Here is a 115343-nt window from a genome sequence, read left to right on the forward strand (position 1 = left end):
CCGCCCACGCCGCCGCTCCCGCCCGCGCCGCCGCTCCCGCCCACGCCGCCGCTCCCGCCCACGCCGACGTCGATCTGGCTGCGATCGACCTTGGCGATGATCTCGCAGCCGAGCGAACCGCCCGAAAGCAGGACGAGCAAGAGGGGTGCGATGGATGCCTTCGTCATTTTTGATCTTTCCATTGTCGTCAAGTTTGCAGCGGCGACCGTTACCTGAAACGTCCGCTCACGTCAAAGCGCCTGCTCGAGGACGACCTCCATCCCGGCGATGGAGAGGCGTATATCATGGAGACGAATCGATACCCGAGCGCGCTCGCTCCCGCGATATCCGTCCCGCTGCCGGGGCGAAATCCTTGCGCGTTTCGATCAGCCTTGCGTTTTTTGATCAGCGCGCGCCGGCGACACGGCCGCGCGTGAGCGTCTCGGAGGGGCTCTCCTGGAAGCGCTTTCTGTATTCGACGCTGAACCGCCCCGCATTGCGGAAGCCCATGACGGCGGCGACGCCCGACACGGTCGTCTCGGGCCGCGGGGCGAGGAGCATGTGGTGCGCCTGCTCGAGCCGCCGCATCTTCAGGAACTCCATCGGCGTCATGCCCCGCGCCGCGCGAAACGCCGCCTGGAGCGAGCGGGCCGGCGCGCCCGCCGCGGCGACGATGTCCGAGAGCCGGATCGCCTCGCCGGCGTGCGCCGCGATGTACTCCTCGGCCCGGCGCACGACCGCGGGGGCGACGCGCGGGGGCGGGAGCTCGAGCAGGCGCAAGCCCTCGTGGCGAGGGATGGTCACGAGCGCGGTGAGGAGCACGTCGAAGAGCCGCGGCCGGACGAACGGCGAGTCTGCGGGGCGCTCGATCTCCTCCCGGAGCAGCCGCACGATCCCGTGGAGCGTCGCGCCGCCGCCCGTGGTGAGATCCAGGGCGGGGTCGAACGCGATCGGGCCGCGGCTCGCGTGGCCGGTGAGCATGGCGAAATGCGCCTCGAGGGCGGATCGCTCGATGGTGAAGGTCCGGCCCTTCGAGCCCACGGGCATCGTGATGTTCGCCGGCCGCCCGGGAACGAAGAGCACGGCCCGCGTTCCAGGAGCGATCAAAAGGCGCTGGCTCCGGATCTCCACCTCCCCATCGCCGCTGCCCTCCCCTCCGAACACCAGCGCGTACCGATCGCCGAGGGCGGCCGTCTCGACCCGGCCGCCGAGGTCCCAGTCCCCCGCCACGAACGACACGGGCCCGGCCGAGGTGGCCCCGAAATCACACCGGAAGGCGGTCCCTGACAGGGGTCGGAGCGTCGCGCCCGGGTAGAGGCGGGCGTAGGCGGGGAGCAGCTCGTCGGGGTCGGTGGTGCGGAGGTGGGTCTTCACGACCAAGAGGGGCGCCGCTGCTCGACTGGCGTAAAGCGCCAACCTGCCGGGACTCGGCTGGCTGTGGACGAGATCCGTTCCCGACCTGGCGTGCATCATGCACCTCCATGATCACGCGTACCGGCAGTCGAAGGCAACGCGATGGTGCTGCCTGGACATCGCGCGGAGCGAGCGCGTAGGCAAGGCCACGGGATAAAGCACGACCGCTGCGCGAGTTCGTGACGGACTCGCGCGAATTCGAGGTTTGGCCCCTGGTTTGGCTTGCCGCCCGGGCTACCCGCGACCCGATCCCCATGGTCCCGACCATCGCCTCGGCCTACGGGCGACCCCGAGCCCATGCTCGCGACCAGCCGCGCGGCCTACCCGCTTGCCCGGGCCCATGCTCCCGACCATCACCTCGGCCTGGCCCCTACCCCATCCCCGTGGTCGGGTTCATCGCCTCGGCCTACCCGCGACCCCGCGCCCATGGTCCCGACCATCGCCTCGGTCTACCCGCGCCCCCGAGCCCAGGGTCCCGACCATCGTCAATGCCTGGCCGCCGACCGCATTGATCCTGTCGGCCCGTTCGTGGCCCCCTCCCCCGATGCGAAATCTCACTGCGAATGATCTTTTTCTTGGGCTCCAGGATATGCTCAATGCGCGCAAGGCCGACATCGAGCTCTCCGTGATCGGCAAGGTCTACGACGCGCCCTCTTCCTCCACGTCGCCGAGCAATTCGTCGAGATCGATCTCGACCGCCTCGAAAGGTTCGGCCCGGATACGTTCGCCGCGCGTGGCCTCGCCGGCGATGAGGTAGCCGTCTTCGGTCCACCGGTAGACCGTGAGCTCACCTCGCATCGGATCGAGGATCCAGTAATGGGGGACCTCGTAGCGATGGTACGTCCGGCGCTTCTTGATCGTGTCGTTGGTCGTGTTGCTCGGCGAGAGGATCTCGCAGACCCAATCGGGACGCGTCCGGATCGGGGTGCCGGTCGGTCGCTTGGGTACACGATCCCGGCGCCAGCCCACGATGTCGGGGCGATAGATCTGGTCGGGGGCGAGCTCGATGTCGGCGTCGGTGGAGAGCCACCAGCCGCCGCTGCCCCCACGCCCGGGCGGTCGACCGTACTCGGAACGAAGAACGCCCCCGAGGCCGAGGATCGACGAGCCGTGGTCGAAGCTCGGCGCCGCTTTCTCGACGAGCTCGCCATCGATGATCTCGTGACGCCGCTCCTCCTCAGGGATAGCCAGCAGATCCTCCACCGTCGCAGGCCGTTCGGGCGGCTTGATCCTTCGCGCAGGGTCACCCATGCAGGCCATCTTGCCCGGGGCAGCAGCCGTACGCAACGACCATGCCCCTTGCCAACCTCCCGACTCCCGCCGAGGATACCGCGGAGTGTTCGAGCTCCGCGTCCACGAAACGATCCGCGACATCCCCGAGGAGGCCTGGGATGCCCTCGGGGGCGTCTCCGAGGCTCCATTCCTCCGCTGGGCGTTTTTCGACGTCCTCGAACGGACGGGCTGCGTCGAGCCTCGGTCCGGCTGGCTGCCGCACTACCTCACCTTGCACGAGGGTGAGCGCCTGATCGCGGCGGCGCCCTCGTTCCTCAAGGGCAACAGCGAGGGCGAGTTCGTCTTCGACCATGCTTGGGCCAGCGCTGCGCATCGCGCCGGGATCGAGTACTTCCCCAAGCTCATCGTGGCCGTCCCGTTCACGCCCGCGACGGCCCCGCGGATCCTCGTGGCCGAGGGGGCCTCGTCCTCGAAGATCGCGGCCGCCATGGCCGAGGGCCTCCGGCAGCTCGTCGCGCGGCTCGAGATTTCGAGCGCGCATGTCCTCTTCCCGACCGAGGACCAGGCGACCGAGCTCGCGAGCTTCGGCCTCGCCGAGCGGTATGGGCTGCAATTTCACTGGAAGAACGCCGGGTATGCGACGTACGACGATTTCCTCGCGCGGTTTTCGTCGAAACGTCGCAATCAGTGGAAACGCGAGCGGCGCGAGATGGTGACGCAGGGGATCGACATCGTCACCTTGCGCGGGCGGGAGATCACGCCCGATCTCGTGGACGCGATGTATGGGTATTACACGGCCACGGTCGACAAGTTTTACTGGGGGCGACGGTACCTGAACCGCGCGTTTTTCGAGGAGATCGTGCCGCGGCTCGGGGACGGGGTGGAGGTCGTGCTCGCCCGGGAGGGCAAACGCCCCATCGCCGGGGCTTTCAATTTCGCCGGGAAGGACGCCCTGTACGGAAGGTACTGGGGCGCCTCGGAGGAGCGGCCTTTCCTCCATTTCAACGTTTGCTTCTACCACTCGATCGAGCAGTGCATCCTGCGGAAGATCGGGCGCTTCGAGCCCGGCGCGGGCGGAGAACACAAGATGACCCGCGGGTTCGAACCCACGATCACGAGGAGCCTCCATCACGTGGCCGATCCGAGGCTCGACGCGGCGATCCGGGATTACCTCGCCCGGGAGCGGGAGGCGCTCGCACGCGAGGCGTCGAATCCCGAGGTCGCGTTCCGTTGAGCTAGCCCCGCGAGGCCGAGTTGTTCGCCCCGCCGGCATGGTACTCCATGGTATGAGGCGAACATGGGCATGAGCGAGATCGAGACGCCGGGAGCCGAGCCGCGTACGGTCGCCGGAGATGGTGGTGGACCGCTCTTCCAGCCGGCGCCGACGACGGAGGCCGAAGTCGAGCGCGGAAAGCCGCTCGACATCGCGCCGGAGACGGTCGGCGAGATGGACGAAGAGACCTGGTACGCCAAGGCCTACCGGGGCGAAGGGACCGCGCAGCTCACGCCTCGCGCGGTGGGCATGGGCACCGCGCTCGGGTTCTTGCTCGCGTTCACGAACCTCTACGTCGGCCTGAAGACGGGCTGGCACCTCGGCGTCGCGATCACGGCGTGCATCCTCTCCTTCTCGATCTGGGGCGCCCTCCTGCGCGCCGGGATCGCGAAGACGCCGATGACGATCCTCGAGAACAACTGCATGCAGTCGACCGCGTCCTCCGCGGGGTACTCGACCGGCGGCACGATGGTCTCGGCGATCCCGGCGCTGCTCATGCTGAGCGTCACGCCGGACAACCCCAAGGGCACCCACATGCCCTGGCCGGTGCTGGCCGCCTGGACCGTGGCGCTGGCGCTGCTCGGGACCGTCATCGCCATCCCGATGAAGCGCAACATGATCAACCAGGAGCGGCTGCGCTTCCCGTCGGGCACGGCCGCGGCCGTGACGCTCCAGAGCCTCTACAGCCAGGGCGCGAGCGCGCTCGAAAAAGGCCGCGCGCTGATGGCGTCGGCCGCGGTGGCCGGGCTCATCCCGATCCTCAAGGACCTGAACATCGTGAAGTCGGTCGACGCGGCGGGCGTGGTGACCCGCACGGCGCTCCTGCCGGGCGCGTCGGCGATCTTCGATTGGCTGCCCAAGATCACCGCGGCAGGCAAGGCGTACCCGCTCTCCGCGTTCAACATCAAGCTGGATCACGGGGTGGCGCTGGTCGCGGCCGGCGCGCTCGTGGGGCTGCGCGCGACGATCTCGATGATGGTGGGCGCGATCGTGCTCGCGGTGTTCGTGACGCCGATCGCGATGGAAGCGCAGTGGACGAACCAGCTCGGGCAGGTCGTGGCGGCGGCCGCGAAACCGCAGACGGCGTGGAAGGAGATCGGGCTCTGGATCGGCGCGCCGATGCTGGTGGCGTCGGGCCTGCTCTCGTTCGTGCTCCAGTGGAGGACGATCGTCCGGGCCTTCAAGAGCTTCGGGAAGGCCGCGGGCGGGGACGCGGGGACGGCGCGGGCCGGGGTCGAGGTGCCGATGCGCTGGTTCGTGATCGGCGGGTCGATCGCGACGATCGGCGTCGTGGGGATCGCCTGGCAGTTCTTCGGGGTGCCGCTGCACCTCGGCCTGCTCGCCGTGGGGCTCACGTTCGTGCTCTCGCTGGTCGCGTGCCGCGCGACGGGCGAGACGGACATCACGCCGACGGGCGCGATGGGCAAGATCATGCAGCTCATCTACGGCGTGCTCATCCCGCAGAGCGCGACGGCGAACCTGATGACGGCCGGGATCACGGCGGGCTCGGCGAGCGCGAGCGCGGATCTCCTGAACGATCTCAAGTCGGGGTATCTGCTCGGCGCGAATCCGCGGCGGCAGTTCGTCGCGCAGATGCTGGGGATCCTGCCTGGGACGATCGCGACGGTGATCGGCTTCTACATGCTGGTGCCGAACGCCGGCGCTCTGACGGGCGACAACCCCGCGTTCCCGGCGCCGGCGGCGCAGCAGTGGAAGGCGGTGGCCGAGGTGTTCAAGGTGGGCATCGGCAACCTGCATCCGATGGCGCGGACGTGCATCGCGGTGGGCCTCGTGGTGGGCACGGCGCTGGTTCTGCTGGAGAAGCTCCTGCCGAAGTACAAGAAGTACCTCCCCTCGCCCACGGGCATCGGGCTCGGGTTCATCCTGCCGTTTTATTACCCGCTCGCGATGTTCCTCGGCGCGGTGCTCTCCTTCGCCTTCGGCAAGCTGAGCAAGAAGGGCGAGGAGATGACCGTGCCGATCGCCTCGGGCCTCATCGCCGGCGAGAGCATCATCGGCGTCATCGTGGCGACGCTGAACAACTTCGTCCTGACCTGACCCCCAAAAGCCGCTTGCGATGCCGGTCGTGTGAGGCACATTCGATTTGTGCACAAACGATCTGGTGTCCTGGTCGGAGCGCTCGCGGCGGCGTCGACGTTCGCCGCGGAGGCGCTCGCCGCGGACGGAGGCGTGGCGAGCGGCGCGTCCGGGTTCCTCCATCGGCAGACGCCCTTCGGGCTGCTCGTCTGGCAGGGGCTCGTGGTGCTGGTGGCGCCGGTGGTCGGCTGGATCTGCGGCACGGCGGCGGTGCGCCTGCTCGGCAAGATCGCGTCGCGCACGGACGCGCGCTGGGATGATCGGATCGTCGAGGCGTTCCGAGGCCCTTGCCGCCTCATCCTGGCGGTGATGTTCGTGCGCGCGGGGGCGGCGGCGTTCGAGCCGACGGCCGAGACGGAGGCGTGGCTCGGGCGGATCCTGAGCCCGCTGCTCATGATCGGCTGCGCGTGGGCGATGGATCGGGCGCTCGGCGTGGGCGCCGCGGAGATGGCCGAGCGGTACGCGGCGAGGGATCAGGATCCCGCGCACGTGCGGGCCGCGCGGACGCGGATCTCGATGCTCCGCCAGATCGGGGGCGTGCTCATCGCGCTGCTGGCCACGGCGCTCGTCTTGATGCAGTTCGATCTCGTGCGGCAGGTGGGCGTCTCGCTGCTCGCATCGGCAGGGATCGCGGGCGTGGTGCTGGGGTTCGCCGCGCAGCGGTCGATCGCGACGATCCTCGCGGGGCTGCAGCTCTCGATCGCGCAGCCGGTGCGGATCGGCGACGAGGTGGTGATCGAGGGCGAGTGGGGCACGGTCGAGGAGATCACGCTGACCTTCGTGGTGGTGCGGATCTGGGATCAGCGGCGCCTCGTGCTGCCGATCTCGCAGCTCCTCGACAAGCCGTTCCAGAACTGGACGCGGTCGTCGCCGGAGCTTTTGGGGACGGTCTTTTTACACGTGGACTACATGGCGCCGATCGACGTGCTCCGCGAGGAGGTGCGGCTGGCGTGCGAGGCGGATCCGGACTGGGACGGGCGGGTGGCGATGCTGGTGGTGACCGACGCCCTGCCAGCGACGCTGCAGCTCCGGGCGCTGGTGTCGGCGCCGAGCGCGGGGAAGCTCTGGGATCTGCGGTGCCGGGTGCGGGAGCGTCTGGTGAAACGGCTGCAGCAGCTCGACGGAGGGCGGTACCTGCCGCGGACGCGGTTCGAGCCGGCCGCGCCCGGGGAGAAGCGCGCTGCGGAGCTGCCGGTGGACGCGCCGGAGGGGGCAGCGCCGCTTCCGGAGCCGCTCACTGCACCGAGAACCTGACAGGCTCCGACGAGGCCCCGTCCGCCTCGACGACGAGCGTGTGCTCGCCCGGCACGAGCGGGATCGACCGCTCGAACGGGGGCGTCAGGGCAAACGCACGGCCGTCGACGAGGAGGCGCACGGCGCGGGCCTCGGAAGGCGCGTCGACGCGGACACGGATCGCCTCTTCAGCGGCGAGGGCGCCGTCACGCACGAACCGCGCGCCGTCGGGCGGGAAGGCGATGCGGATGCGGGAGGGCGCCCTGCGATCACTCTCGGGGCAGAGGGGCGAGGAGGCGCGCGGCGCGACGGGGCGGCCGGCATTTTCGGCCCATGCAGCAAGCTCGGGCGGGTAACGCTCGAAGACGCGGGCGTCGGTGGTGGCGTCCGAGCAGGCAGGACCGGCGCGCAGGCCGTTGCGGCGATCGATGCGGACGCGCTCGTGCATGTCGCAGGTCGCGAGCGAGGCGTCCCGGGGGACGAGCTCGCTGCGGCGATGCGGGCAATCGGGGCCGGGGCGCGCGCCGGAGAGGGGGCAGATGTCGACGTCGACGAGGCCTTCGGGTCGCTCGAACGCGCGCTCGGAGTACATGCGTGAAGCCGCGAGCATGGCGTCGTGGAAGAGCGGGCCGGCGCCGGTCACACCGCTGACGCCGCTCATCGGTGAACCGTCGAAGTTGCCGACCCAGACGGCGACGGTGACGGAGGGCGTGAAGCCGACGGTGACGTTGTCGCGAAACCCCTTTGAGGTGCCGGTCTTCGCGGCGACCGGGAACGGGAGCTCGAGGACGCTGTTCTCGCCGAACGTGGCGAGGCGCGCATGCCGATCGGCGAGGATGTGCGTGAGGACGTAGGCAGCGCGCCGATCGAGGACGCGGCGAGGCGGAGGCGCGGGGAGCGGGAGGAGCTCGCCGGTGGCGGCGCGGGCCTCGCGGACGGCGCGTGGCGTGACGGAGAGGCCGCCGCGCGCGAGGGTGGCGTAGGCGGCGGCGAGCTCGATCAAGCGGACCTCGCCGTCGCCGAGCGCGAGGGCGAGGCCGTAGTCGCGCGCGCTGCGATCGAGGGAGGCGAAGCCGAGGTCGCGCAGGCGCGCGAGGAGGCGCTCGGGGCCGACGCGGGAGGCGGCGACGATGGCGGGGACGTTGAAGGAGCTCGCGAGGGCCTCGCGGACGCGGACGGGGCCGTGGAAGCGGCCGTCGTAGTTGTTCGGGTGGTAGTCGCCGTCGGGCGTGGGGAAATGCAGGTCGACGTCGGGGAGGATCGTGGCGGCGGTGAAGCCGGCGATCTCCATGCCGAGGCCGTACACGAAGGGTTTTAACGTGGAGCCGGGCTGGCGCTTGGCGAGGACGCCGTCGTTGTGGCCGAGGCGCGCCTCGTTTTCGATGTCGGGCGAGCCGACGTAGGCGAGGATGTCCCCCGTTTCGTTGTCGAGGACGACGACGGAAGCGGCCGTGACGTGGCGCTGCACGAGGCGCTCGACCGTTTGGACCGCAAGGATCTCGATCTCACGCTGGAGGCCACGGTCGAGGGTGGTCGTGATCGTCGTCGCCTGTCCGGCGAGCCCGTCCGCGCCGATCCCCTTCCCTCCCCCGAGCAAGGCGCGGCGCAGGTGCGGGATGCCGAGGCCACTTCCACGCGGGGCGAGGACGAGAGGTTCGCCGAGGGCACGATCGACGTCCTCGTGATCGGCGAGGCGCGCGGCGCGCATGCGTTCGAGGACACGATCACGGCGGCGCTCGAGGAGGTCGGTGCCGCGGCGAGGATCGTAAAGCGTGGGTCCACGCGGCAGGCTGGCGAGCGCGGCAGCCTCGGCGAGGGAGAGATCACGGGTGGATTTGTCGAAGTAGAAACGGCTCGCGGCCTCGACGCCGCGGAGCGAGGGGCCGAAGGCGACGCGGTTCAGGTACTCTTCGAGGATCCGCGGTTTCGACAGGGAGGCCTCGATCCGCAGCGCGAGCACCATCTCGCGGAGCTTGCCGACGACAGAGCGCGGGCGCGGGACGAGGGTGCGCGCGAGCTGCTGCGTGAGCGTCGAGCCGCCGGAGACGATGCCTCGTGCGAGCAGGGCTTGCCCCGCGGCGCGGGCGATCGCGATCGGGTCGACGCCGGGGTGCAGGTAAAACCGCTTGTCCTCGGCCGCAAGCACGGCGCGGGTGACGCGTGGATCGATGTCGGCTAGGCGTACGGGGCGCGCGCGTGTGCCGTCCTTGGCGCGGACCTCGCAGAGGACCGTGCCGTGCCGATCGAGGAAGACCGTGGAGGGATCGGCCGCGGCGAGATCGGCCGCGGCGAGCTCGGGCGGGAGCGGCGTGAGCGCGGCGGCGAGGCAGAGGCAGAGGATCGGGGAGAGAAGCGCCGCGAGCGCGAGCTCGATCCGGCGGCGGCGGCTGCGAGGCACGAGCCACCGGACGAGCGCACGAGCGAGGCGGGATCGGGTCACTTGCTGGCGGTCACCGTGATCGTGCCGGCGGCGGTCCTTCCAAACACCTCGGGCACGTACATCTCCTCGGCGCGTGCGGGCGGAAGGACGAACGTGCCGATCGAGGTCGCGCGCGCGAGGTACCGATAGCGATACATGCCGGCCGCCATGTGGTCGACGAAGAAGAGGACGCGGTCGTCGCGCAGCTCGCGCAGGTAACGGCTGGAGAGGATCGCGCGGCCCGTGGCGACGTCGTCGTAGCCGCCCTCCTCGTCGAACGTGTCGTCGGGTTCGCCCTGGTCCCCATCGAGGTTCGCGCCGCTCGCAGTCGTAGCGAGGCGCGCGTCGACGGGCTCGAAGCCGGCCGGGAGCGGATCGTCGACGACCACGTATTTCCGCGGCGACGGCGTGACGACGACGATCTCGCCGAGGACGAGCTGACCGCCGGGGAAGGTGCTCACACTTGCGCCAGGCGGCGCGGCGAGCAGGGTGGCGAGCTCGGCGGGGCTCACGGGGCGCAACGTCTTCTGCACGAAGAAGCCACGATCGAGCGGCGCCTTGGGCAGCTCCTTGCGGGCGTAACGAAGGCGCGCCTCGTAGAAGAGGCGGCCCGTCCCCTCGACGTCGAAGGCGAGGACGCTGCCGCCGGCCGAGGTGAGGCGCTCGGCAGGCAGGCTGATGCGGGCCTGGTTCACGTCGCGGCCGCGGAAGGCCTGCGTCGCGATCTCGGCCTGGCCGAGGAAGACGTGCGCCAGAAAGTCGGGCGTGGCCTTCTCCTGCGCGTTGCGATACGCGTCGAGCGCGACGAGCGACCAGGCGGCCTCCTGCGTGTTGCGCCAGGAACCGCCCTTGCGATCGGCGAGCAGGCCCATGGCGAGCTTCGCCGCGATCGGGTGGTTCGGGCGCGCCGCGAGGAGCGCGCGGAGGACGAGCGCGGTCGTGCGCGTGTCGGAGTCCATGAGCACGGCGTACTTGTCGCCGAGGTTCGACGCGGCGCGGGCGACGTTGCCGTCGAGCCGGAGCGCGCCTTCGAGCTCGTTCACGAGCTGTTCGATGCTCGCGCGATCGTGCTTGCCCGTGACCATGGCGTGCAGGAGGAACGCCTGCGAGAAGAGCGGGAGCTTCTTGCGCTCCTCGAAGAGGCGCGTCGTGCGGCCCGTGTCGGGGTGGCGGTTCTCGGCGAGCACGTCGAGGATGAAGGGCGCGGTCGCGCTCAGGTACTCGTCGTATTCCTCCGCATCGAGCGCCTCGTGGACGTGGCGCGCGGCCCCGTCGATCGCGGTCTGGGGGATGTCGACGTTGCGGCGCTTGGCCTCGCCGAGGCCCCAGAGCGCGTAGGTGCTGGCCCAGAGGTTCGAGCGGTCCGAGCCCGCCCACATGCCGAAGCCGCCGTCGCCGCGCTGGTGCTTCAGGATCTCGGCCACCGTGGCGGCGATGATCGCGTCCGTGTTCTTCGGCAGCGGGATCTTGAAGTCCTGCGCGAGATCGCGGAGCGGGAGCATCGGCACGAGCTTGCTCACGAGCTGCTCGGTGCAGCCGTACGGGTAGTCGATGAGCTGCTCGACGCCGCCGCCGAGGCCGACGAGCGCGGTCGAGGCCATGCTGACGTCGAGCCCGCCCGTGTCGTCGCGGATCGCCGAGAGATCCCCGAGCTTCTCCGCGATCTCCGTGGTCGTGTCGCCGTACAGCGCGACGGCCTCGGGCGAGAGCGGGACGCGGACGTCGCGCTCGACCTCGACGGCATCCTCGAGCGGTTTGCCGGACTCGGTCGCACGCACGACGAAGCCGATCTTCGCCTTGCCGGCCTTCGGCGCCGCGATCGGGAAGCGAACCTCGACAGGCGTGCCGGGCGCGAGATCGATGGTGCGCTTCGTATCGCCGGAGAGCGTGAGCCCGTCGAGCTTGACCTCCACCGTGGCCGAGGTCTTGCCGATGCCCTTCGAACTCACGACGACGGACGCGTCGAGCGTGTCGCCGGCGCGCAAAAACCGCGGCAAAGCGGGGCGCGCCATGAGCGGTCGGCTCGCGACGACGCGGTTCTCCGCGAAGCCGAAGCGATCGTCCTCGGCCGCGGTGACGGCCATGAGGCGGTAGGTCGTGAGCGTGTCCGGGAGGCGGAACTTCACCTTGGCGCGGCCCGCGTCGTCCGTGATGATCGAGGGGACGAACGTGGCGCTCGAGCGGAAGTCGCGCCGCACGGACATGCCGCCGCCGCCGTCGCCGCCGTCGAGGCCCTTGTCGGTGCCGAGATCGCCGTACGGCCGGAAGACACGGGCGAGCGCGGCGCGCACCTCGAGCGAGCTGACGCGCAAGGGGCGCGGGGCGCCGAAGACGCCGATCGGATCGGGCGTCTTGTACCCGATGAGCGAGAGCACGCCCTCGTCGACCGCGTAGAACGTGACCTCGGCGCGCGCGGGTTTGCCCGCGTGATCCCGCACGAGGACATCGACCTCGACGTTCTCGCCGGGCCGCGCCTCCGTCTTGTTCGGCGTGAGCGCGATCTTGAGCCTGCGCTTCTCGGGGTTCACGAGCAGCGGCGCGTATCCCATGCGGAACGCGGGCGCGCCGACGTCGGGATCTTTCACGTTCGTCGGCGCGGGCTTGGTGCGGCCGCGGACGAGCAGGACCGAGACGAACGCGTTCGGGCGCAGATCCTCGGTGACCGGGATCTCGATCGTCGGCATCGCGCCCGCGAGTTTCACGCGGCGCTGCGAGAGGATGCCGGCGCGCTCCACGGTCACGAGCGCCTCGGCCGCGGCGAACGGCGACTTCACGAGGAAGCGCGCCTTGTCGCCGACCTCGTAGCTCTCCTTGTCGGCGACGAGCTCGACGACGAGCCGATCGCTGTCGCTGAATCCGCCGCCGCCCGAGCCGCCGAAGACGTAGAGCGGCTCCGCGGCGCCGACGGGGTTTTTCCGGGTGTCGACCGCGGTCGCGTGGACGACGTGGTAGCCGGACGCGGCGGGCGTGAGCTTGCACGAGACCGGTTTGTCGCCGGCCGTGGTCGTGACCGTGCAGGTCTCGACGACACGATCGACGACCTCGGCCACGGTGTGCGCGAGGCCGCCGGAGGTCGCTTGCCGCGCGACTTGCCACGTGCGCGACACGAGCTCGATCTTGATCGGGACGCCCGCCACACGCGCGCCCTTCGGATCCACGGCGAAGACCTCGGGGCTCACGGGTTTGCCCGCGTCGACGAAGAGGTCGGTGCCCGTGCGGAGCGCGACGTAAAACTCGGCCGGGTGCACGATGGCCGTGGTGCTGCCCGCGATGTACTGGCGCGAGACGTCGTTCACCTCGGCCTCGGCCGTGACGCGCTCGGGGCCGCGCTGGCCCGGGAGCGTGAGCTGCGCCTCGATCGAAGCCGTGCCCTTGGCGTCGAGCTTCGTCGTGCTGCTCTGGATCTCGCCTTCCCGCGTGGTCTCGTCGGCCGTGTCCGCGTGGAACGTCGCCTCGTCGACGGTAAAACCATCGGTGTTCGGCGGGCGGAACTCGGCTTCTCCGCGCGTCACGACGACCCGCGCGTCGGCGCCGGCCATGGGCGCGCCGTAGAGGTAATCGCCGCGCGCGATCCACTTGCCCTTGTCGCCGCGCACGTAGCTCGGCTTGTCGCTCTCGACCGAGACCGCGAACTCGGCGGGCCGGTACTCGGCGACCTCGAAGTCGCCGCTCACGTCGGCCCAGCCCGGGTTGCCTTCCTGCACCGTGGCGCGGACCGAGTACGTGCCGAGCCGGCCGGCGCGCGGGACGACGACGTCGATCGCCGTGGTGCCGAAGGGCGAGAGCGTCTCGGTGCGCGAGGCGACCTCGTCGCCGTCCGGGCCCTCGACCTTGAGCTCCACGGGCAAACCGACGGGCGTGACGGTGCCGGGGTTGCCCTCCTTGCGGAAGATGCCCTTGATGTGGACCGTGTCGCCGGGCCGGTAGATGCCGCGATCCGTGAACACGAGGCCAAACGGCCGATCGGGGCCGGGATCGACCTGCACGTCGAAACGCCAGCTACTGAGCGTGTCGTTCAGATGCTTGTAGGTCCAATCATTGCCGTCCTTGACGAGGATGACGGCGCGCTCGGCGCCCGAGCTGCCGCGGGCCCAGACGTCCGGCGGCAGCTTGATGAAGCCGCTGTCGTCCGAGCGGAACGGGCCGATGGGTGACTCGCCGGGCTTCTGGATCGTGACCTCGGCGCCCTTGACCGGCGCCGCCGACGAGAGGCGGCTGATCCAGAGCAGCGAGCCACGCGCGGAGAGTTTGCCGGTGACCGCGAGGTCGCTGACCTTGACGATCGCCGTGTTCGTGACCGCGCGCTGGTGGTTCGAGCCGGGCCAGCCGATGTACCGAATGCCGAGCGCGAGCGCGCCGCGCGCGTCCTTGCCGCCGAGCGCCTCCTCGGTCTTCACGGCGTGCCGCGAGGGCTTGTTGAGCGGCGCGTTCGAGGCGAGCTTCGAGACCTTCGCGCCGGGCAGCTCCAAGATGTCTTCGTACGAGGGCGCGCGGCCCGGGCCGTATGGATCGTCCTGCAAGCGGATCGCGTCTTCCGGCGAGAGCGGCGCGACGACGAGCTCGAGGTCCTTCGTGTTGATGGAGTCGATCGGGATCTCGCGACGCGCCGCGGGCTCGAAGACGCTGCCGTGGAGGCCGATGTCGGCCTTGGGCCAGAGGTCGTCGAAGGCCACGTCGGCGCGGTAGTCGGCGCCGAGCTTCTGCCCATGCTGGTCCGTGAGCCCCTTCGCGACGAGGACCTTGACGTTCTTGCCCGGCGTGAACGCGCCGTAGACCGTGACGCCGGTCGTGACGTGATCGTCGTCGAGCCACGAGGGCCACGTGACGTCGACCTTGGGCTCGAAGCGGACGGCCTTCTTGAGCTCGCCGAGCTTGACGGCCGTCGTGAGGTAGATCCCGATGCCGCCGTCGGGCGCGCATTTTCCGTGCGGCGTGTCGTGATCACACGGCAGCTCCTTCACGGCGAGGGGTCCGTACGTGCGGAACTCGAACCGCTCCTCCTTCTCGGCTCGGAGGCTGCCCTCCTTGCCCGCGAGGCCCTTCACTTCGAGCACGACCTCGCTGTCGAGCGGGAGCGGCGCGCGCGGGACGATCTCGACGAGCTGCTCGTTCTTCGGATCGGGGCGCTTGACCGAGAACGCCCACTTGTCCTGACGCTGGCCCGCCGTGATCTTGAGCGCCTTCTCGAGCTCGCGATCGTCGATCGGCTGGTTGAAGCGCAGCGTGAATTTTGCATCGGGTCGCAGGTCGTCGCGGCCGGCTTCGGGCTCGACCGAGGTGACCTCGGGGCGCGCCGTCGTGAAGCGCAACTCGAACGGTTTTTCCAGGGTGGATCCATCGAGCGCCTTCGTGCCGGCCGGGACCGTGACCACGAACGCGGTGGCCCGCGGCAGGCGCTTGTCCGGCACGAACGAGAGCGCGTTCGTCCCGACCCAGGCCCATCGGCCCGGCACCGCAGGCTGGATCGACGCGGGCGGCGCGCTCTCGTCCCCCGCGAGCTCGAGCGGCCGCATCGGGCGGTTGAAGACGAGGCTCACCTCGGGCGGGTCGATCGTGTCGCCGCGCGGCGTCCCGAACACGACGGCGAAGGCTCCACGCGTGTCGACCGCGGCCGCGCCGTCGGCGGCGCCGGGGACGAGGGTGCCGCGAGGCGCGACCTCGGGCGGACGATTTCCCTGCAGGCAGGCCATGCCGAGGGCCATCGCGGTGACCGCGAGGAATGCGTTGCGGGGACCTGGAAACATGGCTCGCGCCGTCATGGCGCGGCTCCTTCTCGCGGGCCCGCCCCGGCGGCAAGGCCGATGAGCGGGATCGCGTGGAAACGCTGAACCTCCCGAGGGATCCCCCCGAGCCGCGAGGCGCGCCGCCCCGATCCACGGCTGCCCGGGGCGTTCGAGGCGGCCTCGACGTCGGATCCCGACGAGGTCGGGAATCACGGGCGCGTGCTTCTGTTATAAGGGCGCCGTCGCCGGGGAAGCCGGCGCATGACGAAGGCTTTTGCCGTGATCGAAATCGTCGACCTCTACAAATACTACGGGGAGAGGAGGGCGGTCGGGCCGCTCTCGTTCTCCATCGAAGCCGGCGAAATCGTGGGCTTGCTCGGGCTCAACGGCGCCGGAAAGACCACCACGCTCCGCATCCTGGCTTGCGATCTGCTCCCGTCTTCGGGCTCGGTCCGCGTGAACGGGCTCGACGTCGTGGAGAGCCCGCACGAGGTGCGGTCGCTGATCGGCTACCTGCCGGACACGCCTCCGCTCTACGGCGAGATGACGGTCCGCGCCTACCTGCACTTCGCCGCGCGCCTGCGGGGCCTCTCGAAGGCCTCCGCGGACAAACGCGTGCCCGAGGTGCTGGAGGCGACGGCGCTCGCCGAGGTGCAAGACCAGCTCATCGCGTCCCTGTCGCACGGGTACAAGCAACGTGTCGGCATCGCCCAGGCCATCGTGCACGGGCCGAAGCTGCTCGTGCTGGACGAACCCATCAGTGGCCTCGACCCTGTGCAGATCGTGGAGATGCGCGAGCTGCTCCGCAGCCTGAAGGGCGAGCACACGATCCTTTTGTCCTCCCACATTCTCTCCGAGATCAGCGAGACCTGTGATCGCCTCCTCGTGATCCGCGACGGCCAGATCGCCGCGACCGGCACCGAGGCCGAGCTCAGCGCGAAGCTGCTCAAAAACCAGCGCGCCCTTTTGACGGTGCGCGGCGACGAGGAGAAGGCCAAGGAGGTCGCGAGCGCCGTCGCGGGCGTGGTGTCGGTCGAGGCGATTGACGCGACGGAGGGCGGCGAAGGCGTGGTCACGCTCCAGATCGAGTCCGACGGCGACGCGCGCGAGGCGGTGTGCCGCGCGCTCGTGACGGCCGGGATCGGGCTCCTCGAGGTGCGTCGCGGCGAGCGGGAGCTCGAGAGCGTGTTCCTGGAGCTCGCGGGCGCAGAGACGACGGACGGCGGCTCCGGGGCCGCGCCGAAGAAGAAGCGGGCCGGCAAGAAAGGCGCAAAGAAGGCGCGCGCCTCGGCCGGCGAGGGTGATGCCGGGGCGAAGGACGCCGCGGCGGAAAAAGAGGACGGGAGCGGGACATGAGAAATGCTCTGCTCGTCGCAGGGAGAGAGATCGGCTCGTACGGGCGATCCCTGCTCGGCTGGGCCATCGGGGCCGCGGCGCTGCTCGTCGAGGGCGTGTGGTTCAGCGCGAACGGCCTGTCCGGATCGCGCATGTCGGCGGACGTGCTCCGCGAGTTCTTCAACGGCGCGAGCGGCGTCACGATGATCGTGGCGGTGCTCATGTCGATCCCGCTGCTCGCGGGAGAACGGGAGCGCGGGACGCTCGTCCTGCTCAACACGGCGCCGATCCGGGACGTCGAGATCATCGTGGGCAAGTACCTCGCGGCGCTCGCGATGATCGGGCTCATCACGCTGATCAGCGTGTACATGCCGCTGCTCATCTTCGTGAACGGCAAGGTGAGCCTCGGGCACGTGGCCGTGGGCTACACGGGCATCGTGCTGCTCGGCTCGGCCGCGCTGGCGATCGGGATGTTCACGTCGGCCGTGAGCCGGAGCCAGGTGATGGCGGCGATCCTCGGCGGGCTTTTGCTCGCGGTGATGGTGACGCTCTGGCTCGTCGCGAAGGTGACCGAGCCGCCGGTGAACGGCGTGCTCTCTGGGATGGCGCTGCACCACCAGCGGCAATTCCCCTTCATGACCGGCGTGCTCAAGCTGGAGAACGTGGTCTATTACGTGGCCGTCACGTACTTCTTCCTGCTCGCGGCCACCAAGACGCTGGAGGCGCGGCGATGGCGCTGAAACCGAAAGAGGCGGCTCCGGCCGCCGAGAAGGCGCCCGAGGCGAAGGCGGAACAACCCGCGGGCAAACCCGCGGCGCCGCCGAGCTATGCGCCCTTCCTCGCGCCCGCGTTCGTGGGCTCGCTCGTGCTCGTCTTCATCGGCGAGCGGTTGCTCGGCAACGTCGAGACCTGGCGGCTCGTGATCTCCTCGCTCGGCATGCTCGGCGCGGTGGCCACGACGGCGCTCCGGTTCTTGCACGCGTCGAGCGAGAAGGATCCGGAGCGGCGAAAGATCGAGCGCGCGCTCTCGCTCTTCGCGGCGCTCGGGCTCGTGGCCCTCGGGATCTACTTCGCGGCGAACACCGAGGTCGGTCGTCGCGCGCTCGGCATCCTCGACGCGACGCCGGACAAACGCGCCCGCTTCGACGGGGCGAGCACGGTCGCGTGGGTCGTCCTGATCCTCGTGTCGGTGTTGCCGCTCGTGTTCGGCGAGATCGCGCTCGCGCCCATGCGGCGCGCGCCCCGCGTCGAGGGCCGTCGCGTCCGCGCGGCGACCATCGCGGGCCTCTCGCTCGCGCTCGCCGTGGCCTACGCGGCGCTCTTCACGTACGCGGCCGGCGAGCTCGACGCGAAGGTCGACTTCTCGTACTTCCGCACGGCGAAGGCGAGCGAGTCGACGAAGAAGATCGTGACGAGCGCGCCGGACACCGTCGAGGTGCGCGCGTTCTTCCCGCCCTTGAACGACGTCGGCATGGAGGTCGAGGGCTACCTCGCGGACATCGCGAAGAGCGCGCCGAACTTCAAGTACGGCTTCTACGACCGGCTGCTCAACCCGCAGCTCGCGAAGGACAACAAGGTCACGCAGGACGCGGTGATCGTGATCCTGCGCGGGCCGACGCGCGAGACGCTCACGCTCGACAAAGAGATGAACAAGGCGGCGGCGAAGCTGAAGACGCTCGACGCCGACTTCCAGAAGGCCCTGCTCAAGGCGATGAAGGAGCAACGCACGGCCTACTTCACGGTCGGGCACGGCGAGCTCAACGAGGGCACGGGCGCAGCGGCGGCCGAGGGCCGGACGTCGAAGATCCTGCGTCGCTTGCTGGAGAGCCAGAACTACGCAGTGAAGGACCTCGGCATGCCGCAGGGCCTCGCGAACGCGGTGCCCGACGACGCATCGCTCGTCGTGGTGCTCGGCCCGGCGCAGGCGTTCTTGCCCGAGGAGATTGCCTCGCTCGAGAAGTACGCAGCGCGCGGCGGCAAGCTGCTCCTCGCGCTGGATCCGGAGACGAAGGGGGACCTCGCGCCGCTCGCAGCGCTCGCGGATCTCTCGTTCGATCCGACGGTGCTCGCCACGACCGACCAACTCTTCGTGCCGCGGCGCCGCAACGCCTCGGACAAGGCAAACCTCGTCTCGAACCGCTTCTCGTCGCACGCCTCGGTCTCGACGTTGAGCCGCGTCTCGCAGCGCGCGGTCGTGCTCGTTCCCGTGGCCGGATCGCTCGACAAGAAGGCCGGATCCGAGCCGAAGGTGGACTTCGTGCTCCGATCGTCGGGCGCGGCGTTCGCCGACAAGAACGGCAACTACGAGCTCGACGGCGACGAGAAGAAGGCGACGTTCAATCTCGCCGCAGCAGTGACGAAGCCGCTCGGCGAAGGCGTGGACAAGGCCAAGGTAAAGGGTCCGCAGGAGATGCGCGCCTTCGTGCTCGCAGACGCGGACGCGCTGAGCGATCTCGCGCTCGGTGTGGCCGAGACGAACCAGCTCTTCGCCGTGGACGCGGTGCGCTGGCTCGGCGGCGACGAGAGCTTCAGCGGAGAGATCGTGACGCCCGAGGACGTGCGGATCGAGCACACGAAGCAGAAGGACATGTTCTGGTTCTACGGGACCATCATCGGGGCTCCGGCGCTCCTCTTCGGCGTGGGGCTCCTCGTGACGCGGCGGGCGCGCCGCACGGCCGGGAGGAAGGCATGAACGTGGGACGCGGCCTCTTCGTCCACGTCGGGCTCTTCGTGCTGGCATCAGTCAGCGCGGTGGCCGTGTGGACCCGCGACGAGCAGCCCAAAGCGCTCGTGCAGACCGAAGCGACGGTATGGCCCGGGCGCCCGGCCGATGTCGCGAAGGTCGTCTTCGAGGGCAAGAACCGCAAGGTCTCGCTCGAATCGAAATCCGACAAGCTCGGCGCGTACTACCTCGGCACGCTGGAGCGCGAAGCAACGCCGCCTCCGGCAACCCCCGACGCAGGCGCACCGCCGCCCGCACCCGGCGGCAGCACGAAGACCGAGTTCGTCGGCGTGGGCGTGGCGCAGAAGCTCGTCGAGTCGCTCGCACCGCTGAAGGCCCTCCGCGCGCTCGGCCGCATCCCAGAGGATCGCGCGGCGGAGTTCGGACTCGCAGAGCCCGAGGGAACACTCACGGTCACGATCGGCGGCGCCGAGCGCAAGCTCGTGCTGGGCGGGACGACGCCCGGCGGCGGCGATCGTTACGTGCGCGAGCCGCAGACGGGCGAGACGTACGTGATCGACGGCGGCGCGATGCGTGATCTCGACACGGCAGAGTCGCGGCTCGTGGAGCGTGAGCTTCACGGGTGGAAGGAAGCCGAGGTCTCGACGGCAGAGCTCAGCGCCGGCGGGAAGAAGCGGCAAATCGTGCGCGGCGGGCCCGAAGGCAAGCGCTTCTGGGCCGATCCGGGAGCAGCCGATCAGAAGGACGAGACCGCAGCAAACTTCATGGCAAAGCTCGATCGGCTGCGCCCAACGGACTACGTGACGAGCGAGCCCGCAGGCAAGAACGAGGTGCTCCGCGTGGAGTACGCCGCAGGTTCACCGATCGGCTTCCTCGAGCTCGTGCGCGTGCCTGCGACGGATCCATTGAGCACCGTGGAGTACTTCGTGCGCACCGAGCGCACGCGCCTCTACGCGAAGGTCCCCAGGCAGACGGCAGAGCAGGTCGAGCAAGACCTCGGCTCCATCCTCAAGTAGACGCGTAGCGCCGGGGTTTCACCCCGGGCCCGAGCAGGGGCTGTCCGCCCCTGCACCCGGGGCCTGCGCAAGCGCTGGACCTCGGGTGCATCGACCGCGATGCGGTCGATGCAGAGGGCACCTCAGGAACGAGGATGCGCCCGGCGGTACACGGTGCGGACATGGTCGTCCGTGAGGTGCGTGTAGATCTCCGTCGTCGCGATGTCCGCGTGTCCAAGCAAGGCCTGCACGCTCCGCAAGTCCGCGCCCCCTTCGAGCAGGTGCGTCGCAAACGAGTGGCGCAGCTTGTGCGGTGAGCTCGGCTTCGTCACGCCGACCCCACGCGCATACGCGCCGAGCAGCTTCCACACGCCTTGCCGCGTGAGCGGTTTGCCCCTCGGCGACAGGAAGAGCGCATGCGTCATCGCCGCGCGCGGATGCTCCTTTCGCACGGCCAGATACGCATCGAGCGCGTCGAGCGCAGGCTCCCCGAGCGGCACGATCCGCCGCTTGCTGCCCTTGCCGAACGCGAACACGACGCCCTGCTTGCGATCCACGTCCGCAATCTTGAGCCCCACGACCTCACTCACGCGAAGCCCCGCGGCATACATCACGTGCAACATCGCGCGGTCGCGCAGGCCCCGGAACGACGCGCGGTCCGGCGCCTCCAAGATCCGCTCGATCTCCTCCACGGAGAGCACCTTCGGCAGCTTGCGGCTCGTCCGAGGCCGCTCCACGAGCGCCGACGGATCGGCCGAAATCGCTCGCTCCCGCAGCAGGAACTTGGAAAAACCCCGCACCGCCGAGAGGTGCCGCGTCGCCGAACGCGCGCCGAGCCCCTGCCTGCCGAGCTCGACGAGGTACGTCGAGACAACCGTCGCGTCGAGCTCCCCCGGCGCCGAGATCCCGCTCTTCTCGCAGAGCGCGCAGAGCTTTCCGAGGTCCCGGGCATACGCCTCCAGCGTGCGCGGCGAGAGCGCCCGCTCGACCCGCAGGTGATCCAGGTACGCATCTACCCAGGCGTGTAGGTCCACGCGGCGAGCCTACCGCTCCTCCCGGCCCCGCCGAAGAAATGCGCAAAGCGCAAGGGGAATGGCGCGGACGAAACTTGGTACATGGGGCGGACGCACGAACGTGACAAGAGGCCCTTCCGTGCTCCTTCGAGCGCTTCACCTGCGGCCGGGCGCTTTATGGGGTAAGAGTGTTCGCCGTGGTCGATCCCCGATACGACGATTGGGGGCTCCGCTCCGCCGGCGGAGCGATGCCGCCCAGCACCCAGTTCGAGGTCATCGAACCCAAAGGGGGCGAGACCCCCGTGGTCGTCGAGGTCCCCCACGCGGGTCTGTCCCTCGACGCCGAGACCCTGTCGTTCACCATCGCGCCCGCACGCAGCATCGCCCGCGACGCGGACCTGCACGTCGACGCCCTCTTCGAGGACGCGCCCGTCGAAGGCGCCACGCTGCTCTACGCCCGGGCGAGCCGGTACGTGGTCGACCTCAACCGCGGCGAGCAGGACGTCGACCACGACGCCGTCGACGGCGGAGGCCGCGCGCCCTGGCCCCGTGGCCTCATCTGGCGCCTCACCACGGACGGCGAGCCCATCCTGTCGCGCAGGCTCCCCCGCGCCGAGCTCGAGCGCCGCCTCGACCTCGTCTACCGTCCCTACCACCGCGTCCTCGAACAACTGCTCGCCCGCAAGCGCGCCCGGTTCGGCTTCGCCATCCTGCTCTGCGCCCACTCGATGCCGAGCCTGGCCCGCCGCGGCCACGAAAACGCCGGCGTCGCCCGGGCCGACATCGTCCCCGGCACCCGCGGCCGGACAACCGCCTCCGCCGCGGTCATCGACATGGTGGATCGACACGCGCGGTCTTGCGGCTACACAGTGCGCCACGACGACCCCTATCGCGGTGGATTCTCGACGGGCCACTACGGGACCCCGGCAAGCGGCATCCACGCCATCCAGGTCGAGATCTCTCGACGGCTCTACATGGACGAATCGACGTTACGGACGGATCCCCAGGGCTTCCAGAGTGTGCGAGAATTCGCTCGCACCCTTGTCGCCCGCCTCGCCTTCGCCGAAAACCCCACGACGCTCGACGCCCTCCGGGGGTATGCTCCGGGCGGTACCTGATCGACCGCGGGCGATCCAGATGGCCTCTCCAGCGCAGAACATGGACAGCCCGGCCTCGTCGAGGACGGCCTCCACCGGGACGACGAGCAGCGAACCGCCGCCATCGGCACGCCGCAGCGACCCCGCCGCCGCGATGGCCCCAAAGGCACTCGCCGAAGTCGAGCCCGCCGAGGCGCCCGCAAGCGCACCACGCTCGAAGCCGCGAGACCTCGCGGCCGTGGCAGACGGCGCGGCAGCCGTGGCAGACGGCGTCGAAGCCTCCTCCGACGGCGTCGCCGTGAGCGGGGTCTCCCGCAAGGTCGCCTCTTCCGCCGAGACGACGCCCTTCCCGGCGACCTCGGCGACGACATCCTCTCCACCGCCTTCGCTCGCTCCATCCTCGCCGCGCAGCGAGGAGCGCCCGCGCGAGACGCCAGCCAAGCCGCTGCTCGCGTCCGAGGCGCTCATGGAGGACCTCGCGCCCATCGAGCCCTCGCGGCAGGCCGCGCGGTTCTGGTGCGCCGCCGTGGGCCTCGGCTTCGCGGGGCTCGGCGCGTTGCCACTCGTGGGCGTGCGTCCCGGCGGTACAGTCGCGGCGCTCCCGTGTTTCCTGCTCGGCGGCGTCACGCTCGCAGCCGCGCTCACCCGCGTGAGTTACCGCCATCGCGGGGTGGCCATGCTCGTGCTCGGCATGCTCACGGCGCTCGTGGGCCTCGGCGGCGCCGGGCCAGCCGCAGGCATCGCGGCAAACGCGCCTCTCCTCGGCTTCGCGCGCCTGCTCGCCGCGACGACCTTGCCCGCTGCGCTGCTCTTTCGCGCCCGCTACCGCGCTTACGCCGGAGCCCGATGGCTGCTCGCCGGCGCATTCCTCTGCGCCCTGCCATTCGTGGCCCTGACGGTCTTGCGCTTGGCCCAGCTCTCGCCGGAACTCGCGACGGCCGGCTCGTTCGTCGCAATCGTGGTGGTCGCCGCGGCACTCGTGGGCTTCATGGGCTCGGAGACGACGGGCGCAGGAACGTACGTGGGCCTTGGCGTGCTCTGCGGCCTGGGCGCGGAGCTCGCGCTGTCGGACCTGAGCCGGCCCGGCGCGTTCGCGACGTGGCAAAGCGCGACGAGTACGATCCTCGCCGCCGTGGCATTCGGCGCCGCGACGGGGCTCTCCGCGCTAGGCCTCTTCCAGATCCTGGCGTGGCGGCTGTCCGACGACGCGCGGCGGATCGATCTGCACGCGGCGACGCCGGAAAAACCGCGCCGAAAGCCGGCGCCGCCGACCACGTCGGACTGGTCGTCGTCGGATTGAGCGGATGCGCGCGGAGCGGGGCGTTGCCCCGCACCCCAGCAGGGGGCTGTCCGCCCCCTGCACCCCGGACCAGCGCAAGCGCTGGACTCGGGGTCGATGAACTGCGCGATGCGCAGTTCATCGAACAGGCCGAGGCAAGACTGGCAAGGGGCTGGCCAGCCAAGGCAGCAGGGCTGACGTGTCCGCTGGGAGGCGGCAGCGCTGCCGTCTCGGCTGGCGAGGTCGTTCCTGGTCTTGCCAACGGGCCCGCTGGATGAACTGCGCATCGCGCAGTTCATCCACCCCCGGTCCAGGCCGTGCCTGGTCCGGGTCCAGGGGTGGACAACCCCGGGGTTTGGGGCGTAGCTCGGCTTGCCGAGCGTAGCCCCATCGTTGACCAGACGGGGTCCGGGGTGAAACCCCGGCGACACGTTGCCAGCCTCAGCGCGTCAAGAGCGGCCAGACCCACCCGCTCGACGGCGCCTGCCCTGCCGTCGCCTTCTTTGCGACATCGCCGAGCATTCCCAGCAGAAACCGTGCGAACGACGTGTCGACGGGCATCGTGAATGCGACGTCGTTCTCGCGCTGTGCCGCCTGCATCTGTGGCACTGGGCCCATGAGCCCGAGGGACGACAGAAGTCCCATGAAGCCCGTCAGCTTCTGCAGATCTGCGAGGTTCGTCGTCCCGGCTGCCGCCGACGCTGCGTCTGCGTACGTCAGCGACCCGGCGAAGTTCATGCCTGGCGGCTGGAAATTGCCGATCGTCCGCACCTTCTGCAGGCCTGTCAGGAAGGGCATCTTCTGCGTCGCGGCTTCGACCGTCCCTTGCCCGCTGATGTCGCCTGCGAGGGCGAACGCTGCGTTCGGCGTGTTCAGAAGCTCGATCATCCACGGCGCCACCGAGCGCTTGATCTCCGAGGTTCGCAGCCGATCGAGCGCGCGACGCATGCCCGTCTCGTTGCCTGTGAGCGCCGTGTGCGGCGTGAGCAGCACGAAGCCCACGTTCCCTGCGGTGTACAGGTCCATGTCCGCGTAGCGCGAGCGCACGAGTGGCAGGCCTGAGCTCACCTTCGTGCGCGCTTCGGCTGCGCGGTGGATCGAGGCGACGTCGAAGTTGCCCTGGACCACCGCGCAGAAGTCCGCGCCTTGCATCGCGTAGACCCCGCTGTAGATGCGCGTCACGTCGCGCGATGCGACGAAGTTCGACTCGGGGCCGAGTGGCAGCACCGCCGCGATGATCGAGCCAACGTCTGGGCCGAGGCTCGACTGGAACATGGCTGCCGCGTCGAGGTAGCCGAGCATCACGGGGTTACTCGGCAACAGTGCGACGGGGTCTCGATCGATCACTGCCGGATCGACCTGCCGGCCGCCGACGAGGACGAGGTTCTGTTCGCCGCCTCTGCAGCCGGAGGGCCCGAGGGCGAGGAGCGTGGCGGAGAGGGCGAAAGCGAAGAAGCGCCCCGGGTGGGCGCGACGGGCCGCAAAGGTCATGACGTTCGACGACGATCCTCCGCCTCGGTCGTTCGGTGCGTGGGCCGCTCGAGCGGGAAAGAGCCCACGATCTTGAGCATCTTCGCCTCTCGCTTGATCCCCTCGAGGGCGGCGACGAGGTTTCGGTCGGTCACGTGGCCGAAGACCTCGACGTAAAACACGTACTCCCAGCCCTCGCCCGGCACGGGCCGCGACTGGATGCGGCGCAGGTTGCAGCTCCGCTCCTTGAAGTGCTGGAGGATCTCGTGCAGCGCGCCCGGCTTGTCGTGCACGCCGAACAGGAGCGCGGTCGCGTCGGAGCCCGAGCGCGGCGCTGGCAGGCGCGAGACCACGCCGTACCGCATGCGCACCTCGCCTTGATCGCCGATGTTCTCCCGCGCCACGCGCACCGGCGCGTCGGGGGCGAGCGCCCCGCGCGGGACGATCGCGGCGCTGCCGTGGTTCTCTGCGGCGAGCTCGACGGCGGCGAACGGCGAGCGCACGTCGGCGACGGCCGTCCCTGGGTGGTTCGACTCGAGGTATCGGACCGTGGCTCCGTGATCCTGCGGCGTGACGAAGATCTTCTCGATGTCGCTCGGGCTCCCCGTGGCGTTCGCGAGGATCAGCACCTGCGACAGCTCGTGCTCGCCGACGAGCTTCAGATCTGCGGCGGCGATGCCCTGGATGGTCGGGAAGATCGGGCCGTCCTCGAGCGACTCGTAGGGCACGACGGCGAACTCGGCGCGCTCGCGGGCGACCTCGTCGAGGGCGCTGAGGACGGTCTCGCCGCGGACGAGCTCGGCGCTCGGGCCGAAGTGCTCGCGCGCGGCCATCCAGCCGAAGCTTCCTTCGGAGCCGAGGAACACGACCCGCGGCGCCACCTCGAAGACGCGGCAGGCGGCGTCGATGGCGGCGAAGGCTGTCCGGACTGCGCTTTGCGGCAGCGGCGGCTCGGCGGCTCGTTCGAGAGCGAGCAAGTGTTGCCCGTCTGCGATGGGCGCAAAACGAGCAGTCCCGCTGCGCAGCTTGATGATGTCCTGGGCGACACGCGCGCGCCGCTCCAGCTGGCGGAGCATCTGATGATCGATCTCCGCGAGCTGCGCACGAAGCTCATCGAGCCGCTTTCTCTCGTCCATACCCCGACAACCTAGCATTCCTCGGACCGACGCGGGGCGGCGTTACCGTACACGCTTGGGGGCGACGCTCCCTAAGAGAGCGGCCCCCAAGTCACGCGCGTTGGGACGAGAAGCCCGCGGCGCGCGGGGCTCGCGCTGGATCAGGGCGTGGCCGTCGAGGACGTCGACGACGTGCTCGACGAGCTCTCCGAGGACGAGGTCGACGAGGACGAGCTGCTCTCGGAGGAGCTTGTGCTGCTCTCGGACTTGGACGACGACTTGTTGCTGGACGAGCTGTAGAGGTCGGCGTACCAGCCGCCTCCCTTCAGGATGAAGCCCGTGCCGCGGGAAATCTGCCGTCGGGCGGTTTCCTTGTGGCAGCTCGGGCACTCCTTGAGGGGATCTTCACGAATCGACTGCTCGGTTTCCCACTCGTGAGTGCAGGACGTGCAGGCGTACTCGTAGGTAGGCATAAAGAATACCTCTCGGAATTTCGCCGTGCAGGTACGGCTTCGTTGGACGCCTGTCAAGGCGCCAGGGCGACTGCCAGCCATTCTGGCCACCCAGGGACCCGGTGGCTAGCCCTTTCGTGCCCACGCCGTACGTCCCGGGCATCGCCCTGAGGTTTTTGGCGTAGGGCGCCACCCCGGCGGCCCGGCGACCCGAACAGATGAACACCTTGCCGCGCCCCCCCGGCGGGTGTAACCCTAGCCTTGCGCGATGCGTGGCGGTACGTGGCATTATGTGACGCCATGTGACCGTTCCCATCGCCGGTGACGTCGGATGCGTATTCGCAAGCTCGAGATTGCCGGCTTCAAGTCGTTCGTCGACCGGACGGTGATCCATTTCGACGTCGACGTCGTGGGCATCGTCGGCCCGAATGGATGCGGCAAGTCGAACATCGTCGACGCCATCCGCTGGTGCATGGGCGAGCAGAGCGCCAAGCACCTGCGCGGCCGCAGCATGGCCGACGTCATCTTCAATGGGTCGGAGACGCGCGGGCCGCACGGCATGGCCGAGGTCACGCTCACCTTCGACAACACCGACCCCGAGCTCGCCCAGCAGCTCCCGCTCGAATACAAGGAATACGCCGAGATCGCCGTGACTCGCCGGCTCTACCGCGACGGGACGAGCGAGTACCTGATCAACAAGACGCAGGTCCGCCTGAAGGACATCACGGATCTCTTCCTCGGCACCGGCGTCGGCACGAAGGCGTACTCGATCATCGAGCAGGGCAAGATCGGCCTCATCGTGTCGGCCCGGCCCGAGGATCGGCGCATGCTGATCGAGGAGGCCGCGGGCATCACGAAGTACAAGGCCCGGAAGAAGCAGGCCGAGCAGAAGATGGACCAGACGCGGCAGAACCTGCTGCGTATCGGCGACATCGTCTCGGAGATCTCGCGCAGCCTCTCGTCGCTCAAGCGCCAGGCCGCGAAGGCGGAGCGCTACATCGCCTACCGCAAGGAGCTCGAGGACCTCATGCTGCACGAGGCCTCGCACAAGCTCCTCGAGATCATCGTGCTCAGGCAACGCGAGACCGGCGCGCGGGCCGAGTACGCCGAAAAAGTCCTCGCTTCTCGCACGGCGCTCGCCGCGCGCGACGCCGAGCTCGAAGTGCAAAGGCTCGCCGCGCACCAGAGCGAGGAGCAGGCCGAGAAGGCGCAAAACGCGGCGTTCTCCGCCGACAACGACGTGCGCACGTTCCAGGCCGAGCTCGCCCGCGCCAAGGATCGGTTCAAGCACCTCGAAGAGCGCAGGGCCGCGGCGACGATCGAGCAGCAGGACCTGGAGAAGACGATCGCGGATCTGCGGGTCGAGCGCGCGGAGCTCGAAAAGCAGCTCGAAAACGTGGCGTCCGAGGAGCAGCGCGAGAACCGCGAGGCCCTCGAAGAGCACGAGCGGCTCGAAGAGGTGCGCGCAGGCGAGAAGGAGGCCGAGCAGGAGGCTTCGCGGCTGCGCAAGCAGGCGGCGGACGCGGCGGCGAAGGTCGCGGCGGCCGAGGCGATGCTGACGGGCTACGAGCGGCGCTTCTCGGACATGATGGTGCGCCGCGAGAAGCTCGACGACGAGCACGGGCGGCTCGTCTACGAGCTGGAAGAGCTCGAAAAGAAGCGCGAGGTCCTCGCGGCGCAGGTCGCGGAGCTCGCCGCGCAGAAGAAGACGTCGATCGAGCAGCGGGCCGCGCTCGAAAACGAGGCGAAGACGCTCCGCGAGCAGGCGGTCGCGAGCGACCGCAAGGTCGAGCAGGCGAAAAACGAGCACAACCAGAAGCGCAGCCGCTTGCGCGCGCTCGAAGAGATCCACGCGCGGCTCGAAGGCGTGGGCGCGGGGCCGAAGAGCCTGCTCAAGACGAAGGATCCGTCGATCGTGGGCCTCGTGGCCGATCGGATCGAGGCGCCTTCCGAGCTGCTCCCGGCCTTCGCGGCGCTGCTCGGCGACAAGCTGCAGGCGATCGTCGTGACGAACACGGAGCGCGCGTCGGCGCTGCTCGGCGATCTCGCCGCGAAGAAACAAGGGCGCGCGACGCTCGTGCCGGCGCGGCCGCGGTACGTGGCGGGCGGGCCGACGTCGCTGCCGACGGGCGAAGACGTGGTGGGCCCGCTGTTCGAGCGGCTGCGGTTCTCCGCGGAGGACGAGCCGCTCGTGCGGGCGCTCGTGGGCGACGCGGTCGTCGTGCGCACGGCGGAGGCGGCGATCCAGCTCGCGACGTCGGGAGCGACGGTGACGCTCGTCTCGCTCGACGGGACGGTGGTTCGTCCGGATGGAACGGTGAGCGGCGGCGCGGGCGACGCGGTGGCGGCGGGGATGCTGGAGCAGAAGCGGGAGATCCGCGAGCTGCACGACGTCGTGGCGAAGCTCGGCGATCAGGTGACGGCGCTGCTCGAAGCGCAGACGGCCGAGCGGCAACGCATCGCGGAGCTGACGGCAGCCGTGGACAAGGCGCGGAGCGAGGCGCACACGAGCGAGATCGCGCTCGTGACGGCCGAGAAGGATCTGCGGCGCGCGGAGGAGCAGCTCGCGGCTTCGCAGAAGCGGCGCAGCGCGGTCCAGCGGGATCTCGAAGAGATCATGGGCGCGCTGGAGAACGCGGGCGGCGAGCAGGAAGAGGCCCGCGAAAAACTCGAAGAGGGCCGGCGGCTCCGCGAGGAGGTCGGCGGGAGGCTCGCGACGAGCGAGGAGCTCGCGGCCGAGTGGAAGGAGCGCGTGATCGCGCAGCAGTCGGTGGTGACCGAGCGCAAGGTGCGCCTGGCGCGCGTGCGCGAGCGGGCAACGGCGGCGCGGTCGACGGTCGAGCGTTTGGCGCGGTCGTGCGACGAGCTCGCCGGGCGGATCGCGCGGCTCGACGGGGAGCGGACGGACTGCGCAGAGGGCGCGGGCGTCGCAGCGGCGACGATGATGCTGTCGCGGGAGAAGCTCGACGACGCAGTGCAGCGGGCGCAAAAGGCGCACACGTCGCTCGAGGATGCGCGGCGCAGGCTGGAAGAGGCGCGGCAGATCCTCGCGGCGAAGGAAGCCGATCTGAAGGGCCTCCGTCAGGACCTCACGGAGGCCACGGAAAAACTGCGGCAGCACGAGATGGCGCTCGCACGGCTCGACATCGAGGAGAACCACCTCATCGAGGGCGTGCGCGAAAAGTTCCGCGGGCTTTATCTGCCAACGGTCGTGGGCGACTACCACAAGCGCGCGCCGGTCGATCAACAGCACCGGGCGCGCATCCAGGAGCTCGGCGAGCTGCTCGATCGCATGGGTCCGGTGAACCTCGACGCGATGCGCGAGTACGCCGAGGCCGAGGAGCGGCACAAGTACTACGCGCAGCAGAAGGACGATCTCGAGAGCGCACTCTCCGATCTGGAGAAGGCGATCGCGCAGATGAACCGCGAGTGCAAGAAGCTCTTCAAGACGACGTTCGACGCAATCAACGCGCGCTTCAAGGCACTCTTCCCCAAGATGTTCCGCGGCGGCGCGGCGGAGCTACGGCTGACGAACCCCGAGGACATGCTGGAGACGGGCATCGAGATCCTCGCGCAGCCGCCGGGCAAGAAGCTCGGCAACATCGAGCTCATGAGCGGCGGCGAGAAGGCGCTGACAGCCGTGAGCCTCATCTTCGCCATCTTCCAGTTCAAGCCCTCACCGTTCTGCGTGCTCGACGAAGTCGACGCGCCACTCGATGAAGCAAACGTCGCTCGTTACAACGAGGCGATCCGCTCGATGACGGCACACTCGCAGTTCATCCTGATCACGCACATCAAGCGCACGATGCAGTCCGTCGACGTGCTCTACGGCGTGACGATGCAAGAGCCGGGCGTGTCGCGCATCGTGAGCGTCAAGGTCAACGAGAACGCGAAGTCCTCGAAGGACAAACCCGCCGAGACGGTGGCGGTCGCGTAGTCCGAGAGGCGGCGTCGCGCCGGGGCGCTGCCCCGGGCCCCGCGGGGGCTGTTCGCCCCTCGACCCGAACCAGGGCAAGCCCTGGACCTTTGGTGGAAGAACTGCGCGATGCGCAGTTCTTCCAACGGCCGGTGGCAAGACCGCGAAGGTCGTCGCACGCAGCGGCACGTTGCCGGTTGAAACGTCAGCGCTGCGGTCTTGGCTTGGCAGGGTCGTCGCTGGTCTTGACCTGGCCTGTTCGATGAACTGCGCGTTGCGCAGTTCATCGACCCCGAGTCCAGCGCTTGCGCTGGTCCGGGTGCAGGGGCGGACAGCCCCTGCTGGGGCCTGGGGCAACGCCCCAGCGCAGCGGCCCCACGAAGAGACTCAGGTCCCTGCGCGGAAGTGCACGACGTCGCCGTCCTTGACGATGTAGTCCTTCCCTTCGAGCCGCATCTTGCCCTGGGCCTTCAGGGCGGCCTCGGTGCGAGCGATTTCCAGGTCCTCTGGCCTGTAGATCTCCGCGCGGATGAAACCTCGTTCGAGGTCCGAGTGCACCTTGCCTGCGGCGCGCTTTGCGTTCGTGCCGCGGCGGATCGGCCAGGCGCGACACTCGTCGGGGCCTGCGGTCAGGAAGCTGATGTAGTCGAGCAGGCGGTAGGCCTCGCGCACGAAGACGTTGCGCGCGGGCTCGCCGAGGCCGAGTCCTTCGAGGAAGTCTTTTTGCTCCTCGGCTGGCAAGGCTGCGATCTCCGCTTCGATCGAGCCGCAGAGCGCCATCTTCACCCACTGCTTGCCGTGCTTCGTCTCGCGCAGATCTGCGCGCGCCGGATCGTTCCACGCCTCTTCGGAGAGGTTGTAGAGCGTGATGAGCGGCTGCATCGAGAGGAGCTGGATTCCTGGGCCGAGCGCGCGCAGCTCCTCCTCCGAGAGCTCCAGTGTGCGCAGCGGCTCGCTCTTTTCGAGGTGCTCGATCATCTTCGTGTTCACCTCGACCTCGGGGCCTTTCTTCGACTCTTTTTTGAAGCGCTCCTTGCGCTTCTCCAGCGTGCCGAGGTCGAGCAGGAGCAGCTCCTCGTCGAATGCCTTTTCGTCGCGGGGCGGGTCGGGCGGCGTCGAGAGCGAGGGGTTGTTGAAGCCTCGCACGACGTGCACGATCACGTCGGCGTTGCGCATGCCCTGCAGCACTGCGGGCGGGAAGGCGCCGCCCGAGCGTGTCCCGCTGCCGACGTCGACGAACGTGATCTCTGCGTAGGTCGTCTTCTTTGGGCTGAAGATCGAGGCGAGGAAGTCGACGCGTGTGTCGGGCACCTTGATGTTGCCGTAGGCGATCTCGCGATCTGCCTTGCCGCCGGGCGCGAGCGCCCGAAAGACCGTCGTCTTGCCTGAACCCGGGTAACCGCAGATCCCTACGTGCATCCTCGCCCCTCTTTCCGAAGTCCCCTGCTTCGACACGCGACGATATCACGCTTGCGCTAGGCTCCCGGCCATGTCCGACAGACCGCGCCTCTCCCCCGACGAGCTCGTCCACGCCTCCACGGTCCTTCATTCCGAACCGCGCCCCGTGCGCTTCCAGGACGTCGACGCTGCCGGGATCATCTACTTCGCCCGCGTGCTCGAGTACTTCCACGACGCGTTCCTGAGCCTCCTCCGGCGCGCGGGGATCGACCTCGCGGCGGTGCTCCGCGAGGGCAAGTGGGGGATGCCGCTCGGTCACGCCGAGGCGGATTATCTCGGGCCGATGCGGTTCGGCGACGACGTGGTCGTCGAGATCGTGAAGCTCGTGCTGAGCGACCGGTCGCTGCACGTGGGGGCGCGCGTGCGCTCGACCCAGGGGCGCGTGCTCGCGATCGGGCAAGCCGTGCACGTGTGCATCGATCGGGAGACGTTCCGATCGCGGGGCATCCCGGAGGAGGCCGTGGCAGCGCTCACGGCCGTCGGGGCACAGGTGAAAGGCGCGGGCTGAGCTCGCGGATGGCGCGGGCGCGATCGAGTTTGCCCGAGGCCGTGAGCGGAAGGGATTCGACGGCGGCGACGAGGCGCGGGCGCTTATGGGGGGCGAGGCGCGCCCCGGCTTCGGCGACGAGGGCGGCGGCGCGGGCCGGGTCGGGCGGGTCGAGGGCGAGGCCTGCGGCGACGATCTGGCCCCAGCGTTCGTCCGGGACGCCGAAGACGACGGCGCGCGTGACGCCGGGGAGCGCTTCGAGGGCCTGCTCGACTTCGGCCGGGTAGACGTTCTCGCCGCCGGTGACGACGAGGTCGGTGCGGCGGGCGTGGACGAAGAGGCGGCCTTGGTCGTCGAGTGCGCCGAGGTCGCCGGTGTCGAAGAATCCGTCCGAGGTGAGCGAGGTGCGCAGGGGCTCGCCGGGGCCGGCGAGGTAGCCACTCATGAGCGTGGGGCCGCGTACTTGAATGCGGCCGACTTCGCCGGGGGATGCGAGAGCACCGGAGTCGAGGATGGTGCGCACTTCCACACCAGGGAGCGCTTTTCCAGATCCTGGCTCGGTGGTTCCTGGGGTGCGGAGGGGCTGGCAGGTCACCTGCGAGCAGGCTTCGGTGAGGCCGTAGGTCGTGAGGGCGAGGACGCGGCGGGCGGCGGCCTCTTCGAGGAGCGCGGGGGGCGCGCCGGCGCCGCCGACGAGGACGAGGCGGAGCGTGGCGAGGGTGCCGTCGCGGTCGGCGTCGAAGAGGGCGCGGAGCATGGTCGGGACGACCGAGAGCAGGGTGACGCGCTCGCGGCGGATGGCGCGGAGGACGGCGTCGGGGTCGAAGCGGGGTTCGAGGACGATGGGCCGACGCGCCTCAACGCAACGCGTCACGATGGAGAGGCCGCCGACATGGGCGAGCGGCATGCAGGCGAGCCAGCGGTCGTCGAGGGTCCAGCCGAGGTTTTTGGCGCTGGCCGCGGCGCTCGCGGCGAACGCTCCGCGGGAGAGGACGGCGCCCTTGGGGCGGCCCGTCGTGCCTGAGGTGTAGAGGATCGCGAGGGGCGTGGACGGGGTGGCGATCGCGCGCTGGAAATCGCCAGGTTTCGGTCGGTTATCGCTCAGGGTGAAAGACGAAATCTGAAGGTCCGGACGCGCATCCTCGGTGATGACGCGTACCTCTGCATCGGTCAGCCGCGGGTGGATCGGGACGAGGGCGACGCCGAGCTCGATCAAGGCGAGGATCGTGACGACCGTGCCGACATCGCACGTCGTTCGCAACGCGGCGCGGCATCCCGGGCCGAGTCCTTGGGCCACGAGGGATGACGCGACGCGTTCGACCTGCGCCGCGAGCTCGCCGAACGAGATGACGCGGCCGTCCTCGATCAGCGCCGGCTGGACCGCGACGCCCGGCGCCCGGATCGCCTCGAAAATGCTCAGTCGGTCGTGATCCATCGTGTTCGGGCCTCCTCCGAGAAGCCGAGCCCCGGGAGCGCCGCCTCCCGAACCGTCCCCGGCCGCCCTCGCTGGGGGATCGCCATCGCCGGATACGCCGACAGCCCCGGATGGGGTTCCAGCCCACAAGCAAGCGGCGGCTTGGGCAAGGCGCGCGCGAGTTCGGCGGCCGCGGCGAGGCCGACCGGGCCGTCGGCGAAGTGCGTGACGACGAGGTCGAGGCCCGCCGCGGCGCCGATCGCGGCGACGGCGAGCGCCCGATCGAGGCCACCGAGGGCCGCGGGCTTCAGGATGAACACGGCGCACCCCTCGGCGCGCGCGAGGCGCTCGGCCATGCCCGGGAGGAGCAAGGACTCGTCGGCGGCCCAGGGGACGGCCGCGGGGCCGAGGTCGGGCAAGAGCGCGGCCGGGACGGGTTGCTCGACGTACCGAGGCGCGACCTCGGCGAGGCGGGCGAGTTTTTCCTGGGCCTCGGGGATCGTCCAGGCGCCGTTCGGGTCGAGGCGAAGCTCGAACGGCAGCGGGAGGGCGTATCGCAAGTCCCGAAGCGCGGCGAGCTCGCGCGCGAAGCCGTGCTCGTCCCGGGCGCGGAGTTTGACCTTCACGGCCTGGAGGCCCGTTTCGGCGACCCCGCGGGCGCGCTCGACGAGATCGGGCGCCGAGGCGTCGAGCAGGGCGTTCGTGGGCACCGTCGCGAGGCGATCCGCGCCGGCGAGGCAGGCCGCCACGGAGAGGCCGCGTCTCTGGCCGACGACGTCGAAGAGGGCCGTCTCCACGGCGAACCGAGCCGCGGGGTACGGGGCGAGCGCGCGCTCGACGGGCGCCATCGCGGCGGCGACGGCCTCACGCGGCGGGAGGTCGTCGGCCGTCGTGGCGAGGTCCGGCAGGGACTCGCCGAGGATGACGGCGAGCGCCGACGCGACGTCCGCGCGGAACGGCGGCAGCGGAGAGGCTTCGCCGATCCCGAGGCGCCTGTGCTCATCGCGCAGGCCGAGGCGCACGAACTGGCGGTTCGGCCCGTACGCCGGATGCGCGGCGCCGCCCGGGATCCGCACCTACGCTCCCCCGACCACGAGCCCGACGCTGAACAGGACGCCGAACAGCAGGAGGAGCATCGCCGTCCGCGCGAGGACCGCGTTCAACGGGCGACCTTCCTGCGTGGCGAGGGCGCGGAGCAAGCCGAGGCCGAGGGGCAAGGACACGAGCGGCAAAAGGGCCCACGGCGAGCGGCCGAGGCTGGCCACGCAGACGACGGGCGCGGCGTAGGAGGCCGCGAGGAGCGCGGCGTACTCGAGGATGCCGGCGCGGCGGCCGAAGCGAACGGCCAGCGTGCGCTTGCCGGCCTTCACGTCGGTCTCGCGGTCGCGGACGTTGTTGACCACGAGGATCGCGGTGGCGAGGGCGCCCACGGGCACGGCCGCGAGGAGGGCGAGGGGCGGGACGCCGCCGACCTGGACGAAGGCGGTGCCGCAGACGGCCACGAGGCCGAAGAACAGGAAGACGAAGACGTCGCCGAGGCCGTGGTAGCCGAGCGGATACGGTCCGCCGGTGTAGGCGATGCCGGCGAGGATCGAGGAGATGCCGATGGCGACGATGGGCCAGCCGCCGACGAAGGCGAGGTAGAGGCCGGGGATCAGGGCCAGCGCGATCGTGACGGCGAGGCCTGCGCGGACCTGGCGCGGGGTGAGCAGGCCCGTAGCGGTGGCGCGGGTCGGGCCGAGGCGCTCCTCGGTGTCGGCGCCTTTTTCGTGGTCGAAGACGTCGTTCGCGAAGTTCGTGGCGATCTGGATGAGGATCGAGCCGAGCAGGGCCGCGAGCGCGGGGAGCGCGCGGAAGGAGCCGCTCGCGTGCGCGACGGCGCTGCCGACGGCGACGGGGACGACGGCGGCGGTCAAGGTGGCGGGGCGGCAAGCGAGCACCCAGGCGCGGACCGAGCCGGGGCGGATCGAGGGCGCGGAGGCAGCGGAAGGCAAGGACCCGAGGGTCGCGGTCTTTTCGGGGCTCATGAAAGATCCTCGCGGGCGAGGGCGGCGGAGAGCTCGGTCCGGAAGCGGGTGACACGCGCGCGGCCGTCGTCCGGCGGGACCACGGCCTCGATCAGCGTCGCGCCAGGCGTCCGGAGGGCCTCGGCGAACGCACGGCCGAGGGCGTGCTCGCTCCCGACACGGGCGAACCGAACGCCGAACGCGGCCGCGGCCGGCGCAAGATCGACGGGCTCGTGCATCGTGAAGTACTTATCGAAGCGCTCGACGTCGACGGCGCGGGCGATGGGGAGGCGCTCGAAGATGCGGCCGCCCTGGTTCTGGACGACGACGACGACGAGGGGGACGGGGGCACGGCGCGCGAGCGAGAGGCTCGTGAGGTCGTGCAGGACGCTGGTGTCGCCGAGGAGGAGGACGACGGGCCTGCCTGCGACGCTGGCCGCGCCGGCCGCGGAGGCGACGAGGCCGTCGATGCCGCTGGCGCCGCGCTGGTGGAGGACGCCGAGGGGGTTCGAGCGAGGCGGGGCCCAGAGGTCGACGTCGCGGACGGGCAAGCTGTTGCCGACGGAGAAGAGCGCGCCGGCCGGGGAAGCGGCGATGACGATGCGGGCGACGGAGGCCTCGGTGAGGTGGACCGCGGGGGCGTGGGCCTCGGCGAGGGACCAGACGAGGGCGTCGGCGCGGCGGAAGCTCTCGGCCCAGGCGCTCGGCGAGGAGCGGCGCGGAGGGCCGAGGCGCTCGGCGAGGGCGCGGGCAGTCTCGGCGGGATCGGCGAGGACGAGGGCCGTCGCGTCCTGCGAGGGATCGTTCCAGCCGTGGGGCGCGATGACGTACCGCGCGGCGGTCGGGTGTTTTCCGAGGTAGTCGGCATACCCCTGGGACGTCGGGGGCGCGCCGAGCTCGATCAGGACGTCGGGCGCATGGCGCGCGGCGAAGGCGCAATCACGCAAGAGGGAGTCGAAGGCGGCGCAGGAGACGACGTCCGGCGCGGAGGATCCGAAGCGGGCCTGGCTCGTTGTCTCGGCGAGGAGGGGGAAGCCGGTGGCACGAGCGAGCGCGACGGCGGCCTCGCGCAGCGGGGATTCGGGGCGATCGACGGGCGCGGGGCCGCAGACGATGAGGCCTCGTTCCGTGTGGGAGATGCTCGCGGCGAGGGCGTCGAGGGCCTCGGGCGGTGCCGTGATCCGGGGCGGAAAGACGCGTGTCGTGCCGCGGCGAAGGACGTCGGTGAGGCGCGTGGATCGGTCGGGCTCGGGCCACGGCTGGGAAGGCTCGAGCGGCTTGCGGAAGCGCGCGTTCACGTGCACGGGGCCGGGATCGGGGCCGAGGGCGCGGGTCGCGGCGTGGATCGCGACGCGCGCCGGGGCCTCGCGGGGCGCGCCGGGATCGGGCAGGCCGAGCTCCACGAAGAAACGCACGTGCGCGCCGAAGAGCTTGGTCTGATCGATGGTCTGCGGCGCGGCGACGTCGACGGCCTCCCAGGGCCTGTCGGCCGTGACGAGGAGGAGCGGAACGTGGCTCTGCGAGGCCTCGATCACGGCGGGCATGAAGTGCGCGCCGGCCGTACCCGAGGTGCAGAGCACGACGCTCGGAAGGCGGGTCACGCGGGCTTGACCGAGCGCGAAAAAGGCCGCGGCCCGCTCGTCGACCGCCGTGTGGATCCGCAGGCCCTCGGTGACGTCGGCGGCGAGCGCGAGGGGCGTGGAGCGAGAGCCTGGACAAACCACGACGTCACGCACGCCGGCCGAGGCGAGCGCGGCCATGAAGGTCTCGGCCCAGGCGAGGTGATCGTTGATGCTCATAAGATCCCCAGGGCCGCGAGCATGGGCGCCTGCTTCGCGCGGATCTCGGCGTACTCGGTGGGCGGATCCGATCCCTCGACGATCCCGGCGCCCGCGTAGAGCCAGGCCTCGTCCGGCGAGACGATCCCGGCGCGGATGGCGACCGCGAAATCACCATCGCCGGCGGCGTCGAACCATCCGACGGCGCCCGTGTACCAGCCACGCGCATCAGGCTCGTGCGCGGCGATCCAAGCGGTCGCGCGCTCCCGCGGCGTGCCCGAGACGGCCGGCGTCGGGTGCAAGGCCTCGACGAGCGCGAGCACGTGCATGTCGTCGCGAAGGGCGCCGCGGATGGGCGTCCAGAGGTGATGGACGTTGGGCAAGCTGCGGATCGTGGGCGTCGCGGGTACGTCGAGCGAGCCGCAACGAGGGCCGAGCACGGACGTGATGGCCTCGACGACGAGCGCGTGCTCGCGCCGCTCCTTGGGGCTCGCGAGGAGCGCACGCACGAGAGAAGCATCGTCGGCGCCGCGGCGCGCCGTGCCGGCGAGTCCATCCGTGGTGACGATGCGACCACGGCGCGAGACGAGCCGCTCGGGCGAGGCGCCGAGGAAGACACGATCTCCGCGCTGCACGGCGAACCGCGTGGTCTCGGCGTAGGCCTCGGCGATACGCGCAAGCGCGGCGCGCGCGTCGAGGGGGCGAGCGGTGCAGACGCGGCTCGCAGCGACGGGGACGACCTTCTCGATCTCGCGCGCATGGATGGCATCGAGCGCCTCGCGCACCAGCGAGCAGAACGCCTCGCGGCTCGTCCCTTCGATCTGCGCGCCCTCCCCTGCCCCACGCGGAGGCGCATCCTGCGAAGGCTGCGCCGCGATCACGAAGGCCGCTTCGATCGACGCGATCTCGGCTTCGATGGAAGGACGCTCGGACGCGAGATCCCCGTCGCACACCAGAAGCCAGAGCCAAGCCTCGCCACCACGGGTCACGTAGATCCACCGCGCGAGGGAAAAACTCGCGTCCGCGAACGCGGCCCACGGCAGCTCGCGGCGCGCCTCGGTCCGGAAAGACAAACCACCGACGAACCGTGGCCCCGGCGCGCCACCCGCGTCCGCATCACGCTCCTCGCGCAGCGACGCGAACAGCTTCCGCGCCGCGCTCATGACCTGCACGAGCCGCTCGGGTCCGCTCCCCTCGATCCGCGCGATCTCGCCGAAGCCCACGACGCCGATCGGCTCCTCGCCATCACGCGGCGGCGCCTGGAACAGCGTGATCGGCGCGGCGGACGCGCACGCGGCGACGAGCCGGGCCGCGGACACGACCGGCGCGGGGGCCACGACGGCCACGATCTCCCCGGCCGATCCCGCGCCTCTCCTCGTGGCCCGCGAGAGCCGCGCGAGGAGGTCTGTTCCGAGGCCCGAAGACACTTACGCCTCCTCCCGCCGCGTCCCTTCCCCGAGCGGCGTACCCACGAAGAGATGCGCGACGCCGAACGTGAGCGGCGAAGCTTCGAGCACGGAGAGGCCCGCCTCCCCCATCATCCGGCGGAAGACGTCGGGCGGGGGAAACGCCTCGATCGAGCGCTGCAGATAGCGGTACTCCTTCGCCCCCGAGAGCGCCGCGCCGATGCGCGGGACGACCTCGTGCACGTACGTACGCGCGAGCAGGCCCATCACGCCCGCGCGAGGCTCGGAGAGCTCGAGGATCACGACGCGCCCGCCCGGCCGCGTGACGCGCGCCATCTCGCGCAGCGCCTTCGCACGATCGGGGACGTTGCGGATCCCGAACGCGATGGCCACGCCGTCGACGCTCGCGTCCTCGAACGGCAAGGCCTGCGCGTCGCCGATACGCAGCGTGACGCGGCCTTCGAGCCCGGCCGCCACGAGCTTGTGCGCGCCCTCGGCCAGCATGCCGCTCGACGGATCGAGGCCGACCACCGTGGCGTCGGGGTACGACTTCGCGATCGACATCGCGAGATCGGCTGTCCCCGTGGCGAGATCGAGCACGCGTGCGCCCGAACGCAGCGCGAGCGCTTCGACGGCGCGGCGCCGCCAACCTTGATCCATCCCGAGCGAGAGGATCCGGTTCAAGAGGTCGTAACGCGCCGCGATCGCGTCGAACATCTCGCCGCTGCCCGCGCGCGGAGCCTTCGTCGATACCTCGCTCATCGTCCCACCTCGCTTCGCGACCCGTTCAGCGCGGGCGGCGGCTCGGTCACCTGTACGTTGTGCTTGCGCTCGTGCAGGCGCATGTGACCTCGCTGGATCCCCTCCCCCGCGAGCGCGCGCAGCGCCGCGAGGTTCGACGCGAGCCCCACCGACGCGAGCACCACGCCGAGCTCGCCTGCGTTCGACGCGCCCAGCATGTCGAGCGCCGCGCGCACGCCCGGATGCGCGCTCGACAAACCGCCCGCCGTGCCCACCGCGAGCGGCAGCTCCGCCTCCCCGACGAGCCCGCCGGGCTTTCGCTTCCACGTGCTGAGCGGCCGGTACTGCCCGCGGTGCGCGGCGAACGCATGCGCGCCCGCCTCGATCGCCCGGAAATCCTGCCCGAGCGCGATCGCGGCCGCGTCGAGCCCGTTCATGAAGCCCTTGTTGTGGGTGACGGCGCGGAAGACATCGAGCTCGGCAAAGCGGCTCGCGCGCGCGATGCCGGTCGCGAGCTCTTCTCCGCCCACGTCCTCGTCGCGCACCTCCGCGCGCACGCGCACGAGCCGCCGAAGCGGCAAGTTCGTGAGGATCCGGAGCCCCATCGTCCCGCCCGTGATCTCGTGCACCGCGGGCGCCATGGCCTCGGCCACCGTGTCGACCGTGTTCGCGCCCATGCAGTCGCCCACGTCGACGTGCACGTGCAGCACGATCACGCCGAGCGCCTCGTCGAGCACGCGCACGTCGAGATCACGCACGCCGCCGCCGCGCGCCACCATGCGCGGGATCGACGCGTCGCCGAGCGCAGAGAGCCGCTCGCGCGCCTCGAGGATCCGCGCGCATGCCGCCGTCGGCTCGGGCACGTCGTCGAGCTGGATCTGGGCCGTCATGATCGGCGGATCGGCCTCACCGAAAAACCCACCCGAGGCGCGCACCATGCGCGCCGCGTTCGACGCCGCGGCCACGACGCTCGGCTCCTCGACGGCCATGGGTACGAGCACGTCGCGGCCGTTGATCACGAAGTTCAAGCCCACGCCGAGCGGGAGCGCGTGCGTCGCGATCACGTTCTCGCTCATGCGATCGGCCGCCGCGACGTCGAGTGATCCGCCCCGCGCGAGGTGCGCGAACGAGACGTCATCGACGGCGCCCATCTCCCGCAGCACGACGAGGCGCGCCTCGGGCGAGCGCTCGTAGAACTTGCTGAGGCGGCTCGTGATCGAGCGATTCATCGGGCCTCCTCCGTCGAGACGAGCCGACCGAGCAGCGAGCCGAGCTCGCCGAGCGGCACCGCTTGCGGGCCGTCCGAGAGCGCCGACGAGGGATCGGGGTGCGTCTCGATCATGAGCCCCGCCGCGCCCGCCGAGAGCGCCGCGCGGCCGAGCGGCGCGACGAGATCCCGCCGGCCGAGGCCGTGCGAAGGATCCACCACGACAGGCAGCCGATGCACGTACCGGAGGAGCGCGACGGCCCCGATGTCGAGCAAGTTCCGCGTCGAATCATCGAAGCCGCGGATGCCCCGCTCGCAGAAGATCACGCCCTTCGCGCCGTGCGAGAGCAGGTACTCGCCGGCGAGCAGCCACTCCTCGATCGTCGCGGCCATCCCGCGCTTCAAGAGCACCGGCTTCTCCGTCTTGCCGATCGCCTTGAGCAGCGAAAAATTCTGCATGTTGCGCGAGCCGACCTGCACGAGGTCCGCGTACGCCGCGACCGTGGCGACGTGCCCCTCGCCGAGCGCCTCGGTCACGACGCGCATGCCGGCCGCGTCGGCCGCGCGCCGCACCCATTCGAGCGCGACGTCGCCGTGGCCCTGGAACGCGTAGGGGCTCGTCCGCGGCTTGAACGCGCCGCCGCGGATGAACGAGACGCCGAGCGACGAGAGCACGGCGGCCGTCTCGTGCACCTGCGCCTCGGATTCGAGGCTGCACGGGCCGCACATGAAGACCGGTTTGTCCGTGCCTACCTTCAAGCCGCCCACGTCGACGACCGGGCCCTGCGCCGAGACGAGCGGGTGCGCGGGCTTCGGCGTCGTCACCTCGGCGACGCCGTCGATCCGGGCGAGATCCTCGGGATCCGCCGGTTGTGAATGCGGCGCGATGACGTAATGCACGGCGCCGCCGGACGTACTGCGCTCCACGCGCGAAACCCAGAGCCCCCGCCCCGTCAGCTCCCTGAGTACGTTCGCCGCGTCGGCGCCGCTCTTCAAGGACACGATCATGGCGCTTACCTCCTGCGCTCGGGCGTCGCGCGCGCGACGGTCACGAGCGCACTCTTGGCGACTCCATCCGGGATCGAAGACAGCCCCGCGATGGCCTCCTCGCAGAGCCTCCGCGCGAGCGCGAGGCACTCGTCGACCACGCCCGACGAGCGGAGCTGCGACGCCACGCGGCCGCCCACCTCGGGCCCGACCTCTTCGCCCGCGCACACCGCCTCGAGCAGCGGCACGAGCTCCGGGCAACGCTCGAGCGCGCAGAGCAACGGGTACGTCATCTTCCCCTCGCCGAGATCCGCGAGCAGCGTCTTGCCCGTGGCCTCCGGATCCCCCGCGACGTCGAGCACGTCGTCGACGAGCTGGAACGCGACGCCGAGCTTCTTGCCGTAATCGACGAGCGCCTCGCAGCCCTCGTCGCTCACGCCGCCGGCGCGCCCGCCCGCGAACATCGCCCACCGGAAGAGCGAGGCCGTCTTGCCGTCGACGATGTGGAAATAGTCGCTGACGCTCGTGTCGAGCTTGCCGCGGCGCGCGAGCTGCATCGACTCGGCGATGACCATCTCCTTGATGACGTCGAGCATGCGCGCGAGGACCTCGGCGCTGCCGGCGCGCTGGATGCGGCACAGGGCCTCGACGAGCAGCCAGTCGCCGCCGAAGATGCTCGCGGCGTTGCCGTAGATGACGCGCGCCGCGTCGGCGCCGCGACGACGCGCTCCGACGTCGACGACGTCGTCGTGCAGGAGCGTCGCGTTGTGCACGAGCTCGACGGCCACGGCGTAGGCGCGCGCCGCGTCGTTGAAGCCCTTGCCCACGTGCGCCGCGAGCGCGACGACGATGGGCCGCAGGCGCTTGCCGTCCTGCGAGAGCAGGTGCCGCGCGCTCGCCTGGGCCGGTGTCTCCGCCCCGAGCCCCACAGCCGAGATGGCGCGATCGACCTCGTCGAGGTCGTGCGCGAGGAAGAGGCGGAGCTCCGCGAGCTTGCCCGCGAGCGGATCGAGGCCGTGCTCCTGGCAGCCACGCTCGAGGGTTCCGACGACGTCGTGATGCGGGACGCGCTGGATGGGATACGTTGCGATCGACATGGGTTCTCCCGCCGGGGCACGGCGTTTCCGCGCCGTCCCCGGACCGAAGGGTCTCGAGATGGCTAGGCCCTGCGCTTGCGTGAAGCCACGCGAAGCGGAAAACGGATGAGGTCGCCGAACGGCGAAAAGTCCACGCGGCGCGATCGAATGAAGCCGTCGAGCGCGGTCTCGGCGACGATCACGAAGGAGAGCAGCCGGCGCACGCGATCGGCGCGCTGCTCGGCGCCAGGCAAGCGCGGGCGTGCTTCGAGCATCGCCACCGCGCGTTCGAGCCGCGCCCGCACCGACTCGGCGAGCAGCCGCTCGCGCTCGTCGAAGACCTTCGAGATCATCTTCCAGAAGTCCGTCTCTGCCTCGAAGTACTCCTTGCGCTCGCCGGGCCGGAACACCCGCCGGACCACGCCCCAGCGCTGGAGCTCGGTGAGCGACATGCTCACCGCCCCCGCCGACAGGCTCAGCCGCTCGCCGATGACGGCCGCGGGCAAGGGCTCCGCCGCGATGAACAGGATGGTCCACACGCGCCCGAGGACACGACGAAACCCCCAGTGCTCGATCACGTCGCCGATCGCCTCGGCCGCGATGAGCTCGGCCTCGTGGCCGTCGTCCTGTCTGGGGGTCTCGCGCTCGGACATGGCAGAATGAACTTTCAAAAGATTTTGAAAGTGCAAGTAGCGGTAAAGCATGGCGCGGTCAAGATGCAGCGCAGAGATTTCGCGCACAGCGCAATGCGTCGCCGTGACGGCGCGGCGTGACGACGCGGTGCGAAATGTGGCTCGGAGATCGATTGCGGAGGATGAAAACGACGCGGCCCCGACGTCGTCGCCGGGGCCGCGGGGTGCGCTTCGCGGAGAAGCCGCGTCAGGTCCCGAGCTGCGAACGGAGCGTGCGGTGCTCGCGCCAGATCTCCTCGGGCATCTTGTCGCCGAACGATCCGAAGAACGCCTCCTGATCGGCGAGGTCCTCGAGCCACGCTTCGCGATCGATCGAGAAGAGATCGCTCATCGCGCTCCCCGGCAGATCGAGCCCGCTCGTGTCGATCTCGCCCTCGTTCGGGAAGATGCCGAGCGCCGTCTCGCGGCCGCTCGCGCGGCCGTGGACACGATCGTTGATCCAGCGCAGCACGCGCAGGTTCTCGCCGAAGCCGGGCCAGAGGATCTTGCCCGCGTCGTTCGTGCGGAACCAGTTCACGTGGAAGACCTTCGGGAAGTTCGGCCGGCCGCGCCCCATCTCGAGCCAGTGCCCGAAGTAGTCGCCCATGTTGTATCCGCAGAACGGGCGCATCGCCATCGGGTCGCGGCGCACGACGCCGACCTTGCCCGTGGCCGCCGCCGTCGTCTCCGAGGCCATCGACGCGCCGAGGTACACGCCGTGCGCCCAGTCGCGCGCCTCGTACACGAGCGGCGCGAGCTTGGCCCTGCGGCCGCCGAAGATGAACGCGCTGATCGGCACGCCCTCGGGCGCCTCCATCTGCGTCGACGCACAAGGACACTGCTTCGCCGGCGCGCAGAAGCGGCTGTTCGGATGCGCAGCGGGCTCCTTGCTCCCGGGCGTCCAGGGCCGGCCCTGCCAGTCCGTGAGCGCATCGGGCACCTGCCCATCCATGCCCTCCCACCACGGATGCCGGTCACGCGTCATCGCCACGTTCGTGAAGATCGTGTTGTGCTGGACCGTGGCGAGCGCATTCGGATTCGTCTTGCGGCTCGTGCCGGGCGCGACGCCGAAGAAGCCAGCCTCGGGGTTGACCGCCCAGAGCCGACCATCGGGGCCGACGCGCAACCACGCGATGTCGTCGCCGACGGTCCACACCTTCCAGCCCGACTGGCTCGCGGGCGGGACGAGCATCGCGAGGTTCGTCTTGCCGCAGGCGCTCGGGAATGCAGCGCAGATGTACGTGACGTTCCCCTGAGGATCCTCGAGCCCCATGATGAGCATGTGCTCGGCGAGCCAGCCCTCGTCGCGCGCCATCGTGCTCGCGATGCGCAGCGCGAAGCACTTCTTGCCGAGCAGCGCGTTGCCGCCGTAGCCCGAGCCGACGCTCCAGATGAGCCGCTCCCCGGGGAAGTGCGCGATGAAGCGGCGGTTCGGGTCGAGGTCGCCGAGCGAGTGCAGGCCGCGACAGAAGTCGCTCGACGTGCCGAGGTGCTCGAGCGCGACCTTCCCCATGCGCGTCATGATGCGCATGCTGGCCGCGACATAAGCGCTGTCCGTGACCTCGACGCCGACCTTCGAAGCGGACGAGCCGACCGGGCCCATCAGGTACGGGACGACGTACATCGTCCGTCCGCGCATCGAGCGGTCGAACAGGCGGCCCACCTTCTCGCGCGCGTCCGCGGGCGAGATCCAGTTGTTCGTCGGCCCGGCGTCCTCGGCACGATCCGAGCAGATGAAGGTGAGGTGCTCGGTGCGCGCCACGTCGGACGGATGGCTCCGGTGCAGGTAACACCCGGGGTACGCGGCCTGGTCGAGCTCGTGCAGGGTGCCGTCCCGGAGCATGGCCTGCACGAGGCCGCGATACTCCTCCTCGGAACCATCGCACCACACCACGCGGTCGGGCTCCGTCTGGCGGGCCACCTCGTCGACCCACGCGGAAAGGCTCTGATTGTTCATGGCGCGGTAGAGTAGCCCCCAGGCCAGCGAGACGCTACCGGGTGACATTCCGCAGGGACTGCACCCGCTTCCGCCCGATATGACGAGGGCGTGACGCGCTTTCACGAGCAACTGGACCGAAGTGCGGTACTCTCGCCCGCTGTGCGACGCGTCGTCGTGCTCCCAGAACGCGGCAAGCTCATCGTCGCCACGGACCTGCAGGGTCATGTGGACGATTTCGAGCGGATCACATCCATTTTCGAACGCGCCGCCCGCGAGCCCGACGGGGCCGTCCTGGTCGTCACGGGCGACCTGGTACACGGGCCCGAGCTCGCCGAGATGGATTGGCCCGACTACCTCGGCAGCTACTACGAAGGCGACTCGCCGGGGCTGCTCGAACGAGCGCGCGACCTGCAAAACAGGTACCCGGGTCGCGTTCATTATCTGCTCGGCAACCACGAGCACGCGCACGTCGGCGGCCCCATCGTCGCGAAGTTCTTCCCCGACGAAGCGATGCGGCTCGAGGAGCTGCTCGGCGACGAAGGCACGCTGGCGATGCGCACCTGGTTTCGTACCTGGCCGTTCGTCGCAGTGGCCCCGAAGGCTCAGCTCGTCATGCTGCACGCAGCGCCACACGCGCGCATCCAGAGCCGCGACGATCTCGAGAACCTGTCGCTCGACGGGTGTACAGGCCTGACGCTCGAAGAGATGGCCGCCCGCGGGACACTCGGGGCGCTCCTTTGGGCTCGGACGACCTCGTCCGAGCGCGCCTGGTCGTTCCTGCGCGCCATCCATCCGAACGCGCGCGTCGCCGTGTACGGGCACGACGTCGCGCGGACGGGCTACGCGATCGATCGCGAGCCGATGCTCTGCGTGTCGACGAGCTTCGGCTGCTTCGACGGGGACAAGATGTACCTGGAGTGGGATCTCGCGGAGCCGGCGATGAACGCCGAGGACGTCGCCCGCCTAGGCCTCCGGCTCTTGCACCCGGGAGCCCCGGCGGTGCACCGGGTCGCGTTCTAAGAGGGTATTTCACAGCGTAGCGCCGGGGTTTCACCCCGGACCCGACGAGGGGCTGTCCGCCCCTCGACCCGGACCAGGGCCAGCCCTGGACCTCAGGTGCATCGACCGCGATGCGGTTGATGCACAGGCACCTCTCTAGCCCTTGGCAGGCGCGGGCGTCGCCCCGCGCGGCGGGGGGCCCGGCTGGGGCGAACGCTTGTTCCACACGTACGCGCCCACCGCGAGCGCGAGCAGGATGAGTTGCGCGGTGATCGTCTCGAGCGTCGGGTAGAAGCCGATGACGGGCACGCTCGGCAGCCCGACCCGATGCGCCGGCACGACGCCCGCCATCTGCAGCGCCGAGAGGCCCTGGCCGATGAACACGACCGCGAGGCCGTAGAGCAGGTAGCTGGAGATGCGGAAGAAGACCTGCGGCGGCGCGAAACGTCCGGCCCGGGTGTACATGGCCACGATGATCACGAGCACGATCGCGCCGACGGCGGCGCCCACGAGGGCCGCGAGCGTCGAGGCGTCGGAGGCGAGCAGGGCCTGGTAGAAGAGGACGGTCTCGAACGCCTCGCGGTAGGCCGCGAGGAACGAGACGCCGAAGAGGGAGAGCGCGGCCTTGCGCGGCGAGATGTGCTCCTTGAGGAAGCGCATCCAGCGCTGGACCTCGCGCTTCGCGAGCAGCGAGTAGCTCACGTAGAAGAGCACGGCCGTCGCGAGCAGGGCCGTGATGCCCTCGATGAGCTCGCGCTTCGCGCCCGAGATCGTGACGAGCCGGAGCGAGAGGAGGAACGTGACGATGCCGAGCGCGATCGCCGCGGTCCAGCCCGCGTGGACGTAGCGCTTCTTGTCCGAGTGTCCCGCCTGCGCCGCGAGGCCGAGCAGCGCCGCGATGAGCAGCGCGGCTTCGACGCCCTCGCGCACGACGATGCCGCCGCTCGAGATCGCCGTGGACACGAAGCTCGTCCGCTTCGCGCCTTCCTTGAGCCTCGACTCGGCGGCCGTGAGCTCCGCGAGCGTCCGGCCGATCGCAGCACCGAGCTCGGCGGGCGTTTCGCCCCGATCGAGCCCTGCACGCATGACCATGTAGTGGTCCTCGATGCGCGCCACGATGCCGGCGTCGATCGACTTGAGCTGCGCCTCGACCGGCTCGACGCCTTCGAGGTAGCTGTCGATGATCTGCCCCTTCGCGCCCTCGCGATCACCACGCTGGAGCGCGACGCGCGCCCGATCGAGCTTGGCCCGCGCGAGCGCGAGCGGCGAGCGGGCCGCGCGATCCTCGTAAGGCGCGCGCTTGCGCAGATCCGCGAGCATCGCGGAAGCACGATCCTGCGCCACGCCCGCCGCGAGGAGCTCCGCGCGCAGCGACGCATCCGAGCGGGTCGCGAGCTCCGCGAGCGCGTACGTCGGCGATCCGTCCGCGGGCGCCTCCGTGTGTCGCAGCGAGACCACGTAGAACGCGACGTCCCACCGCTCGGCCTCGCTGAGCTGCGAGAACGGCACCATCGCGGTGCCTTGCACGCCGAAGCGCACGGTGCTCGCGACGCGGAAGGGCGTCATGGCGTCGGCCACGTCCGGATCCCAGAAATTCGCGGGCCGCGGATTCAGCGTCGCGGCCTTCGGCGTGTCGCCGCGCCCTTGCTCGCCGTGACACTCGGTGCAGTGCTTCTGGAAGATCGCACGACCTCGCTCGGCGTTCGGGGCCGTCGCCGGCGCCTCCGCGAGACGGAACGAGCCGAGGATCGCCGTGCGCGCATCGAGCGTCGCTGCCGTCACCTCGCTCGCGGGCGCCTTCTTCTCGACGAGTCCGCGCACCTTGCCGACGAGCGCAGGCAGATCGACGCGCGGCGCATCGGAAGGCAGCGCGGGCTGGATGCGGCCGGCGATCTTCGCGCCGTCGTCGAGGAGCGAGAGCTGCTCGTCGTACTCGCCCTGGTTCGTGATCGCGCCGTTCTCCACGGCGCCGCCGTAGTCCGCGCCCACGTAGCCGAGCACGTGCACGAGGCGTTGCGCCTCGACCTCGGGTGGATCGCCGTAATCCGCCCTCGCCAGGGGCGCGGCCACGAGCACCAGCGCCGCCGCGAGCAGCGCCACGAGTGACCGAAGACGGGCGAAGATGACAATCATGTTCAACAAGAGTACCGGAACCACGAAACGTTGCAAGGGCTGGATCAGAAGTGATCCAAGGACCCGAAAAACGTTTGGCCGGGATCGATGGTGGGAATGGGCCCGCCGAGCGCGCGGACCATGGCGATCGCGGTGGAACGGTTCTGCGCGACGAACGGTTTGCCCTCGAGGTGCGGCGGGAGCCAGCTCGCGACGTGCGCGGCGCCCTCGGTGAGCGCGATCCGTCGGATGGCGCCGAGGACGTCTTCCCGCGGGATCCCGGGCGCGGCCCACTCGTCGACCCACAACGTGCGGGGCGGCGGCTCGGCGCCGTCGTCGCGTTTTCCGTCGTGGAGCGCGGCGAGCACGTAGCCGACATCGCGCCCGTCACGACGCAGGATCCAGCCGAGATCGCCGTGGTTGCGGAAGCGGAAGTACCGCAGGATCTCGAGCGTGCGCGCAGGCCGCACGAACGAAAGATCCCAGGACGCGTCGTTGGTCTCGAGCATCCAGGGCTCGTCCTCGGGCGTGGAAGGACGCACGTCGAGCGAGGTCTCGGCGGGGAGCGCGGGGACGGTCGCCGTGTGTTCGAGCGAGGGCAAGGAGACGAAGCCGAGCCGCTCGTAGAAGCCAGGATCGATGTCCGAAAAGAGCAACGCGAGCGCGACGCCGTCGGCCCGCGCCTCGTCGAGCACGGCGCGAAGAAGCTCGCTTGCAGCGCCCGTCCCGCGCGCGTCGGGCCGCGTGAAGACCGCGCCGATGCCCACGGCCGGAGCCTTGCCGCCGCCGGGGACGCTCACGGAGAGGCCGTACCGCTTGATGCCCGCGACGAGCCGTCCGCTCTCGTCGAGCAGGCCCGTGTACCGCAGGATCGCAGGCCCGGCGCGGCGGAGCTGCGCGCGTTGGCCCTCGATGTGCGCTTCGAGCGTGCGGCCGCCCGACCAGATCACGTGCGTCTGCGTCGCCGCCTCGGCGACCCGCGCGTCATCGAGCCGAGGCACGTACGTGCGACTCACGACGCCGCCTCCCTGCGGATCTCCTCGGCGACCGCGAGCGTGCCGCGATCGATCTCGTCGTCCGTGAGGTACGGAGCGGGGCCGATCCGCACGAGATCGCCGCGCGAATCGACGAAGATCCCGCGCGCCCGCAGCCGGTCGACGACATGCCCGGCTCCCGCCGATCGTACGGCGACGAAAGCTCCACGCCGCGCATCCACGCGGGACGAGGCCACGCGATCGGAGAGCCCCGCCGCGTCGAGCTGGGCGAGGATGCGGCGCGTTTGCCGGAGCGAGATCGCGCGCAGGGCCGGGACATCGAGCCCGAACGCATCCCAGTGCCGGAGCACCGCGTCCGCGCGGTAGACCGGCGTGGGATCGAACGTCGCCCCCGAGAACCGCGCGCCGCCCGGCCCGTACCCGACGGCCGTCGTACGCTCGCCTTCGAGCGCCGAAAAATCGGCGAACCAGCCGGTATCCGCCGGTCGAAGGTTCGTCGTGGCGGGGGACCGCAAGAAGCAGATCCCCTCCCCCAGCGCCGCGTACTTGTAACCGCCGGCCGTCACGAAGAGCGCGTCCTTCGCAGGGCCCCATTCGATCGGCACGACGTTGAACGCGTGGTACGCGTCGACGAGCGGGACGGCGCCGACCTCCACCGCGCGCGCCGCGATCTCCCCGATCCGCGGCACGACATAAGCATCCTCGAACAGCACGGCCGAGAGCGCGACGAGGCTCGTGCCAGGCACGATCGCTTCGAGGAAACGATCCACGAGGGTCTCGCGCTCCGCCGTGTCGACCCACGTCACGCGGAGGCCATCCTCCGCGAGCCGCGATAGTTGGCGGTGCAACGAATGGAACTCGGACCGCGTCGTGACCACGCGCGGCGCCGAGGCGAGCGGGAAACACGAGAGCAGGCGCGTGACGAGCTCGTGCGTGCTCTTGCCGAAGGAGATCGCGTCCCCCTCGTCGAACCCGAGCCGCCCGAGGATGCGGCGTCCGACGGACTCCATCTTCGGGAAGACCGCGCGGGACCACTTGTCGTCCACGAAGTGCGCGGCGCCGTCGAACGCCTCGATCATCGCCGCGCGCGCGACATCGGGCCACGCCTGGTGCGAGTGGCCCGTGAGGAGCACACGATCGCCCTGCAGAAAGTGGCTGTACGCCGCACGAAACGCGCCGAGATCCAGCGCGCGCCCCGCCTCGTCGCTCATGCGCCTGCCTCCCCGATCACTTGCGCGAGTACGACACGGTCACGTTCGTGTCGATCGAGGTGTTCTGCTTCTCGGTCTTGCCGCCCGCGCTCACCTGCACCTCGAGCGTCATCGAGCTCTTCACGGTCATCGATCCGCCCGAGGGCGCGACGTCCTTCGTATCGAGCACGCTCGTGCCGCTGCCCTGCGACTTGAACGCGACGAGCCGCGCCGACGCGCCCGGCGGCATGCCCGGCGGCGTCACCGTGTCCTTCGCCGCGAGCTGCTTCACCGTGACGTCCAGCGTGAGCACGTCGCCCTTGCGCTCCTTCAGGGTGAACGTCGAGACCTGCAGCAGATCCGCGCCGTTCGCCGTGAGCCGGCCGAGGACCTCCCACTTCGCGCCGCTGCCCACGGGCTCGTCCGGCAAGGGCGCCGTCATCGACTCGATCGACTGCGTCATGCCCGTCATCATCTGCTGCGCCGCCTGCGGCACGGTCTTCGGCATGCTCATGGTCACGTCGTGGACGCGGCCCTTCTCGTCGACGAAGTAGCGCATCCCGAGCCCCTTGATCGGCTCGAGCTGCGGGCGCAGCGCCTCGGCGATCTTGTCCTGCCCCGCCGCCTGCGACTCGACCCCGACGTCCTTCAGCGTGCCCTCGATCGGCCAGTCGCTGCCCTTCTTGTCGCCGGTCGAGAAGTCGAACGTCATCACCATGCGCGGCATCTTCGTGGGCGGCAGGTTCATGCCCGCCGCGCTCATGCTCATCTCGAGCTCCATGCCCATGCGCAGCGGCTTCGACGTGCCCTTCACGAGCACGTAGGACGCGGCCGATCGCGGCTCGCCGCCCGCCGCGAGCAGCCGCACGATCGGCCGACCGCCCGCCTTGACGAGTTTGTCCGCGGCGCCCTTCGGCAGGATCCCGTTCGGCGCGTCGGGCACCGACGTCTTCGCGGCGACGTCGGCCGCGGGCTTCGTATCGCCCTTCGGCGCTGCCGCCTTCGCCTCGTCCGCCGGCGCGGCCTTCGCCTTCTCGTCGGCCTTGGGCTCGTCCTTCGGGGCCTCGACCTTCGCCTCGGCCTCGGGCGTCTTCGCCTCGTCGGGCTTCGCTTCGGCCTCGGGCTTCGCCTCGGTTTTCGCCTCGGGCTTCGGCGCGTCGGCCTTCGCCTTCGCCTCGTCGACCTTCTCCGGCGCGGGCACCGGCGGGGTGTCCTTCGACTCACACGCGAAGAGCGAAACAGCGAGCAGGCCGGCGAGCGGCAACCCCAGGAGCGACCTCGACATCACGGAACACCCTCCACAGCCGGCTCGACCGAACCTCGGCGGCGGCCGAGGCTGCTTTATCCCACTTCCACGCGCGCTTCCACTTTGCCCACGCGCGGCGAGCCTGCGCGGATCGTCACCACCCCGCGCCCCCGCACAATCCAGCGCACGCGCCCGCGCCGCGGACCACCGCCCGTCCGCGGGAATCCAGGCGAGCTCATCGCGTCCACCGCGCCCCAGCCTTCGAGGTGCCCCACCTCCGCCTCGCGCTCGCCCGACACGAGCGTCACGCCGTCGCCGAGCGAGACCTGCGCCCGCACCACGTCGTTCCAGGGAAGGTTCCGCGCCGACGAGAGCACGAACGTCGGCAAGAAGCCGAGGTTCTCGACGACGGCCGAGACCTCCCACAGATCACCTTCCAGCCGCGTCGCGCGCGCCTCCACGAGCCGCGGCCGCGGCGCGAGCGACGCGAGGCGTAGGAAGAAGCGCGATTGCCGCTCGCAGAGCTCGCCGAGCCGATCCGGCGGCGGGTTCCAGATGCCGAAGCGTGGATCGTGCCCGCCGATCTCGACCGGCCCGAGCTGCGGATGCACGAACGGCCGCCACGCGCCGACGATCCGCTTCTGGTTGTGCTCGCGATCCCAGGCGGCCATGCGCATCGTGTCCTCGCGCGTGCGCCGCTGATAATTCCACACGAACGGGCGCAGCACGGGCAAACCCACCTGCTTCCAGAAGTCCCAGAGCTCGCACACCATCGAGACCGTGCCCCGCTGCGCGTACGCGTAGGAGCTGAGCTCGCCACGAAGGGGTTTGTCGGGCTCGTAGAGGAACTCCTCGTAGCCGCTCACCATGGGGTAGCCGGTGATGTCCTCGGCCCAGCGCTCGAGCGTCCGGTAGAGCGTGAGATCCGTGGGATCCATGCGGTTGTCTGGTTGCTCGCCCGACGGGCGGATGAACACGCCGCCGAAGCAGTGCAGGTTCACCCACGCGAAGATGTTCGGGTGCTTCGAGGTGAACTCGACGACCGCGCGCGACTCGGGCTCGCTCGTGGCGTACGCGCCGGCGCCCTTCTGGTGCGGCTCGGGCGCCCAGCCGTAGGGAAAGTTGCGGTTCATGTCGACCGCGTTGTCCGCGAGGTAGTCCGGCGCCGGGATCGAAAAACCGTCCCAGTGCTCGATCGTGCCCTCGGGATAGACCGTGTAAAACGGCCCCGCGTCCTCGATGCGCCGCGGGAGCATGAGGTCCGGATCCTCCGGCGAACCGACGAAATCCCCGGCCGGATCGAGCCTCCGCATCGAGAGCGCGATCCCATCGCCGTCGACGTCGCCGCTCTTCCAGAACGGCGCGCCGCGGCCGAGCCGATCGTCACGGGGGTTCGATCGCACGTACCTGCCCGTACGCAGCACGCTCTCCGCGCCGTCCGGGCACATGCGCGGCAGCACGTAAAACACCACGTCTTCCCGCAAGAGCGCTCCCAGGTGCGCGGGCAGATCGTGCAAGGGTTCCTTCGGACAAACCAGGTTCCGGATCACGTCCTCGGCGATGGAGAGGGCCACGCTCGACCCGGCAAGCTCGACCGCGTGCATGTTGCCGTCGACCCACGCCGCCGGCCCATCTCCCTCGGGATCCCGCCCGATCGCGAGCAGCCAGATGTCGCGTCCCTCCGGCGTCTTTCCGAGGCTCCGCAGCCGCACGAACTCGGGAAAACCTTCCGCCCAGGCGTGCACCTGCCGCGTGAGCTCGTCGTACGTCACGTACTTGGCGCGAAACCCCACCGACATCGCTTCGAGCCGCGCACGCGCCTCGCTCGGATCCTTCGACATGTCTGCACCCTCGCAAACGGAACGGTCCCTCGCAAGCGCTCGAAATCGTTCCGCCTGAGACGATGGTAAAAACGTTGCCCACGTACGTCGTTCCAGGGAATCATGGCGAGCTAGAGGCACACACTTGCGCGCGCGCGCCGAATTCCTCGACGGACTCCTCGAGCTCCACAGGTACGAAGATCGCAGCGCGCGCCGCAGCGTCTTCCGGCAGAGCATCGCCTCGCTCGCGATCGAGGCCTCGCTCGACGGCCCGCCGCCGCTCGACGGCCTCTCCCCGGAGGCGCTGCTCGCGGGCATCCGCGTCGCGCTCGCGGACGGGCTCTTCGAGGATCTCGGCTGGCTCGCGCCCGCGGCCGCCGCCGTCGCGCTCTACGAGATCACGGGCGCGTTGCCGCTCGGCCCAGAGCGCCGCGAGATCGGAAGGCGCGTCCTCGCCCAGCTCTACGACGGCAGCGCCGCCACGTTCGTCGCGCTCGCCACGCGCATGGCCCTCGGCAGCGCCCGCGCGCTCGCCGGCGCGCCCGTGCGCGCGCGGATCGCCCTCGCCCTGCAGCTCCCGAGCAGCGTCGACGTGCCCGTCGATCCGCTCGCGCTCGCGCTCGTCTCCCGCCGCGACCTCGCGCGCGACTGGGTCGGCTCCGCCTCCACGGGCTCGCTCCCCGAGCGCCGCCTCGCCGCGCGCCTGCTCGAACGCGCCGCGCGCGAGGCCGTCCGCCGCGCGAGCCAGGGCGACGACGACGCCTTGCGCCTCTTCCGCGGCCTCAGCGAAGGCGCACCCGCCTCGTCGAGCCGCGCCACCGCGCCCGACGTCGTCCTCGAGGCCTACCACCTCCTGCTCGCCGATCGCGAGACGCTCGTCTGGCGCCACGTCGCGGCCGCGCGTGGCCTGCTCTCCGGCGCGCTCCCCGAGCTCGAGCGCGAGATCCGAAAACACCTCGCGCCGAACCTCACGCCGACCGAGTGGCGCCGCGCCGCGACCTCGCTCGTCGCGAGCATCGCCGTCGATCCCGAGAACAACCTCGCCACGAGCCGTGATCTGCTCGCGTCGGGCCTGCTCCGCGAAGATCCCGGCCTCGCGATCGCCATGGTCTGGGGCCTGCCCCGCGCCGCCGACGCCGAGCCCGAGGCCGCCGAAGCGCTGCTCGAAGCCATCACCGCAGCCCATCCGATCGCCGTCGCCGACAGCGTCGCCGATCTCCGCGTGGAGCTCGGCCCCGCGTTCGGCACACGCGCGCGCGCCGCATGCGTGCAAGCCCTCGCCGTGAGCCTCGCGGCCCCGCAGACCGACGACGGCCTCACCGCGCTCGGTCAGAGCATTCTTCGTGATCTCGAGGGCCGCGAGCCCTCCGAGCTCGCCGCCACCGTGCGCAGCGCCGTCGACGCGTTCGTGGAGAGCGGCTCGCGCGAGGCCCACGCCCGCGCCCTCGCCGCGCTCGACCTCGCCGCGAGCACGCTCGACGCCCTCGACGCCCTCGACGCAGGCCCGAACCCCACGCCCTCGGCGCGCGGCGGCCTCCCCGTCAAACCAAGCGCCCTGCCGCCCGGCCTCCCGCAGACGAACCTCTCCCGTCGCGCCGCCGCCCGCCTCGTCCGCGAGCTCGATTCGAACCTGTACGAGTCCGGCGCGCTCCGCAGCCTGCTCCTGCTCGAACGACGCGGCTCCGGCACCGACGGCGCCGCGCAAGGGCTCGACGCCCTCGACGATCGCATCACGCGCTGGCTCCTCCGCGTCGAGGCCCAGTCCCCGCCCGAGGGCACACCTCCGCACGCCACGTTTCACCAGCGAAACCTTCGCGCCCTGCTGCACGTCGTCGACGGCGAGAGCACCGACGGCGACAGCGACGGCGACGCCGCCCGCAGTCGCGGAAAACGCCGCCTGCTCGACACCTGCGACGTGCTCTCGAAGCGCCTCGCCGCGGAGCCCGGCTCACCCCTCCGCCGCGCCGTCGTCGCCACCGTCGCGCGCGCCTTCGACGCGCTCGTCCGCACGCACGCCGCCGACGCCGCCGACGTGCTGCTCTTCGCCTGCATGCGGAGCGGCGATCCCGAGACGCTCGCGATCCTCGCCGAGGCGAGCGTCCACCCCGACGTCCGCCAGCTGCTCGCCTGCCATTCCCGCTTCACCGACGCGATCAACGCAGCCGCGGCCGATCGTGGCGCCGAGGAGCGCATGGACACCGCCCTCGCCGCGCTCGAATCCCTCGTCACCGAGCTCCCGCAGGGCGCCTCGCAGCGCACCGAAGCCCTGCGCACCGCGCTCGCCCGCCTCGCGCGTGGCCTCGACGCCGTCCGCGCCGCGCGCGCCCTCGCTCCCCTCGCCGAGTCCGCCACGAAGGAAGGCTCGCCGCTCGTCTCCCTCGAAGACGCGCTCGTCGCACTCGCGCGTCTCACAGCCTCCGCGCGCCGCCGCTTCGGCGACGGCGAGAGCGACGAGACGCCGCACTCCACGCTCCTCGGCGCCCACGCGCTCGCCCTCGCCGCCGGCATGGCCCGCGAAGGCGGCGCTCCCCCCGAGCTCCAGGCCGCGATCGAAAAACTCGTCGCCGCCGCCCGCGCCTCCGTGCCAGCGCCGATCGCGCTCGTCGCCTCGCTCGTCCTGCCGCGCCTCTGCACCCTGCCCGGCCAGCGCGCCGGCGCCGGCGCGAGCGAGCCCGACGAGCTGCCCACGACCGATCTCCCCCTGCCCGCGTGGCTCCCGCCGCGCCGCACGATCGGCGGCTACTTCGTCCACCGAAGGCTCGGCGGCGGCGCGATCGGCACGGTCTTCATCGTCACGCGCGCCGAGGAGCGGCACGACCCGAACGCCGAACGTTTTGCCCTCAAAGTACCCGACTACGACGCGACCGCCGCGCGCAGCGTCTCCGAGGCCGAGTTCCTGAAGCTCTTCCGCGAGGAGGCCGGCGCGCTGTTATCGCTCCCCGACCACGCGAACCTACCGCGCTTCGTCACATTCGACGCCGGCGCGCGGCCGAAGCCGATCCTCGTGATGGAGCTCATCGAGGGCGTGCGCGGCGATCAGCTCATCGACAGCCGGAGCCTCACGATCCAAACCGCGCTCGCCCTGCTCGACGGCGTGCTCGCAGGCCTCGAAGCGATGCACTCGGTCCGCATCGGCCACCTCGACGTAAAACCCTCGAACATCATCCTGCGCGGCGGCAAAGGCCCCGTGCTCGTCGACTTCGGCCTCGCAGGCCGTCACATCCGGCCCGGCTGCGCCACCGCGAACTACGGCGCGCCCGAAGTCTGGGACATCGTGCCCGAGGGCGCGACCGCCACGCCGCTCACAGCAGACATCTACAGCTTCGGCTGTCTCGCATACGAGGTGCTCACCGGCGACACGCTCTTCGACGGTCCAAGCGACGTCGCCCTGATCTCGGCGCACCTCACGCACGACGGTCTGCCCCCAAAAATCCGTCGCCTCTCGCAAGGTCGGCTCGCCTCGGTAGGCATGTTTCTGTTCCAGTGCCTGCGCCACAACCCGGAGCAACGCATGACGGCCACATCCCTGCGCGCCGAGCTCCGCCGCATCGCCCCCGAGATTTTAAGGTTGCGCTGGCCGATCGCGGACTAGCTGAGGCGTCGCGCCGGGGCGCTGCCCCGGACCCCGCGGGGGCTGTCCGCCCCTCGACCCGGACCAGGGCAAGCCCTGGACCTCAGGTGGAAAAACTGCGCTCCGCGCAGTTTTTCCAACAGGCCGGTGGCAAGACCTTGGAGGTGCGTTTCAAGCCGAACCGTCGGCGCCGCCGCCTCGGTTGGCAGGAACGTTGCCGGCCCTAACCTGGCCCGTTCGATGAACTGCGCATCGCGCAGTTCATCGACCCCGAGTCCAGCGCTTGCGCTGGTCCGGGTGCAGGGGCGGATAGCCCCTGCTGGGGCCTGGGGCAACGCCCCAGCGCAGCGCCCTCAGGTCAAACCCCTACAGAAACGAGAGCACGTCCTCGACCGGCCGCCGGAGCGACCGTGCTGTCGGCGGATCTGCCTTCGAGAGCCGGAACAGGAGGATCTCCGCGTGCTCCGCGGGCACCTCGAACACTCGCAAAAACCGCTGCCGGAGCTCGCCGAGTTGCTCGCGTACCTTGGGTTCGAGACCTTTGCCTCCGCCCCGTTCGAACCGCGCGAAGAGATAGAGCATTGCTGACCAAGGCTGGATTGCGAGTCCTTGCGCTGTTGCTTCCAGCCACACGCGCTCGAGTGCGCGCCCGCCTTCGAAGTAGGAGCGCGACGACGTCCCTGGAGCCAGCACGAGTGCCATTGCGGACGAGGATGCGACCAAGCGCCGCGCGGAGTTTGCGAGCGCCCCGCCTCCGCCCATCTTTGCTGCGAACTCCACGGCCTTCCATGTCGTCGCGAGCCGTACTGCTGCGAGGGCTGGCGGCGGCACGTCGAGCGTGAGCACGTCGAGACCGTCTCGTGTCCGGAGCGCCTCTTCCTCCGTCCAGCGCAGCTCTGCGCCCATCTCCTCGTTGTGCTTGCGCGACAGGAATAACATTCGATCGGCTTGCCCGAGGATTTCTCCCATCTCGGCAATGGCCGCCCGATCGGTCACGAGCAGAAGTTTTCCGTTTCGCTCCTCTGCGGCCTCCGTGAGCCGTGCGGCTGCGCGCTCCGAGAGCGGCGTGCCTTTGCCGGGCTTTCGGTTCGTGGTGCGCGCGCCGATCACCGTGCAGAGTGGATCGACTGCGTAGGACGAGTCGTCCACGCGGAACACCACGTCGCATGCGGCGAGTGGATCGCTTTCGTCGGGCGCCTCGACGACCTTGGCGGAGAGCCCCATCGCGGGCGCGGCGAGGACCATGTTCTCCACGGCTGCGCCGACGGCCACGAAGCTCGCGGCGCGCTGGAAATCGTTCAGCGTCCGCCCTGCGTCTTGCGACACCTTGCATCGCACCCGCCCGCCCTTTGCGACGAATTGCCACGGTTGCGCGTTGCCGCCCGACGGCGCGAGTATGCCGAAGCCCACGAGCCTGCGCACGTCCTCCTTCGTGACCGTGCGCTTGTCTGCTGGCCGTGCGAGCGGTGGCGCCTCGGGCGATGGGAGGGGTTTCCGTGACAGTGCCTCCTCCATCGCCGTGTCGACCAGGACCTCGGCCTCGCGCCCGTCCTTCACGAGGACGTCGAGGTCCACGAAATATCGACCTGATCGCGAAAGCTCGCCGAGCAGCATACGCCGCGCCGCGTCGGTCGACACGGCGCCGCCGAGCATCGTCCCCGAGGCGAGCTGCGGCCAGGACGTCGTCGTCTCCTCGACCTCGAGCATCGACGCACCGAGCCGACCCTTCAGCGCATCCGGGCCGATGATCCGGAGCACGATGGCCACCTTCTGCGCCGGCGTCAGTGCCTTCAGATCCGCCGCCGAGAGCCCGCGCAGGAGCGAATGTAGCACCGGCCGATCCGGCTCCCGATCGAAACGCTCGATGTCGAGCATCCCCCGATCGTTCGTCTCCATCAGGACCGGGATCGCGTGCGCCCGCGCCCTTTCGCGCAGGAAAACCTTCGTATACAGGTCGTCGCACTCCTCGATCACCAGATCGAGCTTTCCGCCCTCGGTCAGGAATGCCTCGACGTTCTCCTCGGTGATTCCCGTCCGGATCACCTCGACCCGCACGTACGGATCGATCTCCGCGATCGCGCGCGCCGCAATCACGCACTTGTGCAAGCCGATCTCGTGCACCCCGGCGCGCAGGCGGTTCATGTTCGACAGCGCGAGCTCGTCGAAATCCGCGAGCCGGAGCATCCCGCCCACGCCTTCGAGCGCGAGCGTCACCGCGCTCGCCTGCCCGACCGACAGCCCCACCACGCCGATCCGTTTGTCCCGGAGCCGCGCCTGCTCGTCGGGCGTGATCTTGTATCGATTGCGTGAAAAACGTAGCTCGCGATAATCGGCCTCGCCGAGCACGTGCACGAGCCGCCCGCTCCATGGGTAATGGACCCAGGTCCCGCGCTCCTCCGGCGGGCCGTCCCCGAGCGCCGCCCGCACCACCTCGTCGAGCGCCGCGCCGCGCAGCCTTTGCTTGGGCGATCGCGTCGCGCAAAGCTCGGCGAGCTGATCGACGTACCGATCGTGCACCTCGCGTACCTGGCCTGAGGCGACGAGCTCCTCGACTTTCCGACGATCCCACGAATCCGCCAGCGAAAACAGCGCCGGCTGACATGTCTCCTGATCCACGTCCGCGGAGAGCGCCGCGAGCCGCTCGGCGAGCTTCATTCCTTCCCCTGCTTCGGCTTGTACCGGCCGATGGCCGTCAGCTCGTAGACGTGCTCCAGAAACTCCGGGAGAATTTGCGCCGATATCGCCCAGCAATTGCCCGGCCCGAGATCCAGCATCTTGCAGCGCTCGATGTGCTCGCCGTCCGGGTGCTCGTGCATGTACACGAAGCTCGATTTACCGCGATTGCGATAAAACTGCCGCGCCTCTTCCATCAACGGGACGAATGCGGCCCGCCCGCCGCGGCCGAGCTCGTAGAGGCGCACGCAATCGAGCAGCCGGAACAGATTCGTCCCCGTCTCGCCCGTCTCCACGATCGCCGCCGCCACCGGCACGCCTGCCCGCCGCGCCGTGAAGAACACGCGCTCGCGCCCCATCCCCGCTTCCTTCCAGAGCCGCGCCGTCTCCCCGAGCTCCACCCGCTCCGGCACGAGATCGAGCGCGTCGAGCAGCGCCGCGGTATGCGTCTTGCTGAGCTCGTCGAGCAGCCACGCCGTCTCGAACGGCGCCGCGGGCCCGACGTCGAAGCGCTCGCCCGAGACCACCTCGCTCGTCGCCGCCGATTGCAGCTCGAGGAGCCGGAACGGCCGGATCGCCGCGAGGCCCTGATCCACGTACGGCCGCGCGAAATCGAGGTGCGCCATCGACCACGGCACCTCGCCGTCGATGAACGCGAGCGCCCACGTGAAGGCCGGATCGAGCTGCGGATACTCGAACGCCCGCAGATAGATGTCGCGCAGGATCTGCCGCACGTGCGCGACGCCGGGCGCCTTGCCCGGGCGCTTGGCGAGCTGGTGGACGAGCCAGCTCCCGCTGTAGATCTTCGCCACCGAGAGCGAGGCCTCGATCCCGCGCTCCGACGGCCACACGGCCTGGCAGATGATCCGCGGCGCCGCCGCCGCCCGCGCGCCGAACTCCAGGAACGTCTTCTTCAGCGGCTCGAATTGATCCGGAGTTTTACCGGACAAATTGAAATATCCCGATTGCTGGAGCAGGCTCCACATCGACTCCGGCGTCTCGGATCCGCCGAGCGTCTTTTCGTGCAGCTCCTGGCTCACGAGCCGCATCCACGGCCCCTCGTCCTTCGACGTCCGCGGCGCCACCTTGAGCCCGCACCGCGCCTTCGTCCCATTGCGCCCCGGGAGCACGTACCGGACCTCGCCGTGCATGTGCAGCGGCGCGTCGTCCCCCACGCACACCTCGATGTCCGGCATCTCGAGGCCCGGGAACACGAGATCCTGGTCGGCGTCGACCTCGAAGCACAACCCCGCGAACGAGACGTCGAGCACCGGCCGCCCGGACACGACCACCTCGGGCCATATCGGGTGCTTGAACGACGCCGTGATCGGCCGCTGCACCTTGCACCGCCGGAACCACCGGTGCCGCACCCGCTCGATCCGCGTCGGCATCGGCGTCGTCACGCGCCCGTCGGCGTCGAACTCGGCCTTGTCGAGGTGGATCCGGTGAATCGAGTTGTACCCGCCGAGATCCACGATGTACGGCGGCGCGCCCCAGTCGCGCGCCGATTTCCACACGACCCGCGTCTCCTCGCGCGCCTCGATTTTCTCGGCCCTGACCGGCACGTCCGACCCCACGACGAGCCCCTCGCTGCCCGCGTGAATCAGCGCCCGCAGGATCGCCCGCACCCGGCCCGGATCGTCGATCTGCTCGCGGACGCGCGACAGGCTCCGCGCGAGATCCGCGTGCCCGACGACGTAGAGCTCCTGCAAGAGGCCGAGGATCTTCCGGCCGAGATCCCGCGTGACCCGCTCGAACTGCACGCTGACGAGCACGCTCCCCTGCGGCCCCGTCGGCTCGATCGAGACCACCACGCCCTCGACCGGACCCACCGCGCCCTTGCCCGAGAGCATGTACGCCGTGACGCGCCCGCCGAGCCGCGGGATCAGCCCGTCGCCCGGGGAAAACCACACCGCCGAGGGCGAGAGCCGCACCACGGACGCGGGCAGGATCCAGCGCCCCTCCGTCTGCAGCGCGACCGCGCACGCGCCCTCGCGCAGCCGATATCCCGGCCCCGCCTCGCCGCTCACCCGCCGGAAACGGACCGAGGGCGGGCTCTCCGTGTAGTCCGTCGACCGCGGCGCCTCCGAGGGCCGCGGCGGCCGCATGTCGGACAAACGCCGCGACGGGAACCGCACCGAATTCGGCGCCTCCCCGAGCGGCTCGTCCTCGCGCATCCCGAGCGCCGCGCGCCCCTCGGCCGTCAGGCGCGGGAACCGCACCGACGTTCCCCCCTCGGAGAGCACGTCGTCGTCACGCCCCGGCGCTCGCTCCGACGCCGACGGCGCGATCGACCGCGGGAACCGCACCGACGGCGGCGGCTCGCTGAGCCCCTCCTCGTCGCTGCGCATCCCGAGCGGCGGCGCCGAGAGCGGCGCCCGCGGGAACCTTAGCGACGGCGGCGGCTCGCTGAGCCCCTCCTCGTCGCGCGGCGGCCCCCACGACGAATGCCGCGCCTCCGGCATCGGCCGCGGAAATCGCACCGACGGCGGCGGCTCCGTCAAATGGTCCTCGTCGCGCGGCGGGCCCCACGACGAGTGCCGCGCCTCCGGCATTGCCCGCGGAAATCGCACCGACGGCGGCGGCTCCGTCAAATGGTCCTCGTCACGCGGCGGGCCCCACGACGAGTGCCGCGCCTCCGGTATGGCCCGCGCAAACCGCACCGACGGCGGTGGCTCGCTCCTGCGATCCTCGTCGAGCATTCCGAGCGCCGCCCGCCCCTCCGCGGTAAGCCGTGGAAAACGCACCGACGACGGTCCGTCCGACAACGGATTGACGCTCGGCGGGGCCGGTGACTCCGTGGTCGATACGGGTCGTGGCTCACCGCCTGCGGCTGGCGCCCGTTCGCTGCTCACCCTTCACCCCCTCGGGGAGCGACCGAAGCACGGAAGCGCCGACTCTTCGCGTCAAGCAAGGTGCGATGCCTCCAGCGGTCTCACGTTCGGGCGACGAAAAGCCTCGGGGCCCGATCTCGGGTCCGACATTCGTCGTGGCCGGAGCGCGCTCACACGCGCTCGAGCCACGGACCAACACCCGTTTTTATCGAACGGCCCCGACAGCGTCAAGGCCGTCGTCACGCGCGTCCGGTGTAATTGTCACCACCAAGGCTCGTCAGGGTTCGTCCCCTGGTCGCTTGCATTTCCGCGGCGTCAGCCCTCGTCGGGCATCGCCTTCGACGACCCGCCGGCCTTGGCCTTCTTGAGCGCGAGGCGGAGCGTCTGGACCGCGGTCTTCATCGCAATGTGATACCGCGGCGGAACGTCGAGATACGTGAGCGCCTGATTGATGTGATCCGGCGGAAAAGCCGCATACGCATCGTGGTAAAACCAGCGAAGCGCCGTGAGCACACCGCGGACGAACGAAGACGCGGTGACCGTCGCCACCTTCGGCTCTTTCCTGTTCGGCACGTAGCTCGGCGACGCGCGCAGCTCATCGACGCGCATTTTCAGGCGCTTGCGTTGCGAGGCCGTCGGCGCGCCCCCGTCCGTTATGATGAGAATGGACTCATACGTGTAGTGCTGCATCCATTCGTCCCACTCTTCGTCGGTGGGCGCCATGGCGTTGTGGACGAGGACGATGTAGTCGCCCACTTTCTGGAAGGCCATGTTCTTCATCCAGATCGCTCCAGCCGCACCACCGACGCAACGCTACCGATCACTCCTCGCCTCGGCCAGCGTACAGGAGGGCCGAAAGCTTGGCAAGCAAGGGCCAAGCCCCGAGGGTTTCGCCGGACAAGACGCGTCCAGGGCGCGAGGCGGGTGACGGCGGGCCCTGGCTCACTTCTTCAGGAAGTCGACATCTCCCTTCTTCCGCTGCTTCGGGACGGGCTTGGCCTTCTCGTTCTCCGTGCCCCGATCCTGAAGCTCCGGATCGAGCTTCGGCTTCTCGCTCGTGGGCACGGGTTTCGGCGGCGCCGGGGCGATCTTCTGCGGCTCCTTGGCCTTCTCGTCGATCTCGCCCTTCTTCTCCTTCGTGTCCCGCTCGGTCGACGTGGGCACCGGCGGCGGCGTCGTGAGCGCCCGCCGCGCCCGCTCGCGCGCCGCCTGCACCTCGGGCGCCTGATCCCCCGTGGGATCGAGCTGCTTCGCCGCGTCGAGCTCGTCCACGCAAATCTTGTACGACCCACGCTCGCACCACCAGAGCGCGTCCGCCCGGAGCGCCCTCGCCCGATCGAGCGGCGTATCCGACGGCGCCGGCACCCGATCCGGCAGCGGCAGGATCGCCTCCTCCGGATCCTCGGCATCCTGAGCCACCCGCCAAAGCACGACCGCGAGGACCGCGAGCGCCGCCACGGCCGCGAGCTCCGCGAGCCATCGCTCCTTCATCCAGCGCCGCATGCGCGACACGCGTTGCCGCACCCGCGCCGCCGGGACCTGCTCCTCCTCCGCGATGCTCTCGAGCTTCTCGCCCTCCCCTTCCCGCGCCATCCAGGCGAGCGTCTTCTTGGCCTCCTCGGTCGCCGGGGCCTGGCGCTCGGCCCAGCGCATGAGCGCCTCCTCCTCGACCGGCGGCGGGCTCGCCACGAGCTCCGGCGGATCCCGCACCTCCTCGCGCGCCGTGCGCCGGTGCGCGTCCGCGACCTTGTGCCGCGCGATCCCGAGCAGGTACTTGCGCAGCTCCGCGCCGTCGCCCGGCCGGTTCTTCGCGGTGAGCGCCTCGCAGAGGACCGTCTGGACGATATCGTCGGCGTCCGCGGGCGAAACCCTTCGGCGCACGAAATCGAGCAAGAATCGCCGCAGCTCCGGATCCGCCAGCGACTCGGCAAGCCTCGGTTCGTCCATGGTCATCGGAGCGCTCATCGCCCCCTCATCGGAGAACGTACCCGGAGTGTGACAGGCGAAAAAATGATTTTTTTCGCGCGCCCCGGCCGTCACGATCACCGCAGGCTCCCCGACAGCGGGGCATGAACGCACTGCTCGCGCTCCTCCTCGTCCCCACGGTCCTCTTCTCTTCCCCGCTCCCCGGCGCGCCGGCCGCAAAGCCTGGCAAACCCGCGGCGGACGTCGTGTCGCTCGTCCGCGTCGACAAGAGCGAGCACCGGCTCGACCTCGTCGCCCAGGGCGGCCGCGTGCTCAAGACGTACAAGGTCGCGATCGGCAGCGGCGGCGCCGGCCCCAAGCAGTTCGAGGGCGACAAGGTCACGCCCGTCGGCACCTACCGCGTGAAGGGCCGCTTCAAGGGCCTGTTCCATCAGTTCCTGAACGTGACCTACCCGAACGACGAGGATCGCGCGCGGTTCGCCGAGCTGAAGCGCAAGGGCCTGGTCCCGCCCGGGCGCACCATCGGCTTTGGCATCGGCATCCACGGCGTGGGTCAGCGCGACTGGAACGGCGTGCACAAGCAATCGGACTGGACGCACGGCTGCATCGCGCTCGACGACGCCGAAATCGACGAGTTCTCCCGCCTCGTCCCCGACGACACCACGCTCGTGATCACGGACTGATTCCTGTTGAGGGACTCGGGCGCGGGCTGTATGGTCCCGACGAACCCATGTCGACGGAGACGCATTACTGGCTCGTCAAGAGCGAGCCTTACAAATACTCGTTCGCCCAGCTCCTCACCGACAAGCGGGCCGTCTGGGACGGCGTGCGCAACTACGAGGCCCGGAACAACCTGCGCGCCATGAAGAAGGGCGATCTCCTGCTCTTCTATCACTCGAACGAGGGCAAAGCCGTCGTCGGGATCGCCCGCGTCGCCCGCGAGGCGTACCCAGATCCCACCGCAGAAGGCGAAGACTGGAGCGCCATCGACGTCGAGCCCGTCATCGCACTCAAAGCCCCCGTCGAGCTCGAGGTCATCAAGAGCGACCCCTCCCTGACCGACATCGCCCTGCTCAAGCGCTCGCGCCTCAGCGTCGTCCCCGTCTCCGCCCCCCACTTCGAGCACGTGCTCGCCCTCGGAAAAACAAAGCTGCCGGTCGAGCGACGGGCGCTCCGCTCGAGCAAGCCGAGCCCTGCCCCCGCCAAGAAAACGCGCCGGACTTGACGGAAGGCCCCCCACGGGGCGACGCTGCGCGCCGTGATCCGCCACAGCTTGCGCTCGCGCTCCGCGTTCGCCGCCCTCGCACTCCTCGCGACCTCCCTCGTTGCCTGCTCCAACGCCCAGGTGCCTTCGACCATCACGGGGGAGCCCGTCTGCGCCGACTTCACGCTCGGCGAAGCAAACAACAAGATGCGCGGCGGCCTACGCCAGCCAGTCCGGGTCACCGTGCTCGACGACGGCGATCAGGTCGCGCGAGCCATGATCCTCGGCAAACGCGCCGAGGGAGATCCAGGCGCCCGGCTCGTCCTGCCAGACACGGACGCCGAGTACAAGGTCGAGTGGGCCCAGTGCAGCAACGAGCGCGCCTCGGTGCCACTCCGCGCAGGCAAGACCCCCGAACGTGAGCTCACGGCGTACGAGTGCGGCGAGGCCAAGGTCTACAAGACCGACCCCCTCATCACGAAGAAGGGCGATCGCGCCTCCCACGCACTCACCTTCCAGCCGCCGCCGAACGCAGCCTGCTGGACCGACGAACGCCCCGCCGAAGAACCGCCGAAGCCCGCCCCCGAAGCCACCCCGCCCGCCGAACCAGCCGACGCAGGCGCCGAAGACGCCGCGGTCGACGCCGCGGTCGACGCCGCCCCAGCCGACACGAGCGACGCCGGCACGGACGCAGGCACAGGGAAGCCCACGGGCGCGACGGAGAAGCCGACCGACGCCGCGAAGGACAAACCAGCCGAGGCGCCCAAGACCGAGGCGCCCAAGCAAGCGGCTCCGACGCCCCCCGAGGGCCCGAAGCCTCCTGCGGCGAAGCAGTAAGCCACTCTTCTCGCTGGACGATGTCGTCGCTGGTCTCGCCACCGACTGTTCGATGAACTGCGCATCGCGCAGTTCATCGACCCCGAGTCCAGCGCTTGCGCTGGTCCGGGTGCAGGGGCGGATAGCCCCTGCTGGGGCCTGGGGCAACGCCCCAGCGAGACGTCGACGGTCGCTCAGCCTGGCGGCGGCGTGATGGGCAGACTTGGCTGAAGCTTCGCCGGATTGAACATCCCTGCGCGCTTGTGGTGGTTTGCGTGCATGTAAATGCCGAACCACAGCCAGTTGCCGATCTTGTAATAGCCGTGGTCGAGGTTCACCGGCTTGAAGTCAGCGCTCGGTGAAAACGCATTGTGCGTCGACCAGTTGAAGTGCACGAGGTGGACGAACCCCACGATCGATGCCGGGACGAACAGGAAGAAGAAGCCTACCTTCCCGAGGAACAGGAACCACGTCGCGATCAGGAGCAGGTTCGTTCCGTAGCTCACGTATGCCCGTAGCCGCTCGTAGCGCCGGTTCTCGGGCGTATCGCCGTACAGATCGAAATAAATCTGCTGGAGCTGGTGCTCCACGTTCACGATCGTATTGACGAGAAACTTGAAGTAGCTCGGCAATACCGGGTGTGGGTCCTTGGCGACGTCGTCTGAGTACCGGTGGTGGCGCTGGTGGATCACTTCCCATGATGCGAACCGCGTCAGCACCACCATCCCGCAGAGCTCCCCGACGATCCGGTTGATTGGCCGCGGGAAGTTGTTGTGCGTGGCGTTGTGGATGAACACGCTGCACAGGATCTGCAGGTGGCACGCGAGCGGCAGCACCAGCCACAGACGAGCGTCCCAGGCTGGCACGAGCCCTCGGAAGCCTGTCGTCACCATCAGGGCGACGAGGGTCCCGCAGAGGAGCAGGTAAAAGCCGTCGTACCACAAGTAAAAGTAGCGGTTTCGACGGAGCTGCGTGAAGGGTAAGGAGGTTAAGGTCGAGACGATGGCTGTCACGGCGTCCTGAACGTATCGGTTAACGCAAATCCGTCCGTTCGTCCATGATTGTCGACCGGCCTGGACGGATGGTAAAAGCCGGAGCCGTGTCCTCTTCGCTTACGGTTCGAGGCCCCTGGCTGGTGAAGCACCCGGCCGAATGGCGGCAGATCGGCATCGTTGCGGCCTATCTCGGCGTCCTTGCGTCGATGGTCTTCGTGCCGGCTTGCCGGAACGTCCTCTTCCTCGCCGCGGCTTGTTATCTGAGCTTCCTCAACACGGTGGTCATCCACAACCACCTGCACCAGGGCGTCTTCCAGAGCCGCCGGCTCAACATGCTCTTCCGCGTCGTCCTCAGCTTCGGCGCGCTCTACCCGGCTTCTGCGAACATCCCCTCGCACAACCTCGTGCACCACCACTTCGAGGACGACGGCAAGCCCGACTGGGCTGCGCCGACGCATGTCTCCTTCAAGTGGAACCTGCTCAACCTGATCCACTTCCCCAACGTCGCCGGCCCGAACACGTTCGCGGGCGTCTCGCGCTGGGCCCGCATCAAGGGCCGCGAGGATTTCGTGCGGCAGTACCTCGTCGAGCAGGTCTTCGCCTTTGGCCTGACGGGCGCGCTCCTGGTCTACGACCTCTGGACGACGCTCTTCTTCGTGGTCGTCCCGCAGCTCTACGGCGCGCGCTGCATCCTGCGCATCAACCTCATCCAGCATGATCGCTGCGACACCACGAGCGAATGGAACCACTCGCGGAACTTCGTCGGTCGCGCCTTCAACTGGGTGATGTGCAACAACGGCTACCACACCATCCACCACAATCGCGCCGGCCTGCACTGGTCCGCGCTCGCCGAGGCGCACGAGCGCGAGGTCGTCCCCCGCGTCGATCCGAGCCTCGACGAGCCGAGCATGGTCCTCTACCTGCTCCGGACCTACCTCCTCCGCCCGAGCCGCCCGCCGATCCGTGACGTCGCCGAGGCCGAGGCCCGAGCCGCGCAGATCGACCTCGCGCCGCGGGAAATCCGCCGCGCCGAAGCCGAAGCCGCGAGCGCATGAAAAGATGGGAAAGCCCCTGCCCTACGAGCTCATGGGCCTCTTCGTGCTCGGGGTCCTCTGGGTGAACACGCTGCTCGTCGTCGCCGCCGCGTACAAGGAGATCGCGGCCCTCGCCGCGCTCGCGCGGCGCTTCGTTCCGCTTGGCCCGACAACCGAAGGCACGGGCCTCCTCATCGGCCGCGTGACGCGCGGCGACGGCGTTGGACGCATCCTCGCGACGCACGGCATCCCGCAGGTCGGAAGGCTCGCGCGTGGGGACGAGCCCGTCGTGCTGTTCGAGGATCGGCCCGCGGAAAGCGCGTCGTTCGGCGGGGCGATCGAAGCCGAGGGACGCACCGTGGAGATCCCGCCGCTCACGGGCTCCGGCGTCGAGGTCTGGCACGGCCCGGACGCGCTCCGCGAAGCCGCCGCTTGCCCCTCGCCCGAGGCCTTCGACGCGGCCCTGCCCGACGCCAGAAAAGCCCGCGGCTTCTCCCGCAAGGTGACGGCGAACATCCCCGAAGGCAGCGTCCTCTACGCCTTCGGCGCCCTCCGGAAGGACGGCCCGACGCCGCGCCTCGCGCCCGCCGCGGACGGCACCCTCATCCTCTCGACGATCGATCCGCGATCCTTTTGTGGTCAAAAGACCCGCCTCGGCTGGCTCTTCCTCTTCGGGGTCCTCGCGCTCGCCGCGGGCGTGACGGCGCTCGCCCTGCACGACCCGATCGTGTCGACGACGAGCAAGCTCGGAGGCGCGCTCGGCCTCGCCTTCTTCTTGCTCGTGCAGCCCGCCGGAACCGGCCTCGCGGGCGCCCTCGCGCGCCCGAGCGTCGCGGCCCTGCGCGGCGAATGGCGACGCCCCGGACGCGCCTCCTGATCCGTGCGCCCCCTGCCCAGCGCCCTCCCGCGCACGAAAGTTGCCGCTATCGCCTGTTCGAATGGCGATCATCGAACAGACGTGGACGTTCTTTCCGGGGCGCTCGTATAGCCAGGACGAGCTCTCCGAGGCGCTCCCTCGGTGGCTCGATGGACGCGCCCTCGGGCTCGCCCGCCAGCTCTTCCGCAGGAGCGCGGTCGGTCGACGCAACCTGGTCATCACCCCGGAGGAGGTCCTCTCGTTCGGCCGCTCGTTCTCCGCGAAGAACGAGCTCTACCGCACGACCGTCCGTGACGCCTGCGGCGCGCTCTCGCGGCGCATCGCCGAGGGGACGACCGAGGACGAGCGCGAGAGCATCGACCTCGTCGTCACGGTCTCCTGCACGGGATTCCAGATTCCGGCGATGGACGCGCCGCTCGTCGCGGCCCTCTCGCTCTCGCCGAACGTACGCCGCATCAACCTCACGCAGCACGGCTGCGCGGGCGGCGCGGCGGCGCTCGCGATCGCGCACGAATGGCTCGCCGGCCACCCCGCGGCCCGCGCGCTCGTGGTCTGCGTCGAGCTCTGCTCGCTCACGTTCTTGCCCGAGGATCGGAGCGAGGAAAACCTGGTATCCGCCGCGATCTTCGGCGACGGCGCCGCCGCCGTGCTGCTCGCGGGCGAACGAGCCGAGCGGCAAGATCCGAAGGCCCCGACGCTCCGGATCCGCGACACGTTCCGCGAGCTCTTCGCCTGCACCGAGCACTTCATGGGCTTCGAGGTCCGCGAGGAGGGGCTCAAGATCAAGCTCTCGCGCGACGTCGTCCCCTTCGCCGAGCGCACGTTCCCGGACGTCGTTTCGCGGGCGCTCGCGCGGTTCCACGTCGAGGATCCGAGCCAGTGCTCGTTCGGCGCGATCCACCCCGGCGGAAGGCGTGTGCTCGAAGCGCTCGAGGATCACGTCCGTTTGCCGAAGAGCGTCACGCGCACGAGCTGGGACACGCTCGCGCGCCACGGCAACATGTCGTCGGTCACCGTGCTCGTCGCGCTCGACAAGGTGCTGCACGAGCACGCGCCGCTCGGGCCGGGCGCGCTCGGGCTCGTGACCGCCTTCGGCCCGGGGTTCTGCGCGGAAATCGGTCTCTTGGAGGTGAACGAAGGCCGATGAGCGAACGACCCCCGCTCGGCATCGTGGGAGGCGGGCTCGCAGGCCTCGCCGCAGCCATCGCAGCAGCCCAGCGCGGCCGCGAGGTCCTCGTCTGGGAGAGCGGCGTGATCGGCCGCGACAAGGTCTGCGGCGAATTCCTCTCCCCCGAGGCCGAAGAAGACCTCGACGCCCTCGGCTGCGGCGACCTCGGCGCGGCGCTGAAGCCCGCACCGCTCCGCGCCGTAGCCCTCTTCGGCGCGGGCGGCGCGCGGCTCGATCTCACGCTCCCCGGCCGCCCAGCCCTCGGCATCACCCGCGCAGCCCTCGAATCCTTCCTCGCCCGCCGCGCGCGAGAAGCAGGCGCGACGGTCCTCGAACGCACGCCCGTCCGCGCCATGGCCCCAAAGCCGCCAAGCGCGCTCGAAATCCAGAGCCAGGCCGGCACCCACGCCGTGCGAGGCCTCGTCCTCTCGATGGGCAAACGCTCCACGCTCGACGCCCCACTCGATCTGCCGCGCGCCCGCGCCGCGCGTCCGAGCTTCGTCGCAATCAAAGCCTACTGCGCGCCCAAGCCCCTCGAAGCAGACGTCGAGCTCTACCTCGTACCGGGCGGCTACGTCGGCGTAAACCCCGTGGAAGACGGACGCATCGGCGTCTGCGCGCTCCTCGAAGGCGACGCACGCCCAGTCTGGCAAACCCTCGAAGACCACGCCACGCACCACCCCGCCCTCGCGCAGCGCCTCGCAGCCCTCGGCGCGCCCCAGCAAAAACCCCGCGGCCTCGCCCGCTTCGGCTTCGGCGCACAAGCCATCGCACGCGCCTGCCCGACGACCGGCATCCCCCTCCTCTTCGCCGGCGACGCAGCCCGTCTCGTCCCCTCTTTCACAGGCGACGGCATGGCCATCGCCCTCCGCAGCGGCCGTCTCGCCGCCCTCGCAACCTTTTCACCAGACCCAATCCACGCCTACACGCGAGCCTTCGCCCGCGCCTTCTCCACCCGATTCATGGTGGCCAGCGCACTCCACGGCATGTTGCTCCGCCCGCCCATCTTCGAGCTGCTCGCCCCACTGGTAGGTCGCGCGCCGAGGCTCGTGGACATGCTGTATCGCGCGACGCGGGGGTAGGATGAAGCGTGGCCGCCGGGGTTTCACCCCGGACCCCGACCAGGGGTTGTCCACCCCTGGACCCGGACCAGCGCAAGCGCTGGACTCGGGGTGCATCGACCGCGATGCGGTCGATGCAAGGAGACAGGGAGGACGAAGCGTGGGACGAGCCCCTCGGAGGGTCGGGTGCCGCAACGTCTTGCGTGCAGGATACCCCCCGAGGGGTCGAGGAACGCTCGTCAATGCGATCGTGGTGGCTCGGAGGGTGGCTCGAGCGGGTGACATACCGGCAAGAGGCACCCCGGCAGGGTCGTCGAGCGCTCGTCCTCGCGGAGCATGAGGCTCCGGAGGGCACCATGCGCGCTCCGATGACCGCAAGGAGAGCCTCCAAGGGTGTCTCCATGCGCAACGGGAAGCGTTCGATGAGCCTCGGGAGGGTATCGATCGCGCAGCACGGTGCCATTTTCGACCCCCCGAAGGGGACCATCGGCGCTCCGCCTTGCGATTCGAAGCGCCCCGGGAGGCATTGGCTACGCAAAGGGGAGCGGTTTCAGCCCCTTCGGGAGGCTCCCAGAACGCTCGCGATTGCGTAGCAGGAGGCCCCCCGAGGGGCGCCGAACGCGTCCGGACCCAGCCAACACCCGGCGTGACGGTTGACCGCCACACAACCGTTCCAGTAACCTGCTCTACAGCGGCACGGGGGTGCGCACCGTGAGGAGGGAGGGGGGGCGCGCATGGCTCGGAGAAAGGGCCGTATCGGGGGCAGCATTCTGTGCGCCGCGCTGCTCCTCGTCGTCGCGCCGGCGGAGGCGTACGAGTTCAGCGGAGGCGTGGGCCTCGGAGGGATCCTCGTCGGAACCCTGCCGCGCTTCACGGTGAGCCCTCACGCGGCAATCGCGTGGCGCCGCGTGAGCGATTTTCGTTTGGCGTGGACGAGCTTTGCAGCGTCCTGCCCGGGACGGGCAGGCTCGGGGTCGGGGTGTACAACCAGACGTCGGTCGCCTTCGGGTATGCGTGGAAGGATGTCGACGTTCGGATAGGGCCGTCGCTTTCGCTCTACTCGATGCCGGCGTGCGGCGCGAAGTTGTGCGGACGCGTCGTGGGTTTGGCGCCAGGGGGACACGCGCAGGCAAACGTGTACTTTGCCGGCCCCGTCGGGGTGTCGGTCAGCGCGAACGTGGATTGGGTGGGCGGAAGGAGCCTCGTGCTCCCCGGGGGTTTCGCGGCGATGATCGTCGCTGGGCCTGTGTTTCGATGGAGGTCCATGTGAAGATGACGAGACGGGTTTGGGGGATCGCGGCTGTCGCGAGTTTGCACTTCATGGCCTGCAACTACACCGACGGGGAGTGTTTTCCTCGGGAAGAGCTGTACGAGACAGCAGGGGCCGGAGGCGGGGTCATCGTGCCGACTGGGGTGGGCGTGGGCGGGTATGGGAGCGTGCCGTTCGAGCCGCAGAGCGCTCCGCCGGATCCGGATGGTCCGGTGTGCAACATCATCTCGGGCGGGCCTTGTGACGACGAGTGCCAGGCGGAATATGATAGGGCTTCTATTCAGTGCGCCAAGATCGAGGACGCGGCGCAGCGGAAGGCCTGTCAGGACACGGCGCATGCGAACTACAGAGACTGCCAGGAGAAGTGCGAGCTGGAGGGTTCCAATCAAAAATGCATCAGAAAGTACATGAAATGCCAGCAGTACGCCCCGTTTTGGTGTAGGTCCGGAAAGATCACCGTATGTGCACAATGTCACGACCGATGTAGATCCGGCGACCCTCCGTCCTCAGAGTGTGTCCAGTGTGGGTTCTGAGCGCCATGACATATCATATCGCTGAGTCTTGGAATGTCGTGCGCGCGGTTCGCCGCGGCATGCGCGTACCCGTGCGCTCCAGCAACGACGCCTGGCTCGTCGGGCCCTGCGCCATGGATCCCGAGGTCCACATGCGCCTGCGCGTCGACTTTTGGGCCCTCACGCAACCCCGGACCGACGCGTTGCAACCCCGGACCGGGGCGTTCGTCGCCTCGTTTCGCAGGGTTCTCCGCGCCCTCGACGCGGAGGAGCCCGTCGTCCTCTGGACTTCACCCGAGTGGAACGCCCGCGTTGCGCTCTGGGCGCTCTGCTCGTACCGGCTACGGCGCTGGCCCACGCAGCCCGATCTTTCGCTCGTCTGCGTGGGAGAATACGAGGAACGGCATGCGCACCTCAGCTTCGGCATCGGATACGTCACCGTGGAGCCCACCATGGCCCGTGACGCATGGAGGACAGCGCGCCCTATGCCGCTCCGCGAGGTCCGAGAAAAGGCGCGCCTGTGGCAAAAGCTCGCAGCGCCTATGCCGATCCTATCTGGAAAGCCCCTCCGCGACACCCGAGCGAACAAGGAGCTGCTGGAGCTCGGCGCCTACCAGGCCGGCTTTTTTCCACGTCTGAGCGAGCAGGGCCTCACCCTCTCGACCCTGGACGCGCTTTTGCTCGGCTGCGTAAACCGAACGCCTTCCAACCCCGGAAGAATCCTCATGCGCCGGGGGAGCAAAGGCGAGGAGCTGCGTCGGTGGATGAGCCTCACCGGAGACATCATTCTCTTCCATCGCCTCGCCCAATGGGCGGAGCGCGGCGCGCTGCACGCCAAACCTTGGACAGCGCCGAACGGATGGCAGACGGCCAAATACACGCTCTCCGCCACCGGCCGCGCCCTCCTGCGCGACGGCCTCTCCTCGATCGACCAAGCCCCGCCATTCCCGATCTGGGGCGTCACCGCCTACGACCCGAAAAATCCCTGGGTCGTCGTGGAAGAAGCCGGAGCGCGCCCCCATCTCCGGCGGCCCGGGGCGCGCTGAACGCGGGACGCCCCCCCGCCGCCATTCATCGCAGAAACCAACGTTTGTCCAGCGACTTGACGGCTGGGTTGTCTCCGGTAAGGGTCGTCCTCGGAGGCCGACGCTGGGCGTGCGCTCGTGACCCCGAGACGGCCCCGCCCCGGGCCCGTCGGCCGATCAGGGCTAGAGCGGCTGCGGTTTGGGGGTGAGGGACCGCGACTTTTGCACTATACCGGCGCTCCCACGATTCCCTTGCCCCCCCGAGGTTTGCCCTGAGCGCCGAACCTTCCGCCTCGCCGCCGCCCAGCCGTTCGTCCGAGCCCCTGTTCGACAGGCTCGGGCGCCTGCAGATCGAACGTCCGCTCGTGCCGCTCCTCGTTGCGGCGGCGCTCACGATCGTCTCGGTGGTCCTCGCCCTGCGATTGACCATCCAGACCGGCTTCGAATCACTCCTGCCCTCGTCGCGCCCGAGCGTACAGGAACTCCATCGGGTCGCCGCACGCACGGCCGGCGTCTCCACGCTCTTCATCGTCCTCGAGGGCGGCCCGAACACACCCACCTCCGCGCTCCGGCAGGCCGGCGACGCGCTCGTGCCCGCGCTCGCGGCCGTGGGCCCGCCCTGGGTCGGCAGCGTCGAGGACGGCGTGCACGAAGCGCGCGCCTTCCTCGCGCCCCGCGCCGGGCTCTACGCCGAAACGAAGGACCTCGAAGGCCTGCGCGACGACATCGAGGCGCGCTACGCCTACGAGGTGAGCAAGGCGACGGGCACCTTGCTCGACGAGACCGAAGAGCCCCCGGCCCTCGACGCGAACAGCATCAAGAAGCGCTTCAAGCTCGGCACCGAGCCCCCTTCGACGACCGGGAGCGCCGCCCCGACGACCGGAGCTGCGCCCCCGGATCCCCTCGAGCGATTCCCCGACGGCTATTACCAGTCGAAGGACGGCAAAACGCTCGTCGTCGCGGTCCGCTCCAAGGTCATCGGCAGCGACTTTTCCCGCGGCAGCGAGGCGCTGCGCCGCATCCGCGAGGCCGTCGATCGGGTGAACCCCGCCTCGTTCCACCCCGAGATCCGCTACGGCTTCGGCGGCGACCTCCAGACGGGCATCTCCGAGTTCGCCGCGATCAATGCGGACCTCACGGAGGTCGGCCTCTTCGGGGCCGCGCTGCTCGCGGGCGTCGTGTTTCTTTATTACCTCCGCATCCGCACGCTCTTCGCCATGCTGATCACCATCGGCATCGGCGTCGCGTGGACCTTCGGCGCCACCGAGCTCTTGATTGGCCATTTGAACATGGCCACGGGCTTTCTCTTCACGATCGTCGCGGGCAACGGCATCAATTTCAGCATCATCTACATGGCGCGATACCTCGAAGCGCGCAGGGATCGCGTCCCGCTCGCCGAGGCGCTCGATCTCGCCCGCCGCGAGACCTGGCGGCCCACGCTCACCGCGGCCGCCGCGGCCGGCGCGGCGTATGGATCGCTCGTCGCCACGGAGTTCCGCGGCTTCCGCGATTTCGGCGTCATCGGCGGCATCGGCATGCTGCTCTGCTGGATCGCGACCTACCTCGCCCTGCCGAGCATCCTCACGCTCATGGAGCGGCTCCTCCCGCTCGATCGTGAGGCCAAGGGCATCTGGGGCCGCATCCAGCGCGCCACGCAGGGTGGCATCGCGTTCGGCCGTCCCTTCGCGGCCTTCGCCCAGCGCGCCCCTCGCCTGCTCACGGTCGTCGGCGTGGCTGTGGCCCTCGCCGGCGCCGTCGCGGCCGTCTTCTACGTGAAGAGCGACCCGATGGAGTACGACATGCGCAACCTGCGCACCGACGCGAGCCGGCGGGCCGAGGAGATCCGCCTGAGCCAGCTCGGCGAGCAGATCACCGGGTACGTCGGGACGGACGGCATGGCGATCCTCGTCGATCGCCCCGAGCAGGTCGAGCCATTACGCGCCGCGCTCTACGCGAAACGCGACGCCGCCCCGCCGGGGGAAAAACCCTTCGAAAAAGTCCACGCGCTCCAGGACTTCGTGCCCGCAGCGCAGGCCGACAAGATCCCGATCCTCGAAGAGCTCAAGCAAAAGGTTCTCAAGGCGCGGCGCCGCGGCGTCATCTCGGACGCGGACTGGAAGACGATCGAAGAGCTTTTGCCCCCGGACGATTTGAAACCGTTCGGCATCGAGGACCTGCCTGCGGGCCTGGCGCGGGCATTCACGGAGACCGACGGCACGCGCGGCCGCATCGTCTACATCAGCCCGACCGAGGGCGAGACCGTCGACGACGCCCATTACCTCTTCCGCTGGGCGAATGCCTATCGACGCACGGTCCTGCCGGACGGCAGCGTGATCCTCGGCTCGGGCCGCGCGGTCATTTATGCCGACATGTGGTCCGCGGTGATGGACGACATCCCGCCCGCGGTGCTCCTCTCGCTCTTCGGCACGATCCTGGCTGTGCTCCTCGCCTTCCGCCGCGGCAAGCCCTCGATGTACGTGCTCGCTTCCTTGCTCGTCGGCATCGGGTGGATGGCGCTCGCGCTCGTGGTGATGAAGGTCAAGATCAACTTCCTGAACTTCATCGCATTGCCGCTGACGTTCGGGATCGGCGTCGATTACGCCGTAAATATCGTGCAGCGTTATACCCGCGAGGGCACGGGCGGCGCGATCGCCGCGGTGCGCGAGACGGGCGGCGCGGTGGTGCTCTGCAGCATGACCACCGCGCTCGGGTACGTGGCGCTCGTGCGATCGGACAACTTCGCCGTGCGCAGCATGGGCGTCGCCGCGGTCATCGGCGAGATCACCTGCCTCTTCGCCGCCGTGATCGTCCTGCCCGCGGCGCTCGTGTGGATGGATCGTCGGAAGCGCGCGTGACCGCTTCCCTTCGGGGCCGGCTCGTTTTATCGTAGCGCCCGTGGCAAAGCCCGAGGATCGAAGTGGGGGAACGAGTGAGGGCGGCGGATCGGGCCTGCGATCCGCCGCGAGCCTCCTGTTCACGGTAGCGCTGCTCGCGGCGACGGGCGCGGCGCTTTACAACGTGTATGGCGTGAGCGTGGAAGTCGAAGCGCTCGCGTCGGAGGCCGCGTGCCAGGGCCAGGCCGAGCCCTGCAAGGCGCAATTCACGTTCTGGGAGCGCTCGCCGATCGCGCACACGTTCACGATGCAGACGCCGAGCGGCGCGCATCCCGTGACGTGCCAGCGCGCGTACATCCTGTTCGGCGACTATAGCTGCAAGAGCAAGGATGGAACGGCGACCGCGGAGCCGAGCCCCTCGGCCTCGGCCGCGACCTCGACGAAGGCGCCGGCGAAAGCGGGGCCGGCGAAGGCGCCGACGAAGTAGCGATTCACACACATCGCTGGCGCATTTCGGGTAGAATGCCCGGCATGCGTTCTTACACGTTTCTCCTCCTCGCAAGCGCGCTCGCCGCGTGCTCGTCCTCCAACAATGACCCGGACCCGAGCGGCTCCGGCGGCTCCGGCGGCTCCGGCGGCGGCTCGAGTTCGTCCTCGGGTGGCGGGGGCGTGGTGAACCTCGGCTGCGCCGAAGATCCTTCGCTGACGCCGGCCGAGAAGCAGCTCATCGACATGCCGGCCGATACGTGGCTCGAGGTGCCCGGCACTCGTTTTGATGAATTCTGCGCGGCGCACGAGCCCGCGGGCGCGCATGGCATCGTGGGCTGCACGGCCATCATCGGCGCCTGGAGCGGCGGCGCCTGGGATCCGATCCACCGGCAGATGCTCCTCTGGGGCGGCGGCCACGGCGATTATTATGGCAACGAGGTCTACGGTTTCTCGCCCCGGACCTCGAAGTGGGAGCTGCTCGTGCCCGGCACGCCCGTCGGGTCGTCCGCGGAGCTCTCCGAGCCCATGTCCGACGGCACCCCGGTCTCGCGCCACACCTACGACGGCCTCGCCTACCTGACCGCCGAGAACCGATTCTTCGGGTTCGGCGGCGCAACCGCGCCGGACGGCAACTCCTCGGGGCTCACCTGGGCGCTCGATCTCGATGAGAAGACCTGGAAACAGCTCGACACCAAGCTGTCGCTCCCCGTGAACCACGACGGTTATTTCTGGATGGGCACGGCCTACGACGAGGCGGGCCACCGCGTCTTCATGCGCAACGAGGACGGCGTCTACGTCTTCGACATCGCGACCGACACGTGGACGCGCCTCGTCGACGCCGGGTATCCGCCCTTGTATCCGAACTGGTCGAAGCCCTCTTATCGGCGCGGCGTCTTCGATACGAAGCGGAAGATCTTCTTCACGCTCGGAGGAGCGCTGGACGATGGCAAGCTGGACTTTTTCGCGTTCGACACCCAGACGAACCAGGCCCTGCTCGATGCGTGGGCGACGACCGGCGGCGACGACCTCGCCAAGGTCGCGGGGCCGGGCGCCGATTACGATCCGGTCGCGGACGCCATCGTCGCCTGGGGCGGCGGGCCGGCGCGGGTGCTGGATCTGAATACGAAGGCGTGGTCGACGAAGAGCGGCACCGGCGCGCCGGCGACCCCCGTGGAGAAGGGGACGTACGGCCGGTTCCGCTACATCGCGCAATACAACGTGTTCGTGCTGGTGAACGGCCCGGACCAGAACGTGTACTTCTACAAGCACACGGCCGGCTGCGGGCCGTGACGGTCAAACGAGGAGCGCGCCCTCGAATTCGCCGTAGCCGCCGGGAATGAAGAAATCCTTGCCTGCCTGAAGGCCGAAGGCGCGGATCACCGTGGCCGCGATGTCCTGCGAGGTCGGCGGCCGCGTCACCTTCGCGCCCGACTCCTCGATGATGCTCACGGGCGCGCCGAGCGGCGAGCCTTGCGCCGATTCGTCGTACCCGCCGAGCATCTGGTTCCCCTTCACGCTCCCGCCGACCAGAATGCCGCACGTGGCCGGATGATGGTCCGTCCCGTCCTGCGGGCTCCGCGCGAACGTGCGCCCGAAATCGCTGTAAATGTAGACCAGCGTCTCGTCGAGCAGCGAACCTTGCCCCGAGGAAGCGGGCGTGAGCTGCATCTCGTTCAGCACCTGGCCGATGGCTTCGAGCGCGATCCGGAGGTGGCTCGTCTGCGCGCGCGCGCCGCCCGAGTAATGCACGTCGAATCCTGTGTTCGCGATGCTGGTCGCGCGCAGGGTCACGCTCGTCACGAGGTTCGACTTGAGCAGGCGCAAGGCGAAATCGAACGAGCCTCCGCTGAGCACGCCGCCGCAAACGTCGGCCGATCCGATGCACGCGGTCTGGAACGGGCCGCTCGAATAAAGCGGGTCGGCCTGGAGGAACTCGAACCCCTTCGTCTGATCGAGCACGCTGAGCACGTCACGCGCGACGGTCTTGCTGATGCCCGCATACGTGTCGTGGAGCTGCCGATAGAGGTCGTCCGTCCCCTTCGTCGAGATGCCCTTTCGCTCGCGGATCGCTTCGAGCACCGCACGATCCGTGATCGTGAGGGGCAACATCTCGCCGGTGGGCGTGCCGTCGAACGCCATTCCCTCGACGTCCGTCCGGGTGCGCAGGCCATCCCACGCGCTGCTCCGCCGATCCGAAATCGTGGACTCCACGAGCGCGAGGCTCGTGAGCGAATACGGCGTGGCGAGCGCGGGCAGGTCGAGCGCGGCGGGGAGGATTCCGCCGAGCGTCGCATTCGGCACGGGTCTGTCCGGGAAGAACGTGGACATGTAGTTCGCGATCACGGCCTGCACGCTCGGCGAGCGGAACGACGAGCCCGCGACGCCGCTCATGCTCGCGACGATGCCGCTCGCGTGGGACGCCGTGCCCTGATCGGCGCCGACGAGCACGCACGTCCGATCATACAGCTTGTATTTCGGATCGATCCACGAATACCCCCACGGGCGATAGTTCTGCGTGCCGCCGGAGAGCGGGTTCGTGCCCGTCGTGTCGGCGGGGTTCGCGTCGTTCCATGAAACGGGGCCGCGCAGCTTGCGGGTCGGGTTCGTGGAGGCGAGGTCCGCGGCCGTCCCGTCGAAGTTGCGCACCTGCTCCTTGGAATAACCAAACGGGTGCACGCCGCCGTCGGGCGGCTGGATGAACTTGTCGATGCCGGCGCCCGTGAGCGGCGTGAAGAAATGCTCCCAGTTGCACCCGCCGTCGAGCCAGATGCAAAGGAGCTTCGTGGGGCCGTTCGGCGGCGGCGCGGCGGACGCGCTGCGCACGGCGAAGCGGCCGAGGAGCGCGAGCTGGGAGGCCCCGAGGGCGGCGAGAAGGAGTTTTCTACGGCTCGTTTTCATCGGGGCCTCTCAGTAGAAGATCCAGTCGGGGTGGCGAATGAAATAGGAGCACGTGCCGATGTAGGCGTTGCGTGCGTCCTTCTCCATTTCGAGGGGGACGAACACCGTGGAGAACACGCGGTCGACGTCCGCGTCGGTCGCGGCCACGGCGTGGAAATGCAGATACCAGAAGCGGATGACGGCCTTCACGCTCGCCGCGTCGGCGCTGCCCGTCTGCGCCGAGGCCCCGGCGGGCAGGAGCGCCGTATTGCCCGCCTTGTCGAGGGCGAGCGCGCACCAGCGCTGCGAGACCTGCGTGATCGTGCCGAGGAAGCTCGGGGAGACGGAGCCGTCGGCCTTCATCTGGTTCGGCGCCGAGCCGCCCCCGAGCGCGGCGAACCGCTCGACGGGCAGGTTTTCATAAGGCGCCGGGATCGAATCCGCAGACGTGAAAGGATACCTGTCGTCGTTCTGGCTCGTCTTGTGCGGGATGCCGTAGCTCGACGCGGGGAGGTAAAAATCGTCGTCCGTCAGGCCGAGCTGCTGGTAGAGCGCGCGCCCGACCTCCTCGGCGGAGAGCCGGGTGATGCGGTGGGCCTCGATCGAGGGCAGCGGATCGGAAGCGCGCGATTCGAGGTTCGTCACCCATGCGCGGATCTGGGCCATGGTCATCTTCGTGGATCCGCTCGCCGCGATCTCGGCGAACGGCGGCCCCGCGATGGGCATTTGCTTGAACGCGCGGGTCCCCTTCCCTTCGAGGAGGCGAATGAGCTCGCTCGCGTCGGGTTTGCCCGGGACGACCTCGGCGGGGTTGTAGACGACGAGGGATTCGAAGGCCTCGATCGACGCGAAATACCCGCGCGCCCCCGTGACGTGGCATCCCTGGCAGGACGGGGCGAGCGCGTCGAACACCGCCTGGTTACGCGCCCGCTCCTCGGGCGTCGGTCCGCCGCAGGTGTTCCCTTCGTCCCCCTCGCAGCTCGCGGCCGCGAGGGCGACGGCGAAGGGGGCGACGATCTTGAAAAGGACTCGTTTTCGCATGTCATTGCCCCCTGCGGAACGACGTGGACTGCGTGAGGGACTTGATGAAGGGCCGCACGAGCCGACCATTCGATACGAACGAGGCCGTGAGCGTCTCGAGGTACCCGTTCTCCGTCGCCGGATCGATGTCGCGCCCGAGCACACGCTCGTGCACGCGGCGCACGACGCACCGATCGAAGGAGCCCGCGGCCACGATGAGCTTCGCGAACCCGAGCGGCCCCACGGTCCCGTCGCTGGTTTGTCCGAGCAGGGTGTACTCCGGCGGCAGGAAATCGAGGAACAGCGCGTAGGGATTGGCGTTCGCCTCCTCCTCGGTGGCGGGCGTGAGCAGCGAGCCCGGGAGGTACCACTTGTTCCATTGCGCGAACGGCTCGCGGTCGTAGGGCCATGCGCCCGTGCGCCACACGGGATCCCATTGCCACTTGCCCACGCCGGGCATGTAGTACTGCGCGCCCCAGCCCTCGAACGCGTGGTCGGTCTTCGCGTACCGCTTGAAATGCACCGCCGCGGTGTCGATACGCGCGTGGCAATGCTGGCAAGGCCCTTCGCGGCCGGGATCCGTCTCGTACGGGTTGAACGCGATGTCGCCGCCCGGCGGCAAGAGCTGCTCGCAAGCGAGGGTCTCGAGCGCGCGCGCCGCGCGCAGGCGCTCACGCGGATACGTGTCGAGGAAGCCGAGCGAGGTGAGCATGCCGGCCGAGGGAAAACCCGAAGGCTGGCCCGGATCCTTGCGCGGATCGAACGTGTAATTGCGTTCCTTCAGGAAAAACGCGTTTCGCGCCGAGATCGAATACTCGCGCCAAGCCTTCGGATCATTCGCCTCGTGGAGCGGATCCACGGCCGCGCCGGCAAAACTTGCCGGGTTCCACCAGCTCTCGTCGTCGAGCACGTCGAGCGCGCCGCCGGCGAGGGATTGATTGATGTGGGCCGCCTGAACCTCGGTCGGGCCGACGGAAACATCCGAGAGGATGAGGTCGGTCGCGGGCCGATCGTGCCAGACGATGTGCGCGAACAGGCGCGCCGGCTCCTCGGCGAGCAGGCGCCGCTGGCCGTCCGGGTTCGCCGGGAGATATGCTCCCCAGCCGGGATAGGTGCCGGGGTCGTGCCAGCAGCTCACGGCATTCTTGCCGCACCCGCACGTGCCCTCCGCCCGCTGATTGCACTCGATCTCGACCGGCGAGCCGTTCGGCTTGATCTGGCCGGTGTTCGTGGTGTTGGCCGCGCTGCCGACGAGCGTCACGGTCGTCCCCGGCGCCCACCAGGGCTCGACCGTGGTCTTCGCGGCGCCCGCGGCGCACGCCACGTCCGCGGGGACGTCGTCGCGGAAATAACGAAGCGCGCCCTCGTTCGCCGTGCCCGGCTGGCAAGCCGTCAGCACGCGCTGCTGCTTGGCCCCGTATTCGGGGGCGTCGGCCGTGCGCGGGATCAGCGGAATGTTGAACCACTTGCGCGCGTGCTCGAAGGTGATCTCGTAAAACCGCGGGTCTTCGAGGGCCTCGTCGATGAAATCGTCGACGTACGCGAACTGCTCCTCGGGCGTCGCCCGTTTGAGGAGCTCCTGCATTCGTTCGTCGGTCGGGGGCACGCCGAGCAGCGCAATGCTGGCGCGTCGCAGCAAACGGAGTGGGGTGAGCTCGTCGTCCGGCTCCTCGCGCACGGGCGTGACGCCGTCGCCGGGGTCGACGGTGCAATCTGCGTTTCCCGAGGAAGATGCTGGGTCCCCCTGAGAACACGCGAGGAGCGACATCCCGAATAGGAAAATGAACCTTCGCATGGTGCGCGGCAACGTAAGGGCCGCGCAGGCGCACTTGCAACAAAGCGGCGCTCGCGCCTCGCCAGGCCCTCACTCGCCCGGCAGAAATCGCGGCGCGCGCAGGAGGCTGGTCGTCGTCTCGCCGGTCTCGTTCGAAACGCCGGTGGTCGTGTAGTACAGGCAAGACGTATCGACCGTGAACTGGTTGATGGCATCGGGCGAGGAGAAGAGCTCCACCGGCTCGCCCCCGGTCTTGGCGATGCGGTTCATGCGCCTCGCCTTCCCGTTGGCCCAGTACACGTAATTGTCGTCCTGCGCCATCCCGGCCGCGAGATCGCTGTTGGAGTCGAATGCCCACTTCGTGAGGGTCTTCGCCTCACTCCCGTCCTTCCGGGTGCGCACCACGCGGACGGGGCTCGCGTCCGTTGCAATCCAGAAGAGGAACATCGAATCGGCGACGAAATGCGTGGTGGCGGCGCCCTCGACGAAGAGGACCGCGCCGCCCTCCTTCGGCGTCGCGTGAAAGCCCGGCATCGACCAGACCCCGCGGGCCGACCAGTACAGCTTGTCATCGTCCGCGATCATGCGCGGCACCATGTCCGGCGTGAGATCCTCGTCCTTGGCCAGGGTATCGGGCGTGCCGCCCGACTTCGATACCCGCCGCACGGCTTGATCGGCCGGATCGATCCAGTACACGAACGACGCGTCCGCCGCGATCGACATCGAGCCCTCTTGGTTGTCCGCGACGAGGCTCGACCCGCTCCCGTCCTTCGAGGCGCGCATGATCTGATCGCCGTCCATGAAATAGAGCGAGCTCGCGTCCGCGACGAGGGACTCTGTCCAGCTCGCGGAAGGGACGATCGTCTCGATCGCCCCGCCCGCCTTGGGCAAGCGCAGCACCGCGCCGGTCGCGCCGTAATGGGCGAAGTAGACGTGATCGCCGTCGGCGAGCAGGCCCGAGATCCGCTCGGGCCCGCTGACGAGGACGACCGGCGCATCGCCCGGCTTGCAGAGCGGGGCCGCGCAGACGCCCGCAATGCATTGCCCGCCGCCGCAACACGCCGCCGACGTGCGGCATTCTTCGCCCACGGCCGCGCAGACCTCCTCGCTCCGGCGGCTCTCCGGCAGATCCGTCCGCGCCCCGCAACCGGCCCCGACAAACGCCGCGGCAAGAACCACCACCACCTTCCACTCGTTCATGAAAGCTCCTACGTTAAAGATCCTTGCAACATCGAACCCCGGTCGAATAATCGAAGTAATCGAATGGATGGGCCCGCACCATGGAGGCGCAACCGTCCTTCTTCGATCGCGCGTAGAAGCCGCCGACGAACGTCCCCTCCGGATCGTCGATCCACTCGTCGATGTTGCCGACCATGTCGGCGATCCCGTCGCCCTCCCACCGGCTCACGCAGGCCCGCGTCTCGCCCGTCCGGCGGAGGAGCGGCTTGTCCCCGGCCTTTACCGTGTTGAGCCGCGGATCGCTGTGACCGATGCTCGGATTGCCGTGCAAGAGCCCCGCGGGGTGCGCCTCGCGGAAGATGTTGCATTTGCCCGGTTCGTACTTGTCGCCATAAGGAAAGTCGCGATCGTCCTCGCCCCGGCAAGCCGTCTGCCACTCCGAGAGCGAACAAAGGCGCTTGCCCGCATTCTTGCAAGCGAGCGCGGCGAGCGGCCCCGTGAGGTAGCCCTGGGGGACACGGCTCTTCTTCGAGACGGCCTTCGGCTCGAAGTTGCGCTGCGATTGCCACGGCGGCAGCGGCGGCAGCTCGATCAGGCGCGCCTCGGCGGGTCCGACGTCGAGGCGCTCCTGCTCCCACAATTTCTGGATCGAGAGCGCCTGCTTGCGGGAGGGCACGTAATAAGGCGAGAGATCCTGCCCCGTCTCGGCGTCGATCAGGCTCGCCTCGTACCGGTCGACGCAATAACTCTTTTTCACGCGCACCATCTCCGGCGGACACGTGGGCGTCGACGGCTCGACGACCGCGAAATCGTCGGGGTGCTCGGGAAGCGCCACGGGAGCGGGCGCGGAAGCGGAGGCGGGCACGGCAGCAGATGCGGATGCAGGAGCGGGAGCGGCAGCAGATGCGGATGCGGAAGCGGCTCCGGGCACGGCCTCGGGCTTTTCGTCGTCGCAAGCCGTGACGAGAAGGAATCCGAGCAGGGCGATTCTGGCCAGACGATTCATTGAAACGCATGCCCCCACGGGTCGCGGCCCGAGGGCTCCGGGCAGAGGTAACGTCGGACCACGATCCAGTGGTGCATCGGATAAAGGATCGTGTCTTCCTTCATCGACAAACCCATCCGGCTCGTGTGCGCGCCGGGGAACGGCGTCTTCGGGTAGAACGGCACGATCCCCGAGAGCGCCTCGTACTCGTCCATGAGCCCCAGCAAATGCCCCACCTCGTGGGCGATCACCGGCAGCGACCAGCCGCTCCGCAGCGACCAGAAATACGGCGTCCGCCCGCAGGTCGTCGACAGCGGCAACGTGAGATCGATCGGCGCGCCCTCCCGCTCCGCCTGGTCGTGCGGCAAGAACGTGAAATCGTACCGCACCGGCAACCCATATCGCTCGGCGTCCCGATTCCAGTACCTCTCGGCCTCCTCGGACCAGCGCGCGAGCAGCGCCTCCATGTTGCGCCGCGTCGCCGGCGCCCGGAACTCCCCCGACGAGGGACACGCCACCGTCGTGTTCGATCGCGAAAACGGGACGCCCCGGCAAACGACCTCCCCCTCGTACCGCTCTTTCTCGTCGCAATCCGCGAGCACCAGCGTCCCGCCCTCGCGCGGCAGCACCACCGCGAACGTCGCCGATACCTCCCAGCGCCCCGGCGCGCCCTCACGAGCCCGCACCCGCCGCACCTGGTAATGCATCGGCCCGAAAAACAGACGATAATGCGGCATGGCACCGCGGATCGTGCGCTCGCCCTCCTCCACGTCGCCAAAAAAGACGTCTCGCGGCGACGGCGAACAGGTGTACGCGTCCTCCGCGAGGGTCGTCGCGAGCACGTCCCGGAACGTCGCGCGCGCTTCCGCGCCGAGCCCCGGCGTCATCACCTCGAGCTCGCACGCGACGTCGTCCGTTGGCAGAAATCGCGCGTCGAACCGCGACGCGACGCATCCCGAGATCGCGCCAAAAGCGAGGAGAGCCGCGACGCGGGCCAGCATGGCCCCTCGCGTTCCGGCGCTTTTCCTTGCCTCGCCCCTTCGCATCGGGCTACCAACATGGCTCCCGAGGGCGCTGCTCGGCAATCCGGATCCGGACGACGGGCACGCACGTAGGTGGGAAACCCCAGCACCCCGGGGGGAGACGATCATGGCGGGGGGAGGTTTCGCACGAAGCGCTCGAAATCGCGACTTCCCCGGGGTGCTGACCCAGAAAAGAACCGCTTGGAACGGAGATTGACCATGAACATGAACAAGATGATGGCGTCGCTCGCGGTGGGCGGGATGATCGCGGGCCTCGCGGCGTGTGGCGGCAGCCAGGCGCAGCCCGAGAACGCCGACAGCAAGGCGGGCGCCGAGTCGGGCGCGCAGGCCTCGTGCAGCGGCCAGAAGACGGACGGCGCGGCGCACTCCTGCAAGGCCGGGAGCTGCAGCGGCAAGAAGGAAGGCGAAGCCGCGCCGGCCGACGGCGCCGCCGCCCCGGCCGACGCGCCGAAGTGATCCGAGCGGCCCCCCGCGCCGCCTGAGCCCGAAGGGCCGCCGCTTCCACCCAAGGTGGCGCGCGCGGCCCTTCGTTTTTAGACCGATTCCCCGGAGACACCGCGATGACCGCACCCGATCGCATGCGCCTCGGCCTCCCCGATCTCGGGATCGGCGTGGGCCTGCGCCTGCCGCACTACGAGGAGATCTTCGAGACCCGGCCCAAGGTCGACTGGTTCGAGATCATCAGCGAGAACTTCCTCGTCCCCGGCGGCGTGCCGCTCGCGAACCTCGACCGCGCCCTCGCCCACTACCCCGTGATCCAGCACGGCGTGACGCTCTCGATCGGCGGCACGACCCCGCTCGACTTCGACTTCCTCCGCGATCTCCGGGCGCTGCTCCGCCGGACGAAATCCCCGTGGGTGAGTGATCACCTCTGCTGGACCGGCACCGCCACGCTGAACACGCACGATCTTCTGCCCCTGCCCTACACCGCCGAGGTCGTCCGCCACGTCGCGGCCCGCGCCCGCATCGTCCAGGACACGCTGGAGGTGCCGCTCGTCCTGGAGAACGTGTCGAGCTACCTGACGTACACGTCGAGCGACATGACCGAGTGGGACTTCCTGACGGCCGTCGTCGAGGAGGCGAACTGCGGCATCCTGCTCGACATCAACAACATCTACGTTTCCTCGCAAAACCACGGCTTCGACCCGCGCGCGTACGTCGACGCCGTCCCGGCCGAGCGTGTCGTGCAGATCCACCTCGCCGGCCACACGAACTACGGCGACTACATCATCGACACGCACTCGGGCCCGGTGATCGATCCGGTCTGGGACCTCTACCGCCGCGCGATCGGCCGCGTCGGGCCCGTCTCCACGCTGATCGAGTGGGACGAGGACATCCCGCCGCTCGCCACACTGCTCGCCGAGGCCGAGAGGGCACGCGTCGTCCGGGAGGAGGTCCTGTCCCATGCGAAATGATCTCGCCTCGGTGCAAGCGTTCCTCGCGAGCGTGATCCCCGGCCACGCGCCGATCCCCGACGATCCGGCCCTCGCCGAGGCCGCCGCGCGGTTCGTCACGGGAAACGGCCGCCTCACGCCGGCCGCGCAGGTCGACATCTACCGCCGCCAGTTCTGGCTCCGCCACCGCGAGATCCTGCGCGACGATTTTCCCGCGCTCGCGCGCCTGCTCGGCGACGCGAAGATGGATGCCTTCTGCCGCGACTTCCTCGACGCGCATCCGCCCACGCGCGCCCCGTTCGAGACGTTGATCGAGCCCGTACCGCGCTTCGCCGAGGCCTGGCCCGGCTTCGAGACGCAGGCCGAGCGCACGTTCGCCGCGGATCTCACGCGCTACGAGATCGCGCTCCTCGAAGTGCGCACCGGGCCCGACGCGCCGCCGCTCGATCCGCAGAAGCTCGCGAGCCTGCCCGAGGATGCCTGGGAGCGCGCGCGGATCGTGCTGCACCCGGCGATGCGAAGGCTCGCGTTTTCCTACCCCGTGCACCGTCTCCGCAAGGCGTGGCTCGTCTCCGGCGAACCGGCGGTCTTCCCCGACGCCCCCTCGCCCGCGCACATCGCGCTCTACCGCAACCGCGAGCTCGTCACGCACTTCGAGGAGCTCGAGCCCGAGGCCTTCGCGCTGCTCGACCTCCTCGCCGAGGGCGCGGCACTCGTTCCCGCGCTGGGTCGCCTCGCCGAGCCCTTGCCCGAGGAGCGGCAGGCCCACGTCGCGGCGAGCGTCGGACGCTGGTTTCAGCAGTGGACGTCCCTCGGCCTCGTCGTCGACGTCGACCTCCCCTCATCTTCGTAGTTGCAGAGAACCCCGACCATCGGACACCGTAGGAGCCACGTACGGGGGGCAACGTGCCGATCAGGGAGAGCGTCCACCAGAAGACCCTCGACATCCGCACCCGCGGGCGGGGTCTCTACGACGTCACGAGCGCGGTCGCGGCCGTGCTCGACGACGCCGGCGTCACGATCGGCCTCTGCTCGCTTTTCCTCCAGCACACCTCGGCGAGCCTCGTCGTGCAGGAGAACGCCGATCCGGCCGTGCTGCGCGATCTCGATCGCTGGATGGCGCGCAGCGCGCCCGACGGCGCCGGCTACGAGCACGACGCCGAGGGCCCGGACGACATGCCTGCGCACATCCGCGCGGCCATCACCAGCACGAGCCTCACGATCCCGATCACCGCGGGCAAGCTCGCGCTCGGGACCTGGCAAGCGATCTACGTCTGGGAGCACCGAACGAGCCCGCACACGAGGCGCCTCGTGATCACCGTGCTAGGCGTCTCCGGAGACCCATGAACGCACGCACCTCGATCTTCGCCCGCGCCCTCCTCGTCCTTCCTTTGCCCATCGCGTTCGCCGCAGCGCTCGTCTCGGCCTGCGCCGGCAGCCTTCCGGGTAGCCTCGAGGATGGCCGCTTTGCGACGTGCGAGTCGAACGCCGATTGCGCCGCGCGCGACGCCGGCACCGAGGCCGGGATCTGCTGGAACCTCCGCTGCGTGCAGTGCCTCTACGACACGGACTGCGCCGCCGGCTCGTACTGCGCCGACAACCTCTGCAAGACGCTCGATCCGAAGCCGGCCGTGGAGAAGGATCCGACGGACGAGAACGCGAAGAACATCGACGAGTGCTTGAAGGCCTGCGCCGACAAGGAGTGCGTCGACACGTGCAACGCGCGTTTCCCCGACGCGAAGAAGAAGCGGAGGGGGCGATGACGCTCGCCGAGACGGCCAAGGGCATCCTCGACACGGCGCGCATCAGCGTGCCCACGGTCGTCGACGCGGCGATGGGGCGCCTCGACGCCGAGACGTGCGACGAGCGGCTCGCGTGGTGGTCGCGCAAGCTCTTCGCGGACGCGGAGATCAGCCTCGTCGTGCGCGGGCGCGAGCACCTCGGCGACGGCCGCGAGACGTTCATCGTGATGTCGAACCACCAGAGCCTCTACGACATCCCGGCGCTCTACCGCGCGATCCCGGATCGAAGGCTGCGCATGGTGGCGAAGGCCGAGCTCTTCGACGTCCCCGTGTGGGGCCATGCGATGAAGGCCGCGGGGTTCGTCCGCGTCGAGCGCGGCAACCGCGCGCAGGCCGTCACGGCGCTGCGCACGTCGAGCAGCATGCTGGAGGAGGGCTCGCTGCTCTGGATCGCGCCCGAGGGGACGCGCAGCGCGACGGGGATGGTCGGACCGTTCAAGAGCGGAGGGTTTCACCTCGCGCTGGAGACGGGCCACCGCATCTTGCCGGTGGCGATCGACGGCACGCGCGACGTGTTGCCTGCGCGCGGGACGATCGTGCGCAAGGGCAAACGCGTGGTCGTGACGATCTTGCCGCCGATCGATCCGAAGGCGTACGGCAAGGAGCGCCGCAAGGAGCTCATGGCCGCGGTGCACGACGCGATCGTCGAGGCGATGGGACATTGAACGCCCCTCTCCCGCGCGGGAGAGCGGCTGGGGGTGAGGGCGTCGCTCCGCTAGGGATGCGTCTGCGCCGTCTTCTGCGGGCTCGGGCTCGGGGCTGCGCCGGGTTTTTCCGGGCGCAGACGCCACGGATTTACGGCGTGGCGGCCCGATCCCTTGGGCAGCGCCTCGCCGTCCTTGGGCGCGGGCGCGCGCTCGGCGAGCAGCCACCGGAAGAACGCGTCGGCCCACGCGGCGCCGCCGGCGCCATCGGGGTGGATGCCGTCGGCTTGCCGCGAAATCGGGCCGGCGATCGCGTCCGAATCGAAGAAGCGGCAGGGCGAGGTGTGCTTGCGGAAGACCTCGATGATGCCCGTGTCCTTGCGCCAGAGCGGCGGCGAGACCCACACGCACGGCCTGTCGCCGACGATCTTGACCAGCCGCTCGACCGCGTCCGCGCGCGCCGTTGGATCGGTCAACGTCACCTCGTTCGCGCCGAGGTTGATGATCACGAGATCGGGGTGGTAGTCGCCGACGAGCTTGGCGAGCTTGAGGTGCCAGCTCGTCGTGTACGAAGCCTGCTCGGAGCGGACCTCGTAGAGCGCGCCGACCTCCTTCATCCTGGGCCGCAGCGCTTGCGAAAAGCCGGCCATCAGGAACGAGTCGCCGATGTGCAGCACGACGGTGCGAGGCTCGATCGGCGGCGCCGCGTCGGGTTTGACCTCGCCCACGGAAGCCGCAGCGGTGACCTCGCCAGAGGCCCCTGCGGGGGGCGTGGGGGGCGGAGGAAGGGCCGCATCGCGGCCTGACCGGAGCCCACCACCGTCAGCCACGGGTGTGGGGGGAGGAGGAAGGGACGCATCGCGGCCCGACCGGAGCCCACCACCGTTGGCAGCGTGCACGGCGCTTGCTGGCGTGGCAGGCTGCCCCTCCGGTGGCGCGGCGGAGGCGCAGGCGCCGACGAGGAAGAGAAGCGTGGGCGCGAGGAGCGGAGCAGAGCTCGAAGAGCGCATCGGAGGTCCCAGGGCTCCGCACTCTACGGCACACTTCGTCCGAGCCGCAAAGAATCGGCCCGCCTCGGGCGGGCGTGCACTAGGATATTCGAGGGCATGAATTTCAGGCTGTTCGGCATCGACGTCGAGGTCCAGGCGAGCTTCTGGTTCAGCACGGTGCTGCTCGGCATCAACCTCGTGGACCTGTCGCGCGGCCCCTCCGGGCTCGTGCCGCTCGCTCTGTGGGCCTTCGTCGTGCTCGTGAGCGTCCTCATGCACGAGCTCGGACACGCCCTGGCGATCCGACGACACCGTATCCAGCCGGAGATCTCGCTCTTCCTCATGGGCGGGGTGACCCGCTGGCAGCAGGTGCTCCCGCTGCGGCGCATCGATCACATCTTCATCAGCCTGGCCGGCCCTCTGGCCGGGTTCGCCTTCGCGGCCCCGTTCTTCGCGCTCGACTACTGGCTCGACCACCACGCGTCGACTCAGGTCGTCGCGCGTGTCCCCTCGCTCGTCCGCTTGACGATCAACCTCTTCATCTACGTCAACGTGCGCTGGGGCCTCATCAACCTCCTGCCCGTCCTGCCGCTCGACGGCGGGCACGTGCTCGAGCACGCGCTCGGCCCGCGGCGCGTCCGGCTCGTGGCGGGGCTCTCGATGCTCGCGGGCTTCGCCGTGGCGCTCTACGGCCTGCAAAGGTCCAACATTTTCCTGGCCATGATGTTCGGCATGCTCGCGTTCCAGAGCCTGCGGCGGCTGCAGATGCTCGGCCCCGGCGAGGCCGAGGTGGATCCGCGGCCGCACACGCCGGCGCCGGACATGGAACCTGCGCTCTCGGGCGAGCTGCTCTCGCTCCTGCTCCGCGCTCGACAAGCCATCGCGGACGAGGACCTCGGCCGCGCGCGGAGCCTCGTCCAGGAGATTTTTTCGTACCAGGAGCGGACGGGGGAGCCCCTCCCGCCGCGCGCGCGCCGCGAGGCGTTCGAGGTGCTCGGCTGGGTCGCGCTCGTGGGCGATCACGTCGACGAGGCGGCGCAACGTGTGGCCGAGGCACGCAAGCTCGGCGAGGTCGATCCGGCGCTCGTGGGCGCGGTCCACTTCGCCAAGCGCGAGCTCAACGCGGCAAGGCGCGTGCTCGAGGCGGCGCGCGCGACCGGCGACGATCGCAAGGAGGTCGTCGGCCCGCTCGTGCAGATCCTCCTCGAACAGGGCGAGGTCGCACGCGCCGCGGCGATCGCCTACGACATCGTCGACTCGCTCAGCGAGGACGACGCGCGCAAGATGGCGAAGCTCGCCTTCGACGGCCGCGCGTTCGACTGGTCGGCGCGGCTCTCGGAGGCCGTCTTCGAGCGGCAGAAGAGCGCCGAGGACGCCTACGAGGCGGCACGCGCGCACGCGCAGGACGGCGCCTACGAGCGGGCGCTCGACATGCTGCGCAAGGCCGTCGAGGCCGGCTTCAGCGACCGAGGCCGCGTCTGGTCGGACAAAGCGCTCGAAGCGCTGCGCGCGCGAAGCGGGCTCGAAGCCGTCGTTCCGCGTCCCTGACGGCTCCCCTCACCGCCCCGTCGAACCGTACCCGCCTTCGCCTCGCGCCGTCTCGTCGAGCGTTTCCACGACGACGAGCTCGGCGCGCGCCACGGGACAGATCACGAGCTGCGCGATGCGCTCGCCACGCCGCACGACGAACGGCGCGTCGCCGTGGTTCACGAGCAGCACCTTGAGCTCGCCGCGATAGTCCGGATCGATCGTCCCGGGCGCGTTCAGCACCGTGATCCCGTGCTTCAACGCGAGCCCCGAGCGTGGCCGGACCTGCCCCTCGTAGCCTTCGGGGATGGCGACACGCACGCCCGTCGGCACGAGCTTGCGCTCGCCGGGGCCGATCGCCACGTCCTCGACCACCGCGGCGCACAGATCGAGGCCGACGGCGCCTGCGGACTGGTACGCCGGCAGCGGCACGTCCGCGCCGCCGACGCGCGCGCACGTGATGCGCACGGAGGCCCGGTCCGTCACTTCTTCTTCTTCGAGAGCAGATCGCCGAGCGTCCCGAACCCGCGCGGCTCGGGCTTCTTCGCGGCGCCTTGGGGCGCCTTCTTGCCGTCGGCCTTGGGTTTGTCCGTCCCGGCCGCGGCCGCCTCGGTGCCGCCTTGGTCCTTGAACTTCTCGAACGAGCTGCGCTCCTCGTCGCGCGCGACCGCGGTGACCGACAGGCGGATCTTGCCCTCCTGATCGATGTTCACGATCTTCGCCTCGACCTCCTGGCCGACGGTGAAGTGCTTCTTCAGGTCCGCGCCGCGCGGCGTACCGGTCTCGACGGTGGGGATGAGCCCACGCCCGCTGCGCCCCTGCGTGCCGGCGATCTGCACGAACACGCCGTAACGCTCGACGCCGGTGACGCTGCCCTTGACGCGCGCGCCCTCGACGAGGACGGGGGACTGGCCCTTGGCGCCGAGGCCGATGGAGGTGGTGAGCGGATCGCCTTCGGCGTTGCGGATGAAGAGGGGGCTCAAGCGGACCTGGCCGGTGCCGCGCTCGATGGCAGCGACGGTGGCGCTGACCTTGTTGCCGACGGCGACGAGCAGTTTGCCGTCGGGATCGGTGAGGTCGATCCGTTCGAAGTAGCCCTCTTGCTTGCCGCCGAGGTCTGCGAAGACGGCGTTCTGGGCGACGACGACGATGGTCACTTCGAGCTTGTCGCCCACATGGAAGCGGCGTCGCTCCTGGCGACCACCGCCCGCTTGCTCGAACAGGGCCCCGAAGGACTCCGACGTTTCCCGGCGCTCGGACATGGTGGACCGCCTCTTAGCGCGGCTGCGTCGGGAAGGCGAGGGAACGGATGCGGAGGCGGAAGCAGGCGCGAACGTAGGCCTGGGTACAGACATGGAAGCGGAGACGGAGACGGGAGAGGGTGGACGGAGGGAGGGATCGTTTCCTGCTTGTCGCAGACGGGCCGGATCGTGCTAGGGTGCCCGCCGCGATGCGCCGGAGGGAGAACCCCGCCGGAACGTCCAGGGTCGATAGCTCAGTCGGTAGAGCTGCGGGCTTTTAACCCGTAGGTCCAGGGTTCGAGTCCCTGTCGACCCACCACCTAACCAGCCAGAACGGCTGGACTTTTTGTCCTCCTCCCCGGCTGTTCCAGCTCCCTTGCGAGGGAGCCGGCCCGTCGAGCAGCCTGATGGCGCCCCGCTTGGCACTCGGCGACAGGTGCATGTAGCCCATCGTCGTCGCGACATCGCGGGGGCCGGCGTCGTGCACGCGTCGATTCTCGCTTCGCGTCGACCCTCCCCGGTCGTTCGCTGGACACCGGAGGGCGTGTAGCATCCGAGCGCGTGTCGACGCTCGTCCTCTCCCATCGTTACACCCCTGACTCGAACGCGCTCTTCTCCGCGGCGATCGCCGCCGGCTGGGACGTCGAGCGCCTTCACTCGTTCCGGTGTCCGGAGGGCCTCGCGGCGCGTGAGCCGGTGTTCTACGGCGAGACGATCCTGGCGGATGCGATCACCGAGAATCTCAGGATCGCACTGCTCGAGCCGACGAGCGATTGGCTGCCAAGGCTGCCGCAGCGCCACCGCCTTCGTGACGTGCGACTCACGACGCTCGCCGAAGCCTTGTCGATCCGGGAGCGCGTATTCGTCAAGCCGACCGACGAGAAGTGTTTCCCCGCCCGCGTCTATGCCAACGGAGCCGCGCTCGACCCGGATCCGGTGCTGCCTCCCGACCTGCCCGTGCTGGTGAGCGAGCCGGTCGTATTCGAGGTCGAGTTCCGATTCTTCGTGCGGGAGCGCGAGGTGGCGGCATTGTCGCCCTACATTCGCAGTGGCGAGCTCGCGCGGAATACGGACGGTGAATGGGAGGCGGACCGAGCGGAGGTCGAGGCGGCATCGGCGTCGATCCAAGCAATGCTCGAGGACGCCGACGTGGAGCTGCCTCCCGCGGTCGTCGTGGATGTCGGGCGAATGGCTGGGCGCGGCTGGGGTGTGGTCGAGGCGAACCCCGCGTGGGCATCCGGGCTCTGCGGATGCGATCCGGCGCGTGTACTTCCGGTGCTGCGGCGAGCGACGGTGGTGCGAGGCATGTTATCGGAGGCTGACCGGCGCTGGATGCGCCAGGTCGGGTGAGAGACCTGTAGACTCCCAGGAGAAAGGACACCCAAGCCCATGGAGCTGCGACGCACAAAGGCCACGAGCCATGGTGGCAGCCTGATCGACGCGCTTGCATCCGTGAGTGAGCCCGAGCTCTTCAATACCGTCGCCGAGCTCGCGGAACCGCGGCACATGTTCGTCCAGCGCGCCCAGAACCGAAAGGCCGCTCAGTTCATCGCGGATGCGTTCGAGGAGCTCGGTTATGCCGTCGAGCTCGAGGGCGAGTTGCGGAACGTCGTCGCCATGCCACGCGGGGCCGTTGATCGCCCCCTGGTCCTCGTCGGCGCCCACTACGACAGCGTGCCCGATACGCCGGGCGCGGACGACAACGCGAGCGGCATCGCCGCCATGCTCGCCTGTGCGCGAGCGCTCGCGGGCCTCGGGACGCCCTTGCCCGTGGGGTTCGTCGCGTGGAATGGCGAGGAAGATGGGCTCCTCGGCAGCGTCGAATTCGTCGCGCGCCGACAACCAGCCGGCGCATCGATCGCCGCCGTGCACGTGCTCGAAATGGTCGGTTATGCGAGCCACGAGGCAGGTTCGCAGCGAATGCCGCTTCCAGTCCCCGGCGCGCCGGACGTCGGCGACTTCATCGGTCTGCTCACCAACCAGCGCTCGAACCACCTCGTAGAGCTCGCGGCAATGCAGGCGGAAGCGCTGGTCCCCGAGCTGCCGGTCGTGGGATTGAAGGTCTACCTCGGCCTCGAAGGGTGGCTCCCCGTGCTGCACCGGAGTGATCACTCGCCGTTCTGGAGGGCGAAGATCCCGGCCATGCTCTGGACCGACACCGCGGAGTTTCGCAATCCGAACTATCATCGGCCCACGGACACGTGGGAGACGCTCGATTACGCCTTCATGCGCCGCGTGACCCAGCTCGTCATCGCGACGGTCGCGCGGCAGGTGCGGACGGGTTGATCCCGTTCGTGCAGGAGCAGCGCCGAAAAAGGGCCCCTGAGACACGCGCTTGTCCCCTCATAAACCAATCCGCTCTTGGAATGGTTCCTTCGAGAAGGGCCGGGGGCCCTGACGCAGCCAGGCCCGGGCGGCCCCGGGCGCCACAGGACTCCGGCCCGATCGAGGTGGAGGAGGAGGCCCTGCGGTTCGAGACATTCGCCGGCGCATTTTGGGTCGACGTACGCGAACCACCACGAGCCGATCGAGGTGTGGTCGGAAGAAAATGGCGTTTGCCATCTCCCGCCCACACGCGACGGGCTCTCAGTGCAACGCGACTTCGAATTTCTTCATCGAGCGAATCAGCGGGTGTGGCTCGAATTCCGGCTCGCCGAGCGGCTTCATGTCGGGGAAGCGCCTGAACAGGGTCCCCAGCGCCGTCACGAGCTGCATGCGCGCCAGCGCGGCACCCAGGCAGGTCTGCTGCCCCGAGCCGAAGGAAATGGTTTGTCGTAGGTCGCGACGGATATCGAAGCGATCCGGATCCGGGAACGCCTCCCCGTCACGGAGCGCAGCCGCGATGAGAGGGAGCACCATTTGACCCTTTCGCAGCGAAACGCCCGCGAATTCCATTGCCTCCGTGCAGTACTTGGGGAAGCCCGATTTCGCGAACATCTCGAAACGCAGCGTCTCCTCGGCGGCGTTGCGCCAGAGGGACGGGTCACGCTGGACCTCGGCGAGATCCGCGGGGTGCCGTAGCAGGGTGCGCACCCCCCAGGTGATTGCGTTTTTCGTGCTGTCTCCGCCCGCGACGAAGAAGGTGAAAACGAGTGAAAGCAACTCCTCCTCGGTGAGCTTGGCGCCCTCGTCGCGCGCCATGATGAGCGTGCTCAAGAGGTCATCCTCGCGGGGGTTCTCGCGACGATCTGCAATGACCCGGCGCAGCATGGCCACCCATCGCGGCGTCGGCGAAATCGAGGCGATGAGCTCGTCGGGAGGCAGCGCGATGTTGGCGCTCCTGGCAGCGGCCAGGCCGAAGGCGCAGAGATCCTCGCGCATTTCCGCAGGGATCGCGAGCAGATCACAGATGACACGAGTCGGCAGAGTTTCGGCAAATTTGGTGAGATTGAGACGATCCCCCTCGACAGCGGTGTCGATGAGCTCGTCGACGACTTGCTGAATGCGAGTCTGCATCCGCTCGACGCTGCGCACCGTCAACGAGCTGCTCACGAGCCTGCGCACCGGGCCGTGGCGGTGATCGGGCAGGAGGCTCAAGCCATTGTCGAGCAACTTCTGGAAGTCGATGAGCTCGGGGGGCCATTGCTCCGGCTGGGCGAACTCCCACGCACGGTAATTGTTGCTGAAACGCCGATCGTTGAGGATGGCTTTGACATCGCGGTATCGACTGAAGACCACCGTGTGGCGAGCCTGCCACTGGTACGTGGGGGCATTCTCGCGCAGCCATCGGTAGGTCGGATGGGGATCGACGAGGAAGCTCGGCCCGTCCATATCGAGGACGAAGTCATCCAACGTCTTCCCTTCTCGTGTATCCGTCATCGAATCTCCTTGCCTACGAAGCGATGGGTATGATTTGCCATAGGCACGGACGACACTCTAGAGCCTCGAATCGGACGGCGCAACGAACAAGCTCATCAGTCGTCGCGGATGCCTCGACGCCCGTTGATTGAAACCGCTCGCAGAAAGATGCCGAGACGCGGCCCCGAACAGGTGTAGGATGCCGCCGCCGAATGTCCCCTGGAGCGGCTGCTTTCCCGCGCCGCGTGGCAGTTCGCGGCTACTCGATTTCGTGGTGAACGTCAACATCGGCGGCGTCGGCGCGCTGGCGGGGGACGTGGACGAGGGAACCGTGAGACGTGCACTCGATCACGTTCAGGGGGCGCCGCCCGCACCTCCAGGTGCGGGTGGTCCGCGAGGCGGATGGCCCGCGATGGTTTCGAACGCCGCGCGCCGGAGACGCCGTTCGCGGGGGTCCATCGACGATTGTCATGACGCACTCTCGTGGCCCCACGCGCGCGCTTCTGAAGCCACGGACAGCCGTGTAACGACCGATCCGCGCGGCCGCGCAGCCTCGGCCGAGCCCCTCCTCGTCCGGCATGCAGCTTTTGCATCTGCCCGATGCACAGGATGCGCGGATGGCTTCACCCCATGCGTCCCGACCAGCATAATCGTCATGGCACGTGGCATGCATGGGTGACGCCACATGACCCCGAATCAATCCGCGTTCAAATCGGACCAATCCCGTCGGATGTACCTCGAGCGATACGAAGCGCATGCGCGGCGATGGCCGGTGCCCTGCACGACGGAGATGATCGATACCGCGTTCGGGCAGACGTTCGTGCGGATCAGCGGACCTCCCAGCGGCTCTCCGCTGGTCGTCGTGCACGGGGCATCGGCCAACTCGCTCATCTGGTCGCATTGCGTCGCGCGGCTCGCCGAGCGATATCGCGTGTTCGCCCTGGACAACATCTTCGACTACGGTCGGAGCGTGTGCACGCAGTTTCCGGACACCATCGACGAGCTCTGCACCTGGCTCGACGAGGTGCTCGAGGGGCTTCACCTCGCGCAGGGCGTTCACCTCGCGGGGCACTCGTACGGCGCGTGGATCTCGAGCCTCTACGCGGCGCGACATCCCGAGCGATTGCAGACGCTGACGCTCATCGCGCCCGCCTACACGCTCGCCCCCTTCTCCGTCTCGTGGATCAGCCACGCGGCGCTCGTCGCCATTCCGCTCAAGACCCTGCACACCCACCTCTATTTCTGGTTGCTCGAGGACTTCGCGAAGAGCAGCCGGGAGGCGCACGACGAGGTGAACGATTTGAGCGAGGAGGTCTGGCTCGCGTCGCACACCTTCACGTCGCGGCATTACGTCCCTCCCACGCTCGTCGATGACGAGGAGCTCCGGAAGATCCGCGTCCCCACGCTGCTCATGATGGGTGAGCACGAGAAGGTCTGCGATCCGAAAAAGGCCATCCAGCGCTTGCACGACTTGATGCCGCAGGCGGAGGCAGAGTTGATCCCCGCGACGGGGCACGATGTCATTCTCGGTCAGCCGGACGCGCTCGACGCGAGGTGGCTACGGTTCCTCGATGCACACGCCGTCCACCACTAAGAGGCCCCTCCGCGCGCCGCGCGTGCCTCCTCCAGCGTGCGGAGCCCGCGGCGCCGCGCATTCACGAGGATCGCCATCTTGCCGTTCGGGTGCCGGTTGTCGCGCATGAGTTGGTGGCTGTGGCCCGTCTCGTGGAGATCGAACACGCGTGACAGGCAGGGCGAGAGCAGCCCCTCCGCCACGAGCTTCGTGACCGCGATGGCCTGCTCGTCGTTCGCGAAATGGGACCCCTGGAGCCGCTTCTGGCGCATCCAGAGATATCGCAGATCGAGCGTCCCGAGGTACCCGGTCGTCCCGGCGCAAATGACGACCATGCCCCCCGTATCGCAGACGAACATCGACGTCGGCAGCGTGTCCTCGCCCGGGTGCTCGATCACGATCGCCGGGTTTCGACGTTTCCCGATCACCTCCCAGAACGCCGCGCCAAACTCCCTGGCTCCCTTGAGGAACGACCCATAGGCCGCCTTGTCCTCCACCGAACCCAGGGCTCCGAGGTGCTCGAACCGACGGCGATCGATGACGCCCGCGGCGCCAATCGAAAGGCAATAGTCGGTCTTGTCGGCGCCGCTCACCACGGCGACGGGAAGCGCGCCCGCCACCTTCGCGATTTGAATCGCCATGCAACCGAGCCCGCCGGCCGCGCCCCAGACGAGGACCGGATCGCCCGGTTTGACGTCGTTGGGCGGCCATCCGTGGAGCATCCGGTAGGCGGTCGCGGCGGAGAGCATGTAGGCCGCCGAATCTTCCCATGGGACGTGTCGCGGCTTCGGGATGCACTGGTGCGCCTGCACGAGCGTGAATTGCGCGAAGCTGCCCCAGTTCGTCTCGAATCCCCAGATGAGCTGCGAGGGAGCCATCATCGGGTCTTTGCCGGCCACGATATGGGGGTCGTCCTCGTCCCACGTGGCGCAGTGGAGCACGACCTCGTCGCCGACCGATACGGTCGTGACGTCTTTCCCGACAGCCCAGACGACGCCGCTCGCGTCGGAGCCGGCCACGTGGAAATCCTCGCGCTCGCCGCGCCGCCGCCGCGCCTCGATGACATTCACCGGAGCGCCGAGCGCGCTCCAGACGCCATTGTAGTTCACCCCCGCGGCCATGACGTACACGAGCACGTCGCGCGGCCCGATCTCGGGGACGGGCACGACCTCCATTCGATACGCGTCTGCGGGCTGGCCAAACCTGTTCTCCCGGATGACCTGGGCGTACATCGTTCTCGGGACGTCGCCGAGGTCCGGGATTTCACCTAGCTCGTAGATCTCACGTTTCATGGGTCCCCTCACCGTACGCCTGCGCCCCGTGATCGCCGATCACGATTTGCTGGATCTGGGTGCTCCCCTCGATGATCGAGAGAGCGCGCGCCTCTCGGAAGAGCATCTCGACGACGCCCCCATGCAAAAGCCCATACGCGCCGTGGACCTGGAGCGCATCGGCCGTCACGCGCGTCGCGACCCGCGCCGCGAACTGCTTCGCGATGGATGATTCGATCATCGCTTCGGGATCCCGTTTGTCGCGAAGCATGCCCGCGTGCATGCAGAGCGCGCGCGCAGCGTGGACATCGGTGACCGCATCCGCGATCATGGCCTTCACGAGCTGGAACTCGTGAAGGCGCTGGCCGAATTGCTCCCGCTTCCCGGCATACGTCGACATCGCCTCGAGCGCCCCCTGGGCGACGCCCACGGCCGCCCACGCGACGCTGTAACGACCGATGTCGAGGGCGGTCGAGCAGACGTACCGGAAACCCGCGCCGAGGCTCCCGACGACGTTCTCCTTGGGAACCTCGACGCCCTCGAAATGGAGCTCCGCCAGGTGCGAGCCCCGGCCCGCGAGGACGTCTCGAATCGGCTTCACGTGGACATTCGGCCGATCACGCTCGACGAGGAATGCCGTCACCTCGTCACCGCGGCGCGCGAACACGAGGAAGACGTCCGCCATGGCGCCGAACGTCGTCCAGCGCTTGCGACCCTCGATGCGGAAGCCTCCCTCCGATGCCTCGTAGCGCGTGCGAACGTTCGCCGCGTCGCTCCCCGTTTCGGGTTCGCTCAGGGCAAACGCGCCGACGACGTCGCCCGTCGCCAGCGCGGGCAACCATTTCGCCTTCTGCGCGCGGCTCCCCCATCGAGCGAGCGTGCCCGCGACGATGGAGGCGTGTACCGTCAGCAGATATCGCGTATTGCAGCAGACCTTGCCGATCTCTTCGGTCACGAGGCCCCAGGTGATCGCGTCGAGCGGGCTCCCGCCGAGATCCGCTGGGACGAGCGCGCCGAGCAAGCCCTCGCGCCCGAGCGCCTGGACGATTTCGCGCGGTACGCCCGCCTGGTCGAACTCGGCCACGCGCGCGCGCAGCCGGGAGCTCGCGAACGCGCGCGCGCGCCCGACCACGGCGTCTTGCTCCGCGGTCAATCGGAGTTTCATCGGCTGAGCGTCGTGCCGAGCTTGCGCTCGATGAACGCCACGATCCTGTTCACCGTGCTGAACGTCGAAACGTCCAGATCGTCGTTGTCGACGGTCACTCCGCATTCGGTCTCGACGAAGTTGACGAGCTTGAGCGCCGTCATCGAGCTGACGAAGCCGAGCTTGAAGATGTCGTCATCGTCGCCGAGCGCGGCGTTGCGATGGTTCGACACCATGTTTTCCCGGATGAAGCTACGAATGGACTCGACGGTTACCATGTTCATGTATCCTTTGGCTTCGAGGTCGCTCGAAGATCGATTCGACCGGATGCGTGCTATGGGGTGACGACTTCGATGTACCCCGGAAAGTTCTGAATTTGCTCGAGGTTCGCTTCGAGCACGCGCGCCCCCGTGTCACCGTCCCCCACGTCCCGGAACCCATTGAACTTGAACGCGACGTACATCGCCCGGTTGCGGTCGGTGGGGACGAAATCCGCGAAGAGCCGGACGCCTGCGCGCTTCGCCTCTTGCATCAGAAAGCCGAGCAGGACGGTCCCCACCCCGCGCGACATCACCCGGCACGACATGAGGAGCAGCCGGACGTACCACGCCGATTCGGTGCGCTCCACGAGGGAAAGGCCGATCTTGCCGTACGAGCCATAGACATCGGTCATCTCGCAGATGTAGAGCTTGTGCGAATCCGACCGCCGCAAGGCATCGAGCTCGTCGTAGCTGTAGGTCCGACCCGTCGCATTGAGCTGATGCGTGCGCACCGTGAGCTCCGCCGCCCGCGCGAGATCGTCGCCTTGCGCCTCGGCGATCTTGAAGCGCATGCCGAGCCCGCTCAGGAATGTTTCCTTCGGACCGTCGAACGTCTCCTCTGCGCGCTTGCGTTGCTCGTCCTCGCGGTACATCTGGCGCCTGCGCGCCGAATCGGCCGTGATGAACCGTGGGATCATGCGGCGATCCTCGAGCAGCGTGGCGTACGAATCGGCGTGCGCGACGTTCACGTCCGGGTTCGCCTTCGCGACCTCGTCACGCTCGAAGGGATCGTCGTCCACGAACAGGATGGTATTCATCCCGATGTTCAAGACCTTCTGAATGCGGGCGATCGACTCGGATTTGGCGCCCCAATGGATCTCCGGGTAGAGGAAATACTCCCACAGCCCGAGTTCCCGGAGCTTCGCGGCGGCGTCGTCGAAGTTGTTCTTGCTGGCGACGGACTGCAGGATGCCGCGTTCGTCGAGCACGCGGATGATCCGCGCGATCTCCGGCTTCAGCGTCAGCGCGCCCGACTCGACGAGCACGCCGTCCCAGAGCGTGTTGTCCAGATCCCAGACGACGCATTTGATGCCCTCTTCGTCGTGCTTGCTCATCACGGCACCTTTCCGTAGTCGAAGAAGCCCTTGCCGCTCTTCCGGCCGAGCAGGCCCGCGTCCACCATGCGGACGAGCAGCGGGCAGGGCCGGAACTTCGGATCCTTGAAGCTCTCGTAGAGCACGATGAGCGACTTCAAGATCGTGTCGAGCCCGATGAGATCACCCGTCGCCAAGGGGCCCATCTTGTGGCTGAAACCCTCGGTGAAGATCCGATCCACCTGCGCGGGCTCCGCGATGCGATCGTGCACGACGAACGCCGCCTCGTTGATCGTCAACATCAAGATGCGATTCGTGACGAACCCCGGGCTGTCCTGCACCACGACAGCCTCCTTGCCGAGCGAATCGAGGAGCGCCTTCGCGCGATCGACCGTCTCCGCGGAGGTATGATGCCCGACGATCACCTCGACAAGCCGCTTCAGCGGGACCGGATTCAGCAAATGCATTCCGATCGCGCGATCCGGCCGCGGCAGGAAGGAGCCGATCGTCGTGATCGATACGCAGGAGGTATTGACGCCGAAGACGGTATCCTCGCGGCAGAGCCGCCCGAGCTCCGTGTAGACCTCGCGCTTCACCGCGAGATCCTCCACGACGTTCTCGATCACGAAATGGACGTCCTCGAGACCTTCGTAGCTCGTCGTGAAGCGGATGCGAGACATGATCGCATCGAGCTTCGCGCCGCCGAACCGCGCGCGATCCATGAGCAGGACGAGCCGGAGGAGCTCCCCCATGCGCTTCTTCGCGCGCACGAGCGCGTCCTCGTGGATGTCCTTCAGGATGACGGAATGCCCATGCGCGCTGAGGTCGAATGCCAGATCGGCGCCCATGGTGCCAGCGCCGACGACGAGGACCTGCTTCCCTGTGCTCATTTCTCTTCCTTTGCGCGCCTGCATACGGCGCCCATCATGTCGTAACTATAGCCGCGGCTCGTCTCCACCCGGACCACTTCGAGGCCTTGAGCGGCGAGGATCTCCTTGAACTCGGCCGCCGTCCAGAGCTCGCGATACCCGAGGTTGAGCTCCGGATATACCTCATAGTAGACGCGAGAAAGCGGGGTATCCATGGGCACGAGCAGGAGGAGCGCTCCGCCGTCGCGCATGTGCTTCGTGTGTGCCCGGAGGATGTCCGTCTTGTCCGCGAAGTGCTCGATGACGCCGAAGCTGCACACGACGTCGTGCCGCTCGGCGGACGCATACGTGAACAGATCCGACATCACGTACTCTATCCGATCCTTGGTGGGGTCGTCCATCGCGTCGAACGCGCGCCGCGCCTCGGTATTGTTGTCGACGAGCCGGCCCTGCATGCCGTATTCGTTGACGAGCCAGCGGGTGAGAAACCCCGTGCCGGCGCCGAGCTCGAGCACGCTCTGCCCACGAAAATCCATTCCGCGAAGCAGGCTTCGCAGCATACGCGTCACGACGAAGGTGAACTGCGGGCGGCTCTCGCCGAGCTGCGCGCGCAGATGCAATAGGACGGCGAGCGGATCCAGCCGGCCCAGGTACTCCTCGGCACCCATGCGGGAGAAATAACCCGACCAATCGAACTCTCCGCCCGGCTGGGCCAACATGTTGCGCGTCAGATACATGGAGACACTCCTCGATGGGAACGACGCTCGACGAGCGTCCACCTCGATATCCCTTTCATCCAGCCTGCCCCCCGGAAGCGCGAGGCGCCGCCGGCCGGGCGCGGCGCGAGGCCGCGAGCACTTCCCAGACCATCCCGGGCGATACGAGCCCTGCCGGTGAACGCAGGAGATGGGTGATCTCGAGGGTCCGGCTGGCCACCATCTCCGACACCTGCCCGGCCCCCATCACGCGTCGCATGTAAGCGCTCAGGAGCCTCGTGGCGAAATTCGAGCCCGAGGCGCCCTTGGGACCTTTCGTCTGCGGGAGCGTGAGATCGCCCCCCGTGGCCATCTGCCACAACATCGCAATCGGCTTCGCCGCGCGACGGTAAAACGCCTGGACGAATGCGGCGTCCGTCCCCGAGACGCCCCCGAGCGTCGCTTCGAGGGCGTCCGACTGGAGGACCGCAGACGTCATTCCCTGCCCGTACACGGGATTCAGGCTGCAAATGGAGTCTCCGAAGAGCAGGAAGCCGTCCGGGATCTGCTTCATTCGGTCCACGCGGCGCCATTGGCTCGACGGCATTCGGTGAGCTACGATGTCGGAGAGCGGCTCGGACTCCGCGAGCACGTCGGCAACGACGGGCGAAGGGAGGCTACGCGCGAAATCGAAAAACCCTTGTTCGTCGGCGGGCGGGTGGTCGCCGTGGTATCCGACGAGCGTCACGATCCACCGCGATCCTTCCATCGGCGACGCGACGCCGAGGCGCTGCGGCGGATCGGTGCCCACCATCGCGAGCCGAAAATCGCGGCGCTCGTTCTCCACCCTGCGGACCACGCGGCTCGCATACCCCACGTGGACCGTGACCTCCTCGGCCTCCGGCGTCTCGAAGCCGAGCTCCGGCAGCCAGCGGACGGCGCGAGACGCGCGGCCCGTGGCATCGACGATCAGGTCGGCCTCGAGGAGGGCGTCGCCCTCGACCTTCACGCCCGTGATGCGACCGCCCTGTTTGCTCAAGCCCACCGCCGTCGTCCGGGGGCGGATGCTCACGCCAGGCATGGAGGCGATCCGCCGCCGGACGTGATGTTCGAGCAAGGTGCGCGAGCAGGTGGGCACGTCGAACGACGATTCGCAGCGAATGCGCGGGGCGCCGCCGACGAACGCATACCCGTCGCGACCGTGGTTCACGCGCACGGCGCCATCGGCGAGCAGCGCGTCGCCGAGCCCGGGAAACCATCCTTCGAGCGTGCGCTGTCCGAGGCCGAGCATGGTATGATAATGCCGCGCCTGCGGGACCCCGCGCCGATCGTCCGGCGTTTCAGGGATCTCGTCGCGGTCGAGCACGACGACCTCGTCGAAATGCTTCGCGAGCGCCCTCGCCGCGCAGATCCCGCCCATGCTCGCGCCAAGGACGATGGCCCGACGGCGGCCCGATGCTGCTGCATTCCTCATGCTGACCTCGTGAATGGCATGGTTGTCGAGATCCACTCGTGGATCACCCTCGCTGTGTCGCTCACATTGTCGGAAAGCATGGTCGCATGATCGCCGGGAATGACCGCGACGTCATGCGGGAGTCGCCAGGTCGCGCGCCATTCCTCCTCGACCACGGCGCCCTGCGGCGCCGACGGGTCGATAATGCCCGGCAAGGGCTCGGCGACGCGCACCACCAGGGTCGGAGCGGAGATCGGCGAAGGCGCCCACGTCGCGAAGAGATCGAAATACCAGATCATCGTCGCGAGCTCGTTCGCGGTCCGCGCATTGATCTCCATGCCGGCCGCCCACACGCGCCCGAGCGCTCGCTTGAAGGGCGGGGTGACCTCGTGGATCAAATACGTATCCAGCAAGACGACCCCGGCAGGAGCGACACCTCGACGCTCGAGCTCGCTGGCGACCGCATGCGCGACCCACCCGCCGGAGGAGCACGCGATCAAAATGAACGGGCCCCCATCGACGCAACGAAGGACATTCTCGACGTGCGCGTCGATGACGGAGGCCGCGGTGCGCGGCAAGGATTCGCCGAGCGCAAAACCAGGGTGCGGCAAGACCCAGACATCCCGATCGTCACGGAGCTGCGTCGCGAAGCGGGCATACTGGATCGGGCCCGTCGGAGCCGCGAGGGACGGGAAACAGACGAAGACGGGCGGTTTGCCCCCGTCCCCGAGGCGCACGGGGCTCGGGGCCTCGATCCGACCGCCCGACGAAGGTTCGAGCCTGCGGCCAATGCCGAGACGGGACGCGACCTCCAGGATCTCCCATGCCCGATCGGCCTCGCCCATGGCATAGGCCTGCGCGAAGAGCGAAAAGAGGGAGCTTTCGAGATCGGCGCCGGTCGATGCGTCGCGCTCCGTGCGTCCGCCGTCGCTCGGCTGCACGGCGCCCCGCGCCGCGTCGAGCCGATCCACGAGCGCCGTGGCCAGCTTGTCGGCCGTGGGCGCATCGAAGAGCAGCGTGGCGGGGAGCGAAATGCCGATACGCGCGCCGAGCCGCTGTCGGATCTCGACGGCCATCAAGGAATTGAGCCCGAGCTCGAGGAAAGGCCTCTGCAGGGGGACGTCGCCGGGCGATCCGAGGCCGAGCCGCTCGGCGACCTCCTCGCGCACCATTTCGATGAGCGCCGCCCTGCGCTCGGCGGTCGGGAGCTTGTCGAGTTTTTCCCGGAGCAGCGACGACGTCTGGGCGGAATGGCTCACGCGCGGCCGAACGAGGCTCCGCAGGACCGCGGGGACGGGCTCCTGCGAGCGTTCGAGCGTCATGCGCAGCCGCACGGGATCGAGCGCCACCGGCACGGAAAAGACATCGCCGCGCGCGAGCGCCATTTCCAGCAGGCGGATCCCCTGATCCATCGACAGCGCGCCCATCCCCAGGTTGGCCATCCGCTCGACGTCGGCCTTGTCGAGGTGGGAGGTCATTCCGGTCTTCGCTCCCCAGTAACCGAACGCGAGCGACGTGGCAGGGAAACCACGCGCGCGGCCGTGGTGCGCGAGCGCGTCGAGGAAGACATTGGCGGCGGCGTAGTTGCTCTGCCCCGGCCCGCCGAGGATTCCCGCGACGGACGAGAACATCACGAAACCGCGAAGATCGAGGCCCTGCGTGAGCCGATAGAGGTTCCACGCCCCCGCGATCTTGGGGGCCATCACCCGGGCGAGGCGCTCGGGGGTCAACATGCGCAAGACGCCGTCGTCGAGCACGCCGGCACAATGAAAAACCCCTCGAAGGGGCAACGCCGCGGGGATTGCATCGAGCAGCGTGCGCGTCGCGCCTTCGTCCGCGACGTCGCAAGCGGCGACGGTCACGATCGCGCCGAGCGCTTCGAGCTCCGCCTTCACTTCCCGAGCGGCCTCGGACTCCGCGCCGCGGCGCGAGACCAGGACGAGGTGCGACGCCCCCCTTTCGGCGAGCCAGCGAGCCGTCAATCGCCCGAGGCCCCCGAGGCCGCCCGTGACGAGGAAGGAGCCCTCGAAGGAAAGCTCGCCGGTCGACGCCGAATTCGATTCCGCGCGAACGAGCCTGGGGACGAGCACGCGCCCCTGACGGAGGGCGACATCCGGCTCGTCCTCCCGAAGGAGCGCGTCGACGAGGGCGTCGGCATCGATGCCGGCGGGGTCGAGATCCACGATACGCAGCCCGAGCTCGGGGTGCTCGTTGCGCGCGGTACGGGCGAGCCCCCACAAGGGAGATTGCGCGAGCGCCGGGACGTCTTCGCGGTTCTGCGTCGCAATCGCGCCTCTCGTGATCCACACGATGCGCGCAGGCCGACGCTCCTTCGACACGAGCGCCTGGAGCTCGGCGAGCGCCTCCGTGGAAAGCGCCAGGGTCCGCTCGGCGAGCCCCTCACCGTCGCTCGACGGCAAAGGCCAGACGCGGAGAATGCCGTCGAAGCCGGCGAGCGCGTCGAGGCTCGCCGCCTCGACCGTCACGCCTCGACGTTCGAGCGCGCGCTTCACCTCGATCGCGAGGGGTCCGCCGTCCGAAATCCATGCAAAACGTCCGATCGAGCCGCCCGCGCGCCGCGGCAGCTCCTGCCATGCGACGGTATGGGCGTGTCGCTCCGCCCCACTCGCGCGACGCAGCGAGGCTTCGTCGGCCCGCTTGAGGCGAAGCCCGCGGATCTCGCCCGCGAAAATGCCCCGTTCGTCGTAGAGCGTGACATCCGCGCGGTGCACCTCGTCATTCTCGCGGACACGCGCGACGCGCGCCCAGAGCGCCGTGAGCCCCTTCTGCCAGATCTCCATGCCCTCGATCCAGAATGGCAAGTAGAGCCCATCCTGGACTTCGCCTTGCCAGAGCCCGAGGGCGTGGAGCACGCCGTCGAGCAGCGCAGGGTGGATGATATGGCTCTTCGCCTCCGCGTGTGACGCCGCGTCGAGCGAGACGTTCACCCATCGCACGACGCCGTCGTCTCCTCGGTCTTCGGTGAACGAGGCGCGCAGCGTCTGGAAGCCCGGGCCATATTCGAGCCCGTGCCGCCGCAATGCATCGTAATACCCGGCGAGCGACTCTTGCACGGCGCCCTCCGGGGGGATCTTCCACAATGCGGGCGGCGCCTCCTTCTCTTTCCCCGGCGGATCGAACGTCGCCTCGGCGTGCAAGGACCAGGAGAGCGGCTCCGCCTCGCGCCCGATCGGCGTGCTGTGGACGAGCACCCGGCGCGCCCCGCCGACGCCGGCCGCGACGACGCTGATTTGCAGGCGCACCTCGCCGCGGTCCGGCAAGACGAGCGGCGTATGCACGAGCCCTTCGGCGAGCCTCGAATGCCCGGCGCCGCCGATCGCCTCGATCGCCGCCTCCATGAGCTCGAACAGCGCGACCCCCGGCAAGAGCGTGCGGCCGAGCACGGCGTGGTCCCGGCACCAGGCCGGATCGTGGCGCGAGAGCGTCGTATCGAAGAGCCACGCGCCGCTGTCCGCGGCCAGCCTTCCTGCCCCGAGCAAGGGGTGCTCGCTGCGGATCCAGCCCGCCGCCGCGCGCTTCTTCGTCGGCTCGATCCAGTAGCGTTCGTGCTGAAACGAATACGTGGGCAGCGGGACGCGCCGGCCTTTCGGCAAGACGCGATCGTGTTTCAACGAGAGCCCCCGCGCATGGAGCTCGCCCCAGGAGAGGAGCATTCGCCTCATGCCGCCCTCGCCCTTGCGGAGAGAGCCGACGACCGCGCCCGGTCCGCCCGATTCCTCCACGGCGGCATGCAAGGTCAAGGTCAGCGTGGGGACGGGGCTCATCTCCACGAAGAAACGATGTCCGTCTTCGAGCAGCGCCCTCGTGGCGTCCGCGAAGCGCACGGTTTGCCGTACGTTCCTGTACCAGTAATCGGGGCCGAGCTCCGCGCCGTCGATGAGCTTGCCGGCGACCGTCGAATAAAACCGCACGGCCGACGAGCGCGGCGTGATGCCCGCGAAGCGATCGACGAGCGCGCCGCGGAGAGCCTCGACCTGCGCGCCATGCGTGGCGATGGATTCGCCCACGCGCCGCGCGAAGATCTTCGCGTCGCGCAGCTCGCGCAAGAAGGCGTCGAGGGCTTCGGACTTGCCGGAGACGACCGTCGATCGCGCGCTGTTGATGGCCGCGATGGCGATCTCGTCCCCGAAGCGGCGCACGCGCTCGTCGAGCTCCGCGGCTGAGAGCTCGACGGCGGCCATGGCGCCCTGCCCCGCGAGCGGCAGGAGCGCACGGCTACGCAATGCGATCACCCGCACCGCGTCCTCCAGGGAAAGCGCGCCGGCGACATACGCCGCAGCGATTTCCCCCTGGCTATGGCCGATGACCGCGTCGGGCTCGACGCCCATGGAACGCCAGACCGCCGCGAGCGCGACCATCATGGAAAACAGCACCGGCTGTACCACGTCGATCCGCTGCATGGATGGCGCGCCGTTCTCCCCGCGGAGGACCGCGCGCAGCGACCAATCCACGTGCCGTGACAGGGCGGCCTCGCACGTGTCGATCTGCTCGCGGAAGACGGTCGAGGTGTCGAGGAGCTCGCGCGCCATTTCAGCCCACTGCGAGCCCTGGCCCGGAAACACGAACACGACCTTTCCGGAGACGTCGGCGTCGCCCGTGACGATCTCCGGGGAATGCCTCCCCTGCGCGAGCGCTTCGAGGGCAGAAAGGAGATCTTCGCGCGCGCGCGCGGCCACCACCGCGCGGCGATCGAAATGGGTGCGCGTCGTGGCGAGCGCGTACGCGAGGTCCGCGAGCTCGATTTCGGGGTGCTGGACGAGGTGCGCGCGCAGCCGCTCTGCCTGCGCGCGCACCGCCGATTCGGTCTTCGCCGAGAGGAGGACCGGGAGCCATTCCGGCCGCGGCGCGGGCGTGCCCAGGGCCTCGTCGCGCTCCGCGGGCGCCTCTTCCAGGATGACGTGCGCATTCGTGCCGCTCAGGCCAAACGACGAGATGGCTGCGCGGCGGGGATGGCCCTTCTTGTCCCACGCCACCGGGGCCGTGAGGAGGCGGATCGCGCCGGAGGACCAATCCACGTGGTGCGACGGCGGCGCGGCATGGAGGGTCTCCGGCAGCAGGCCGTGCTGCATAGCGAGGACCATCTTGATGATGCCCGCGACGCCCGCGGCGGCCTGGGTGTGGCCGAAGTTCGATTTGACACTCCCGAGCCACAGGGGGTTCTGGTCGGAATGGGCTCGACCGTAGGTGGCGAGGAGCGCCTGGGCCTCGATGGGATCCCCGAGCGTGGTCCCCGTCCCGTGCGCCTCCACGACGTCGATGTCCCCGGGAAGAAGCCCCGCGTGAGCGAGCGCCTTTCGAATGACGATCTGCTGCGCGGGGCCGTTCGGCGCGGTGAGCCCCTGGCTCCGCCCGTCCTGGTTCAGCGCCGAACCACGCACGACGGCCAGCACGGGGTGGCCATTGCGTCGCGCATCGGAGAGCCGCTCGAGGAGGACCATTCCGATGCCCTCGCCCCACCCGGCGCCGTCGGCCGCCGACGAGAACGGCTTGCACCGGCCATCCCGCGCCAGCACGCGCTGGCGGCTGAACTCGGTGAAGCTCGTCGGGGTCGCCATGATCGTCACGCCGCCGGCGAGCGCGAGCGCGCAGTCACCATTGCGAAGCGCCTGACAGGCCACGTGAAGCGCCGTGAGGGACGAGCTGCACGCCGTATCGACGGTGACGGCCGGTCCCTGGAAGCCGAAGGTATACGAGACCCGCCCCGAGGCGATGCTACCGCCCGTCCCCGTGGCGACCTGGCCATCGAAGGCGTCGGGCGATTGCAAGAGATTCGCCCCGTAATCCTGGAACATGATGCCGACGAAGACGCCGGTCGTGCTGCCGTGCAAGGAAGCCGGGACGATTCCGGCATTTTCGAGGGTCTCCCAGCACACCTCGAGCAGGAGCCGCTGCTGCGGATCGATCGCCGTGGCTTCCCGCGGTCCGATACCGAAAAACGCGGCGTCGAACCGATCTGCGTCGTAGACGAACCCGCCCTCGCGCACGTAGCTCTTTCCGCGGGCGTCGGGATCCGGATCGTAGAGCTCCTCGACGTTCCATCCGCGATTCGTCGGGAACGCGGCGATCGCGTCCGTCCCCGAGGCGAGCAGCCGCCAGAGCTCCTCGGGGCTCCGGATGCCGCCGGGAAAACGGCAGCCCATGCCGACGATCGCAATGGGCTCGTTCGCCGCCGACGCGAGCTCCCGATTCTGCTGGCGCAGACGCTCGACTTCCTTCAACGCCGTACGAAGGGCCTCGACGAGTTTGTCAGGGGAGGAGCTCATTCGTGGGTCATTCCTTCATCAACGGGTGTCGCTGCCATCCCGAGCGCCAGCTCGACCAGCTCGTCGGCCGACATCGCGTCGATCGCCTCGGAATCGGGGCGACCGGACGCCAAATCGGCCTCGGCCTGTGGCTCGGCGGCGAGGTTCAGCAGCGCATCGAGCAGCCCGGCCGAACGAAGTCGATCGAGCGGAATCGAAGCGACACGGCGGCGCACCTCTTCCTCGTCGAGCGCCGGTGTCGCGACGGCGGGGGCGTCGTCGCCAAGGAGCTCGTCACGCAAGAGCGCGACGAGCGCGGCGGGGCTCGGATGATCGAAGAGGAGCGTGGCCGGCAGCCGCAAGCCGGTCGCAGCGCCGAGGCGATTGCGCAGCTCGACGGCCATCAAAGAATCCATGCCGAGCTCCTGGAGAGGGCGATTCGGCTCGACGGCATGGCTCGGGCTGCCGAGCACGAGCCCCGCCTCTTTGCGGACGAGGTCGAGCAGGACACGCTCGCGCTCGGCCTCCGAGAGCGGCGCGAGGCGCTCCCGGAGCGCCGCGGAGACCGACGAAGCAGCCGGCGCCGGCGGGCGCGGTTCGGTACGCACGAGGCCCCGCAGGACGGCGGGGAGCGTCTCGGCGCGGGCGCCGCCTGCCGCCGCCACGAGGTCGAGGCGCACCGGGACGAGCAGGGGTTCGTCACGGCCGAGGGCCGCGTCGAGGAGGGCGCATCCCTCGTCGGCGGAGAGGAGCGAGAGGCCATGCCGCGAAAGACGCGCGCGATCGGCGTCGGCCATGCTCGCGGCCATGCCGCCGTCCGCCCACGGTCCCCAGGCGAGCGAAAGGGCGTGTCGTCCGCGCGCGCGCCGCTGCGCCGCGAGCGCGTCGAGGAACGTATTGGCCGCGGCGTAGCTGGCCTGCCCGGCGTTGCCGAGGAGGCCGCTCAGCGAGGAGAACACGACGAACGCCGCGAGATCATGGCCTCGCGTGGCCTCGTCGAGCGCGAGCGCGGCATCGACCTTCGGCCGGAGGACCTCGCTCACGCGGCGAGGATCGAGCGACGAGAAGACGCCGTCATCGAGCACGCCGGCCGTGTGAATGACGGCCGTGAGCGGGTGCTCCTCGGGGATCGCGCCGAGGAGCGCGGCGAGGGCGTGCCGATCGGCGACATCACAAGCGGCCACTGTGACGCTCGCGCCCGCGTCGCGCAGGGCTGCGCAGAGCGCGTCGGCGCCGGGCGCCTGCGCGCCGCGGCGCGAGACGAGGACGAGGTGACGAACCCCGTGCCGGGCGACGAGGTGCCGCGCGACGAGGGCGCCGAGCGCGCCCGTGCCTCCGCTGACGAGCACGGTGCCGTTCGGCGGGAAGATCACGCCTTGCAGGTCCGCCGGCGGTCGCGTGCGGGCGAGACGCGGCACGCGCAGGGCCCCGTCGCGAAGGGCGATCTGCGGCTCGCCGCTCGCGAGCGCGGCGGGCAGGGCGCGCCACGAGGGCTCCTTGTCGTCGATGTCGACGAGCAACAAGGCTCGTTCGGCATGCTCCGTCTGCGCGACGCGGACGAGCCCCCATACCGGCGCATGCACGAGATCCGCCACGTCCTCGCCGGGACGCGTGGCGATGGCGTTCCGGGTGAGGACGACGATACGGCCATCGGCGAGGCGCGGATCGGCGAGCCCCTTCTGGAGAAGCACGAGCGTCCGGTTTGTCTCGGCATGCGCGAGGGCCGCTACGTCACCCGACGTCGACAGAGGATTCGTGAGAATCAAGAGGACGTCGGGCGCGCCGTCGCCCCGATCGAGCGAAGCCTGCAACGAAGCGAGGTCGGCGTGCCATTGCACCTTTTCGAAGGCGAGCGCGAGCCGGGCCGAGGCGGCGTCCGCGGCGTCGCCCACCACGGCCACG

General features: G+C 69.4%; 83 protein-coding genes, 1 tRNA gene and 1 pseudogene (1 of these 85 running past the window's edge). 36 read left to right on the forward strand and 49 right to left on the reverse strand.

The genetic code is table 11. The features are described 5' to 3' along the window. Positions 1-384 precede the first annotated feature (384 nt). Together QHF84_RS00005 and QHF84_RS00010 are read right to left on the reverse strand one after the other, a co-directional pair. Complete coding sequence (locus QHF84_RS00005; protein ID WP_281311030.1) at positions 385-1353, reverse strand: AraC family transcriptional regulator; 969 nt, start codon at positions 1351-1353, stop codon at positions 385-387. A 678-nt stretch (positions 1354-2031) separates the two neighbouring features. After that, positions 2032-2643: a Uma2 family endonuclease gene (locus QHF84_RS00010; protein WP_281311031.1), complete on the reverse strand. Its 612-nt coding sequence runs from the start codon at positions 2641-2643 to the stop codon at positions 2032-2034. 85 nt (positions 2644-2728) lie between these two features. Here QHF84_RS00010 and QHF84_RS00015 point away from each other — a divergent pair, with 85 nt between their 5' ends. The 3 genes from QHF84_RS00015 (at position 2729) to QHF84_RS00025 (ending at position 7249) form a co-directional block, all read left to right on the forward strand. Continuing rightward, positions 2729-3859, forward strand: a complete 1131-nt coding sequence (locus QHF84_RS00015) for a GNAT family N-acetyltransferase (RefSeq protein WP_281311032.1) — start codon at positions 2729-2731, stop codon at positions 3857-3859. 63 nt (positions 3860-3922) lie between these two features. After that, the gene (locus QHF84_RS00020) at positions 3923-5956 is read left to right on the forward strand and encodes an OPT family oligopeptide transporter (protein WP_281311033.1); all 2034 of its coding nucleotides are present in this window, start codon (positions 3923-3925) and stop codon (positions 5954-5956) included. A gap of 48 nt (positions 5957-6004) precedes the next feature. Then, positions 6005-7249: a mechanosensitive ion channel domain-containing protein gene (locus QHF84_RS00025; RefSeq protein WP_281311034.1), complete on the forward strand. Its 1245-nt coding sequence runs from the start codon at positions 6005-6007 to the stop codon at positions 7247-7249. On the opposite strand, the gene pbpC is transcribed toward QHF84_RS00025, so the two are convergent. Further along, entirely contained in the window at positions 7230-9626 is a 2397-nt protein-coding gene (pbpC, locus tag QHF84_RS00030; protein ID WP_281311035.1) for a penicillin-binding protein 1C, read from the reverse strand. The two genes, QHF84_RS00025 and pbpC, sit on opposite strands and share 20 nt — an antisense overlap. A 38-nt stretch (positions 9627-9664) precedes the next feature. Continuing rightward, positions 9665-15406: an Ig-like domain-containing alpha-2-macroglobulin family protein gene (locus QHF84_RS00035; RefSeq protein ID WP_281311036.1), complete on the reverse strand. Its 5742-nt coding sequence runs from the start codon at positions 15404-15406 to the stop codon at positions 9665-9667. Positions 15407-15631: 225 nt separating this feature from the next. On the opposite strand from QHF84_RS00035, the gene QHF84_RS00040 reads away from it, so the two are divergent. From QHF84_RS00040 to QHF84_RS00055, 4 genes are read left to right on the forward strand one after another with little or no spacing between them, the layout of a single operon-like run. After that, on the forward strand, positions 15632-16726 hold the full coding sequence (locus QHF84_RS00040) for an ABC transporter ATP-binding protein (protein WP_281311037.1): 1095 nt from the start codon (positions 15632-15634) through the stop codon (positions 16724-16726). Next, a complete protein-coding gene (locus QHF84_RS00045; protein ID WP_281311038.1) occupies positions 16723-17445 on the forward strand; it encodes an ABC transporter permease subunit in 723 nt (240 codons plus the stop codon). Before QHF84_RS00040 ends, QHF84_RS00045 begins: the two co-directional genes overlap by 4 nt. Beyond that, positions 17436-19397 (forward strand): Gldg family protein, encoded by a 1962-nt coding sequence (locus QHF84_RS00050; RefSeq protein WP_281311039.1) that lies wholly within the window; start codon positions 17436-17438, stop codon positions 19395-19397. Before QHF84_RS00045 ends, QHF84_RS00050 begins: the two co-directional genes overlap by 10 nt. Continuing rightward, positions 19394-20404 carry a DUF4340 domain-containing protein gene (locus tag QHF84_RS00055; RefSeq protein WP_281311040.1) on the forward strand — a complete coding sequence of 337 codons (1011 nt, stop codon included), beginning with the start codon at positions 19394-19396 and terminating at the stop codon, positions 20402-20404. Before QHF84_RS00050 ends, QHF84_RS00055 begins: the two co-directional genes overlap by 4 nt. Before the next feature lie 122 nt (positions 20405-20526). Here QHF84_RS00055 and xerD read toward each other — a convergent pair whose 3' ends face one another. Next, entirely contained in the window at positions 20527-21417 is an 891-nt protein-coding gene (xerD, locus tag QHF84_RS00060; protein ID WP_281311041.1) for a site-specific tyrosine recombinase XerD, read from the reverse strand. A 176-nt stretch (positions 21418-21593) separates the two neighbouring features. On the opposite strand from xerD, the gene QHF84_RS00065 reads away from it, so the two are divergent. Together QHF84_RS00065 and QHF84_RS00070 are read left to right on the forward strand one after the other, a co-directional pair. Continuing rightward, positions 21594-22514, forward strand: a complete 921-nt coding sequence (locus QHF84_RS00065; protein WP_281311042.1) for an N-formylglutamate amidohydrolase — start codon at positions 21594-21596, stop codon at positions 22512-22514. Positions 22515-22647: 133 nt separating this feature from the next. Beyond that, positions 22648-23793 (forward strand): hypothetical protein, encoded by a 1146-nt coding sequence (locus tag QHF84_RS00070; RefSeq protein ID WP_281311043.1) that lies wholly within the window; start codon positions 22648-22650, stop codon positions 23791-23793. Positions 23794-24213: 420 nt separating this feature from the next. Here the strand turns inward: QHF84_RS00070 and QHF84_RS00075 are convergent, their stop codons facing one another. Together QHF84_RS00075 and QHF84_RS00080 are read right to left on the reverse strand one after the other, a co-directional pair. After that, positions 24214-25263: a hypothetical protein gene (locus QHF84_RS00075; protein WP_281311044.1), complete on the reverse strand. Its 1050-nt coding sequence runs from the start codon at positions 25261-25263 to the stop codon at positions 24214-24216. Next, the gene (locus QHF84_RS00080) at positions 25260-26378 is read right to left on the reverse strand and encodes a prephenate dehydratase domain-containing protein (protein ID WP_281311045.1); all 1119 of its coding nucleotides are present in this window, start codon (positions 26376-26378) and stop codon (positions 25260-25262) included. The genes QHF84_RS00075 and QHF84_RS00080 overlap by 4 nt, the downstream gene beginning before the upstream one ends. A gap of 147 nt (positions 26379-26525) precedes the next feature. Here QHF84_RS00080 and QHF84_RS00085 point away from each other — a divergent pair, with 147 nt between their 5' ends. Beyond that, entirely contained in the window at positions 26526-26657 is a 132-nt protein-coding gene (locus QHF84_RS00085) for a hypothetical protein (protein WP_281311046.1), read from the forward strand. A 26-nt stretch (positions 26658-26683) separates the two neighbouring features. On the opposite strand, the pseudogene QHF84_RS50210 reads toward QHF84_RS00085, so the two are convergent. Continuing rightward, positions 26684-26911, reverse strand: a pseudogene (locus QHF84_RS50210) (zinc ribbon domain-containing protein); the annotation flags it as partial. A gap of 229 nt (positions 26912-27140) precedes the next feature. On the opposite strand from QHF84_RS50210, the gene smc reads away from it, so the two are divergent. Continuing rightward, positions 27141-30746 carry a chromosome segregation protein SMC gene (smc, locus tag QHF84_RS00090; RefSeq protein ID WP_281311047.1) on the forward strand — a complete coding sequence of 1202 codons (3606 nt, stop codon included), beginning with the start codon at positions 27141-27143 and terminating at the stop codon, positions 30744-30746. A 366-nt stretch (positions 30747-31112) separates the two neighbouring features. Here smc and QHF84_RS00095 read toward each other — a convergent pair whose 3' ends face one another. Next, on the reverse strand, positions 31113-32144 hold the full coding sequence (locus QHF84_RS00095; protein ID WP_281311048.1) for a DUF933 domain-containing protein: 1032 nt from the start codon (positions 32142-32144) through the stop codon (positions 31113-31115). A 70-nt stretch (positions 32145-32214) separates the two neighbouring features. On the opposite strand from QHF84_RS00095, the gene QHF84_RS00100 reads away from it, so the two are divergent. Continuing rightward, positions 32215-32691: a thioesterase family protein gene (locus tag QHF84_RS00100; protein WP_281311049.1), complete on the forward strand. Its 477-nt coding sequence runs from the start codon at positions 32215-32217 to the stop codon at positions 32689-32691. Here the strand turns inward: QHF84_RS00100 and QHF84_RS00105 are convergent. From QHF84_RS00105 to QHF84_RS00155, 11 genes are all read right to left on the reverse strand, one after another. Beyond that, entirely contained in the window at positions 32654-34105 is a 1452-nt protein-coding gene (locus QHF84_RS00105) for an AMP-binding protein (protein ID WP_281311050.1), read from the reverse strand. The two genes, QHF84_RS00100 and QHF84_RS00105, sit on opposite strands and share 38 nt — an antisense overlap. After that, positions 34087-35160, reverse strand: coding sequence for an enolase C-terminal domain-like protein (locus QHF84_RS00110; RefSeq protein WP_281311051.1), 1074 nt, complete (start codon positions 35158-35160; stop codon positions 34087-34089). Before QHF84_RS00110 ends, QHF84_RS00105 begins: the two co-directional genes overlap by 19 nt. Then, on the reverse strand, positions 35161-36111 hold the full coding sequence (locus QHF84_RS00115; protein WP_281311052.1) for a 1,4-dihydroxy-2-naphthoate polyprenyltransferase: 951 nt from the start codon (positions 36109-36111) through the stop codon (positions 35161-35163). After that, positions 36108-37889, reverse strand: a complete 1782-nt coding sequence (menD, locus tag QHF84_RS00120; RefSeq protein ID WP_281311053.1) for a 2-succinyl-5-enolpyruvyl-6-hydroxy-3-cyclohexene-1-carboxylic-acid synthase — start codon at positions 37887-37889, stop codon at positions 36108-36110. The genes QHF84_RS00115 and menD overlap by 4 nt, the downstream gene beginning before the upstream one ends. Further along, positions 37886-39295: an isochorismate synthase gene (locus tag QHF84_RS00125; protein ID WP_281311054.1), complete on the reverse strand. Its 1410-nt coding sequence runs from the start codon at positions 39293-39295 to the stop codon at positions 37886-37888. Before QHF84_RS00125 ends, menD begins: the two co-directional genes overlap by 4 nt. Beyond that, positions 39296-40036: a bifunctional demethylmenaquinone methyltransferase/2-methoxy-6-polyprenyl-1,4-benzoquinol methylase UbiE gene (ubiE, locus tag QHF84_RS00130; protein WP_281311055.1), complete on the reverse strand. Its 741-nt coding sequence runs from the start codon at positions 40034-40036 to the stop codon at positions 39296-39298. Next, positions 40033-41244: a hydroxymethylglutaryl-CoA reductase, degradative gene (locus QHF84_RS00135; protein WP_281311056.1), complete on the reverse strand. Its 1212-nt coding sequence runs from the start codon at positions 41242-41244 to the stop codon at positions 40033-40035. Before QHF84_RS00135 ends, ubiE begins: the two co-directional genes overlap by 4 nt. Beyond that, positions 41241-42230 (reverse strand): 3-deoxy-7-phosphoheptulonate synthase, encoded by a 990-nt coding sequence (gene aroF / locus QHF84_RS00140; protein WP_281311057.1) that lies wholly within the window; start codon positions 42228-42230, stop codon positions 41241-41243. The genes QHF84_RS00135 and aroF overlap by 4 nt, the downstream gene beginning before the upstream one ends. Positions 42231-42235: 5 nt before the next feature. Further along, positions 42236-43306, reverse strand: a complete 1071-nt coding sequence (locus QHF84_RS00145; protein WP_281311058.1) for a polyprenyl synthetase family protein — start codon at positions 43304-43306, stop codon at positions 42236-42238. Between the two features lie 62 nt (positions 43307-43368). Continuing rightward, entirely contained in the window at positions 43369-43938 is a 570-nt protein-coding gene (locus QHF84_RS00150; protein WP_272423716.1) for a MarR family transcriptional regulator, read from the reverse strand. Between the two features lie 226 nt (positions 43939-44164). Then, a complete protein-coding gene (locus tag QHF84_RS00155) occupies positions 44165-45913 on the reverse strand; it encodes a phosphoenolpyruvate carboxykinase (GTP) (RefSeq protein WP_281311059.1) in 1749 nt (582 codons plus the stop codon). Between the two features lie 141 nt (positions 45914-46054). On the opposite strand from QHF84_RS00155, the gene QHF84_RS00160 reads away from it, so the two are divergent. Continuing rightward, positions 46055-46915, forward strand: a complete 861-nt coding sequence (locus QHF84_RS00160) for a metallophosphoesterase (RefSeq protein ID WP_281311060.1) — start codon at positions 46055-46057, stop codon at positions 46913-46915. Positions 46916-47050: 135 nt separating this feature from the next. On the opposite strand, the gene QHF84_RS00165 is transcribed toward QHF84_RS00160, so the two are convergent. The 5 genes from QHF84_RS00165 to QHF84_RS00185 are packed head-to-tail and all read right to left on the reverse strand — an operon-like array spanning position 47051 to position 54278. Next, positions 47051-49027 carry an FTR1 family protein gene (locus QHF84_RS00165; RefSeq protein ID WP_281311061.1) on the reverse strand — a complete coding sequence of 659 codons (1977 nt, stop codon included), beginning with the start codon at positions 49025-49027 and terminating at the stop codon, positions 47051-47053. A 44-nt stretch (positions 49028-49071) separates the two neighbouring features. Further along, on the reverse strand, positions 49072-50022 hold the full coding sequence (locus QHF84_RS00170) for a GNAT family N-acetyltransferase (RefSeq protein ID WP_281311062.1): 951 nt from the start codon (positions 50020-50022) through the stop codon (positions 49072-49074). Further along, complete coding sequence (locus QHF84_RS00175; RefSeq protein ID WP_281311063.1) at positions 50019-51212, reverse strand: aminotransferase class V-fold PLP-dependent enzyme; 1194 nt, start codon at positions 51210-51212, stop codon at positions 50019-50021. The genes QHF84_RS00170 and QHF84_RS00175 overlap by 4 nt, the downstream gene beginning before the upstream one ends. A gap of 16 nt (positions 51213-51228) precedes the next feature. After that, positions 51229-52479, reverse strand: a complete 1251-nt coding sequence (locus tag QHF84_RS00180) for a hypothetical protein (RefSeq protein WP_281311064.1) — start codon at positions 52477-52479, stop codon at positions 51229-51231. Between the two features lie 53 nt (positions 52480-52532). Beyond that, positions 52533-54278 carry a M14 family metallopeptidase gene (locus QHF84_RS00185; RefSeq protein ID WP_281311065.1) on the reverse strand — a complete coding sequence of 582 codons (1746 nt, stop codon included), beginning with the start codon at positions 54276-54278 and terminating at the stop codon, positions 52533-52535. Positions 54279-54402: 124 nt separating this feature from the next. Here QHF84_RS00185 and QHF84_RS00190 point away from each other — a divergent pair, with 124 nt between their 5' ends. Beyond that, on the forward strand, positions 54403-57849 hold the full coding sequence (locus tag QHF84_RS00190) for a serine/threonine-protein kinase (protein WP_281311066.1): 3447 nt from the start codon (positions 54403-54405) through the stop codon (positions 57847-57849). A 345-nt stretch (positions 57850-58194) separates the two neighbouring features. On the opposite strand, the gene QHF84_RS00195 is transcribed toward QHF84_RS00190, so the two are convergent. The 4 genes from QHF84_RS00195 to QHF84_RS00210 form a co-directional block, all read right to left on the reverse strand. Further along, the gene (locus tag QHF84_RS00195; protein ID WP_281311067.1) at positions 58195-60483 is read right to left on the reverse strand and encodes an Rv1355c family protein; all 2289 of its coding nucleotides are present in this window, start codon (positions 60481-60483) and stop codon (positions 58195-58197) included. Further along, entirely contained in the window at positions 60480-63203 is a 2724-nt protein-coding gene (locus QHF84_RS00200; RefSeq protein WP_281311068.1) for a hypothetical protein, read from the reverse strand. Before QHF84_RS00200 ends, QHF84_RS00195 begins: the two co-directional genes overlap by 4 nt. 447 nt (positions 63204-63650) lie before the next feature. Further along, positions 63651-64115, reverse strand: a complete 465-nt coding sequence (locus QHF84_RS00205; RefSeq protein WP_281311069.1) for a hypothetical protein — start codon at positions 64113-64115, stop codon at positions 63651-63653. A 162-nt stretch (positions 64116-64277) separates the two neighbouring features. Continuing rightward, complete coding sequence (locus QHF84_RS00210; RefSeq protein ID WP_281311070.1) at positions 64278-65282, reverse strand: sigma-70 family RNA polymerase sigma factor; 1005 nt, start codon at positions 65280-65282, stop codon at positions 64278-64280. Positions 65283-65404: 122 nt separating this feature from the next. Between QHF84_RS00210 and QHF84_RS00215 the strand changes: the two genes are divergently transcribed. The 3 genes from QHF84_RS00215 to QHF84_RS00225 are packed head-to-tail and all read left to right on the forward strand — an operon-like array spanning position 65405 to position 67302. Next, positions 65405-65944, forward strand: a complete 540-nt coding sequence (locus tag QHF84_RS00215) for a L,D-transpeptidase family protein (protein ID WP_281311071.1) — start codon at positions 65405-65407, stop codon at positions 65942-65944. 47 nt (positions 65945-65991) lie between these two features. After that, complete coding sequence (locus tag QHF84_RS00220) at positions 65992-66486, forward strand: EVE domain-containing protein (protein ID WP_281311072.1); 495 nt, start codon at positions 65992-65994, stop codon at positions 66484-66486. A 33-nt stretch (positions 66487-66519) separates the two neighbouring features. Next, the gene (locus QHF84_RS00225; RefSeq protein WP_281311073.1) at positions 66520-67302 is read left to right on the forward strand and encodes a hypothetical protein; all 783 of its coding nucleotides are present in this window, start codon (positions 66520-66522) and stop codon (positions 67300-67302) included. 173 nt (positions 67303-67475) lie between these two features. Here QHF84_RS00225 and QHF84_RS00230 read toward each other — a convergent pair whose 3' ends face one another. Then, positions 67476-68294, reverse strand: a complete 819-nt coding sequence (locus QHF84_RS00230; RefSeq protein WP_281311074.1) for a fatty acid desaturase — start codon at positions 68292-68294, stop codon at positions 67476-67478. Between the two features lie 86 nt (positions 68295-68380). Here QHF84_RS00230 and QHF84_RS00235 point away from each other — a divergent pair, with 86 nt between their 5' ends. The 8 genes from QHF84_RS00235 to QHF84_RS00270 all read left to right on the forward strand — a co-directional run bounded on the left by QHF84_RS00235 (position 68381) and on the right by QHF84_RS00270 (position 79836). Continuing rightward, positions 68381-69331: a fatty acid desaturase gene (locus QHF84_RS00235; RefSeq protein ID WP_281311075.1), complete on the forward strand. Its 951-nt coding sequence runs from the start codon at positions 68381-68383 to the stop codon at positions 69329-69331. A 4-nt stretch (positions 69332-69335) separates the two neighbouring features. After that, entirely contained in the window at positions 69336-70187 is an 852-nt protein-coding gene (locus QHF84_RS00240; protein WP_281311076.1) for a hypothetical protein, read from the forward strand. Between the two features lie 61 nt (positions 70188-70248). After that, positions 70249-71334: a 3-oxoacyl-[acyl-carrier-protein] synthase III C-terminal domain-containing protein gene (locus QHF84_RS00245; RefSeq protein ID WP_281311077.1), complete on the forward strand. Its 1086-nt coding sequence runs from the start codon at positions 70249-70251 to the stop codon at positions 71332-71334. After that, entirely contained in the window at positions 71331-72437 is a 1107-nt protein-coding gene (locus QHF84_RS00250; protein WP_281311078.1) for an NAD(P)-binding protein, read from the forward strand. Before QHF84_RS00245 ends, QHF84_RS00250 begins: the two co-directional genes overlap by 4 nt. 1841 nt (positions 72438-74278) lie before the next feature. Next, positions 74279-75244, forward strand: coding sequence for a hypothetical protein (locus tag QHF84_RS00255; RefSeq protein WP_281311079.1), 966 nt, complete (start codon positions 74279-74281; stop codon positions 75242-75244). Between the two features lie 344 nt (positions 75245-75588). Next, positions 75589-78078, forward strand: coding sequence for an MMPL family transporter (locus QHF84_RS00260; RefSeq protein ID WP_281311080.1), 2490 nt, complete (start codon positions 75589-75591; stop codon positions 78076-78078). Between the two features lie 40 nt (positions 78079-78118). Then, positions 78119-78544 carry a hypothetical protein gene (locus QHF84_RS00265; protein ID WP_281311081.1) on the forward strand — a complete coding sequence of 142 codons (426 nt, stop codon included), beginning with the start codon at positions 78119-78121 and terminating at the stop codon, positions 78542-78544. 44 nt (positions 78545-78588) lie between these two features. Continuing rightward, positions 78589-79836: a hypothetical protein gene (locus QHF84_RS00270; protein ID WP_281311082.1), complete on the forward strand. Its 1248-nt coding sequence runs from the start codon at positions 78589-78591 to the stop codon at positions 79834-79836. Positions 79837-79839: 3 nt separating this feature from the next. Here the strand turns inward: QHF84_RS00270 and QHF84_RS00275 are convergent, their stop codons facing one another. The 6 genes from QHF84_RS00275 to QHF84_RS00300 form a co-directional block, all read right to left on the reverse strand. After that, complete coding sequence (locus QHF84_RS00275; protein WP_281311083.1) at positions 79840-81444, reverse strand: DUF1501 domain-containing protein; 1605 nt, start codon at positions 81442-81444, stop codon at positions 79840-79842. Positions 81445-81453: 9 nt separating this feature from the next. Further along, positions 81454-82464, reverse strand: coding sequence for a hypothetical protein (locus QHF84_RS00280; protein ID WP_281311084.1), 1011 nt, complete (start codon positions 82462-82464; stop codon positions 81454-81456). A 1-nt stretch (position 82465) separates the two neighbouring features. After that, complete coding sequence (locus QHF84_RS00285) at positions 82466-84121, reverse strand: hypothetical protein (RefSeq protein WP_281311085.1); 1656 nt, start codon at positions 84119-84121, stop codon at positions 82466-82468. Positions 84122-84307: 186 nt separating this feature from the next. After that, entirely contained in the window at positions 84308-85417 is a 1110-nt protein-coding gene (locus tag QHF84_RS00290) for an EB domain-containing protein (RefSeq protein ID WP_281311086.1), read from the reverse strand. Positions 85418-85430: 13 nt separating this feature from the next. Further along, positions 85431-86261 carry an SUMF1/EgtB/PvdO family nonheme iron enzyme gene (locus tag QHF84_RS00295; protein ID WP_281311087.1) on the reverse strand — a complete coding sequence of 277 codons (831 nt, stop codon included), beginning with the start codon at positions 86259-86261 and terminating at the stop codon, positions 85431-85433. Positions 86262-86398: 137 nt separating this feature from the next. Beyond that, a complete protein-coding gene (locus QHF84_RS00300; protein WP_281311088.1) occupies positions 86399-87382 on the reverse strand; it encodes a hypothetical protein in 984 nt (327 codons plus the stop codon). A gap of 240 nt (positions 87383-87622) precedes the next feature. Here QHF84_RS00300 and QHF84_RS00305 point away from each other — a divergent pair, with 240 nt between their 5' ends. The 6 genes from QHF84_RS00305 to QHF84_RS00330 all read left to right on the forward strand — a co-directional run bounded on the left by QHF84_RS00305 (position 87623) and on the right by QHF84_RS00330 (position 91285). Further along, positions 87623-87880: a hypothetical protein gene (locus QHF84_RS00305; RefSeq protein WP_281311089.1), complete on the forward strand. Its 258-nt coding sequence runs from the start codon at positions 87623-87625 to the stop codon at positions 87878-87880. A 104-nt stretch (positions 87881-87984) separates the two neighbouring features. Beyond that, positions 87985-88839 (forward strand): DUF692 domain-containing protein, encoded by an 855-nt coding sequence (locus QHF84_RS00310; RefSeq protein ID WP_281311090.1) that lies wholly within the window; start codon positions 87985-87987, stop codon positions 88837-88839. Further along, positions 88829-89671, forward strand: coding sequence for a putative DNA-binding domain-containing protein (locus QHF84_RS00315; protein ID WP_281311091.1), 843 nt, complete (start codon positions 88829-88831; stop codon positions 89669-89671). Before QHF84_RS00310 ends, QHF84_RS00315 begins: the two co-directional genes overlap by 11 nt. A 53-nt stretch (positions 89672-89724) precedes the next feature. Beyond that, complete coding sequence (locus QHF84_RS00320) at positions 89725-90165, forward strand: secondary thiamine-phosphate synthase enzyme YjbQ (RefSeq protein WP_281311092.1); 441 nt, start codon at positions 89725-89727, stop codon at positions 90163-90165. Continuing rightward, positions 90162-90581, forward strand: a complete 420-nt coding sequence (locus QHF84_RS00325) for a hypothetical protein (RefSeq protein WP_281311093.1) — start codon at positions 90162-90164, stop codon at positions 90579-90581. Before QHF84_RS00320 ends, QHF84_RS00325 begins: the two co-directional genes overlap by 4 nt. Continuing rightward, on the forward strand, positions 90578-91285 hold the full coding sequence (locus tag QHF84_RS00330) for a lysophospholipid acyltransferase family protein (protein ID WP_281311094.1): 708 nt from the start codon (positions 90578-90580) through the stop codon (positions 91283-91285). Before QHF84_RS00325 ends, QHF84_RS00330 begins: the two co-directional genes overlap by 4 nt. Positions 91286-91335: 50 nt before the next feature. Here the strand turns inward: QHF84_RS00330 and QHF84_RS00335 are convergent, their stop codons facing one another. Further along, positions 91336-91992, reverse strand: a complete 657-nt coding sequence (locus QHF84_RS00335; protein ID WP_281311095.1) for an SGNH/GDSL hydrolase family protein — start codon at positions 91990-91992, stop codon at positions 91336-91338. A 378-nt stretch (positions 91993-92370) separates the two neighbouring features. Here QHF84_RS00335 and QHF84_RS00340 point away from each other — a divergent pair, with 378 nt between their 5' ends. Beyond that, positions 92371-93801 (forward strand): site-2 protease family protein, encoded by a 1431-nt coding sequence (locus QHF84_RS00340; RefSeq protein ID WP_281311096.1) that lies wholly within the window; start codon positions 92371-92373, stop codon positions 93799-93801. Between the two features lie 9 nt (positions 93802-93810). Here QHF84_RS00340 and dut read toward each other — a convergent pair whose 3' ends face one another. Both dut and QHF84_RS00350 read right to left on the reverse strand, forming a co-directional pair. Beyond that, positions 93811-94266, reverse strand: coding sequence for a dUTP diphosphatase (dut, locus tag QHF84_RS00345; protein WP_281311097.1), 456 nt, complete (start codon positions 94264-94266; stop codon positions 93811-93813). Beyond that, positions 94263-95042: a S1 RNA-binding domain-containing protein gene (locus QHF84_RS00350; protein ID WP_281311098.1), complete on the reverse strand. Its 780-nt coding sequence runs from the start codon at positions 95040-95042 to the stop codon at positions 94263-94265. Before QHF84_RS00350 ends, dut begins: the two co-directional genes overlap by 4 nt. Positions 95043-95264: 222 nt before the next feature. Between QHF84_RS00350 and QHF84_RS00355 the strand changes: the two genes are divergently transcribed. The 3 genes from QHF84_RS00355 to QHF84_RS00365 all read left to right on the forward strand — a co-directional run bounded on the left by QHF84_RS00355 (position 95265) and on the right by QHF84_RS00365 (position 97307). Further along, a tRNA-Lys gene (locus QHF84_RS00355) sits at positions 95265-95340 on the forward strand. Between the two features lie 242 nt (positions 95341-95582). Further along, positions 95583-96371 carry an ATP-grasp domain-containing protein gene (locus QHF84_RS00360; RefSeq protein WP_281311099.1) on the forward strand — a complete coding sequence of 263 codons (789 nt, stop codon included), beginning with the start codon at positions 95583-95585 and terminating at the stop codon, positions 96369-96371. A gap of 39 nt (positions 96372-96410) precedes the next feature. Continuing rightward, positions 96411-97307: a M20/M25/M40 family metallo-hydrolase gene (locus QHF84_RS00365; RefSeq protein ID WP_281311100.1), complete on the forward strand. Its 897-nt coding sequence runs from the start codon at positions 96411-96413 to the stop codon at positions 97305-97307. 300 nt (positions 97308-97607) lie between these two features. Here QHF84_RS00365 and QHF84_RS00370 read toward each other — a convergent pair whose 3' ends face one another. Continuing rightward, entirely contained in the window at positions 97608-98792 is a 1185-nt protein-coding gene (locus tag QHF84_RS00370) for a cytochrome P450 (RefSeq protein ID WP_281311101.1), read from the reverse strand. Between the two features lie 712 nt (positions 98793-99504). On the opposite strand from QHF84_RS00370, the gene QHF84_RS00375 reads away from it, so the two are divergent. Continuing rightward, positions 99505-100413: an alpha/beta hydrolase gene (locus QHF84_RS00375; RefSeq protein ID WP_281311102.1), complete on the forward strand. Its 909-nt coding sequence runs from the start codon at positions 99505-99507 to the stop codon at positions 100411-100413. Here QHF84_RS00375 and ccrA read toward each other — a convergent pair. The 9 genes in view from ccrA to QHF84_RS00420 are tightly spaced (at most 55 nt apart) and all read right to left on the reverse strand, a layout consistent with a single transcriptional unit that may run on beyond the window. Further along, positions 100410-101684: a crotonyl-CoA carboxylase/reductase gene (gene ccrA, locus QHF84_RS00380; protein ID WP_281311103.1), complete on the reverse strand. Its 1275-nt coding sequence runs from the start codon at positions 101682-101684 to the stop codon at positions 100410-100412. The genes QHF84_RS00375 and ccrA overlap by 4 nt on opposite strands. Next, complete coding sequence (locus tag QHF84_RS00385; protein ID WP_281311104.1) at positions 101674-102828, reverse strand: acyl-CoA dehydrogenase family protein; 1155 nt, start codon at positions 102826-102828, stop codon at positions 101674-101676. Before QHF84_RS00385 ends, ccrA begins: the two co-directional genes overlap by 11 nt. Further along, positions 102825-103091 carry a phosphopantetheine-binding protein gene (locus QHF84_RS00390; protein WP_281311105.1) on the reverse strand — a complete coding sequence of 89 codons (267 nt, stop codon included), beginning with the start codon at positions 103089-103091 and terminating at the stop codon, positions 102825-102827. Before QHF84_RS00390 ends, QHF84_RS00385 begins: the two co-directional genes overlap by 4 nt. A gap of 50 nt (positions 103092-103141) precedes the next feature. Then, positions 103142-104182, reverse strand: a complete 1041-nt coding sequence (locus QHF84_RS00395) for an HAD-IIIC family phosphatase (RefSeq protein ID WP_281311106.1) — start codon at positions 104180-104182, stop codon at positions 103142-103144. Further along, positions 104182-105051, reverse strand: a complete 870-nt coding sequence (locus QHF84_RS00400; protein WP_281311107.1) for a 3-hydroxyacyl-CoA dehydrogenase family protein — start codon at positions 105049-105051, stop codon at positions 104182-104184. Before QHF84_RS00400 ends, QHF84_RS00395 begins: the two co-directional genes overlap by 1 nt. Next, the gene (locus QHF84_RS00405; RefSeq protein WP_281311108.1) at positions 105048-105767 is read right to left on the reverse strand and encodes a methyltransferase domain-containing protein; all 720 of its coding nucleotides are present in this window, start codon (positions 105765-105767) and stop codon (positions 105048-105050) included. The genes QHF84_RS00400 and QHF84_RS00405 overlap by 4 nt, the downstream gene beginning before the upstream one ends. Positions 105768-105822: 55 nt before the next feature. Continuing rightward, positions 105823-107235 carry a hypothetical protein gene (locus QHF84_RS00410; RefSeq protein ID WP_281311109.1) on the reverse strand — a complete coding sequence of 471 codons (1413 nt, stop codon included), beginning with the start codon at positions 107233-107235 and terminating at the stop codon, positions 105823-105825. After that, positions 107196-113462 carry a type I polyketide synthase gene (locus tag QHF84_RS00415; protein WP_281311110.1) on the reverse strand — a complete coding sequence of 2089 codons (6267 nt, stop codon included), beginning with the start codon at positions 113460-113462 and terminating at the stop codon, positions 107196-107198. The genes QHF84_RS00410 and QHF84_RS00415 overlap by 40 nt, the downstream gene beginning before the upstream one ends. After that, positions 113459-115343, reverse strand: partial view of a type I polyketide synthase gene (locus tag QHF84_RS00420; RefSeq protein WP_281311111.1) — the 3' end only. The gene runs 12929 nt beyond the window's last position; the window shows 1885 of its 14814 coding nt (coding positions 12930-14814); its start codon lies off the right edge, out of view — the gene reads right to left on this strand; it ends in the stop codon at positions 113459-113461. Before QHF84_RS00420 ends, QHF84_RS00415 begins: the two co-directional genes overlap by 4 nt.

Origin of the sequence: Polyangium sp. y55x31 (genome assembly GCF_029946505.1) — a bacterium.
Classification (GTDB): domain Bacteria; phylum Myxococcota_A; class Polyangia; order Polyangiales; family Polyangiaceae; genus Polyangium.

Coding starts and splice junctions, on each gene's coding strand:
- QHF84_RS00010 (WP_281311031.1), bottom strand. CDS start 2,643: ATGGGTGACCCTGCGCGAAGGATCAAGCCGCCCGAACGGCCTGCGACG.
- QHF84_RS00020 (WP_281311033.1), top strand. CDS start 3,923: ATGGGCATGAGCGAGATCGAGACGCCGGGAGCCGAGCCGCGTACGGTC.
- QHF84_RS00035 (WP_281311036.1), bottom strand. CDS start 15,406: ATGACGGCGCGAGCCATGTTTCCAGGTCCCCGCAACGCATTCCTCGCG.
- QHF84_RS00040 (WP_281311037.1), top strand. CDS start 15,632: ATGACGAAGGCTTTTGCCGTGATCGAAATCGTCGACCTCTACAAATAC.
- QHF84_RS00045 (WP_281311038.1), top strand. CDS start 16,723: ATGAGAAATGCTCTGCTCGTCGCAGGGAGAGAGATCGGCTCGTACGGG.
- QHF84_RS00050 (WP_281311039.1), top strand. CDS start 17,436: ATGGCGCTGAAACCGAAAGAGGCGGCTCCGGCCGCCGAGAAGGCGCCC.
- QHF84_RS00055 (WP_281311040.1), top strand. CDS start 19,394: ATGAACGTGGGACGCGGCCTCTTCGTCCACGTCGGGCTCTTCGTGCTG.
- QHF84_RS00070 (WP_281311043.1), top strand. CDS start 22,648: ATGGCCCCAAAGGCACTCGCCGAAGTCGAGCCCGCCGAGGCGCCCGCA.
- QHF84_RS00075 (WP_281311044.1), bottom strand. CDS start 25,263: ATGACCTTTGCGGCCCGTCGCGCCCACCCGGGGCGCTTCTTCGCTTTC.
- QHF84_RS00080 (WP_281311045.1), bottom strand. CDS start 26,378: ATGGACGAGAGAAAGCGGCTCGATGAGCTTCGTGCGCAGCTCGCGGAG.
- smc (WP_281311047.1), top strand. CDS start 27,141: ATGCGTATTCGCAAGCTCGAGATTGCCGGCTTCAAGTCGTTCGTCGAC.
- QHF84_RS00095 (WP_281311048.1), bottom strand. CDS start 32,144: ATGCACGTAGGGATCTGCGGTTACCCGGGTTCAGGCAAGACGACGGTC.
- QHF84_RS00100 (WP_281311049.1), top strand. CDS start 32,215: ATGTCCGACAGACCGCGCCTCTCCCCCGACGAGCTCGTCCACGCCTCC.
- QHF84_RS00105 (WP_281311050.1), bottom strand. CDS start 34,105: ATGGATCACGACCGACTGAGCATTTTCGAGGCGATCCGGGCGCCGGGC.
- QHF84_RS00115 (WP_281311052.1), bottom strand. CDS start 36,111: ATGAGCCCCGAAAAGACCGCGACCCTCGGGTCCTTGCCTTCCGCTGCC.
- menD (WP_281311053.1), bottom strand. CDS start 37,889: ATGAGCATCAACGATCACCTCGCCTGGGCCGAGACCTTCATGGCCGCG.
- ubiE (WP_281311055.1), bottom strand. CDS start 40,036: ATGAGCGAGGTATCGACGAAGGCTCCGCGCGCGGGCAGCGGCGAGATG.
- QHF84_RS00135 (WP_281311056.1), bottom strand. CDS start 41,244: ATGAATCGCTCGATCACGAGCCGCCTCAGCAAGTTCTACGAGCGCTCG.
- aroF (WP_281311057.1), bottom strand. CDS start 42,230: ATGATCGTGTCCTTGAAGAGCGGCGCCGACGCGGCGAACGTACTCAGG.
- QHF84_RS00145 (WP_281311058.1), bottom strand. CDS start 43,306: ATGTCGATCGCAACGTATCCCATCCAGCGCGTCCCGCATCACGACGTC.
- QHF84_RS00150 (WP_272423716.1), bottom strand. CDS start 43,938: ATGTCCGAGCGCGAGACCCCCAGACAGGACGACGGCCACGAGGCCGAG.
- QHF84_RS00155 (WP_281311059.1), bottom strand. CDS start 45,913: ATGAACAATCAGAGCCTTTCCGCGTGGGTCGACGAGGTGGCCCGCCAG.
- QHF84_RS00165 (WP_281311061.1), bottom strand. CDS start 49,027: ATGATTGTCATCTTCGCCCGTCTTCGGTCACTCGTGGCGCTGCTCGCG.
- QHF84_RS00175 (WP_281311063.1), bottom strand. CDS start 51,212: ATGAGCGACGAGGCGGGGCGCGCGCTGGATCTCGGCGCGTTTCGTGCG.
- QHF84_RS00185 (WP_281311065.1), bottom strand. CDS start 54,278: ATGTCGAAGGATCCGAGCGAGGCGCGTGCGCGGCTCGAAGCGATGTCG.
- QHF84_RS00195 (WP_281311067.1), bottom strand. CDS start 60,483: ATGAAGCTCGCCGAGCGGCTCGCGGCGCTCTCCGCGGACGTGGATCAG.
- QHF84_RS00200 (WP_281311068.1), bottom strand. CDS start 63,203: ATGCTCGACGAGGATCGCAGGAGCGAGCCACCGCCGTCGGTGCGGTTT.
- QHF84_RS00205 (WP_281311069.1), bottom strand. CDS start 64,115: ATGAAGAACATGGCCTTCCAGAAAGTGGGCGACTACATCGTCCTCGTC.
- QHF84_RS00210 (WP_281311070.1), bottom strand. CDS start 65,282: ATGGACGAACCGAGGCTTGCCGAGTCGCTGGCGGATCCGGAGCTGCGG.
- QHF84_RS00215 (WP_281311071.1), top strand. CDS start 65,405: ATGAACGCACTGCTCGCGCTCCTCCTCGTCCCCACGGTCCTCTTCTCT.
- QHF84_RS00220 (WP_281311072.1), top strand. CDS start 65,992: ATGTCGACGGAGACGCATTACTGGCTCGTCAAGAGCGAGCCTTACAAA.
- QHF84_RS00240 (WP_281311076.1), top strand. CDS start 69,336: ATGGGAAAGCCCCTGCCCTACGAGCTCATGGGCCTCTTCGTGCTCGGG.
- QHF84_RS00245 (WP_281311077.1), top strand. CDS start 70,249: ATGGCGATCATCGAACAGACGTGGACGTTCTTTCCGGGGCGCTCGTAT.
- QHF84_RS00250 (WP_281311078.1), top strand. CDS start 71,331: ATGAGCGAACGACCCCCGCTCGGCATCGTGGGAGGCGGGCTCGCAGGC.
- QHF84_RS00255 (WP_281311079.1), top strand. CDS start 74,279: ATGCGCGTACCCGTGCGCTCCAGCAACGACGCCTGGCTCGTCGGGCCC.
- QHF84_RS00270 (WP_281311082.1), top strand. CDS start 78,589: ATGCGTTCTTACACGTTTCTCCTCCTCGCAAGCGCGCTCGCCGCGTGC.
- QHF84_RS00275 (WP_281311083.1), bottom strand. CDS start 81,444: ATGAAAACGAGCCGTAGAAAACTCCTTCTCGCCGCCCTCGGGGCCTCC.
- QHF84_RS00280 (WP_281311084.1), bottom strand. CDS start 82,464: ATGCGAAAACGAGTCCTTTTCAAGATCGTCGCCCCCTTCGCCGTCGCC.
- QHF84_RS00290 (WP_281311086.1), bottom strand. CDS start 85,417: ATGAACGAGTGGAAGGTGGTGGTGGTTCTTGCCGCGGCGTTTGTCGGG.
- QHF84_RS00300 (WP_281311088.1), bottom strand. CDS start 87,382: ATGCTGGCCCGCGTCGCGGCTCTCCTCGCTTTTGGCGCGATCTCGGGA.
- QHF84_RS00305 (WP_281311089.1), top strand. CDS start 87,623: ATGAACATGAACAAGATGATGGCGTCGCTCGCGGTGGGCGGGATGATC.
- QHF84_RS00310 (WP_281311090.1), top strand. CDS start 87,985: ATGACCGCACCCGATCGCATGCGCCTCGGCCTCCCCGATCTCGGGATC.
- QHF84_RS00315 (WP_281311091.1), top strand. CDS start 88,829: ATGCGAAATGATCTCGCCTCGGTGCAAGCGTTCCTCGCGAGCGTGATC.
- QHF84_RS00325 (WP_281311093.1), top strand. CDS start 90,162: ATGAACGCACGCACCTCGATCTTCGCCCGCGCCCTCCTCGTCCTTCCT.
- QHF84_RS00330 (WP_281311094.1), top strand. CDS start 90,578: ATGACGCTCGCCGAGACGGCCAAGGGCATCCTCGACACGGCGCGCATC.
- QHF84_RS00340 (WP_281311096.1), top strand. CDS start 92,371: ATGAATTTCAGGCTGTTCGGCATCGACGTCGAGGTCCAGGCGAGCTTC.
- QHF84_RS00350 (WP_281311098.1), bottom strand. CDS start 95,042: ATGTCCGAGCGCCGGGAAACGTCGGAGTCCTTCGGGGCCCTGTTCGAG.
- QHF84_RS00365 (WP_281311100.1), top strand. CDS start 96,411: ATGGAGCTGCGACGCACAAAGGCCACGAGCCATGGTGGCAGCCTGATC.
- QHF84_RS00370 (WP_281311101.1), bottom strand. CDS start 98,792: ATGGACGGGCCGAGCTTCCTCGTCGATCCCCATCCGACCTACCGATGG.
- QHF84_RS00375 (WP_281311102.1), top strand. CDS start 99,505: ATGACCCCGAATCAATCCGCGTTCAAATCGGACCAATCCCGTCGGATG.
- ccrA (WP_281311103.1), bottom strand. CDS start 101,684: ATGAAACGTGAGATCTACGAGCTAGGTGAAATCCCGGACCTCGGCGAC.
- QHF84_RS00385 (WP_281311104.1), bottom strand. CDS start 102,828: ATGAAACTCCGATTGACCGCGGAGCAAGACGCCGTGGTCGGGCGCGCG.
- QHF84_RS00390 (WP_281311105.1), bottom strand. CDS start 103,091: ATGAACATGGTAACCGTCGAGTCCATTCGTAGCTTCATCCGGGAAAAC.
- QHF84_RS00395 (WP_281311106.1), bottom strand. CDS start 104,182: ATGAGCAAGCACGACGAAGAGGGCATCAAATGCGTCGTCTGGGATCTG.
- QHF84_RS00400 (WP_281311107.1), bottom strand. CDS start 105,051: ATGAGCACAGGGAAGCAGGTCCTCGTCGTCGGCGCTGGCACCATGGGC.
- QHF84_RS00405 (WP_281311108.1), bottom strand. CDS start 105,767: ATGTATCTGACGCGCAACATGTTGGCCCAGCCGGGCGGAGAGTTCGAT.
- QHF84_RS00415 (WP_281311110.1), bottom strand. CDS start 113,462: ATGAGCTCCTCCCCTGACAAACTCGTCGAGGCCCTTCGTACGGCGTTG.